This is a genomic window from Rhodoplanes tepidamans (genome assembly GCF_030813915.1).
In the GTDB taxonomy this organism is placed as follows: domain Bacteria; phylum Pseudomonadota; class Alphaproteobacteria; order Rhizobiales; family Xanthobacteraceae; genus Rhodoplanes; species Rhodoplanes tepidamans.
The window spans coordinates 1-113,237 of sequence record NZ_JAUSUJ010000012.1 but is presented as its reverse complement, the minus strand read 5'-3'; the positions used below and the strand labels follow the sequence as shown (position 1 = coordinate 113,237).

At 70.4% G+C, this 113,237-nt stretch carries 102 protein-coding genes and 2 pseudogenes (1 of these 104 running past the window's edge); 55 read left to right on the top strand and 49 right to left on the bottom strand.

The genetic code is table 11. The features are described 5' to 3' along the window. Positions 1-1,305: the 5' portion of an extracellular catalytic domain type 1 short-chain-length polyhydroxyalkanoate depolymerase gene (locus J2S22_RS15580; protein WP_272775581.1), read on the bottom strand. It extends 123 nt beyond the left edge of the window; the window shows 1,305 of its 1,428 coding nt (coding positions 1-1,305); its start codon is at positions 1,303-1,305; its stop codon lies off the left edge, out of view. A 246-nt stretch (positions 1,306-1,551) separates the two neighbouring features. Here J2S22_RS15580 and J2S22_RS15575 point away from each other — a divergent pair, with 246 nt between their 5' ends. Then, positions 1,552-1,764 carry a cold-shock protein gene (locus tag J2S22_RS15575; RefSeq protein ID WP_272775580.1) on the top strand — a complete coding sequence of 71 codons (213 nt, stop codon included), beginning with the start codon at positions 1,552-1,554 and terminating at the stop codon, positions 1,762-1,764. 207 nt (positions 1,765-1,971) lie between these two features. Next, positions 1,972-2,127, top strand: a complete 156-nt coding sequence (locus tag J2S22_RS15570; RefSeq protein WP_272775579.1) for a hypothetical protein — start codon at positions 1,972-1,974, stop codon at positions 2,125-2,127. 110 nt (positions 2,128-2,237) lie between these two features. On the opposite strand, the gene J2S22_RS15565 is transcribed toward J2S22_RS15570, so the two are convergent. Both J2S22_RS15565 and J2S22_RS15560 read right to left on the bottom strand, forming a co-directional pair. Next, the gene (locus J2S22_RS15565) at positions 2,238-2,465 is read right to left on the bottom strand and encodes a hypothetical protein (RefSeq protein ID WP_272775578.1); all 228 of its coding nucleotides are present in this window, start codon (positions 2,463-2,465) and stop codon (positions 2,238-2,240) included. Positions 2,466-3,076: 611 nt separating this feature from the next. After that, positions 3,077-3,403, bottom strand: a complete 327-nt coding sequence (locus tag J2S22_RS15560; RefSeq protein WP_272775577.1) for a hypothetical protein — start codon at positions 3,401-3,403, stop codon at positions 3,077-3,079. A gap of 491 nt (positions 3,404-3,894) precedes the next feature. Here J2S22_RS15560 and J2S22_RS15555 point away from each other — a divergent pair, with 491 nt between their 5' ends. The 3 genes from J2S22_RS15555 (at position 3,895) to J2S22_RS15545 (ending at position 4,664) form a co-directional block, all read left to right on the top strand. Further along, entirely contained in the window at positions 3,895-4,197 is a 303-nt protein-coding gene (locus J2S22_RS15555) for a hypothetical protein (RefSeq protein ID WP_272775576.1), read from the top strand. Further along, entirely contained in the window at positions 4,194-4,463 is a 270-nt protein-coding gene (locus J2S22_RS15550) for a DUF1488 family protein (protein WP_272775575.1), read from the top strand. Before J2S22_RS15555 ends, J2S22_RS15550 begins: the two co-directional genes overlap by 4 nt. A 72-nt stretch (positions 4,464-4,535) precedes the next feature. Further along, complete coding sequence (locus J2S22_RS15545; RefSeq protein ID WP_272775574.1) at positions 4,536-4,664, top strand: hypothetical protein; 129 nt, start codon at positions 4,536-4,538, stop codon at positions 4,662-4,664. A 174-nt stretch (positions 4,665-4,838) separates the two neighbouring features. Here the strand turns inward: J2S22_RS15545 and J2S22_RS15540 are convergent, their stop codons facing one another. Continuing rightward, complete coding sequence (locus J2S22_RS15540; RefSeq protein WP_272775573.1) at positions 4,839-5,048, bottom strand: hypothetical protein; 210 nt, start codon at positions 5,046-5,048, stop codon at positions 4,839-4,841. A gap of 219 nt (positions 5,049-5,267) precedes the next feature. On the opposite strand from J2S22_RS15540, the gene J2S22_RS15535 reads away from it, so the two are divergent. The 3 genes and pseudogenes from J2S22_RS15535 (at position 5,268) to J2S22_RS15525 (ending at position 9,009) form a co-directional block, all read left to right on the top strand. Continuing rightward, entirely contained in the window at positions 5,268-5,591 is a 324-nt protein-coding gene (locus tag J2S22_RS15535; RefSeq protein WP_272775572.1) for a hypothetical protein, read from the top strand. A gap of 23 nt (positions 5,592-5,614) precedes the next feature. Next, positions 5,615-7,198: pseudogene (locus tag J2S22_RS15530) on the top strand (CarD family transcriptional regulator); the annotation flags it as partial. 278 nt (positions 7,199-7,476) lie between these two features. Further along, the gene (locus J2S22_RS15525) at positions 7,477-9,009 is read left to right on the top strand and encodes a DEAD/DEAH box helicase (protein WP_272775571.1); all 1,533 of its coding nucleotides are present in this window, start codon (positions 7,477-7,479) and stop codon (positions 9,007-9,009) included. A 30-nt stretch (positions 9,010-9,039) separates the two neighbouring features. Here J2S22_RS15525 and J2S22_RS15520 read toward each other — a convergent pair whose 3' ends face one another. From J2S22_RS15520 to J2S22_RS15495, 6 genes are all read right to left on the bottom strand, one after another. Further along, entirely contained in the window at positions 9,040-9,627 is a 588-nt protein-coding gene (locus tag J2S22_RS15520) for an NUDIX domain-containing protein (protein WP_272775570.1), read from the bottom strand. Between the two features lie 131 nt (positions 9,628-9,758). After that, positions 9,759-12,923, bottom strand: coding sequence for an efflux RND transporter permease subunit (locus J2S22_RS15515; protein ID WP_272775569.1), 3,165 nt, complete (start codon positions 12,921-12,923; stop codon positions 9,759-9,761). After that, positions 12,920-14,212, bottom strand: coding sequence for an efflux RND transporter periplasmic adaptor subunit (locus J2S22_RS15510; protein WP_370878215.1), 1,293 nt, complete (start codon positions 14,210-14,212; stop codon positions 12,920-12,922). The genes J2S22_RS15515 and J2S22_RS15510 overlap by 4 nt, the downstream gene beginning before the upstream one ends. Before the next feature lie 213 nt (positions 14,213-14,425). Beyond that, on the bottom strand, positions 14,426-15,628 hold the full coding sequence (locus J2S22_RS15505; RefSeq protein WP_272775567.1) for a xanthine dehydrogenase family Fe-S subunit: 1,203 nt from the start codon (positions 15,626-15,628) through the stop codon (positions 14,426-14,428). After that, positions 15,625-16,467 (bottom strand): FAD binding domain-containing protein, encoded by an 843-nt coding sequence (locus J2S22_RS15500; protein WP_272775566.1) that lies wholly within the window; start codon positions 16,465-16,467, stop codon positions 15,625-15,627. Before J2S22_RS15500 ends, J2S22_RS15505 begins: the two co-directional genes overlap by 4 nt. Then, complete coding sequence (locus J2S22_RS15495; RefSeq protein ID WP_272775565.1) at positions 16,464-18,806, bottom strand: xanthine dehydrogenase family protein molybdopterin-binding subunit; 2,343 nt, start codon at positions 18,804-18,806, stop codon at positions 16,464-16,466. The genes J2S22_RS15500 and J2S22_RS15495 overlap by 4 nt, the downstream gene beginning before the upstream one ends. 231 nt (positions 18,807-19,037) lie before the next feature. On the opposite strand from J2S22_RS15495, the gene J2S22_RS15490 reads away from it, so the two are divergent. The 5 genes from J2S22_RS15490 (at position 19,038) to J2S22_RS15470 (ending at position 23,443) form a co-directional block, all read left to right on the top strand. Continuing rightward, positions 19,038-19,856 (top strand): ABC transporter ATP-binding protein, encoded by an 819-nt coding sequence (locus J2S22_RS15490; protein WP_272775564.1) that lies wholly within the window; start codon positions 19,038-19,040, stop codon positions 19,854-19,856. 23 nt (positions 19,857-19,879) lie between these two features. Continuing rightward, positions 19,880-20,665, top strand: a complete 786-nt coding sequence (locus J2S22_RS15485) for an ABC transporter permease (protein WP_272775563.1) — start codon at positions 19,880-19,882, stop codon at positions 20,663-20,665. 19 nt (positions 20,666-20,684) lie between these two features. After that, on the top strand, positions 20,685-21,326 hold the full coding sequence (locus tag J2S22_RS15480; RefSeq protein ID WP_272775562.1) for a DUF1989 domain-containing protein: 642 nt from the start codon (positions 20,685-20,687) through the stop codon (positions 21,324-21,326). A 44-nt stretch (positions 21,327-21,370) separates the two neighbouring features. Next, complete coding sequence (locus J2S22_RS15475) at positions 21,371-22,456, top strand: ABC transporter substrate-binding protein (protein ID WP_272840298.1); 1,086 nt, start codon at positions 21,371-21,373, stop codon at positions 22,454-22,456. A gap of 90 nt (positions 22,457-22,546) precedes the next feature. Beyond that, positions 22,547-23,443 (top strand): ABC transporter substrate-binding protein, encoded by an 897-nt coding sequence (locus J2S22_RS15470; RefSeq protein WP_272775560.1) that lies wholly within the window; start codon positions 22,547-22,549, stop codon positions 23,441-23,443. A gap of 10 nt (positions 23,444-23,453) precedes the next feature. Here J2S22_RS15470 and J2S22_RS15465 read toward each other — a convergent pair whose 3' ends face one another. The 5 genes from J2S22_RS15465 to J2S22_RS15445 all read right to left on the bottom strand — a co-directional run bounded on the left by J2S22_RS15465 (position 23,454) and on the right by J2S22_RS15445 (position 28,190). After that, on the bottom strand, positions 23,454-24,149 hold the full coding sequence (locus tag J2S22_RS15465; RefSeq protein ID WP_272775698.1) for an ABC transporter ATP-binding protein: 696 nt from the start codon (positions 24,147-24,149) through the stop codon (positions 23,454-23,456). 11 nt (positions 24,150-24,160) lie between these two features. Then, a complete protein-coding gene (locus J2S22_RS15460) occupies positions 24,161-24,916 on the bottom strand; it encodes an ABC transporter ATP-binding protein (protein WP_272775559.1) in 756 nt (251 codons plus the stop codon). Further along, a complete protein-coding gene (locus tag J2S22_RS15455; protein ID WP_272775697.1) occupies positions 24,913-25,884 on the bottom strand; it encodes a branched-chain amino acid ABC transporter permease in 972 nt (323 codons plus the stop codon). The genes J2S22_RS15460 and J2S22_RS15455 overlap by 4 nt, the downstream gene beginning before the upstream one ends. 2 nt (positions 25,885-25,886) lie before the next feature. Beyond that, on the bottom strand, positions 25,887-26,810 hold the full coding sequence (locus tag J2S22_RS15450; RefSeq protein WP_272775558.1) for a branched-chain amino acid ABC transporter permease: 924 nt from the start codon (positions 26,808-26,810) through the stop codon (positions 25,887-25,889). 192 nt (positions 26,811-27,002) lie between these two features. Beyond that, positions 27,003-28,190: an ABC transporter substrate-binding protein gene (locus J2S22_RS15445; protein WP_272775557.1), complete on the bottom strand. Its 1,188-nt coding sequence runs from the start codon at positions 28,188-28,190 to the stop codon at positions 27,003-27,005. 386 nt (positions 28,191-28,576) lie between these two features. On the opposite strand from J2S22_RS15445, the gene J2S22_RS15440 reads away from it, so the two are divergent. The 6 genes from J2S22_RS15440 to J2S22_RS15415 are packed head-to-tail and all read left to right on the top strand — an operon-like array spanning position 28,577 to position 34,591. Continuing rightward, positions 28,577-30,886: a bifunctional salicylyl-CoA 5-hydroxylase/oxidoreductase gene (locus J2S22_RS15440; RefSeq protein WP_272775556.1), complete on the top strand. Its 2,310-nt coding sequence runs from the start codon at positions 28,577-28,579 to the stop codon at positions 30,884-30,886. 5 nt (positions 30,887-30,891) lie between these two features. Then, positions 30,892-31,683: an SDR family NAD(P)-dependent oxidoreductase gene (locus J2S22_RS15435; RefSeq protein WP_272775555.1), complete on the top strand. Its 792-nt coding sequence runs from the start codon at positions 30,892-30,894 to the stop codon at positions 31,681-31,683. After that, positions 31,680-32,531 (top strand): enoyl-CoA hydratase family protein, encoded by an 852-nt coding sequence (locus J2S22_RS15430; RefSeq protein WP_370878213.1) that lies wholly within the window; start codon positions 31,680-31,682, stop codon positions 32,529-32,531. Before J2S22_RS15435 ends, J2S22_RS15430 begins: the two co-directional genes overlap by 4 nt. Before the next feature lies 1 nt (position 32,532). Then, positions 32,533-33,726: an acyl-CoA dehydrogenase family protein gene (locus tag J2S22_RS15425; RefSeq protein WP_272775554.1), complete on the top strand. Its 1,194-nt coding sequence runs from the start codon at positions 32,533-32,535 to the stop codon at positions 33,724-33,726. 60 nt (positions 33,727-33,786) lie between these two features. After that, complete coding sequence (locus tag J2S22_RS15420) at positions 33,787-34,218, top strand: acyl-CoA thioesterase (RefSeq protein WP_272775553.1); 432 nt, start codon at positions 33,787-33,789, stop codon at positions 34,216-34,218. After that, positions 34,196-34,591, top strand: coding sequence for a RidA family protein (locus J2S22_RS15415; protein WP_272775552.1), 396 nt, complete (start codon positions 34,196-34,198; stop codon positions 34,589-34,591). Before J2S22_RS15420 ends, J2S22_RS15415 begins: the two co-directional genes overlap by 23 nt. A gap of 111 nt (positions 34,592-34,702) precedes the next feature. Here the strand turns inward: J2S22_RS15415 and J2S22_RS15410 are convergent, their stop codons facing one another. Next, positions 34,703-36,328, bottom strand: coding sequence for an AMP-binding protein (locus J2S22_RS15410; RefSeq protein ID WP_272775551.1), 1,626 nt, complete (start codon positions 36,326-36,328; stop codon positions 34,703-34,705). Between the two features lie 367 nt (positions 36,329-36,695). Between J2S22_RS15410 and J2S22_RS15405 the strand changes: the two genes are divergently transcribed. After that, a complete protein-coding gene (locus J2S22_RS15405) occupies positions 36,696-37,205 on the top strand; it encodes a MarR family winged helix-turn-helix transcriptional regulator (protein WP_272775550.1) in 510 nt (169 codons plus the stop codon). A gap of 6 nt (positions 37,206-37,211) precedes the next feature. Here the strand turns inward: J2S22_RS15405 and cobN are convergent, their stop codons facing one another. From cobN to J2S22_RS15375, 6 genes are all read right to left on the bottom strand, one after another. Then, a complete protein-coding gene (gene cobN / locus J2S22_RS15400; protein WP_272775549.1) occupies positions 37,212-41,180 on the bottom strand; it encodes a cobaltochelatase subunit CobN in 3,969 nt (1,322 codons plus the stop codon). A gap of 20 nt (positions 41,181-41,200) precedes the next feature. Next, positions 41,201-43,660: a TonB-dependent receptor family protein gene (locus J2S22_RS15395; protein ID WP_272775548.1), complete on the bottom strand. Its 2,460-nt coding sequence runs from the start codon at positions 43,658-43,660 to the stop codon at positions 41,201-41,203. An 8-nt stretch (positions 43,661-43,668) separates the two neighbouring features. Continuing rightward, positions 43,669-44,088: a DUF2149 domain-containing protein gene (locus tag J2S22_RS15390; RefSeq protein ID WP_272775547.1), complete on the bottom strand. Its 420-nt coding sequence runs from the start codon at positions 44,086-44,088 to the stop codon at positions 43,669-43,671. Then, on the bottom strand, positions 44,085-44,600 hold the full coding sequence (locus tag J2S22_RS15385) for a MotA/TolQ/ExbB proton channel family protein (protein WP_272775546.1): 516 nt from the start codon (positions 44,598-44,600) through the stop codon (positions 44,085-44,087). Before J2S22_RS15385 ends, J2S22_RS15390 begins: the two co-directional genes overlap by 4 nt. Positions 44,601-44,887: 287 nt before the next feature. Continuing rightward, a complete protein-coding gene (locus J2S22_RS15380; protein WP_272775545.1) occupies positions 44,888-46,099 on the bottom strand; it encodes a GTP-binding protein in 1,212 nt (403 codons plus the stop codon). A gap of 226 nt (positions 46,100-46,325) precedes the next feature. After that, a complete protein-coding gene (locus tag J2S22_RS15375) occupies positions 46,326-46,634 on the bottom strand; it encodes an HU family DNA-binding protein (protein WP_272775544.1) in 309 nt (102 codons plus the stop codon). Positions 46,635-46,830: 196 nt separating this feature from the next. On the opposite strand from J2S22_RS15375, the gene J2S22_RS15370 reads away from it, so the two are divergent. From J2S22_RS15370 to J2S22_RS15360, 3 genes are all read left to right on the top strand, one after another. Next, on the top strand, positions 46,831-47,193 hold the full coding sequence (locus J2S22_RS15370) for a hypothetical protein (RefSeq protein WP_272775543.1): 363 nt from the start codon (positions 46,831-46,833) through the stop codon (positions 47,191-47,193). Positions 47,194-47,296: 103 nt separating this feature from the next. Next, complete coding sequence (locus J2S22_RS15365; protein WP_272775542.1) at positions 47,297-48,292, top strand: SLAC1 anion channel family protein; 996 nt, start codon at positions 47,297-47,299, stop codon at positions 48,290-48,292. Positions 48,293-48,503: 211 nt separating this feature from the next. Further along, positions 48,504-50,024, top strand: a complete 1,521-nt coding sequence (locus J2S22_RS15360; protein WP_272775541.1) for an ADP-ribosylglycohydrolase family protein — start codon at positions 48,504-48,506, stop codon at positions 50,022-50,024. Between the two features lie 22 nt (positions 50,025-50,046). Here the strand turns inward: J2S22_RS15360 and treZ are convergent, their stop codons facing one another. Both treZ and J2S22_RS15350 read right to left on the bottom strand, forming a co-directional pair. Then, entirely contained in the window at positions 50,047-51,954 is a 1,908-nt protein-coding gene (gene treZ / locus J2S22_RS15355) for a malto-oligosyltrehalose trehalohydrolase (protein WP_307155845.1), read from the bottom strand. Positions 51,955-52,008: 54 nt separating this feature from the next. After that, the gene (locus tag J2S22_RS15350) at positions 52,009-52,413 is read right to left on the bottom strand and encodes a DUF6496 domain-containing protein (RefSeq protein WP_272775539.1); all 405 of its coding nucleotides are present in this window, start codon (positions 52,411-52,413) and stop codon (positions 52,009-52,011) included. A 300-nt stretch (positions 52,414-52,713) separates the two neighbouring features. On the opposite strand from J2S22_RS15350, the gene J2S22_RS15345 reads away from it, so the two are divergent. Beyond that, positions 52,714-52,896 (top strand): hypothetical protein, encoded by a 183-nt coding sequence (locus J2S22_RS15345; protein ID WP_272775538.1) that lies wholly within the window; start codon positions 52,714-52,716, stop codon positions 52,894-52,896. Positions 52,897-52,917: 21 nt separating this feature from the next. After that, a complete protein-coding gene (locus J2S22_RS15340; protein ID WP_272775537.1) occupies positions 52,918-53,871 on the top strand; it encodes a DUF6282 family protein in 954 nt (317 codons plus the stop codon). A 211-nt stretch (positions 53,872-54,082) separates the two neighbouring features. Here the strand turns inward: J2S22_RS15340 and J2S22_RS15335 are convergent, their stop codons facing one another. Beyond that, positions 54,083-54,754 (bottom strand): class I SAM-dependent methyltransferase, encoded by a 672-nt coding sequence (locus J2S22_RS15335; RefSeq protein ID WP_272775536.1) that lies wholly within the window; start codon positions 54,752-54,754, stop codon positions 54,083-54,085. A 38-nt stretch (positions 54,755-54,792) separates the two neighbouring features. Next, entirely contained in the window at positions 54,793-56,013 is a 1,221-nt protein-coding gene (mnmA, locus tag J2S22_RS15330) for a tRNA 2-thiouridine(34) synthase MnmA (protein ID WP_272775535.1), read from the bottom strand. A gap of 335 nt (positions 56,014-56,348) precedes the next feature. On the opposite strand from mnmA, the gene J2S22_RS15325 reads away from it, so the two are divergent. The 13 genes from J2S22_RS15325 (at position 56,349) to J2S22_RS15265 (ending at position 68,748) form a co-directional block, all read left to right on the top strand. After that, entirely contained in the window at positions 56,349-57,875 is a 1,527-nt protein-coding gene (locus J2S22_RS15325; RefSeq protein ID WP_272840297.1) for a flagellar hook-length control protein FliK, read from the top strand. Between the two features lie 42 nt (positions 57,876-57,917). Then, positions 57,918-58,607 carry a flagellar hook assembly protein FlgD gene (locus tag J2S22_RS15320; protein WP_272775533.1) on the top strand — a complete coding sequence of 230 codons (690 nt, stop codon included), beginning with the start codon at positions 57,918-57,920 and terminating at the stop codon, positions 58,605-58,607. Positions 58,608-58,860: 253 nt separating this feature from the next. Continuing rightward, positions 58,861-59,136: a CtrA inhibitor SciP gene (gene sciP / locus J2S22_RS15315; protein WP_008383176.1), complete on the top strand. Its 276-nt coding sequence runs from the start codon at positions 58,861-58,863 to the stop codon at positions 59,134-59,136. A gap of 486 nt (positions 59,137-59,622) precedes the next feature. Further along, complete coding sequence (gene fliF / locus J2S22_RS15310; RefSeq protein WP_272775532.1) at positions 59,623-61,263, top strand: flagellar basal-body MS-ring/collar protein FliF; 1,641 nt, start codon at positions 59,623-59,625, stop codon at positions 61,261-61,263. 15 nt (positions 61,264-61,278) lie between these two features. Continuing rightward, on the top strand, positions 61,279-62,346 hold the full coding sequence (fliG, locus tag J2S22_RS15305; RefSeq protein ID WP_272775531.1) for a flagellar motor switch protein FliG: 1,068 nt from the start codon (positions 61,279-61,281) through the stop codon (positions 62,344-62,346). 62 nt (positions 62,347-62,408) lie between these two features. Next, positions 62,409-63,038, top strand: coding sequence for a FliH/SctL family protein (locus J2S22_RS15300; protein ID WP_272775530.1), 630 nt, complete (start codon positions 62,409-62,411; stop codon positions 63,036-63,038). Between the two features lie 13 nt (positions 63,039-63,051). After that, the gene (gene fliN / locus J2S22_RS15295; protein ID WP_272775529.1) at positions 63,052-63,402 is read left to right on the top strand and encodes a flagellar motor switch protein FliN; all 351 of its coding nucleotides are present in this window, start codon (positions 63,052-63,054) and stop codon (positions 63,400-63,402) included. Between the two features lie 80 nt (positions 63,403-63,482). Next, entirely contained in the window at positions 63,483-64,850 is a 1,368-nt protein-coding gene (gene flbD, locus J2S22_RS15290) for a sigma-54-dependent transcriptional regulator FlbD (RefSeq protein WP_272775528.1), read from the top strand. Between the two features lie 133 nt (positions 64,851-64,983). Further along, the gene (gene minC, locus J2S22_RS15285; protein WP_272775527.1) at positions 64,984-65,721 is read left to right on the top strand and encodes a septum site-determining protein MinC; all 738 of its coding nucleotides are present in this window, start codon (positions 64,984-64,986) and stop codon (positions 65,719-65,721) included. A gap of 21 nt (positions 65,722-65,742) precedes the next feature. Next, positions 65,743-66,558: a septum site-determining protein MinD gene (gene minD / locus J2S22_RS15280; RefSeq protein ID WP_272775526.1), complete on the top strand. Its 816-nt coding sequence runs from the start codon at positions 65,743-65,745 to the stop codon at positions 66,556-66,558. Beyond that, complete coding sequence (gene minE, locus J2S22_RS15275; protein WP_272775525.1) at positions 66,555-66,824, top strand: cell division topological specificity factor MinE; 270 nt, start codon at positions 66,555-66,557, stop codon at positions 66,822-66,824. Before minD ends, minE begins: the two co-directional genes overlap by 4 nt. A gap of 156 nt (positions 66,825-66,980) precedes the next feature. After that, positions 66,981-67,475, top strand: a complete 495-nt coding sequence (locus tag J2S22_RS15270; RefSeq protein WP_272775524.1) for a GNAT family N-acetyltransferase — start codon at positions 66,981-66,983, stop codon at positions 67,473-67,475. A 658-nt stretch (positions 67,476-68,133) separates the two neighbouring features. Continuing rightward, entirely contained in the window at positions 68,134-68,748 is a 615-nt protein-coding gene (locus J2S22_RS15265) for a hypothetical protein (protein WP_272775523.1), read from the top strand. 179 nt (positions 68,749-68,927) lie between these two features. On the opposite strand, the gene J2S22_RS15260 is transcribed toward J2S22_RS15265, so the two are convergent. After that, a complete protein-coding gene (locus J2S22_RS15260; RefSeq protein WP_272775522.1) occupies positions 68,928-70,493 on the bottom strand; it encodes a 2-isopropylmalate synthase in 1,566 nt (521 codons plus the stop codon). A gap of 641 nt (positions 70,494-71,134) precedes the next feature. On the opposite strand from J2S22_RS15260, the gene J2S22_RS15255 reads away from it, so the two are divergent. The 3 genes from J2S22_RS15255 (at position 71,135) to J2S22_RS15245 (ending at position 74,346) form a co-directional block, all read left to right on the top strand. Beyond that, on the top strand, positions 71,135-71,599 hold the full coding sequence (locus tag J2S22_RS15255; protein WP_272775521.1) for a hypothetical protein: 465 nt from the start codon (positions 71,135-71,137) through the stop codon (positions 71,597-71,599). Between the two features lie 255 nt (positions 71,600-71,854). Next, positions 71,855-72,412 (top strand): LemA family protein, encoded by a 558-nt coding sequence (locus J2S22_RS15250; protein ID WP_272775520.1) that lies wholly within the window; start codon positions 71,855-71,857, stop codon positions 72,410-72,412. Beyond that, complete coding sequence (locus J2S22_RS15245) at positions 72,409-74,346, top strand: DUF2207 domain-containing protein (protein WP_272775519.1); 1,938 nt, start codon at positions 72,409-72,411, stop codon at positions 74,344-74,346. The genes J2S22_RS15250 and J2S22_RS15245 overlap by 4 nt, the downstream gene beginning before the upstream one ends. A gap of 43 nt (positions 74,347-74,389) precedes the next feature. On the opposite strand, the gene J2S22_RS15240 is transcribed toward J2S22_RS15245, so the two are convergent. From J2S22_RS15240 to gcvA, 12 genes are all read right to left on the bottom strand, one after another. Then, on the bottom strand, positions 74,390-75,211 hold the full coding sequence (locus tag J2S22_RS15240) for a phosphodiesterase (RefSeq protein ID WP_272775518.1): 822 nt from the start codon (positions 75,209-75,211) through the stop codon (positions 74,390-74,392). Further along, a complete protein-coding gene (locus J2S22_RS15235) occupies positions 75,205-76,239 on the bottom strand; it encodes an ABC transporter ATP-binding protein (protein ID WP_272775517.1) in 1,035 nt (344 codons plus the stop codon). Before J2S22_RS15235 ends, J2S22_RS15240 begins: the two co-directional genes overlap by 7 nt. Further along, positions 76,236-77,027 (bottom strand): ABC transporter permease, encoded by a 792-nt coding sequence (locus tag J2S22_RS15230; protein WP_272775516.1) that lies wholly within the window; start codon positions 77,025-77,027, stop codon positions 76,236-76,238. Before J2S22_RS15230 ends, J2S22_RS15235 begins: the two co-directional genes overlap by 4 nt. Positions 77,028-77,030: 3 nt before the next feature. Then, complete coding sequence (locus J2S22_RS15225; protein ID WP_272775515.1) at positions 77,031-77,840, bottom strand: ABC transporter permease; 810 nt, start codon at positions 77,838-77,840, stop codon at positions 77,031-77,033. A 156-nt stretch (positions 77,841-77,996) separates the two neighbouring features. Continuing rightward, positions 77,997-79,010: an ABC transporter substrate-binding protein gene (locus tag J2S22_RS15220; protein WP_272775514.1), complete on the bottom strand. Its 1,014-nt coding sequence runs from the start codon at positions 79,008-79,010 to the stop codon at positions 77,997-77,999. A gap of 19 nt (positions 79,011-79,029) precedes the next feature. Next, a complete protein-coding gene (locus J2S22_RS15215) occupies positions 79,030-80,085 on the bottom strand; it encodes a LacI family DNA-binding transcriptional regulator (protein ID WP_272775513.1) in 1,056 nt (351 codons plus the stop codon). A gap of 117 nt (positions 80,086-80,202) precedes the next feature. Beyond that, on the bottom strand, positions 80,203-80,898 hold the full coding sequence (locus J2S22_RS15210) for an NUDIX hydrolase (protein ID WP_272775512.1): 696 nt from the start codon (positions 80,896-80,898) through the stop codon (positions 80,203-80,205). Continuing rightward, positions 80,895-81,794: a PhzF family phenazine biosynthesis protein gene (locus J2S22_RS15205; protein ID WP_272775695.1), complete on the bottom strand. Its 900-nt coding sequence runs from the start codon at positions 81,792-81,794 to the stop codon at positions 80,895-80,897. The genes J2S22_RS15210 and J2S22_RS15205 overlap by 4 nt, the downstream gene beginning before the upstream one ends. A gap of 5 nt (positions 81,795-81,799) precedes the next feature. Then, a complete protein-coding gene (gene pdxY / locus J2S22_RS15200) occupies positions 81,800-82,648 on the bottom strand; it encodes a pyridoxal kinase PdxY (RefSeq protein WP_272775511.1) in 849 nt (282 codons plus the stop codon). Positions 82,649-82,758: 110 nt separating this feature from the next. Further along, positions 82,759-83,634 (bottom strand): EamA family transporter, encoded by an 876-nt coding sequence (locus J2S22_RS15195; RefSeq protein ID WP_272775510.1) that lies wholly within the window; start codon positions 83,632-83,634, stop codon positions 82,759-82,761. Positions 83,635-84,003: 369 nt separating this feature from the next. Next, complete coding sequence (locus J2S22_RS15190) at positions 84,004-85,041, bottom strand: ABC transporter substrate-binding protein (RefSeq protein WP_272775509.1); 1,038 nt, start codon at positions 85,039-85,041, stop codon at positions 84,004-84,006. 165 nt (positions 85,042-85,206) lie between these two features. After that, positions 85,207-86,100, bottom strand: coding sequence for a transcriptional regulator GcvA (gene gcvA, locus J2S22_RS15185; RefSeq protein WP_272775508.1), 894 nt, complete (start codon positions 86,098-86,100; stop codon positions 85,207-85,209). Between the two features lie 496 nt (positions 86,101-86,596). Between gcvA and J2S22_RS15180 the strand changes: the two genes are divergently transcribed. The 4 genes from J2S22_RS15180 to J2S22_RS15165 all read left to right on the top strand — a co-directional run bounded on the left by J2S22_RS15180 (position 86,597) and on the right by J2S22_RS15165 (position 90,937). After that, on the top strand, positions 86,597-87,463 hold the full coding sequence (locus tag J2S22_RS15180) for a transketolase (protein WP_272775507.1): 867 nt from the start codon (positions 86,597-86,599) through the stop codon (positions 87,461-87,463). Further along, positions 87,460-88,464 (top strand): transketolase family protein, encoded by a 1,005-nt coding sequence (locus tag J2S22_RS15175; RefSeq protein ID WP_272775506.1) that lies wholly within the window; start codon positions 87,460-87,462, stop codon positions 88,462-88,464. Before J2S22_RS15180 ends, J2S22_RS15175 begins: the two co-directional genes overlap by 4 nt. A gap of 149 nt (positions 88,465-88,613) precedes the next feature. Next, on the top strand, positions 88,614-89,516 hold the full coding sequence (locus J2S22_RS15170) for an NAD(P)-dependent oxidoreductase (RefSeq protein ID WP_272775505.1): 903 nt from the start codon (positions 88,614-88,616) through the stop codon (positions 89,514-89,516). A gap of 98 nt (positions 89,517-89,614) precedes the next feature. After that, on the top strand, positions 89,615-90,937 hold the full coding sequence (locus tag J2S22_RS15165; protein WP_272775504.1) for an MFS transporter: 1,323 nt from the start codon (positions 89,615-89,617) through the stop codon (positions 90,935-90,937). Between the two features lie 175 nt (positions 90,938-91,112). Here J2S22_RS15165 and ilvC read toward each other — a convergent pair whose 3' ends face one another. The 5 genes and pseudogenes from ilvC to J2S22_RS15140 form a co-directional block, all read right to left on the bottom strand. Then, positions 91,113-92,132, bottom strand: a complete 1,020-nt coding sequence (gene ilvC, locus J2S22_RS15160) for a ketol-acid reductoisomerase (protein WP_272775503.1) — start codon at positions 92,130-92,132, stop codon at positions 91,113-91,115. A 137-nt stretch (positions 92,133-92,269) separates the two neighbouring features. Further along, a complete protein-coding gene (locus J2S22_RS15155) occupies positions 92,270-92,587 on the bottom strand; it encodes a type II toxin-antitoxin system PemK/MazF family toxin (protein ID WP_272775502.1) in 318 nt (105 codons plus the stop codon). After that, a complete protein-coding gene (locus tag J2S22_RS15150) occupies positions 92,517-92,894 on the bottom strand; it encodes an AbrB/MazE/SpoVT family DNA-binding domain-containing protein (RefSeq protein ID WP_272775501.1) in 378 nt (125 codons plus the stop codon). The genes J2S22_RS15155 and J2S22_RS15150 overlap by 71 nt, the downstream gene beginning before the upstream one ends. A 109-nt stretch (positions 92,895-93,003) precedes the next feature. After that, positions 93,004-93,570: an acetolactate synthase small subunit gene (gene ilvN, locus J2S22_RS15145; protein WP_272775500.1), complete on the bottom strand. Its 567-nt coding sequence runs from the start codon at positions 93,568-93,570 to the stop codon at positions 93,004-93,006. A 73-nt stretch (positions 93,571-93,643) separates the two neighbouring features. After that, positions 93,644-95,407 (bottom strand): annotated as a pseudogene (locus tag J2S22_RS15140) (acetolactate synthase 3 large subunit); the annotation flags it as partial. A gap of 414 nt (positions 95,408-95,821) precedes the next feature. Between J2S22_RS15140 and msrQ the strand changes: the two are divergent. Continuing rightward, positions 95,822-96,727, top strand: coding sequence for a protein-methionine-sulfoxide reductase heme-binding subunit MsrQ (gene msrQ / locus J2S22_RS15135; protein WP_272775499.1), 906 nt, complete (start codon positions 95,822-95,824; stop codon positions 96,725-96,727). On the opposite strand, the gene miaA is transcribed toward msrQ, so the two are convergent. After that, positions 96,627-97,556, bottom strand: a complete 930-nt coding sequence (gene miaA, locus J2S22_RS15130; RefSeq protein ID WP_272775498.1) for a tRNA (adenosine(37)-N6)-dimethylallyltransferase MiaA — start codon at positions 97,554-97,556, stop codon at positions 96,627-96,629. The two genes, msrQ and miaA, sit on opposite strands and share 101 nt — an antisense overlap. 230 nt (positions 97,557-97,786) lie before the next feature. Here miaA and J2S22_RS15125 point away from each other — a divergent pair, with 230 nt between their 5' ends. Both J2S22_RS15125 and J2S22_RS15120 read left to right on the top strand, forming a co-directional pair. Beyond that, positions 97,787-98,938 carry a PQQ-dependent sugar dehydrogenase gene (locus J2S22_RS15125; protein WP_272775497.1) on the top strand — a complete coding sequence of 384 codons (1,152 nt, stop codon included), beginning with the start codon at positions 97,787-97,789 and terminating at the stop codon, positions 98,936-98,938. A gap of 236 nt (positions 98,939-99,174) precedes the next feature. After that, on the top strand, positions 99,175-99,792 hold the full coding sequence (locus tag J2S22_RS15120; RefSeq protein WP_272840296.1) for a hypothetical protein: 618 nt from the start codon (positions 99,175-99,177) through the stop codon (positions 99,790-99,792). 30 nt (positions 99,793-99,822) lie between these two features. Here J2S22_RS15120 and J2S22_RS15115 read toward each other — a convergent pair whose 3' ends face one another. Beyond that, positions 99,823-100,743: an NAD-dependent epimerase/dehydratase family protein gene (locus J2S22_RS15115; RefSeq protein ID WP_272775495.1), complete on the bottom strand. Its 921-nt coding sequence runs from the start codon at positions 100,741-100,743 to the stop codon at positions 99,823-99,825. A gap of 158 nt (positions 100,744-100,901) precedes the next feature. Here J2S22_RS15115 and J2S22_RS15110 point away from each other — a divergent pair, with 158 nt between their 5' ends. The 4 genes from J2S22_RS15110 to serB all read left to right on the top strand — a co-directional run bounded on the left by J2S22_RS15110 (position 100,902) and on the right by serB (position 104,907). After that, positions 100,902-101,408: a DOMON-like domain-containing protein gene (locus J2S22_RS15110; RefSeq protein ID WP_272775494.1), complete on the top strand. Its 507-nt coding sequence runs from the start codon at positions 100,902-100,904 to the stop codon at positions 101,406-101,408. 38 nt (positions 101,409-101,446) lie between these two features. Beyond that, positions 101,447-102,649, top strand: coding sequence for an exo-beta-N-acetylmuramidase NamZ family protein (locus J2S22_RS15105; protein ID WP_272775493.1), 1,203 nt, complete (start codon positions 101,447-101,449; stop codon positions 102,647-102,649). 114 nt (positions 102,650-102,763) lie between these two features. Continuing rightward, positions 102,764-103,984 (top strand): DUF1015 domain-containing protein, encoded by a 1,221-nt coding sequence (locus J2S22_RS15100; RefSeq protein WP_272775492.1) that lies wholly within the window; start codon positions 102,764-102,766, stop codon positions 103,982-103,984. A 20-nt stretch (positions 103,985-104,004) separates the two neighbouring features. Then, positions 104,005-104,907, top strand: coding sequence for a phosphoserine phosphatase SerB (gene serB / locus J2S22_RS15095; RefSeq protein ID WP_272775491.1), 903 nt, complete (start codon positions 104,005-104,007; stop codon positions 104,905-104,907). Between the two features lie 34 nt (positions 104,908-104,941). Here serB and J2S22_RS15090 read toward each other — a convergent pair whose 3' ends face one another. Further along, complete coding sequence (locus J2S22_RS15090; RefSeq protein WP_272775490.1) at positions 104,942-108,742, bottom strand: YhdP family protein; 3,801 nt, start codon at positions 108,740-108,742, stop codon at positions 104,942-104,944. Positions 108,743-108,898: 156 nt separating this feature from the next. Here J2S22_RS15090 and bcp point away from each other — a divergent pair, with 156 nt between their 5' ends. Next, on the top strand, positions 108,899-109,369 hold the full coding sequence (gene bcp / locus J2S22_RS15085; RefSeq protein WP_307155844.1) for a thioredoxin-dependent thiol peroxidase: 471 nt from the start codon (positions 108,899-108,901) through the stop codon (positions 109,367-109,369). 385 nt (positions 109,370-109,754) lie between these two features. Beyond that, positions 109,755-111,188, top strand: a complete 1,434-nt coding sequence (locus tag J2S22_RS15080; protein ID WP_370878214.1) for a peptidoglycan DD-metalloendopeptidase family protein — start codon at positions 109,755-109,757, stop codon at positions 111,186-111,188. A gap of 42 nt (positions 111,189-111,230) precedes the next feature. On the opposite strand, the gene J2S22_RS30915 is transcribed toward J2S22_RS15080, so the two are convergent. Beyond that, complete coding sequence (locus J2S22_RS30915) at positions 111,231-111,374, bottom strand: hypothetical protein (protein WP_370878212.1); 144 nt, start codon at positions 111,372-111,374, stop codon at positions 111,231-111,233. Positions 111,375-111,576: 202 nt separating this feature from the next. Next, positions 111,577-112,479, bottom strand: coding sequence for a LysR family transcriptional regulator (locus tag J2S22_RS15070; RefSeq protein WP_272775489.1), 903 nt, complete (start codon positions 112,477-112,479; stop codon positions 111,577-111,579). A 109-nt stretch (positions 112,480-112,588) separates the two neighbouring features. On the opposite strand from J2S22_RS15070, the gene J2S22_RS15065 reads away from it, so the two are divergent. Then, positions 112,589-112,912: a nuclear transport factor 2 family protein gene (locus tag J2S22_RS15065; RefSeq protein WP_272775488.1), complete on the top strand. Its 324-nt coding sequence runs from the start codon at positions 112,589-112,591 to the stop codon at positions 112,910-112,912. The last annotated feature ends 325 nt before the right edge of the window (positions 112,913-113,237 follow it).

The following is a 113,237-nucleotide window of genomic DNA, read 5'->3' as shown; positions in this document are numbered from 1 at the left end:
GCCTCCGAAGCCGCTGCGTGCGAAGCCGTCGCTGCCGACGCCGTCCTCGAAGGTCTCACGGCGACCGTCTTCGGGGGCCCGCTCGAGAACCTCGCCGTCGAAGACGTGTTCCACCACGGCGCGCGATGTTCTCGCTTCGGCCGGCGCGACCGCCGGCTCGGCCGCCGGTGCGGTATGGCGGAACGCCGCCGCGGCGAGCCCGAAGAACTTGGCGATGTGGTAGGACGACGAGATGCCGACCTCGAGCAGGAACGGGCCGGCGATCCCGCATTCGTCATCCGAGTGGCCGGTCGCCAGCGGCGTGCCGTGCGCCATGTCCGTGATGCCGTAGAACTCGATCACCTCGGTGCCGGCGGCATCGGTCCAGACCTTCCGGTCGTAGCCGTCCACGGTGGCGGCCGTCGACGGCGTCGCCGACAGGCCGTGGACGTTCGTCCACTGCTTGAGGGTCTCACGGGCGTTCGCCGGGATCACGGTCCGGTCGGCGGTGCCGTGCCAGACCGAGACGCGGGGCCAGCGCCCGGTGCCGGGCGCCGCCGCGCGTACGACATCGCCCCACTCCTGGGCACTCCGTGACGGGCAGCGGTTCATCGCGTCGAACGCCTGCTGGACCGTCCCCGCCGCACCGTAAGGCAGGCCGGCGATGATCGCGCCGCCGGCGAACACCTCCGGGTAGCACGCGAGCATGACCGACGTCATGGCGCCGCCCGCGGAGAGACCTGTGACGTAGATGCGGCGGCGATCGATGCCGTGCCGAACCACCATCGCCTCGATCATCTGCCGGATCGACAGAGCCTGGCCGCGATCGCGTCGGGTGTGGGCCGGCGAGAACCAGTCGAAGCAGCGGGCGGGATTGTTCGCGCTGCGCTGCTCCGGGAGCAGCAGGCAAAACCCATAGCGGTCGGCGAGCGTGCGCCAGCCGGCGCCCGCGCAGTAATCGGACGCCGTCTGCGTGCACCCGTGCAGCACGACGACGAGCGCCGGGTCTGCCGCGAGGCGTCGCGGCACGTGCGACAGCATCCTCAGGCGACCGGGATCGGAGCCGAAGTCGTGCTCCTCGACCAGATCGCTCGCCCCGCCGGCCCGGGCGCCGGCGGAGGGGCGCTGGGCCCGCCGCAGCCGCTCGTCCCACTGGTGCCGGCGGCGAGCGAGCGCCGCAATCGTCTCTGCGAGCGTGGGCAAGGGAACATCCTCTCGAGACGGGTGGCGGTGAAGGACGGGGGCGATGAAGAATGTGACGGTCGTCAACGGCTCGCCAGGGATATCGTTGCCGCAGTGCGGCCCCGCAATGGCGGATGTCGCCATTCATCGCGTTTCCGACGACCCGCGGCGCCCGCGACGACAGCGCAGCCGCGCGCCCTTGATCTGTCGGCTCGCGCGTCCCATATGACAGAGGTCGATAGACGGCCGGACGACTTGGCCTTGCGTTGAACGACTTGGCTTTGCGCCGATCGGTTCAGCGTCGCGCCCGCTCCTCTTTCCTGAAAAACGCGACTTCGACGGCCTGCGCGAGCGGGCGAGCAACGACTCTGTTCATGAAAGGCGGTCCCGATGGTCAATGGCACCGTGAAGTGGTTCAACGCCCAAAAGGGCTTCGGCTTCATCGCCCCCGACGGCGGTGGTTCGGATGCCTTCGTGCACATCAGCGCGCTCGAGAGCGCCGGCATCTCCGACCTGCGGGAGGGGCAGAAGGTCAGCTACGACCTCGTCCCCGACGGCAACACCGGGAAGATGACCGCGACCAAGCTGGAACTGCTTGGTTGATTGCATCGGCGGCCGCGGTGATCACCGCGCCGCCGGCACAGCCCGCATCGCTTCGACGTGCCGACCACGGATGTACTGGCGGCCCGAGCCGGGCGATACGGCGGCAATCGGCCTCGAGGAGGCGCTCCGCGCCTCGCCGGCCCCGCACCTCGTCGAGGTGCGGGGCCGTTCTGTCATGGTGAACCGTCGGAAACGCAGGAGGACCGCATGTCCAAGGAGAAGAGACGCGGCAATCGTGAGCTGAAGAAGCCCAAGAAGAAGGTGCCGGGCGCCATCGCCACGAGCGCGCCGACGGGTGCGCCCAAGAGTGGACCGGCGAGCGGAGGGGCGACGACGGAGCTGTTCCGGAAGCGGAAGGACTGAGGGCGTCCGGATCGGTGAGCGATCCGCAGGCGGCGTGATCCAGATGATCACGCCGCCTGCGGATCTCGCCGCGACGGGTCGCGAGCGCCGCCATCCGGCGGATCACGGCGTCACGGCGCCGCCCGACGCACCCGCTTTGCCGGCTCCTGCGGCGACACCGGAGTCGCTCCCGCGTCACGCGCCGCCCGGAGAGCCTTGAGCCGCTCCATGTTGGCGAGAGCGGCCTTGTGAGCCGCGGCATAGTCCGCTGCCGCGCGGCTGGCGAGCACGACCTCCTCGGTTTTTCTCTTGAATCGCGTTTCCGCGTCCTCGCGGGCGCGTACGGACCGTGTGTTCATCAATCGATCTCCAGGGTCGCCGGCGAAAGCCGGTCTGTTGTTGGTCTTCCGAGGCTCGATGCCGCATCGCGGCCGCGACGCCGCGACGCCGCTACGGCTTCGTCCCCTCGCGGAGCGTCTCGATCATTGCCGTCGAGGCTTTGTGGAGGGTCTCGTTCGGATGCTCGCCGCAATACCGATCGATCCACGACGCGAGCTCGTCGGTGCTCTTGCCCTGCGACACATCCATCGCCGGCGTCGCGCCGTACTGACTGTAGGCGGTGAGAAAGCCGAGAACCCAGGCCGTCCTCGGCTCCGCTGACGGCGACGCAGTGCGGCGATCGTCGGTCCAGGCGCGTTGCCTTGTCCGAGCAGGGGCTCGCTGGCGACGCTGTTCCGCGCCGCGATCGGTGCCGTCAGAACCGACAGAAGGACGCCCAGGCAGGCACCCGCACGCGCCGCGTTGCGCGATCCCGGGCCGCGTGCCCGTACACGAAGAAGCGGCTTCGCACCTGCGGCACGAAGACGCGCGTCCGGATATGGGGGATACGGCATTGCGCGCGCCGCGTCGCGACCCGCCGGTCGGCCCGGTGTCACGACGGAGTCGGTCGCGCTGCTCTCAATCACGTGCTTCAAACTCGGGCCGATCTGGCCGTTCCGGCTTCGGGCACCAGGCCCGTCCCGCGGCGGTCCGCCAGTGTACCCCAGGCGTCGTTCCAAAGATGCTCCGGATCGACGATTACCATCGGCACCCCGACAGCGTCGGCGAAGCGACGTCCGACCTCGAGGGCACGCGCGGCGGCGATCGCGCCGGCCACCGGCCCGTGCAGCTCGAACGGCTGACCGAAGATCATCTTGGTCGGGCCCAGCATGCGGCAGCGCGTGATCCCCTCCTGTGACCAGAAGACGATCGTCACACACTCGTCGTCCGGATCGTCGACCCGCAAGAACGTCGTCATGGAGCGTCCTTCCTGCCCCCCTGGGGGAGCGGCCGTATCGCGCAATCACCGGGTTTTCGACGTCAACGATCCGCGGACGAAGATGTTCCGTCGGCGCGGAGCGGTCGAAGACCGCACATCGGAGATCACGCATCGGAAGATCGAGTGCCGGTGCGATCGCTGCTTGCGACACCGCAAGACACGAATTGTCTCGCAAATCGCCCGAGTGCGGTCCATAGTATATCAAAGCTCGACCGCGATCTCTCCCATCGGGAGCTTTCGTCCATCGGGAGCTTTCATCGAAAGGCGAGGCGCACGGCGCGATGCGCGGCGATCGAGCCATCCACATGCGGTCGGCTGCGGCTTTCGTGACGGAACCACCCCTGCGACCGGACGCCCTCGTCGTCTAGCGAGGCCGACAATGCGGGCGGGCGCGACTGCGCGGCAGATCGTCGACGCGTCCCGGGCTGGCGAGTCGTGTATCCGCAGCGAAGCTCGTCTTGGAGAACCGCATGACCGACCTGCCCATCCAGCTCGACAAGCACCGCGGCATGATCGCACAGCAGGCCACGGAGCTGCGGCGCCTTCGCGCCGACGTCGAGGCGAATGCGAAGGCGTTGCGGGAGCGGGAGCACGAGATGGAGACTCACCTGCTGGCCGCGCCCGCGCAGAACTGGGCGGAGGCGGCCGAGAAGGCGCATTACCTGCTGTCGCTGTTCGCCACCACGCCAGCCGCACAGGACCCGCGCCGGCAGCGGCTGATCGCGGATGTCCTGAAGGATTTCGAGATTCTGTCGAACGGATCAGTCGGATGACGGTAACGTTGCGATTCCCGAACCGCTCCCGCTACTATGACACGACCCGGCGAGCCGTCGGGTTCTGGGCCCATGATAGCGCCATGGAAGCGGCATTCTTCGTGGCCGAGGGTCTTCTTCGGCGACTCCAGCCCGGCATGTCCACCGACGAGCCGAGCATGCTGGAGGCGTTCGATGCCCATCGCGACCGCATCCAGGCTGCGGCCGTGAAGGCCTATACGCGCGGGGGCGCCGGAGCCTACGCGCTGAGCGAAGACGATTTCTGAGCCGCAGCCAGCCGATCGGCACATCCATCGTTCCGATCGCCGCGTGTCGGGGCCTTACCGGGGACAGTGATCATGGAACCAGCCGCCACCACCTCGCCCTCGGGCGAGTTCGGCAGGCGCGTCGTCTTCACCCTCGCGGGCGTGGCCGCGGCCCTGTTCGGAGCCTTTCTGTGGCTCTTCAACTTCACGGACTTCTTCTGATCGGTGAGGTCGTTCGCGCCGGGGGCCGAGTCGGCGGCGGGATATCGCGGGCGGGTCATCACGGTCGCGGGACCACGTCTCACGGAGGCGCGCGCATTCCGCGAGGTGGAGCACGAAGAAGCTCTCCACGGCCGGTCACCACGCCCCGCACCTCGCACGCCAGAGGCCGATCCCTCACTTCGGGCGGCCGGCCCGCTTCTTCACCTCGGCCGTCGTGTACTCGGCCGCGACATCGATATCGGAGACGATGCGATACCGATAGGTCTCGTCCCACGCGTTCTCGTGGATGAGCTCCTGCGTGTGCGAGAAGATGTCCAGTCCGGAGACGAGATCCCGTTGGACCTCGTTCCGGTACCCGTCCAATACGATCAGCTGTACCGGCATTGTTCTTCCTTGTTGTTCGTCAGGCGGTCTGCTGCGTAACGCCGGCCCTCGCGTCACGTTCCGCGGCCGTCGCGCCGAACCGACCAGAGCGCGCGTAACGGGAACCGGCCGCTCGCCAGCCGTGTTGGTCCGGGCGGTTGTCCCGCGGTCCGGGGCGCCGCCCGAAGAAGTTTCGCATGGGAGCCGCATGGGAGCCGCATGGGAGCGGAGACCTCTTCGATGAGGTGGCACGGCTACACGCCTTCCAGCCAGATCGCCGCGGGCACGCGGCTTCACATTGTCGAAGTCGAAGCCGGGCCTGCGGATGGATCCCGAGGTGCTCTCATGGCCGGAGCCGAGATCGAGGTCGACCTCGGAGCCGGGGGACGGACCACCGTCGTGGTGACCGAGATCGGTCCGCATCATGCGGACATCTTCCTTCCCGACGGATCGGTCTGGACGATGACGCCCCATTCCGTGGAGGACGGGCACGTCGCCACGGTGTTCGAAGGATCGCATTTCCATAACTGGATCGTCCGCGCGGCACGTCCCGGGATCCGGTGATCGACGGACGGACGGCGCGCTCGATGCCCTGGATCGGCTGGACGACGGCCATCCGGCCGGCAGCCCGCGGGAGCGCCGCGGTTCGATCCGAACCGGTCGGCCGCGACGGGATTGTCAGAGACGATCCCCCGAGACCTTTCCGCTTCATGCACGACCTTTCCCGTCGCGAACCGTTGGCGGTGCCACAAATCCGGCAGCGCGCCTCTGTGGTTTCCGGCTCGCCGCTCGGAGCGGTCGCGGAGCTCACCCTCGCACGCTGGGCGGAAGCCGACGTCGCGATCCTCGTCCTCGCGCCGAGCGAACGGCGCGCCGAAATGCTCGGCGCAATCCTGCACGCCTTCGATCCCGACTGCGGCGCGATGGTGCTGCCGCGCAGCGACGTGCTGCCCTATGACGGGATCGTGCCGTCGCGCGACATCGCAGGACGACGCGCATCGGTGCTGCGGCGCCTCGCACGCGGATTCCGGGGCATCGTGATCGAGACGCCCGACGCCGTGCTGCAGCGCGTTCCGCCGCCGTCGGCGTGGACGGACGCCATCTTCGCACTGGCGGCGGGGCAGCCGCTCGACGTCGCGGCGCTTCGGGAATTCCTCGAGCGGGCCGGCTACGATCTCGATGCCCGCGTCGACGATCCGGGCGAGGCCAACCTGCAGGGCCGGGTGATCGACGTCTTTCCGGCCGGCGCGATCGGCCCGGTGCGAATCGAGCACGAGGACGGCCGCATCCTCGGCCTTTCGTCCTATGATCCGCTCACCCAGCGCAGCACCGGCGATCTCGCCGACATCGTGCTGGAGGTCGCCTCGGAAGGCTGCGTCCAGACGAACGAGCAGACTGGCACCAGCGTCTTCGACTACGTGCCGGAGGCTCTGGTCGTCGCGGACGCCCGGGCCGATGCCCGCGCCTCGGCGTTCCTGCGGTCCGTGCGCGACTCCTACGAGACGCGCCGCGCCCTTCCGGCCGGCCTGACACGCGACATGCGCCCGCCGCTGCCGCCCGACCTCTTCTACCTGGATCGGGCAGCCTGGGAGGCGGCGTCGCGACGTCCCGGCACCATCGTCCTCGCGGAGGTCGCACCCGCGGCCGAGCAGCACGTGCCGCTGTTCGCTGCCGGACGTTCTCCGCTGCGACAGCTCCGCGCCTTCGTCGGCGAAACGACGCGGGCCGGCCGCAAGCTCGTTCTGACGACGGCCGACGCCCACGACCGGCGGACCTGCGAAAGCCGCCTGCGCCGGGCCGGCGCGCCGGCCGCCACCCAGGTCTCCTCCTGGGCCGACGTCCTCGCTGCCCCGCCGGCGGCCGTCCTGTCGCTACGGGCCGATCTGGAGGCCGGCTTCGTGTCGCCCTCGACCGACACCGCCGTCATTGCGGCCGCCGACCTGCTGGGAAGCCGCGCCCGCCAAGACGCCCCGTTCGGCGTCCGGGTCGCAGCGGTCCAGCCGGAGACCGAAGGGCTGCGGCCTGGCGACGCGGTTCTCCATCTCGCCCGCGGCCTCGGCGTGCTGACCGGCATCGAGACCGTCGCGACCACCGACGCGGGTGCGATCGACATGATCCGGCTTCGCTACGCCGACGACACCGACGTGCTGCTGCCGGTCCATGAGCTCGCCGCCGTGCGGCGGCATGGCGGCGATCCAGAGAGCCTCATGCTCGACAGCGCCGACGGCGCGACCTGGAGCCGGCGGTCCGCCCGGCTGCGACGCGAGATCGACGACACGGCCCACAGAATGGTGGCGCTCGCGGCCGGCGGGAGGCACGGACCGCGCCGGCCTTGCGGCCGCCTGCGGCCGAGTACGAGCGCTTCGCCTCCGGCTTCTCGTTCCTGCCGACGGTCGATCAGAACGCCGCCATCGGGGCCGTGCTCGGCGACCTCGCGTCGGGCCGCCCGATGGATCGGCTGGTGTGCGGCGACGTCGGCTTCGGCAAGACCGAGGTGGCGCTGCGGGCGGCCGCCGCGGCCGTGCTGGCCGGCAAGCAGGTGGCCGTGGTGGCCCCGACGACGGTGCTGGCCGCCCAGCACGCCGAGACGTTCCGCCGCCGCTTTGCGACGCTCGGCATCGCGGTGGGGCATCGGTCGCGCATCGCCCGGCCGGCCGAGAAGCGGGAGCTCCTGGCCGAGCTGGCGGACGGGTCGCTTCGGCTGGTGGTCGGCACCCATGCGATCGCCGGAAAGGGCGTGCGCTTCGCCGATCTCGGCCTGGTCGTCATCGACGAGGAGCACCGGTTCGGCGTGCGCGAGAAGAGCAGGCTGCGCGCCCTGGCGGAGAGCGTGCATCTGCTGACCCTGTCGGCGACGCCCATCCCGCGCACCCTGCGGATGGCGACCCTGGGCCTGCAGGAGCTCAGCACGATCGCGACGCCTCCGGCCCGGCGGCTGCCCGTCCGCAGCATCGTCCGCGATTTCGACCATGCGACCGTGGCGGCCGCACTGCGTTACGAGCGCCGGCGTGGCGGCCAGTCCCTCGCGGTGTGTCCGCGGATCGAGGACATCCCGGCCATGGCCGAGCGCCTGCGGCACATCGTGTCGGACCTCGTCGTGCTCACCATCCACGGGCGGATGCCGGCGGCCGAGATCGACGACACGCTGGTGAGCTTCGCCGGCGGCGGGGGCGACATTCTGCTCGCGACCAACATCATCGAGAGCGGCCTCGACCTGCCCCGCGCCAACACGATCCTGATCTGGCGTCCGGACCGGTTCGGCCTCACCCAGCTGCATCAGCTGAGGGGGCGGGTCGGTCGGGGCGCGCGGCGCGCCTTCGCGTATTTCCTCTCCGATCCGGAGCAATCGAAGACGGCCGCGACCGAGAAGCGGCTCGCGGCCATCCGCGACGTCTCCGGGCTCGGTGCCGGATTCGCGCTGAGCGCCCGCGATCTCGATCTTCGCGGCTCCGGCGCGCTGTTCGGGGAGGACCAGGCCGGGCACATCGAGATCGCCGGGCCGGAGCTCTACGCCGAGCTGCTCGACCGCGCGGTGCGCCAGGCGCGGGGCGAGACGCTGGCAGACGAGACCATCCCGGAGCTGCATGTCGAGGCCGGCGGACGAATCCCGCCGGAGGTCGTGGCCGACGCCGATACGCGGCTCGCGCTCTACGCCCGGCTCGCCAAGGCCCGCCACGAGGACGAGTTCGACCAGATCGAGGCCGAGATCGAGGACCGCTTCGGCGAGGCGCCGAGCGAGCTGGACGACCTCCTGGCCCTGGCGCGCGTCCGGTCGCGCTGCCGGGCGCTGGGCGTCACGCGGGTCGATGCGGGTCCGCAGGCGATCGCATTGACGCTGCGCCCCGATGGTCGCCCGGACGCGCCGCACGCGGACCGATGCGGGCTGCGGTGGAGCGGCGAGCGCCTGATCGCCGACGTGCCGACCGATCCGGGAAACCGGATCGAGACCGTGATGACGATTCTCGACGACCTCGCCGGGTGACTCCGACGGCGACGGGGGCGTCGGCCGTCGTCATCCCGAGGCGGAGGGATCGGGGTCGAACAGATGCGGTCGGGACAGCAGGAGCAGGGCGACGAGCGCCAGGGTCTTGAGATCCTCGATCTGCTTCGCCTCGATCATCCGGCGCAACGCGACGAGGGGAATCTCGGTCACCTGGATGTCCTCGTGCTCCCCGGCAGCGCCGCCGCCGCGCCCCACCCGGTCGTCGGCGGAGTAGCTCGCGAGATAGAGGTCCAGACGCTCGGTCGACACGCCGGGCGAGCTCCAGACGCGGCCCGCATGCTCCAGCTCCCGCAACCTCAGCCCCGTCTCCTCCAGCGCCTCCCGCCTCGCCGTATCGGCCGGCTCCTCGTCCTCGATCATGCCGGCCGGGCACTCGAGGAGGTCGGCACGACCTTCCGTGATCAGCACGGGCGGGCGCAGCAGCTTCACCAGGATCGCGGTCCGGCGGACCGGATCGTAAGGCAGCACCGCGGCGGCATTGCCGTGATCCTCCACCTCGCGGCCGACCTCGCAGCCGTCGTCGAGTTGCAGGCGCACACCGAGGATCTCGGTCCATCCTCCGTACAGCGTGCGGGTCCGAAGGACTCTCGCCGGCATCGACGTCGCTCCTCGCCAGGGCGGCGGGAGAGGGACCGCGCGCCCGAGATGGTCCCATCCGGCCAGGGGTCGTCCCGCCGGTGTTTCTGCCCGGGACTGTCGGGCCAGCGCCGCCGCGCCGGGACATCGCGTCAGCGGGCGGCCGGCGGCCTCGTCGGCTCGCCCGCTGCGGACACAGGGTCCGGTTCGGCCTGCGAGGCCGGCCGGGCCTTCGTCCGCAGCACCAGGCGGAAGAACAACGGCACGAACAGGATCGCCAGGAAGGTCGCAGCCAGCATGCCGCCGATGACGCCGGTGCCGACCGAATGACGGCTCGCGGAACCGGCCCCCGAGGCGATCGCCAGCGGCAGCACGCCGAGCACCAGCGCGAGCGAGGTCATCACCACCGGCCGGAAGCGCAGGCGCGCGGCCTCGATGGCGGCGCGCGTGGCCGAGCGCCCGGCCTCCTGCCGGTCCGCCGCGAAGGCCACGATCAGGATCGCGTTCTTGGCGGCGAGACCGATCAGGGTGACGAGCCCGACCTGGAAATACACGTCGTTCTCGATGCCGCGCAGCCAGATCGCCAGGATCGCCCCGAACACCGCGAACGGCACGGCCGCGACCACCGCCAACGGCAGGCTCCACCGCTCGTACTGGGCCGCCAGAACGAGAAATACCATGAGGATGCCGAACAGAAAGCCCTGGGCACCGCTGCCGGCCGTCTGAATCTCCTGATAGGCCGCGCCGGTCCAGCCGATCGTGTAGTCCGCCGACAGCGTCTCGGCGACCACCTGCTGGATCGCCGCGATCGCCTGGCCCGACGAGAAGCCGGCTGCCGGGCTCGCCTGCACCCGGGCCGCCGGGAAGACGTTGAACCGCTCGACCACGTCCGGCCCGACCGTGCGCGAGACCGTAACGAGGGCCGAGAGCGGCACCATGGCGCCTTCCTGAGAGCGGACGAAGACGTGGCGAAGGTCGTCCGGCGTCTCGCGGAACGCGCCTTCGGACGACAGCGTCACCCGGAACGTGCGGCCGAACAGGGTGAAGTCGTTGACGTAGAGGCTGCCGAACGAGCTCTGCATCGTATCGAACAGCGAGGCGATCGGCACGCCGAGCGCCTTCGCCTTCTCGCGGTCGACGATGACGCGGTATTGCGGCGTCCCGGTCGAGAACGTCGTCGAGACGCCGGTGAGCTCGGGACGCCGGCCGGCCGCCGCGACCAGCCGCTGCACCGCCTCGTTCAGGCTCTCCAGGCTGCCGCCGGAGCGGTCCTGCAGGTAGAACTCGATGCCCCCGGTGGTCGAGATGCCCTGGATGGGCGGCGGGTTGAAGCCGATGACGACGCCATCGAGAAACCGCGCATTGAGGGCCGCAAAGGCGCGCGGCAGGGCGCGGGCGTCGAGAGCCGGGTCGGTGCGCTCGGACCAGTCCTTCAGCGAGACGAAGGAGACGCCCGAATTGGTCTTCTGCGCGCCGGCCAGGAAGTCGAAGCCGGCGAGCGTGACCACGTCGGCGACGGCGGGGTGGGCGACGACCCCGGCGCTCACCTTCTCGGTGACGGCGAGGGTGCGGTCGAGCGAGGCCGCCGGCGGAAGCTGGGTGACGAGAAACACGTAACCCTGGTCCTCGGACGGCACCAGCGCGCCCGGCACCCGCTGGAACAGGAGCCAAGTCGCGCCGAGCATGACGGCGATCAGGGCGATCGCCAGAACGGCGTGGCGCAGGAAGAACCGCACGCCGGCGGTGTAGCGCGACGTCAGCGCCGAGAAGCCGCGGTTGAACCAGCGGAACGGCAGCCACGGCTCGCGGTGGCCCGACTTCAGCAGCAGCGCGCACAACGCCGGGGTGAGCGTGAGGGCGACGATGCTGGAGATGATCACCGACACCGCGATGGTGACGGCGAACTGCCGGTAGAGCTCGCCGGCGAGCCCGCCCAGGAACGACACCGGCACGAACACCGCGGCCAGCACGAGCGTCGTCGCGACGATCGGGCCGGTCACCTCCCGCATCGCCTGCACGGCGGCGTCGTAGGCCGAGATCGTCCCCCCGGCCATGTTGCGCTCGACATTCTCCAGAACCACGATGGCGTCGTCGACCACGATGCCGATGGCGAGGATCAGCCCGAACAGCGTGAACAGGTTGATCGAGAAGCCGAGCAGGTACATGCCCGCGAAGGTGCCGACGATCGACACCGGCACGGCGAGCACCGGGATCAGGGTGGCGCGCCAGGTCTGCAGGAAGACGAACACGACCAGCACGACCAGCGCGATCGCCTCGGCGAAGGTCTTGGCGACCTCCTCCACGGAGGCCTGGATGAACCGCGTCGTGTTGAACGGCACGTCGTAGCGCAGCCCCTCCGGAAAGCGCCGCGACAGGCGGTCCATGGTCTCCTGCACGGCGGTCGCGACCTCCAGGGCATTGGCGCCCGGCTGCAGATAGACGCCGATCGGCACGGCCGGCGCGCCGTTCAGGGTGGCGACGGTCGAGTAGTTCTGCGAGCCGAGCTCGACCCGGGCGACGTCCTTGACGCGCAGCGCCGCCCCACTCGGGTCGGAGCGGACGATGATGTTCTCGAACTCCTTCGGATCGGCGAAGCGCCCCTGCGTGGTGACCGAGTAGGTGAAGGCCTGATCGCCGCGCATCGGCTCCTCGCCGAAGCGGCCGGCGGCGAACTGCGAGTTCTGCTCGCGGATCGCCGCGGCGACGTCGCTCGGCGTCAGCTTGTACTGCGCCACCTTGTCGGGACGCAGCCAAATCCGCATCGAGTAGTCCGACGCGCCGAACAGCGAAGCATCGCCGACGCCCGCGGTGCGGCGCAGCTCGTCGATGACGTTCACCAGCGCGTAATTGGAGATGAAGATGGTATCGTAGCGCCCCCCCGGCGACGACATGGTGACGACCTGCAGGATCGAGCTCGACCGCTTCGCCACCGTGACGCCCTGGCGCCGCACCTCCTCGGGCAGCAGCACGGTCGCACGCTGTACGCGATTGTTGACGTTGATGGTCGCCTGGTCCGGATCGGTGCCGATCTCGAACGACACCGAGATGCGCATCGTTCCGGTGCCGGTCGCGGTCGAGCGCATGTAGATCATGCCCTCGACGCCGTTGATCTGCTGCTCCAGCGGGGCCGCGACCGTCTCGGCGATGGTCCGCGCGTCGGCGCCCGGATAGGTCGCGGAGACGATGACCTCGGGCGGCACGATGCTCGGATACTGCTCGATCGGCAGCGCCCGGATCGAGACGAGTCCGGCCAGGACGATCACGATCGACAAGACTGCCGAGAAGACCGGCCGGTCGATGAAGAACTTGGAGATCACGGCCGCGCCTCGCCGTTCGCCGGCGCGGCGCCGGCACCGGCGCTGCCACGGCCGGAGCCGGTGGTCGCCGGCGCGCCGCCCGGGCCCGTGCCGCCGCCGGCCTCGGCGGCCGCCGGCCCACCTCCGGGCGGAACGGAGTCGGCCGACGCAGGACGCACCGGCTGGCCGGGCCTGACCCGGATGATGCCGTCGACGACGATGCGCTCGCCGGCTTCGAGACCCGAGCGCACCACGAAGCCGTCCTCGATCTCCTGGCCGAGCCGCACCGGCCGCGCCTCGGCCACGTCCGAGCGGTTGACCACGTAGAGTGCGGCACCCTGCGGCCCCTGCACGACCGCGCGCTTCGGCACCACCAGGGCCTCCGGCAGGGTGATGCCGCGGATCACCACCCGGACGAACTGGCCGGGCAGCAGCTCGCCGTCGGGATTGGGAAAGACGGCGCGCGCCCGGATCGTGCCGGTCTGCAGATCGACTCGCTGCGCCGCGGTGTCGATGCGACCGGACCGCTCGTAGACCGTGTCGCGGCCGAAACGCAGCTCGACGGTGAGGTCCTTCTCCGAGATCGGCTCGGCGCGGCGCTCGTTGAGCTCGCGGAACTCCTGCCCCTCCTCGTCCGTGAACGAGAAGTCCACATACGCCGGATCGAGCGGCGTGATGGTGGTGAGTAGCGTCTGCTGCGCCTGGATCAGGCTGCCGATCGCCGGCGAGGTGAGGGCCGTGACGCCGTTCACCGGGGACGTGATGGTCGTGTAGTCGAGGTTGAGGCGCGCGGCATCGACCTCGGCGCGGGCGAGATCGACTGCGGCGCGCGCCTGATCGCGGGTCGCAGTCGCCTGCTCGAGCTGCTGCTCGGAGGCGACGGCGCGCTGCCGCAGTTCCGCGATGCGGGTATAGTTCTCCTCCGCCTGCGTCAGCGTCGCCCGCGCCTGGGCGAGCTGGGCCTCGACCCGGGCGAGCGCCACCTTGAAAGTCGCGGGGTCGATCCGGAACAGCACCTGGCCTTCCTTCACCGGCGCGCCTTCGTCGAACTCGCGGCTGAGCAGCAGGCCGCCGACCCGCGGCCTGACCTCGACGTCGCGCAACGCGGCGATTCGGCCCGCATATTCGACCGGTAGCGGCACCTCGCGCGGCGTAACGGTGATCACGCCGACGGTGGGTGGAGGCTGCGAGGGTGTGCCGCCCGGTGCCGCACCATCGCCAGCCGGAGCCTGCGCCTGCTGCGAAGCACCGGGCCCGGGCGGCAGCACGCCGCCGGGACCGCGCCATCCGAACGCCCAGGCCAGAGCCACGACCGCCAGGACCGCCACGACCGAAACGATGACGACACGACGGACCACGGGCACTTTCCGTATTGGCGGGACAGGAGTTCGTGCACGTCAACTCCGAACCGCCGACTTGGTGCCATGCGGCAGGTCGATGCGCCTTCGGCGCCTTCCGCCCTCCCCCATGATCCGCAACCGGTTCCGCGGTAACATGAGAAGGATCAGGCACCCGTGGGCAATTCAGCGGCGGCGAGCGGCGCGAATCCAGGCGACGAGCCTGTTCAGACGCTCCGTCGCGAGGGCGCGCAGCAGCAGACCGACCGAAAGCGCCGTCCCGGCCGCAGGCGCCAACCCCGGACCGCCGGTGCCGTCGCCTGCCATCAGGCGTGCCAGGTTTTCGGCGAACATCCTCGTCAGCCGCGCCGCCAGATCCTCCACCAGCGCGCCGCGGCTCACCTGCGCCAGCGGGCCGGACAGGACCGCGGCGACCGTGACGTCGACGCGTGCGCCCTCGGGCTCGGCCGTGACCGTGTAGGTCGCCTCGGCGGCGACGCGCGTGCGGGTGAGCCGGTCGCTCCCCGCACCCAAGATGGTGCCGCGGCGGGCCGATCCATCGCGGGCGATTTCCGCCTCGCCGTCGAAGGCGGCCGCCATCGGGCCGAGCGTGACGGTCATACGGCCGACGACGCGATCGCCGGCGACACTGACGATCGACGCGCCCGGAATGCACGGCACCACGGCGGCGATGTCGGACAGGACGCGCCATACGGCGTCGGGCGGCTGCGCCACCGTGAAGGCCTGCCGCAGCGCCACGGTCGGGGCGGCGCCGGCGAGGCCGAGCGGGCCCATGCTGGATGCGGGCGTGGCACGGGCCGGCGCGGCACTGAGGGACGGCGCGCCGGCCGCGCTCGGACGCGCCGGCCGCGAGCCGACCGGCCCGAGGCTCTCACGGCAGGACCGCATGACCGGCAGGCGCCCTGCCCGCCGCGCCTCCAGCACCGAGAGGATCGCCCGGACGATGCCGCCATACCCGGTGCAGCGGCATAGATTGCCACTCAGCTCGCGACGGACGCGCGCCTCGTCGGCGTCGGGCAGGCGCAGCACGATGTCGCGCGCCGTCACCAGCATGCCGGGCGTGCAGTAGCCGCACTGCAGCGCGTGCTCGCGCGTGAATGTTTGGCGCAACGCCGTCGTGACGGGGTCGTGCTCGAGCCCTTCGAGGGTCGTCACCTCGGCACCGTCGCACACCGACGGAAACGTTATGCAGGCGCGCGCCGGCTCGCCGTCGATCAGGATCGTGCAGGCACCGCAGACGCCCTGCTCGCAGCGCAGATGCGTCGCCGTGAGATCGAGCTTGTCGCGCAGCACGTCGGCGAGGTGCATGCGCTCGTGCACCGTCTCCTCGATGGCACGGCCGTTGACGGTGAGGCGGATCGTCTTCATGTCCGGCTCCGGACGGCTGCGGCCCGGTCGGCGGCGCGGGCGAGCGCCGTCACGTGCAGGGCGCGCTCGGTCCCGCCGTCGCCGCCGTGCGCGCCGAGCAGCCGGTTCAGTGCGACGCGATCGAGGGCCCCGGCGCCGACCGGACCGCCGCCGAACAGGCCGCGCGCATCCCCGACCACCAGCGGCGGCCCGCGCAGGGCTCCGATCGCGATGCGGCAAATGCCGCGCTCGTGGTCGACGAGCACGGCGGCGTTGGCGAGCGCGAACTCGCCCGCCTTGCGGGTGAGCTTGACCCACCCCCAGGCGGCGCTGTGCGACGGCACCGGAACGCGGATGCGCACCAGGATCTCGCCGGGCGCCAGCGCCGTCTCGAACGCGCCGGTCGCGAAGCCCGCCACCGGCACGCTGCGCTCCGTCCGTCCGTCGGAGATGATCACGTCGGCACCGAGCGCGGCGAGCGCGGTCGGCCAGTCCGCCGCCGGATCGGCGTGGCAGAGGCTGCCGCCGACCGTGCCGCGGTTGCGCACCGCGCGGTAGGCGACATGGCCGGCGACCTCGGCCAGCATCGGGATTGCGTCGCCGGCGCGGCCGTCTTCGACGGCCGCAGTGGTGACGCACGATCCCAGCACGACCTGATCGGCGGCATCCACGGCAACGGTCAGCTCGGCGATGCCGGCGACATCGATCAGCAGGCGCGGCCGCGCCAGCCGCAGGTTCAGCATCGGCCCGAGCGACTGTCCGCCGGCGACGAGCTTGGCCCCGCCGCCCGCCTCTCGCAGCAGACGCGACGCCTCGGCGAGGCTCGCGGCCCGCACCGTCTCGAACGCGACCGGCTTCATGCGGACGTGCTCGCGCGGGCGGCCGCGACGGCGGCCAGAATGCGCTCCGGCCCGAGCGGCACGCCCTGCAGCTCGACGCCGAGCGGACGCAGCGCGTCGTTGACGGCTGAAACGAGCGCGGCGGGCGGCCCGATGGCACCGCCTTCGCCGATGCCCTTCGCCCCGAACGTGGTGTTGGGCGACGGCGTCTCCATGTGCAGCACCCGGATCTCAGGCACGTCGCCGGCGCCCGGCAGCAGATAGTCGACCAGGGTCGAGGCGAGCGGCTGGCCCTGGGCGTCGAACGACACCGCCTCGAACAGTCCGGTGCCGATGCCCTGCACGGTGCCGCCGCGCACCTGGCCGTCGACGATCATCGGATTGACCAGCACGCCGCCGTCCTCCAACACCACGTAGTCGAGGATCTCGACCAGCCCAGTCTCCGGATCGACGGCGACGCAGACGGCGTGCGCCGCGTAGCTGAAGGTGCCGCTATCGCGCTTCGCCCGGTAGCCGGCCGTCACCTCGAGCCCGCCAGTGTCGACATCGGGGGGCAGGTGCTGCGGCTGCAGGTACCAGGCACGCGCCACCTCGGCGAACGACACGCTGGCGGAGGCGGTGCGCACGCAGCCGTCGCCGACCGTCGCGTCGGCCGGATCGGCCTGCATCAGCCACGCGCCGATCGCCTTGATCCGCTCGCCCAGGATTCGGCACGCCTCGGCCACGGCGCCGCCGCCCATCACCATCGAGCGTGAGCCCCAGGTGGCTGTCGAGAACGGCGTGTAGAGCGTGTCGCCCTGCATCACCCGGATGCGCGCGAACGGCACGCCGAGCACCTCGTGGGCGACCTGCGCGAAGGTCGTCTCGTGCCCCTGCCCGTGCGAATGGGTGCCGACCCGGATCTCGAGATCGCCGTCGACGGTGAGGCGCGCGATCGCCTGTTCGTACCCAGGCACCACCGGCCGCCCCCAGCTCGCCAGCACGGTGGTGCCATGGGCGCCCTGCTCGCAGAATACCGCGAGACCGACGCCGATCAGCCGTCCGTCGGACTCGCCGCGGGTCTGCCGCGCGCGGATCGCCTCGACCCCGATCGCCGCGACGGCGCGGCGCACCGCCTCCGGATAGTCGCCGCCGTCGAAGTGCCGCCCCATCACGTTGTCGTAGGGCATCTGCTCGGGCCGAACGAGATTGCGCAGCCGCACTTCGTAAGGCTCCACACCGATCTCGCGGGCGATGCCGTCCATCACGGCCTCGATGGCGAGGCACACGCCGGTGCGGCCGACGCCGCGATACGGCAGGATCGGGCACTTGTTGGTGGCCACCGCCGCGGAGCGGCAGCGGTAGGCGCGGAAATCGTAGGGGCCGGGGATCAGGCTCGCCACCATCGAGGCTTCGAGCGCCGCCGACGTCGGGTAGACCGAGTAGGCGCCGGCGTCGACATGGGCGACGCAGTCGATGCCGAGCAGGCGGCCGTCGCGGTCCGCGAAACCGGTGACGACATAGTGGTGCTCGCGGCAGTTCGCATTGGCGCCGAGGTGCTCGCGGCAGTCCTCCAGCCAGCGCACCGGATGCCCGAGCGTCTGCGCCAGCCAGCCGAGCACCACCTCCTCGCGGCACAGCAGGCCCTTGTAGCCGAAGCCGCCGCCCACATCGGGCGAGATCACCCGAACGGCGCTGTCGGGCAGGCCGAGGCAGTCCGCGACGCCGAGCTGCACGATGTGCGGCATCTGGGTCGCACTGACCAGCGTGAGACAGCGCAGCCGGTCGTCCCGGAAGGCGAGCGCGCCGCGTCCCTCCATCGGGAACATGCACTGCCGGGCGGTGCGGATCTCGCGGGTGATCTTGAGCGGCGCGGCCAGCACCGCCTCGGTCATGCCGCGGTCCTCGACCGTCTCGATGAAGACGTTGTCGCCCCACTCCTCGTGGACGAGCGGCGCGTCCGGCCGCCGCGCCGCCAGCATGTCGGTGACGGCCGGCAGCTCCTCGTAGTCGAGCTCCACCCGCTCGGCGAGATCCTCGGCTTCCGCGCGGGTCGCCGCGACGCACGCGGCGACGACCTCGCCGACGAAGCGCAGCTTGCCGGTCGCCAGGATCGGCTCACTCGACAGCTTGAAGCCCTTGATCGACGTGATCGCCCGCACCGGCTTGACGCCCCGGAGATCGGCCGCCGTGAACACGGTGCCGGCGCAGTCCTCCGGCGCCCTCACGGCGCGCAGACGCGCATGCGCCACCGGGCTGCGCACGAAGGCGACCTCGCGGGTGCCCGGCACGCGCCAGTCCGCGACGTACTGCCCGCGCCCGCGCAGGAAGCGGTCGTCCTCGGTCCGCGCGACCGAGGCTCCGACGCCGGTGGCGGACATGCTCACGTGCTCCTCATCTTCGATCACTCCGTGCCTAGAACATGGGCTTGCCAATCCACCGCCCCGCCCCCCAGCATCCGCCGATCTCCGAAACGTGTGCGCCTCGCCGCTGGACTCGTACCATGTATAGGAAGATGGTTTGTATATGAAGTCCTCGCACGATCGACCGGGCGACCGACGCCTCCACGGGGGAGGTGCGCGGGCGACGCGTTTCGAAATGCGGCACACGACATGACGGGATCCGGAGGCACTGCGCTGAAGAACGATCCCGCGGCCGACGCAAGACCCGGGCCAGCGCCGCCGCCGGCCCTGGACATCCGCGACCTCCGCAAGCAGTACGGCGAGCTGGAGGCGATCCGCAGCGTCTCGCTGGCGGTCGCCGACGGCGAGTTCGTCAGCCTGCTGGGGCCGAGCGGCTGCGGCAAGAGCACGCTGCTGATGATCGCCGCCGGGCTTTCGCGCGCGAGCGGCGGCAGCGTGACGATCGGCGGTACGGCGGTGACGGGGCCGCGGCGCGACACCGGCGTGGTGTTCCAGGCGCCGGTTCTGCTGCCGTGGCGAAGCGTGCTCGACAACGTGCTGCTGCCGATCGAATTCCAGGGGCTGCCGCGGGCGACCTACGAGCCTCGCGCCCGCGATCTCCTGCGCATGGCCCGCATCGACGCCTTCGCCGACGCGCTGCCGCACCAGCTCTCCGGCGGCATGAAGCAGCGTGCCGCGATCTGCCGTGCCCTCGTTCACGAGCCGAAGCTCCTGCTGATGGACGAGCCGTTCAGCGCGCTCGACGCCATCACGCGCGACGAGATGGGCGTCGAGCTCCTGCGCCTGTGGCAGGCGTTCCGCAAGACCGTGGTGTTCGTCACCCACTCGATCCGCGAGGCCGCCTTCCTGTCGGACCGGGTGCTGGTGATGGGGCGGCGGCCCGCCACCATCGTGGAGGAGGTGGCGATCGACCTGCCACGGCCGCGCCAGATCGCCATGACCGAGGACGAGGCGTTCAATCGTCACGTGCGCCGCCTGCGCCGCGCCATCGAAGAGAACCATGGCTGAGACGATCCGAGGCTGCACGACCCATGGCTGAACCGTCCCGCAACGCCTCGACCGTCGCCTGGCCGATCGCCGTCACGGCCGGCCTGCTGGCCGGCTGGGAGGTGATCGTCCGCGCCCTCGGCGTACGCCCCATCATCCTGCCGGCGCCCTCGGAGATCGTCCGGGTGATGATCGCCCGCCACGACGTGCTGCTCGACAACCTGTGGCCGTCGCTCACCCTCACGGTGCTCGGCTTCCTCCTCTCGGTCGCCGGCGGCATCGCGGTGGCGCTGCTGATCACCTACTCGCGCGCCTTCCGGCTCGGCTTCTACCCGATCATCGTGGTCTCGCAGGTGGTTCCGAAGGTGTCGATCGCGCCGCTGTTCATCGTCTGGTTCGGTACCGGGCTGGTGTCGAACCTGATGCTCGCGATCCTGGTCGCGTTCTTTCCGATGACCATCAACGCCGTGATGGGGTTCACGAGCACGGACGGCGACATCCACAAGATGGCGCGCGCCTTCATGGGCTCGCCGGCGCAGATCTTCTGGAAGATCCGGCTGCCCAACGCCCTGCCCCACATCTTCGCCGGCATGAAGATCTCGATCACGCTCGCCATCATCGGCGTCATCGTCTCGGAGTTCGTCGCCTCGCAGGAGGGCATCGGCTACCTGATCAAGCTGTCGAGCGGGCTCCTCGACACGCCACTGATGATGGCCGCCATCACGGTGCTGAGCCTCGCCGGGCTCGCGCTCTACGGCCTGATCGCGCTCGCCGAGCGCCGCGCCGTCTACTGGCAGCCGCCCGCCGACGTCGGCGCCGGCGGCGGATGAGGCATGAGGAGACAGAACAATGGCCCAGGTCGAATTGTCCCGCACGACGGAAGTGCCCGGCCGTATCCTCAGCGACGAGGTGCTGCCGGCCCGCGCGTGGTGGCACAAGCGGCTCGACAGGGGCTCGGTGCTGCGCATCGTCGATCTCGAAGGCTGCCAGGCGGTCGACACGATCGTCTACGACGCCGCCGACACCGCGGTGCGCTACAACGCCGCCAACACCATGAAGCTCGCCGGCAGCGTCTATCTCTCGAAGGGTTGCGTGATCTACGACGATCTCGCCCGGCCGATGATGACGATGATCGAGGACACGGTCGGCCGCCACGACACGCTCGCCGGCAACTGCAGCCGCGAGATCAACATGGTGCGCTACGGCGCGACCGCGCCGACGAGCTGTCGCGACAACTTCATCGCGGCGCTCGCCGAACTCGGCATGAGCGCGCGCGACATCCCGGCCAACATCAACTTCTTCATGCATGTTCCGGTCGATGGTGACGGCCGCGTGGCGATCGCCGACGGCATTTCCAAGCCAGGCGACTACGTGGACCTGCGCTGCGAGCGGGACGTCATCGTCGTCATCTCCAACTGCCCGCAGGAGCACAACCCCTGCTCCGGCGGCCGCCCGACCCCGATCCGCCTCACCGTCTGGCAGCCCGCCTGAGGGCCGCATCCGTCTCGACCCCCGTCCGGCACAAGGAGAGCGACATGAACCCGAAGCGACGTGCGTTCCTGGGAGGGCTCGGCGCCGTCGGCGCCGCCGGCGCGATGGGCCTTCCGTCCGGTCGCGCCTCGGCCGCGACGCCGGTGAAGCTGACGCTGCCGTGGCTGCCGCTCGGCACCTACTCCTACGTGTTCGTCGCCAAGAAGCTCGGCTATTTCGAGAAACGGGGCCTCGACGTCACCATCGACCGCGGCTTCGGCTCGACCGCCGTGTGCGTTCCGGTCGACCAGGGCCAGTACGACTTCGGCCTGCTCGATCTCGCCGTGATGGCGGGCTGCGCCGGCAAGGGGCTCGACCTCACCGCCATCGGTGGCGTGTGGCCGCGCTCGCCGATCGGCATCTTCTCCCACAAGGAGCTCGGCATCACCAAGCCGAAGGACCTGGAAGGTCAGTCGATCGGCTTCGTCACCGGCGGCGGCGAGTTCCAGCTGTGGCCCGCCTTCGTCAAGGCGACCGGCATCGACGCGAGCAAGATCCGCATCGTCAGCATGGATCCGGCCGGCCTGATGCGCGCCACCGCCGACAAGCAGCTCAAGGTCGTGGGCAACTTCTTCGGCAGCATCGCGCCGACCTTCTGGGCCAACAAGATCGACATCGACGCCATGTTCTACGAGGACTACGGCGTCAAGATGTACAGCATCGTGCTGGCCTGCAAGAAGGCGACGCTGAAGAACCGGCCGGAGGTCTGCAAGGGCGTGGTCGAAGGCCTAATGGAGGGCCTGAAGTTCGCCTACCTCAACCCGGAGAAGGCGATCGACCTGCACATCGAGAGCCTCAAGGAGTTCCAGGGCGGCAGCCCGGCCACCCGCGAGGTGCTGATGTACGGCCAGGAGATCGGCACCTCGCTCGGCTTCGTTCCGTCGTTCAAGAGCAAGGGCCTCGGCTGGATGGACGACGACCTCGTCGCCGCGACGCGCGAGTCGGTCGAGACCTACATGGGCATCAAGCCGGTGCCGGCCGCAGCCGATCTCGTCACCAACCGTTTCGCCGGCACGGTGACGCTCACCGAGGCTGAATGGGCTCGGGTGGAATCGCGCGTCCGTGGATTCCTGCCCAGCCTGCGAGGATGAGGACGGGCGGGCCGCGCGCGCCCCGGCGGGTCACAGCGGGGCGCCCGTGCTACGCTCGCGCCGCTCGCGCCACCGTCGAAAGGTCCTCCCGTGAAGCTCGCGTTTCCCGACATGATCTCGAACTCCTACTTCCCCGCCCTCGCGGCGGCGGAGCTGGGGTTCTTCGCCCGCGAAGGACTGCCGCTCGTGCCGGAGCTGATCGCGCCGGCCGGCAAGACCTTCGCGGCGCTCGCCGACGGGGAAGCGGACTTCGTCGCCGCCGAGGCGCACGCGGCGCTCGGGCCCTGCCCGCGCTGGGCCGGCACCAGGCTCGTCTGCGCGCTCGGCCAGGGCATGTACTGGTTCCTGGTGATGCGCGCCGACATCGGCGCGAGGCGCGGCGACCTCTCCTGCGTGCGCGGTCGCCGCATCGCCGCGGCGCCCTTCGTCGAACTCGGCCTGCGGCAGCTCCTGCGCGACTCCGGCATCGATCCGGAGACCGAGGTTTCGATCGCGCCGCTCGAAGGCTCGCTCGGCCCCAAGGTCAATATCGGCGTGACGGCGGCACAGGCGCTCGCCGACCGCAGGATCGACGGCTTCTGGGCGAACGGCATGGGGGCCGAGATGGCGGTGCGGCGCGGTGTCGGTACCGTGGTGCTCGACGTGCGCCGCGGCGACGGGCCGCCGGGGGCGTTCGACTACACGTTCGCGGCGCTGGTGACGTCGGACCGGGTGCTGCGCGACCGGCCCGACGCCGCCGCCGCGACCCGCCGGGCGATCGCCGCTGCACACACAGCGTTGCGCGAGAATGTCGGCCTCGCCGGCGAGATCGGACGGCGGCTGTTCCCGCCCGAGAACGCCGCCCTGATCGAGGAGCTGATCCGCCGCGACCTGCCCTTCTACGACACGGCGATCTCCCGCCGCACCTACGACGGCCTCGACCGGTTCTGCCGCGACACCGGCCTGCTCGACGTGTCCTGCCCCTACGAGGCGGTCGTCGCGCCGTGACGCGGCGCGCTCACAGCTCGAGGTGGCGGGTCGCCCGGCTGCGGTCCGCGGCGAGCTCGGCCGTGGTGCCGGTCCACACGACGCGGCCGCCTTCGATCACCACGTGACGGTCGGCGATCCGCAGAAGCGCCTCGAGGTTCTTGTCGACCACCAGGATGGCGAGGCCGTCGGCCCGCAGCCGCTCGATCGCCGACCAGATTTCGGCCCGGACCACCGGCGCCAGGCCTTCGGTCGCCTCGTCGAGCACCAGGAGATCCGGGTTGGTCATCAGCGCTCGGCCGATCGCCAGCATCTGCTGCTCGCCGCCGGACAGGTGGTTGCCGAGATTGCCGCGACGCTCCTTCAGGCGCGGAAAGACGCCGTAGATGCGCTCCAGCGTCCAGCCACCCGCGGTGCCGCCGCGTGCCGTGGCGACGAGATTCTCCTCGACGGTGAGGCGCGGAAAGATCTGCCGGCCCTCCGGTACGTAGCCGAGCCCTTGCGCCGCGATACGGTGCGGCGGCGCGCCCGTCATGTCGCGGCCGCGGATGCGCACCCGGCCGCCCGTCGGCTTCAACAGGCCGAACAGCGTGCGGATCGTCGTCGTCTTGCCCATGCCGTTGCGGCCCATCAGGGTGACGACCTCGCCCGGCATCACCTCGAAGCCCAGGCCGAACAGCACCCGGGCACCGCCATAGCCGCAGTCCAGCCCGTCGAGCGACACCAGGGGCGCCGGCATCACACCGCCTCCTCCTCGCCTAGATAGGCCTTGCGGACGACAGGATCGGCGCGCACCGCGTCCGGCGCCCCGGTGACGGCGACGCTGCCGTAGATCAGCACCGTGATGCGGTCCGCCAGCCGGAACACCGTGCCCATGTCGTGCTCGACCAGCAGCATCGGGACGCGGCCCTTGAGAGACAGCAGGAGCTCGGTCAGCCGCTCGCCCTCGGCCCGCCCGGTGCCGGCCATCGGCTCGTCGAGCAGCAGGAGCTTCGGGTCCTGGACGAGGCTCATGGCGAGCTCGAGCGCCCGCCGCTCGCCGTGGGAGAGATCGGAGGCGCGGGTCTCGGCACGGTCGGCGAGGCCGACCCGGGCCAGCGCCGCCGCGGCCTCGTCGCCGAGTGCCGGATCGCGCAGCGCCGGCTGCCACGGCCCGAAGGGCCGGTCGCCGGCGGCGACGATCGCCACGGCGACGTTCTCGAGCGCCGTGAAGGTGCCGACCACGTTCGAGAGCTGGAACACGCGGCCGAGGCCGAGCCGGGCCCGGGCGGCGACACCGAGCCCGGTGACGTCGCGGTCGCGGAAGCGGATGCGGCCGGAATCGGGGCGCAGCGCGCCGGCGATCTGCGCGACCAGGGTCGTCTTGCCGGCGCCGTTCGGGCCGATCAGCGCGTGCACCTCGCCCGGCCGCACGTCGAGCGACACGCCCTGGGTGACGCGCAGCGCCCCGAACGACTTCTCGATATTGTCGAGCGCGAGAACCGGGGCGCTCATGCGGCCCCTCCCCGCAGCAGCGCCTTCAGATCGGCGCCGCGCAGCAGCACCACGGCGACGATGACCAGGCCGAGACCGAGCTTCCAGTGCTCGGTGAAGTGTCCGAGCGTCTCGTCGAGCAGCGTGACGGCGACGGCGCCCAGCACGGCCCCGGCGAGCCGGCCAGTCCCGCCGAGCACCACCATGACGATCAGCTCGCCCGAGACGTGCCAGTTCATGGTGGCCGGCGAGACGTACTCGACCTGGTTGGCGAGCAGCACGCCGGCCACCCCGGCGAGGCCGCCGCCGATCGCCAGCGCGATCAGCCGATGGCGGTACGGATCGAGGCCGAGCGCCTGCAGCTTTGCCTCGTTGGCGCGGCCCGCCCGCAGCATCAGGCCGTAGCGGGAGGCGATCAGGCGGTCGAGCCCGAACAGTGCGAGCCCGAGCAGGGCGACGGCGAGCATCGCCAGGCCGGTGTCCGACTTCAGGAGACGCAGCCCGAAGAGTGTCGAGCGCGCGGCGATCGCCATGCCGTCGTCGCCGCCGAAGGCCGACAGGCTGGCGGCGACGTAGTAGATCATCTGCGCGAAGGCCAGCGTGATCATGATGAAGTAGACGCCGCGGGTGCGCAGCGCCACCGCCCCCGTCGCGACCGAGAACAGCGCCGCGGCCGCGAAGCCGAGCGGCAGCACCACGAGCATCTCGGTGACGCCGTACTCGCCGGCGATCAGCACCACGTAGGCGCCGATGCCGAGCGGCGCGGCATGCCCGAAGCTGACCAGACCCGCCTGCCCGATCAGGAACGACAGCGACACCGCGGCGAGCGCCAGAAGCGCCGTGCGCGCCACCAGCGTCGCCCCGTAGACGCTGCCGCCGGCGTGAGCGATCGCCAGCGCCGCCGCGAAGCCGAGGACGCCGACGACGGCCGGATGGAGGGCGAGACGGACGCCGGCGGCCCGGCGTGGCGTCGGCACGGACTGCGCCATGGTCACGCGCTTCTCCCGCCGAACAGGCCCGAGGGCCGGACGCTGAGGACCACGGCCATCAGCAGGTAGATCAGCATCGACGACAGGGCGGGCCCGGCCGCCGCGGCGGCCGACTTGCCGACCAGGACCTTGAGCAGATCGGGGGCGAAGGCGCGGCCGAGCGTGTCGACCAGGCCGACCACGAGGGCCGAGACGAACGCGCCCTTGATCGAGCCGATCCCGCCGATGACGACCACCACGAAGGCGACGATGAGGATGCGGTCGCCCATGGTCGGCTCGACCGAGACGAGCGGCCCCGCCATCGCCCCGGCGAGCCCGGCCAGCATCGCGCCGAAGGCGAAGACGACGAGGAACAGCCGGTCGATGTCGACGCCGAGCGCCGACACGGTCTCGGGGTGGGTCGAGCCCGCCCGCACCAGCATGCCGAGCCGCGTGCGATTGACCAGGTACCAGAGCAGCACGGCGACGGCGAGGCCGACGACCAGGATGACCAGCCGCCACACCGGGTAGTTCAGCCCCGGGAGCAGCGTGACCGAGCCCGCGAACACGGCCGGCGTCGGGAACGCCAGCGGGGCCGAGCCGAACAGGATGCGCACCAGCTCGGTGACGATCAGAATCACGCCGAAGGTTCCGAGCACCTGCTCGAGGTGGTCGCGGCGGGTGAGATGCCGGAACACCAGCACCTCCAGCACGAAGCCGAGCACCAGCGCGCCGACGAGCCCGAGCAGCAGGCCGGCCGCGAAGCTGCCGGTCCAGGCGGTCAGGACGGCGACCAGATAGGCGCCCAGCATGTACTGGACGCCGTGCGCCAAGTTGATGAAGTCCATCACGCCGAACACCAGCGTCAGCCCCGCCGCGACCAGGAACAGGATCACGCCGAGCTGGAGCCCGTTGAGGAGCTGGGAGACGAACAGAGCCGTGGTCATCGGGTCTCTCGTGCGCTGGAGGCGGACTCGACGCGCGGGTGCGTCACCCTCCGCTCATTCCGCGCGAGCGGGACTCCAGGGCCACGTCGCTCGGCACGTCGTGACGCCCCTGGGTCCCCGCTCGCGCGGGGACGAGCGGAGATCGGTCGGTGCGTCGTCGCGCCTCCGGCGCTGCGGCACCGTGTCGTCCCCTCACTTCAGCTTGCAGTCGCCCGCGTAAGCGTCCTTGGCCTTCTCGAAGACCTTCGTCTCGACCGCGGTGGCGAACTTGCCGTCCGGCCGCTTGACCGCCTTGACGACGTAGAAGTCCTGGATCGGGAAGCCGTTGGTGTTGAACGCGAAGGTGCCGCGGACCGACTTGAACGGCGCGGCCGCGAGTGCCTTGCGGAAGGCCTGCTTGTCGGAGACCTTGCCACCGGCTTGGCGCAGCGCGCCATCGATCAGCTTGGCGGCGTCGTAGCCCTGTGCGGCATAGAGCGACGGGACGACGCCGTACTCCTTCTCGTAGGCCGCGACGAAGGCCTTGTTCTCCGGCGTGTCGATGCTCGGGGCCCACTCGGCGCCGGACAGCAACCCCACCGCGGCGTCCTGGGTGGCCGGCAGGGTCGTCTCGTCGACCGTGAAGGCCGACAGGAACGGCACCTTTCCGGCCAGCCCGGCCTGGGCGAACTGCTTGGTCAGGTTGACGCCCATGCCGCCAGGCATGAAGGTGAACAGGGCGTCCGGATTCGCCGCGGCGATCTTGGCGAGCTCGGCCGAGAAGTCGAGCTGGCCGAGCTGGGTGAAGATCTCCTCCACCACCTCGCCCTTGAAGTGGCGCTTGAAGCCGGCCATCGAATCCTTGCCGGCCTGGTAGTTCGGGGTCATCAGGACGACGCGCTTGTAGCCCTTGTCCTGGGCATACTTGCCCATGACCTCGTGGTTCTGGTCGTTCTGGTACGAGGCCGAGAAGAAGAACGGCGAGCAGCCCTTGCCGGCCAGCGGCGACGGGCCGGCATTGCCGGAGATCAGGAAGGTCTCGCTCTCCAGCACCGGCTTCTGGATCGCCATCATGACGTTGGAGAACACCACCCCGGCGACGAGATCGACCTTGTCGCGGTCGAGCAGTGCCCGCACCTTGGTCACCGCGACGTCGGGCTTGAGCTCGTCGTCGACGACGATCACCTCGACCGGCTGGCCGCCGAGCTTGCCGCCCAATTCCTTCACGGCGAGCTGGAAGCCGTCGCGCATGTGTACGCCGAGCGGGGCCGACGGGCCCGACAGCGTCGAGACGAAGCCGATCTTCAACGGATCGGCGACGGCGCTCGCCGGCAGCACGGTCGCGCCCGGCAGGAGGGCGACGGCAGCGGCGAGAAGAATTCTGTTCGGGACGGACGGCATCGCGGGCGGCATCGTGTCGTTCCTTCGATCGTTGCGGGGGCTCGGCCCCTGCCCCGGGGCTCTGTTCGGTGGAAGAGGCGCGGCTTCCCGATGTCCCGACCGGCGGCCTCGCGGGTCGGCGCAGCGCCCGTAACAAGCTCATACCTGAAATGTTTATGTGTCAAGCATAATGGACCGACACGTCTCGCCCAATATTTGCGCAACGCAGCAAATCCTTCGATAGCCACGGTACACCCAGCGTCACCCAGCTGCGGCGGAGCGGCTGGCCGGACGGACGCGCGGCGCCGCTCGGGCCCGTGCGGAGTCGCATCACGGCTTGACACCGTCCGTCGCGCGACAATATTTTAGACATAAAGCATATTGCCGAGACCGATCGAGGACACTCCATGCGCATCGTCTGCATCGGCGGCGGCCCGGCGGGGCTCTATTTCGGTCTCCTGATGAAGAAGCTGCATCCCGCCCACACGGTGACGGTGATCGAGCGCAACCGCCCCTACGACACGTTCGGCTGGGGCGTCGTCTTCTCCGACGCGACCATGGCGGCGATGCGCCGCTGGGACCCCGAGACCGCGGCCGAGATCGAGAACGCCTTCAATCACTGGGACGACATCGAGGTCTGGTTCAAGGGGACGCGCCAGCGTACCACCGGACACGGCTTCGTCGGCATCGGCCGCAAGCAGCTCCTCAACATTCTGCAGCGACGCTGCGAGGCTCTCGGCGTGGAGCTCGTCTTTGAGCAAGAGGTGGACAGCGACCTCGAGTTCCCCGACGCCGACCTGATCGTCGCCTCGGACGGCTTCAACTCGAAGATTCGCGCCGGTCACGCGGAGGCGTTCGAGCCCGATCTCGTCGTGCGACCGAACCGCTACATCTGGCTCGGCACGAAGAAGCTCTACGACGCCTTCACGTTCGACTTCCGCAAGACCGAGCACGGCTGGTTCCAGGCCCACATCTACAAGTTCGACGCCGAGACCTCGACCTTCATCGTCGAGACCACCGAGGAGACCTACAAGGCGCACGGCCTGGACCGGCTCGACCAGGACGGCTCGATCGCATTCTGCGAAGAGCTGTTCGAGGAGGTGCTCGACGGCGCCCGGCTGATGACCAATGCGCGGCATCTGCGCGGCTCGGCCTGGCTGAACTTCAACCGCCTGATCTGCGGCCGCTGGAGCCTGTTCAACGGCCGCAGCCACGTGGTGCTGATGGGCGACGCCGCCCACACGGCGCATTTCGCCATCGGCTCCGGCACCAAGCTCGCCATCGACGACGCGATCGAGCTGGCGCGCCAGTTCGAGGCCCACGGCCACGCCGCCGAGAACATTCCGACCGTGCTGGACCGCTACGAAGAGATCCGCCGCGTCGACGTCGCCCGCATCCAGAACGCGGCCCGCAACGCCATGGAGTGGTTCGAGGTAGTCGGCCGGCGCTACGCCGACAGCCTGGAGCCCGAGCAGTTCATGTACTCGATGCTGACGCGCTCGCAGCGCATCAGCCACGAGAACCTCCGCCTGCGCGACAAGGCGTGGCTCGAAGGCTACGAGCGCTGGTTCGCGACCCGCGCCGGCGTCCCGGCACGCACGAACGAGCGCGTGCTGCCGCCGATGCTCACGCCGTTCACGGCGCGTGGCGTCACCCTGCCGAACCGCATCGTCGTCTCGCCGATGGCGATGTACTCGGCGACCGACGGGCTGATCGGGGACTTCCATCTCGTGCATCTCGGCGCCCGCGCCATGGGCGGCGCCGGGCTCGTCTTCGCAGAGATGACCTGCGTGTCGCCGGACGCCCGCATCACGCCCGGCTGCCTCGGCCTGTGGAACGAGGCCCAGGCCGCGGGGTGGAGGCGGTTCGTCGAGTTCGTCCACGCCAACAGCGACGCCAAGGCCGCCTGCCAGCTCGGCCACGCCGGCCGCAAGGGCGCGACCAAGCTCGCCTGGGAGGGCATCGACCAGCCGCTCGACCAGGGTGGCTGGGCGCTGATCTCCGCCTCCGCCCTGCCCTATCTGCCCGGCGGCCGCGTGCCGAAGGCGATGGACCGCGCCGACATGGACCGCGTGCTGGCCGACTTCGTCGCCGCGACGGAACGCGCGGCCGCCGCGGGCGTCGACTGGCTCGAGCTGCACTGCGCGCACGGCTACCTGCTGTCGAGCTTCCTCTCGCCGCTCACCAACCGCCGCGACGACGCCTACGGCGGCTCGCACGAGAACCGGGCCCGCTTTCCGCTGGAGGTGTTCCGCGCCATCCGGGCGGCGTGGCCGCAGGACCGGCCGATCTCTGTGCGGCTGTCCTGTCACGACTGGGTCGAGGGCGGCAACACGCCGGACGATGCGGCGGTCTTCGCCGGCCTGTTCAAGGAGGCCGGCGCCGATCTGATCGACTGCTCGTCCGGCCAGGTGTCGAAGGACGAGAAGCCGGTCTACGGCCGCCTGTTCCAGACGCCGTTCTCCGACAAGATCCGCAACGAGGTCGGCATCCCCACCATCGCGGTCGGGGCGATCTCGGAGGCCGACCACGCCAACGCGATCATCGCGGCCGGCCGCGCCGACCTCTGCGCCATCGCCCGTCCGCATCTCGCCGATCCGGCCTGGACCCTGCACGAGGCGGCGAAGATCGGCATCCGGTCGGTCCCCTGGCCGAAGCCCTACCGCTCCGCCAAGGCACAGTACGAGGCGAACCTGGAGCGCGCCGCGGCGCAGTGAGTGTCATGAGCATCACCTGCGATCTCGCCGGCCGGCACGCCCTCGTCACCGGCGCCGGCTCGGGCATCGGCGCGGCGATCGCGCGCCGGCTCGGTGCCGCCGGAGCCCGGGTGACGCTCGCCGGCCGCCGCGCGGCGCCGCTGCACGCCGTCGCGGCGGACCTGCCCGCCGGCGCCGCGACCGTGGTGGCGGACTGCGACGTCACCGATCCGAGGGCGATCGCCCGCGGTGTCGCGGCAGCGCGCGAAAATTTCGGGCCGATCGGCATCCTGATCAACAACGCCGGCGCCGTGGAGTCGGCCCCTTTCGGAAAGATGTCCCACGAGTCGTGGCAGCGGACCATCGCGGTCGACCTCGGCTCGGTGTTCCTGGTCACCCAGGCGGTGCTGCCGGACGTGACGGCCGCGGGGGGCGCCGGCCGCATCGTCAACGTCGCCTCCACGGCAGGGCTGACCGGCTACCGCTACGTCGCCGCCTATTGCGCGGCCAAGCACGGCGTCGTCGGCCTGACGCGGGCGCTGGCCCTGGAGCTGGCGCCGACCGGCGTCACGGTGAACGCGGTGTGCCCGGGCTTCACCGACACGCCGCTCGCCCGCGCCGCCATTGCGACCATCATGGAAAAGACCGGCCGCAGCGAGGCCGAGGCGATCACCGGGATGACGGCCGGCAATCCGCAGGCCCGGCTCGTCGCGCCCGAGGAAGTCGCCGACACGGTGCTGTGGCTGGTGTCGCCCGGTGCGTCTTCGATCAACGGGCAGGCGATCGCGATCGCCGGCGGCGAGGTGATGACGGGATGAGCGAGACCCAGGCCGGCATGGCGGGCATGAAGCGCGCCTTCAAGGACCGCCGCCCGACCCATTTCGAGATGGCGACGAGCCCGGACGGGCGCGTCGCGACGATCCGGCTGAACCGCCCGGAGCGCAAGAACCCACTGACCTTCGAGAGCTATGCCGAGCTGCGCGACCTGTTCCGCGAGCTCGTCCACGCCTCCGACGTGCGCGCCGTGGTGCTGACCGGGGCCGGCGGCAACTTCTGCTCCGGCGGCGACGTGTTCGAGATCATCGAGCCGCTCACCCGGATGGCGATGCCGGAGCTGCTCGCCTTCACCCGGATGACCGGCGATCTCGTCCGCGCCATGCGGCGCTGCCCGCAGCCGATCGTCGCCGCCGTGGACGGCATCTGCGCCGGTGCCGGCGCCATCCTGGCGATGGCCTCGGATCTGCGCCTCGCCACACCCGAGGCGAAGACGGCCTTCCTGTTCACCCGGGTGGGGCTCGCCGGCGCCGACATGGGCGCCTGCGGAATCTTGCCGCGCATCATCGGCCAGGGCCGCGCCGCCGAGCTCCTCTACACGGGCCGCGCCATGAGTGCCGCCGAGGGGCATGCCTGGGGCTTCTACAACGCGCTGCATCCGTCCGCCGACCTGGGAGCGAAGGCCGCCGAGCTCGCCCGCTCGCTCGCCGACGGGCCGTGGTTCGCCCACGGCATCACCAAGACGATGCTGAACCAGGAATGGGCGATGGGCCTCGACGAGCTGATCGAGTCCGAGGCGCAGGCCCAGGCGATCTGCATGGCCACCGGCGACTTCCGCCGCGCCTTCGAGGCATTTGCGGCCAAGCGCAAGCCCGTGTTCGAGGGGAACTGACGTGAGCCCCCCCGCCGCAGGACCGACGCGCGATCCTCTCGACTGGCCCTTCTTCGGGCCCGAGCATCGCGCCCATGCGGAGCGGCTCGATACCTTCGTGGCGGAGGGCGGGCTCGCTGGCCTCGACCATGCCGACGTCGACGGCACCTGCCGGAGGCTCGCGGCACGGCTCGGCGAAGCCGGCCTGCTCGACGCCGCCGTCCCGGAGCCGCATCAGGACGGCGACGCGATCTCGTCGCGAAAGCTCTGCCTCGCCCGCGAGACGCTGGCCTGGCACGACGGGCTCGCCGACTTCGCCTTCGCCATGCAGGGTCTCGGCACGGGCGCCGTCGCGCTCGCGGGCTCCGATGCGCTCAAGCGCGCCGTGCTGCCCAAGGTGCGCCGCGGCGAGTGGCTCGCCGCTTTCGCACTGTCGGAGCGCGACGCCGGCTCCGACGTGGCGGCGATGAGCTGCGCGGCACGGCCGGACGGCGACGGCTATGTGCTCGACGGCGAGAAGACCTGGATCTCCAACGGCGGCATCGCCGGCGTCTACACGGTGTTCGCCCGCAGCGGCGAGCGGCCGGGCACCCGCGGCATCTCGGCCTTCGTGGTGTTCCCGGACGATCCCGGCTTTTCCGTCACCGAGCGGATCGAGGTGATCGCGCCGCATCCGCTGGCGACCATCCGGTTCGACAACTGCCGCATCCCGGCGTCGCGAAGGCTCGGCGCGCCCGGCGAGGGCTTCAAGATCGCCATGCGGACCCTCGACATCTTCCGGGCATCCGTCGCCGCGGCGGCACTCGGTTTCGCGCGACGGGCATTGGACGAGGCGCTCAGCCATGCGCCGAACCGGCGCATGCTCGGCGGCACGCTCGCCGACCTGCAGCTCACGCAGGGCGCACTCGGCGACATGGCGACCGGCATCGACGCGGCGGCGCTCCTGACCTACCGGGCGGCCTGGCGGCGCGACGTGCAGGGCCTGCCGACAACGCGCGAGGCCGCCATGGCGAAGATGACGGCGACCGAGACGGCCCAGGCGGTGATCGACCGCGCCGTGCAGATGTTCGGCGGCCGCGGCGTGCGCTCCGGCGAGACGGTCGAGCGGCTCTATCGCGAGATCCGCGCGCTGCGCATCTACGAGGGCGCGACCGAGGTCCAGAAGCTCATCGTCGCCCGCGAGCTCCTGAAGGCGAGCGCGAGGGCTCCGGCATGATCGGCGCGATCCCCGTTCGTCCCCGGTCCGACCGCTCCGGCGTCGCGTGCTGAGGTGGTCATGGCGTTCACGATCTCCCGACGACTCGGCTTCGGCGACTGCGATCCCGCCGGGATCGCCTTCTATCCGGCCTATATGCGCCTGCTGGTCGACGTGACCGAGGCGATGTTCGGCGACTTCGGCGCGCCCTGGCCGGCGATGGTCCGTGACCGCCGTCTCGGCGTGCCGACCGTCAAGCTCGACGTCGATTTCACGGCACCGGCCTTCCACGGCGAGACGCTCGACTTCGCCGTCGGGGTGGCGGCGCTCGGACGCTCTTCGGTCGACCTGCGGCACCGCGTCGCCGTCGGCGATCGGACCGTGTGGACGGCCCGGCAGGTGCTGGTCGCGACCAGCCTCGACACCCATCGGGCGGTCGCGTGGCCCGACGACATCCGCGCCGGCCTCGCCGCGCATCTGGAGAAGACCCATGCACCAGATCCTGCAGCCTGAGGGCTGGGCCAGGCCGGTCGGCTACGCCAACGGGATTCTCGCCCGCGGCCGCCAGATCCATGTCGGCGGCCAGATCGGCTGGACGCCCCATCAGGTGTTCGAGTCGGACGATCTGGTGGACCAGGTCCGGCAGACGCTGCGCAATGTCGTCGCCGTCCTGCGCGCCGGCGGCGCCGAGCCGGCCCATATCGTCTCGATGACCTGGTACTTCGTCGACAAGCAGGACTATCTCGCCCGCCTGAAGGAGATCGGCGCCGTCTATCGCGAGGAGATCGGCCGGCATTATCCGGCCATGGCCGCCGTGCAGGTCGCCGCCCTGATGGAGGACCGCGCCAAGGTCGAGATCCAGGCGACCGCCGTCGTCCCGGAGTGAGCGGCGTCACGGCGGCGTCGTCGCGCCCCGCCGCGGCGGCCGCTGGTCCGCGACGCGCCTCGCGGGCGCGTCACGCCACGAGGGCGGACGCCGTCGAAAGGCCGGCCGGGCTCACCCGGCCTTGGCGAGGCGGAGCTGGAAACGCTGGATCTTGCCCGTCGACGTCTTGGGCAGCGCGTCGACGAAGCGGATGGCGCGCGGATACTTGTAGGGCGCGATGGTCGCCTTCACGTGGTTCTGCAGCGCCAGCACCAGCGCCGCATCGGGCGTGCGGCCCGGCGCCGGCACCACGTAGGCGGTGACGATCTGGCCGCGCTCCTCGTCCGGCAGGCCGACCACGGCGCACTCGGCGACGGCGTCGTGGGCGAGCAGCGCCGCCTCCACCTCGGGGCCGGCGATGTTGTAGCCGGCCGAGACGATCATGTCGTCGCTGCGCGCCGCGAAGTGGAAATAGCCCTCCTCGTCCTGGACGAAGGAATCGCCGGTGAGGTTCCAGCCGACCTTGACGTAGTCGGCCTGGCGCGGATCGTCGAGATAGCGGCAGCCGGTCGGGCCGCGCACCGCGAGCCGTCCGACCGTGCCGCGCGGCACCTCGTTCATCGCATCGTCGACCACCCGGGCCTCGTAGCCCGGCACCGGCCGGCCGGTGCAGCCGGGGCCGCGATCGTCGAGCGTGTTGGAGACGAACACGTGCAGCATCTCGGTCGAGCCGATGCCGTCGAGGATCGGCGTGCCGGTGCGCTTCGTCCACGCCTCGTAGACGGGCGCCGGCAGCGTCTCGCCGGCCGACACGGCGAGCCGCAGCGAGGAGAGGTCGGCGCCGCCGTCGAGCGCCGACAGCATGGCGCGATAGGCGGTCGGCGCCGTGAAGCAGACGGTCGCCTTGTAGGTCTCGATGATCTTCACGAGGTTCGGCGGGGTCGCGGTCTCGAGCAGCGCCGCGGCGGCGCCGAAGCGCAGCGGGAACACGACGAGGCCGCCGAGCCCGAACGTGAAGGCGATCGGCGGCGAGCCGACGAACACGTCGTCGGGCACGACCTGCAGCACGTGCTTCGCGTAGGTGTCGGCGATCGCCAGGATGTCGCGATGGAAGTGCATGGTCGCCTTGGGCACGCCGGTGGTGCCCGACGTGAACCCTAGCAGGGCGACGTCGTCGCGGCCGGTCGGCGGCGCGTCGAAGCGGACCGGCTTGTCGAGCGCGGCGCGGTCGAGCTCGGCGTCGTGGTTGGCGGTGCCGTCGAAGCCGATCACGGCCTTCAGGAACCGGCTCTCCTTGGCACAGGCGACGAGGTCGTCGAGGATGCGGGTGTCGCACAGCGCGTGCGAGATCTCGGCCTTGTCGACGATCTTGGCGAGCTCGCCGGCACGCAGCATCGGCATGGTGTTGACCGCCACGGCGCCGACCTTGGTGGCCGCCAGCCAGCAGGCGATCATGGCGGGATTGTTGGCCGACCGGATCAGCACGCGGTTGCCCGGCACGACGCCGTAGTCCTCGACCAGCGCGCGGGCGAGCCGGTTGGTCCAGTCGGCGAGCTCCTTGTAGGTGCGGCGGCGGCCGTGGCCGATCAGCGCCACGCGGTCGCCGAAGCCGCGCTCGACCATCCGGTCGGTCAGCTCGACGGCGGCGTTGATGCGCTCGGGATAGTCGAGGGCGCCCTGCGGCATCGCGGGCCAGGCGTCCGGCGGCGGCAGCCGATCCCGCGTGAAGGTGTCGACATGGACCGACGGACCCAGCATCTGCTCGCCCTCTCGCGGTGACGATCGGCGCCACGGCTCCCGCTCCGCGCGCCGGGGCGTGCGGCGGTTCGGCCGTTCAGCCGCGTTCAGGCTCTCACAGGCTCCATTATCGTTCAAGCATAAAATATCTGCACGTAAAGCAATGAGAATCTCGCGCATTCGTCATCGTCTTTGGAGGCGAAGAACACGTTGGCGCACCAGAATTTCCCTGCCCTGCCCCGGTGCCGGGACGAGCCCTGGAAGCACCGGACGGACGAAGGCACCACCGGCGATCTGCCGCGTGTTACCGCGGCCCCTGCCGCGGAACCGGGCGCAGCGGATACATTTGACATATGAAAAGTCGCGATGCTGTGATAATCAGCTCGTCATGACAGATTCCCGTGTCGACGATGTCGAGGCGCTCGTGCGCGACGAGCCGGCGGGCTCGAAGATGGAGCTGCGGCTCTGGCTCCGTCTGCTGTCGTGCTCCAATCTGATCAGTGCGGAGATCCGCCGCCGGCTGCGCGCAGATTTCGACGTGACTTTGCCGCGCTTCGACGTGATGGCGCAACTGCACCGCGAGCCGAACGGCCTGCGGCTCGGCGATCTGTCGCGTCGCATGATGGTGACCAACGGCAACATCACCGGGCTGATCGACCGGCTGGTCGAGGAGGGTCTGGTGGTGCGCGAGGCCGACCCCGACGACCGCCGCGCCATCACGGTGCGGCTCACCCGGGCCGGCGCGACCATGTTCCGCATGATGGCGACCGCGCACGAGGCATGGATTCACGAGCTGTTCGGCGGCCTGCGGCCGAAAGCGGTCGAGCGTCTGCTCGACGACCTGCAGGGCCTGAAGCTCTCCGCCGTTGCCGGGCTGCGGAGCGCCGACGCCGACTGACCCGTCTCAGGCGACGCGCCGGCCAGCGAGACCGCCGCCCGTGAAGGCGAGCGCACGCAAGAGCTCCCAGCCGGCCCCGGCGCCGAGCGCGCCCAGCATGGTCAGATAGAGCACCCACGGCTTCGGGCCCTCCGGCGCCTCGGGCTCGGGCTGCCGTTCGAGCCGCATGCCGGTGACCGTGGCCGGAGTCTCCGCCGCGGTCTCGGGTGCCGCATCGCTCGCCGTCTCCGGCGGGGGGGCCGCGAGCAGGCCGAAGCCGGCCGCCTTGGCGGCGACGAAGTCGGCGAATTTCTGGTTCTCGACCAGCAGGTCGCGGCTCTCGGCGATCTCCCGATGGGTCTCGACGAGGCGCTTCACCACCTCCTCGGGCGCGTCCCAGTAGCCCTTGCGGACCGCCTCCAGCATGCGCTCGCTGATCTGGGCGAGTGCCGCCGGGTGGTCCTTCATGAACCAGTCCTTCAGTCCGAGCGCGTGCTTGTCGGCGACGTAGACGTCGTGGAACTCCTGCCACTGGTCGGCCCGCACGCTACCCGGGTCCATCACGGACCAGCCCCAGAAGTTGTTGACGCCCTCCAGCATCCGGTTGGCGCCGGCATAGCCCTCGTTCATCAGCGCTGCGACGTAGCGCGGGTGGAAGTTGCGGCTGCGCAGCTCGGTGCTCATGAACTGCGCCACCGACTGGTTCTTCGCGTCGCGCGGATTGCGCAGATCGCTGATCACGAGATCGGGCGAGCGTCCGTCGAGCTGGCGGACCGCCAGCGCGAGGCCGCCCAGATACTCGAACGGGTGGTCGATCGACACGACCCCGTGGGCGTTGGAGGAGCGCGACAGCACGGCCGCCTTGGTGCCCTTCAGGGCCTCGGCGAACAGGCCCAGCTCGTCGATCCTGACGTTGCGGGTGTCGGGATCGGTGCCGAAGGCATAGCCCATGCGCGACAGATAAGTTTTCGCCAGCGTCGCCTCGTCGTCCCAGGATCCCGAGGCGAGCGTCGCCTCCGGCAGGTTGGTGCCGTAGACGCCCGACTCGTTGCCGAACAGGCGGACGCGGGCGAGGCGCGCGGCGCGCTCCGGCGCGATCCCCTTGCCGACCAACATATCGGCGATGCGGCGGCCGGCGGCGACGAGCGGGTTATCGGGCTCGTCGAGCGCCGAGACCTTGTCGACGGCGCCCTGCAGCAGGGCCGCGAGCTCCGGCAGGTTGTCGCGGTAGAGGCCGGTGATCGACAGCACCGTGTCGATGCGTGGCCGCCCGAGCGCCTCACGCGGCACCACCTCGACCCCGGTCACGTCGCCGCGCTGGTTCCACACCGGGCGGACGCCGAGGAGGCGCATCACCTGCGCCTCCATCACGCCGAAATGGTTCAGCGTCTCGGTCTGCCACAGCGAGAAAGCGATCTTGTCGGGCCAGGTGCCGTGCTTCGTCCGGTAGTCCTCGACCAGGGCGTCGGCGAGCTTGCCGCCGGCCTCCCAGGCCGCCTTGGTCGGGATTTTTCGCGCATCGAAGCCGTAGATGTTGCGGCCGGTCGGCACCGCCTCGGGATTGCGCAGCGGGTCGTTGCCGGTGGAGGGCGGCACGAAGCGCCCCGACAGCGCCTTGACGAAGCTCGCCATCTCCATCGGTTGCGTGATGTTGGCCCAGTGCCGCCGCGCCTCGTCGAGGAACGGCCGCACCGCCTCGGAAAATTCCGCGAGGTCGGCGCCCTCCACCACGGCGCGGCGCAGCGCCATGAACGCCTCCTCGCTCTGCAGCTTCTCGTAGGGCTCGGCCAGAACCTCGGCCGGATCCTTGCCCCAGGCCTTCAGATAGTCGGGGCCCAAGATCTGCAGCACGGTCGAGAGTGTCTTTTCGGCATCGGCGACGCGGCCGAAGGTGTGCAGCCCGAGCGGCTGCGGCATGGCGCCGACCGTGTGCAGATGCCGGTGCACCTTGTCGAGGAAGCCGTCGACGTCGCGCGCTGCATCCTCCGCCGTCACGCCGATGTCGCGGGTGATGCCGAGCACGTCGGCCTGCTCGATCACCTGCCGGCGCTGCGCGTCGCGCACCGCGCCCTCGGCGCCGCCCGCCGCCTGATGCAGCAGCTCGTGGAACGCGGCGAACTCGCCGTAGAGGCCGGACGGCGCGAAGGGCGGCGTGTTGTGCGACACCGTGACGGCGCGGCCGCGCCGGCGCGCGATGATGGCCTCGCCCACATTCGCGGTCGTGTAGGGATAGATCACCGGGACGTTGCCGATGGTGGTCTGGGTGTCGTCGGAGACGGCCGGCGCGCGCTCCTTGCCGGGCGCCCATTCCTGCGTGCCGTGGGTGCCGAGATGCACGACCGCGTCGGCCGCCATCTGCCTCGTCACCCCGAGATAGACGGCCCGGTAGGCGTGGTGCAGAGGTCGCTTCTTGTCATGGGTGATGTCGTCCTCCTGGTCGCGCCGGGCACCGCGGAGCGGCTGCGGCAGGATCACGAGCTTGCCGATCTTCCAGCGCGGCACGACGAAGTCGATGCGGTCACCGTCCCGTAACGTCAGGTAGGTGTCGTCCGGCTTGCCCCACGCGGCTTCGGTGGCGGCGCGCCTCTCGGCCGGCAGGCCCGCCAGGAACGCCTCGTACTCGGCGAGCGGGAGGCGCTCGGCAAGCCCGTCGGCGAGGAGCGCGCGCAGCTCGCGATCGTCCTTGGTGCGGTAGTAGGGCCGGATCAGGCGCTTCATCGTGGCGATCACGGTCGCCTCGTCGACGGCCGGGGCGTCGTAGCCCTCGCGGCGCAGCGCCGCGACGATCTCCACGATGCTGGCCGGCACGTTCAGATAGGAGGCCGAAAAGTTCTCCTCGCCGGCCGGGCTGTTCCACACGAAGATCGCCACCGTCTTCTCGGCGTTCGGCTTGCGATGCAGCGCCGCCTGGCCGAGTGCGCGGGCGACCAGCGCGTCGGCCTGGGCCGGGATGGCGGCGAGCTTCTCGTCGCTGTGCCGGCGCGCCGTGACCAGCGTCGGATCGATGCGGCCGGCGGCCTCGGCGAGCGAGTAGAACACCCCCTGCAGACGCACCGGATAGGCGTCGTCCTTGCGCCAGTCCTCCTCGTAGCCCTCGGTGTAGGGCAGCACCTGGATCACCGGCCGGTCGAGCGCCGTCATCCACTCGCGCTGCTCGTCGACATTGGTGTAGACGCCGGTGAAGGAGACCAGCGCGTCCGGCACGGTGCGGCCGTCCTGCTGGAGGAGCGGCAGCGTCCTGCGGCCGTTGTTCGGATCCCAGAACGGCAGCGCCACCGCGCCGGCCTTCTCGATTCGCCGGATCACGTCGTCGACATGGTCTGTCGTGTTGTTGACCAGCTCCGAGCGGTGCAGGCCGACGCCGATGATGGGCTGCTCCGGCCGCGGTGCCCGCCAGGCGAGGAAGTCGGCGAGCGTCTCGAACACGCGCTGCGGGGCATCGGGGTGATAGATGGCGATCTCCGGCAGCAGCACGGGAGCGGCGGCGGCCGGACCCGGCCGGCCGAACAGGTCGACCCGTACATAGTCGAGGAGCGCGCGGACATTCGCCTCCCCGCCGTTGGTCCAGTAGGCGTGGATGCGCGCGGCCGCCTCGGCCGACAGGCCGCGGGTGAGGTCGGGCCGCCGCCACATCAGGCCGCCCCACACCTTGCCGGGAAACGCCGCGAGCGGCGCCTTCAGGCGCGCCACCATCGGCACGAAGGTGGTCTCCATCACCCAGTCGAGCAGCACGAGGTCGCGTCCGCGCAGAGCCTCGGCGACGGCTGCGTCGTCGAGCTTGTCGACCATCACGTAGTCGAGCGTCAGGCCGCGCTCGCGGGCGAGCGCCTCCATCAGCCGCCCCTTGCCCGGATTGGACGGAAACGGTGCCAGCACCACGATCGACAGCGGCGCCGCGGAAAGCACCGCCCGATCCTGGGCCGCGGCGGGACGGGCGAACTGCAGTCCGGCCGTCACGGCAACGGCCAGCGCGAGCAGGAGACGGCCGAGCCGCATGGCGCTCATCCTCCGCGACCTCAATTGAAGGTCTTGCTGAACCCGACATAGAAGGCACGACCGGCGCCGGCATAGACGAACGGCGTGCCGCCCGGCGTCGTCGGCGCGTCGGCCGAGCGCAGGAGCGGGGCAAAATCGCTCACATAGGCCTCGTCGGTGAGGTTGCGGCCCTCGGCCCACAGCGTCCACGACCTGTCGGGCGCCTTCCAGCCGATGCGGGCGCCGTAGAGGGTCGAGGCCGGCACCACGAAGGCGTCGCCGCCCGAGTTGTCGAACGTGGTCCAGCGCTCGCCGACGAAGCGGATGTTGCCGGCGACGAAGAAGCCGGCCGGATGCCGATAGCCGAGCTCGGCGTAGGCCTGGTGGCGCGGGGTGAGCGGAAGCTGCGCGTCGCCGAAGGTCGGATCGTCGACGAAGCGCGAGTCGATATAGGTGTAGACCATGTCGAGATAGACGTGGTCCTGCGACGCCAGCACGTCGACGATGGGGCGCGTCTTGAACCCGGCTTCGATGCCGGTGCGACGAGTCTTGTCGACGTTGAAGGCGACGAGGCTGTTGGCGTTGCTGCAGGCGAACTGTCCGCGCAGCTGTGCTCGCTGGGCGGGCGTGAAGCTCGCCAGCGGGATGAAGTTGAGGGCGCAGGCCGACAGGATCTCGTCGTTCAGCCGCATGTCGTAGACGGCGACGTCGTAGCGGAAGCGGTCCCAGCCGCCGCGCACGCCGAGCTCGATCGTCCAGGCGCGCTGCATCGCGAGATCGTCGATCATGTTCAGGGTGCCGGGCCGCATGCCGTTGACAGTCTGCTGCAGCGTCAGCAGCGAGCTGATGTCGCCGGCGTTCGGCACCTCTGTGCTGCGCGCGTAGTTGGCGTAGACGAAGTGCTCCGGCACGTACTCCCAGTTCACCCCGAACTTCGGATTGAAGGCGGAGAACTCGCGCTCGTAGTTGCGCAGGCCGTTCGACGAGCCCGGCCCGACGCCGATGCCGAGCGCCGGGCTCGCCTCGGTTCCGGACGCGATCTTCGGGCCTGAATAGCTGTCATGGTAGTTGCGGTCGGTCCAGAACGCCTGCGCGCCGGTGAACAGCTTCACGCGCGGCATCACCTCGACCGCCGCCTCGCCGTAGCCCTCGTGGAACCAGGCGTGGAAGGCGTCGTCGTAGACGAGCGACGCCTTGGTGGAGCCGGACGAGCCCTTGGCCCACTGATAGGTCTTGTAGCTCGCGTCCTCGTAGGTCGGCCGATAGCCGAACACCAGCTCGGTCGGGCGGCCGATCAGCTCGTTGCGGTTCTCCACCCGCAGCGAGACGCCGTAGTCCGTCCAGGTCACATCCTGGATGCCGGCCGCCGTGCTCGGCAGATGGTCGAAGGCGGAGCGCAGGAAGTAGGGGGCGATCTCGACCGAGGTCGTGTCGGACCGGATCACGGTCTTGTTGACGACCCGCTGATATTCGTAGTTCGCCCGCAGGTCGTAGGGAAACGAGGTCTTGCTCGGATCGAAGCCGGACTGGCGGTAGAGGGAGAGCTGGCTCAGCGGAACCGCGGTCGGCAGCTCCTGCAGGTTCTTGCCGACCGCCACATAGGTGCGGTTCTCGATCGCTTCGGTCGGCTGCCAGCCGAAATTTCCACTGAAGCGCGGCGCGTAGTTGCGCGAGTGGAGCTCGTAGCCGCTGTCGAAATGGTCGTTGACCTGGAAGTACCAGTCGTACTTGTCCTTGAAGCCGCCGAGCTCGATCTGGCTCTCGCGGAAATTGTTGCTGCCGACCGCGGTGGAAATGGTCGCGCCCGGTGCAGTGCGGCCTGTCTTGGAGACGAGATTGATGGCGCCGCCGGTGGCGAGGGCGCCGTAGCGCAGGCTGCTCGCGCCGCGATAGACCTCGATGTAGTCGGTCGCCTTCAGATCCAGGAGCGGCAGCGTGACGCCGGTGACGAGGCGGCCGAGCGGCACGCCGTCGGCGAAGGCGCGCACGCCGCGGCCGCCGCGGGGGCCGGCCTGCGACGTGTCGCTGCCGCGGATCGAGATCGAGCCCTGGCTGTTCTCGCCGCCGCGCTGGCCGATCAGCACGCCCGGCACCTCGTCGAGCACCTGACGCAGGTTGGACCGCGTCCCTGGGTCCTGCTGCGTCACCGAGACGACCGACTCGGCGCCGGGGCGCCGCAGCGCGCGGCGCGCCTGCACGGCGAAGGGCGGCGGATTGACCTGGACGGGCCCCTCGGCCGTCGCCGGACCGGGCGCCACCGCCGTGGCCGGTGCTCCGGCGGATGAGCCCCGGCCGCTGCCGGAGCGTGCCGGCGCCGGGCTCCGCCGCGGCACCGTGACGACCACGGTCTCGAGCAGCACCGGCTCGCTCGCGCTCGCGGCTCCGGAGACGGGCGCCGCCGGCAATGGATCGGCCGTCTGGGCGACAGCGACGCACGGCAGCAGCGCCGCGACGGTGGACAGCAGGACAGCCCTCGACAGGGACGCGCTGTGGTGACGCATGAAGGTCCTCAGGGTGACGGCGATGGCGAAACGGGACGGCCGGGCGCAGCAGCGCCACGCGACGTGGGCGTGGGCACGGTCCGAGGCGGCGGGGATGCGGGGGCGCCGGGCGACGCGGTCTCGGGCACGTAGACGAAGGAGCCGTCCTTCAGCCGGTACGCGATGCCGGCCCGCACGCCTTCGCCGCTGCCGATCTGCTGCGTGGACGTGTAGGTCTCGATCTTCTCGCCGTCCTTGACGACGATCTGCATGTCCGGCCGGCCCGGGTTCTTCACCGCGACCGCCGTCTCTGAAGCGAACGGATTGAGCGGGTTGACGGCGATGATCATCATCAGCGCGCCGATCATCACCAGGAACACATCGACGAGATTGACCACCGAGAGGATCGGGTCGAGCTCCTCGTCCTCCTCCAGGATGCGCAGCGTCATGGCCTTGCCTCGATACGCCGCTTCACCGCGACCAGCTCCTCGGCGCACCAGCGCCGCCGCACCGAGGCGATCCAGAAGCACAGGCAGGCGGCGGCGAGCGCCAGCACCACGGCGGCGAAGGCCGAGCGCAAGAGCTCGCTCATCTGCGCGACGTCGTTGCGGGTGAGCGCGACCAGCGCCGGACCCATCGGGATCAGGGTGGCGATGAGCCCGAGCATCGGCGTCACCCGGGTCGCCACCCGGATCAGCTCGAGCTGCCGCATGGCGGCGACGTCGAGCTCGTCGAGCGTCAGCGACGGATCCTCGGCAAAGCGCCGCGCCAGCGGATAGCCGCCTCCGAGCGCGCCGAAGCCCTGCATGGGTGGGGTGCGGAAGCCGCGACGGCCGCGCAGCCGAAGGGCCCATTGCACGATCAGCCGGCCACTCTCGAACAGCGAGAGGACGAAGAGAAGCTGGATGGCGAGCTGGACGGGGGTGAGAAGCAGCTCGGAGAGCTGCATGAAGACGGACATTCGCGACTCCGCCGGGTCCCCGCCCGACCGCGTGCGCGGCCTGTGCTCTACAGCGGGGGCCCGATCATTAATAAATGTTATATCATTTCGTTTGCGACCGTATTGCAACGGTCTAATCCCCTGTCCCGTCGGTTCCGGTCCGGGTGTTGCGCCCCTGCACCAGCCCCGGTGACCGGCGCCGGACGACGGCGGCCGCCTGCAGCGGCCACCGTGATCGCCGAGGGGTTCTCGCCGGGTATCTCGCCGCGGCGGGCCGGGCGAACGCGCGAGGCCGCGCCCGGCGTCGCTCAAGCGGCCCGCTGTGCGCCCCAGGCCGGAAACGGATCGGGCAGGATCTCCCAGACGTCCGGCACGAAGTTCTCGGTCTCGACAAGGCAACGCTCGAGCATGGCGGAGATCCGCGCGCGGTTCATGGTGCCGAGCGTGCCGATGAACACCAGCTCCTGCCGGCGATCGCCGAAGACCGGATCCATCCGACCCCGCATGCGCTCCAGCGCCTCGCCGTCGGACGGCCAGTGCTTGCGCGGCACCGCCGCCCACCACAGGCCGAGGCCGCGGGTCGCCACCATGGCGCCGGCGAGGCTGAACTCGCCCGCCCAGTCGGGGCGCGTCGCCAGCCAGAAGTGCCCCTTGGCCCGGATCACGCCGGGGAGCGGCGTCTGCAGGAACTCGTCGAAACGCTCCGGCACGAACGGCCGGCGCGCCCGCCAGACGAAGCTGGTGATGCCGTACTCGGCGTCCTCGGGCACGTGATCGGCGTGGCCGTAGAGCTCCTTGAACCACAGCGGATGCTGATGCGCGCGCGTGAAGTCGAACAGTCCGGTATCGAAGATCGCCTCGGGGGCGACGCGGCCGTGGTCGGCCTCGATCAGCCGCGCATCGGGATTGAGGGCCCGCACGATGTTGCGCGCCGCCTCGCGTTGCGCCGAGGTGGCGTCCGAGACCTTGTTCATCACCACCACGTCGGCGAACTCGATCTGCTCGACGAGCAGGTTGACGAGCGTGCGCTCGTCGTCCTCACCCGCAGTCTCGCCGCGGTCGGACAGAAAGTCGGTGGAGGAATAGTCCTTGAGCAGGTGAATGGTGTCGACCACCGTGACCATGGTGTCGAGCCGGGCCACGTCTGACAGGCTCTCACCCGCCTCGTCGCGGAACTCGAAGGTCGCCGCGACGGGCAGCGGCTCGGAGACGCCGGTGCTCTCGATCAGCAGATAGTCGAAACGTCCCTCGGCGGAGAGCCGCCGCACCTCGCGCAGCAGATCGTCGCGCAGCGTGCAGCAGATGCAGCCGTTGGTAAGCTCGACCAGCTTCTCCTCGGCCCGGCTGAGGGTCGCCCCCTCGCGGACCAGGTCGGCGTCGATGTTCACCTCGGACATGTCGTTGACGATGACCGCCACCCGGCGGCCCTCGCGATTGTTGAGGACATGGTTGAGCAGCGTGGTCTTGCCGGCCCCGAGGAAGCCGGACAGGACCGTGACGGGGAGACGCGTGTCGGTCATGGGGCATCTGCAATGTTATATCGTTTCTTTTCTTTAGCGCAATTGCCTCTCCGACACAAGCCGTGCCCCTGATCTCCGCCCTTCGGTCGCGGCGCGGAGGGGGACGACCTCCGCGCGGACCCACTGCCGGGGCCTGAATCCCGGGGCCAAAAACGAGAAGGCCCGCCGTCGGTCGACGGCAGGCCTTCGCAATCGCTCGCGCTGCGGCGCGCCGGAGCCGAACGCGTCAGATCGCGTCCTTGAGCTCCTTGGCGGCCCGGAAGGCGATCTTCTTGCTCGCCTTGATCTTGATCGCCTCGCCGGTGGCCGGGTTGCGGCCCATGCGGGCGGCCCGCTTCTTCACCTGGAGGATGCCGAGGCCGCTGATGCGGATGCGATCGCCCTTCTTCAGGTGCTTGGTCACGAGGCCGATCATGTCGCTGAGGATCGCCTCGGACTGCTTCTTCGCGAGCTCGTGGTTTCCGGCGATCGTCGCCGCGAGATGCTTCAGCGTCACGGTCGCCTGGGCAGGCTTGGACGTAGCGGCTTTCGCCATCGGGATTGCTCCTCGTCACTGTGCTTACAAGTCTCGCCCCAATTATCCGATTCGCGGATCGAGGCCACGCGCAAAGTACCGCGCGGCACGCGTGTTTCCACCGCCGCGACGGCGCCGCCGGGGGCTCGCGGCGCCGCCCGGGTCCGTGGCATAAGGCTTCGTCACCCCACCGCGACGGCGTACGAAGGGGATCGGAGTGTCAGAGGAGCGAGCACCGGCGGACGAAATCGCTCGCCTGGAAGACGAGATCGAGCGGCTGAGCGACATCGCCGAGGGCTGCCGCAAGATCGTCATGGCGGCTCGCGCGGCGATCGGGCTCGGCGGGCTCGCCCTCGCCGGCGCGCTGCTGGGGCTGTGGCGCGGCGATGCCCCGGTGCTGGTCGGGGCCATCACGGCGATCCTGGGCGGCATCGTCGTGTCCGGCTCGAACACGGCGACGCGGCGCCAGAGCCTCGCCGCCGCCGCGCGGGCCGAGGCCCGCCGGGCGGCGCTGATCGGCGCAATGCCACTCACGCTGGTGCCGTCGCCGGAGATCGAGCCGCCCGCCGGCGGCTGGTGACATCGTCACAGACGAACGCCCCCGGCTGCATTACAAGACCCGGACCGCCGGACGACTGGAACGAGTTTTGCTGCGATCCGGAGAGGTCCGGAGAGACACCACGATGAGCGACACCACCGCCGAAGCCGCCCCGCAGGTGACGGCTCGCCGCCTCGAGCACTTTCCCGTCAGCTTCTTCGCGACCGTGATGGGCACGGCTGGGCTGGCGATCGCGACGCACCGGCTCGAGCTCCTGCTCGGCGCCCGTCCCGTCGCGAGCCTGGTGCTCGGAGGATTGGCCTCCGGCCTGTTCGTGACGGTCGCCGGTCTCTACGCGATCAAGCTCGCCCGCCACCGCGAGGCCGTCGTCGCCGAATGGCATCATCCGGTCCGCCTGAGCTTCTTTCCGACCATCAGCATCTCGCTGCTGCTGTTGTCGCTGATCGCGCTGCCGCTCGACCCGCGGCTCGCCGACGGCTTCTGGATGGTCGGCGCCGCCCTGCACCTGACCTTCAGCCTCGTGATTCTCTCGACCTGGATCGGGCATCGTCCGTTCGAGCCGCCGCACCTCAATCCGGCCTGGTTCATCCCGGCGGTCGGCAACATCATCGTCCCGCTCGCCGGGGTGCCGCTCGGCCATGTCGAGGTGAGCTGGTTCTTCTTCTCCTTCGGCGTGATGTTCTGGATCGTGCTGCTCACCCTGGTGTTCAACCGGCTGGTCTTCCACAATCCGCTGCCGGATCGCCTGCTTCCGACGCTGATGATCCTGGTGGCGCCGCCGGCGGTCGGCTTCCTCGCCTACGCCAAGCTGAATGGGGGCGCCCTCGACGGCTTCGGCCGGCTGTTCTTCTATGCCGGGCTCGGACTGTTCCTCCTGGTCGCGACCAAGATCGGCCAGATGGCTCGCATCCGATTCGCGCTCTCCTGGTGGGCCTACTCGTTCCCGATCGCGGCCCTGACCACGGCCGCCTCGGTGTACGCCGACGCGCTCGGCCGCCCCCCCGCGGCGACCGGCCTCTTCGTCGCCCTCTACGGCGTGCTCGCCGTGGTGATCGCCATCCTGGTGGTGGCGACGGTCCGGGCGATCGCGGCCGGCGCGATCTGCCAGCCGGAGCACTGACCTCGCCCTTCCCGCCCGCGCCCGCGGCGAGTCCCGCGTCCGGCCCCCCGGGGCCGGGCGCGGGATGCCGTCCCGTCCGGGCGCTCGACGGCCACGGCGCAGGCAAAAATATCCGGGAAATTTGCGCTGGCTCAGGAAATCGCCCCTTGGCTCGTCTTCGATGGTTCGTTCGTACCATCACACAGCCGTGTTCCGGCCCAGGGGAGCGCCCATGCGGACCTCCGTCACCCATCCTTTGCTCATCGGTGCCGTCCAGCCGGGCGCCGGCCTCGGCCGCATCGGGATCACGTTCTGCCCCGGCAAGAAGGACGCCGAGTCGGTCACGGGCGAGTGGTTCCGGGACCTCGCCGTCGACCTCGACGCCATCCGCGACTGGGGCGCCGCCGCCCTGGTGACGCTGATCGAGCCGCGCGAGATGGAGGACCTCGATGTCTCCCGGCTCGGGCCGGAGACCGAGGATCGGCACATGAGCTGGTTCCACCTGCCGATCGCCGACGTCTCGGTGCCCGACGTGCGCTTCGAGCGCGAGTGGCTCCGGGTCGGCGAGGCGCTGCGCGGACTGCTGCGGCGCGGCTTCGACATCGTCGTCCACGGCCGCGGCGGGCTCGGCCGCGCCGGCACCATCGCGGCGCGCCTGATGATCGAGCTCGGCGTCGCGCCGGACGAGGCGATCCGGGCGGTGCGGGGCGCGCGGCCAGGCGCGATCGCGACCGTCGAGCAGGAGCGCTTCGTGCGCGCCCAGCGGCATGCCGCGGAGGCGAAGCCGGGCATCGACGAGCAGGCCGTGCAACGCCGCGCCATCGGCGCCCTGGTCGGCCTCGCGGTCGGCGATGCGATCGGCACCACGCTGGAGTTCGAGGTGCGCGACACCTTTCCCCGCATCACCGACATGGTCGGCGGCGGGCCGTTCCGGCTGGCGCCGGGGCAGTGGACCGACGACACCGCGATGGCCCTCGCCCTCGCCGACAGCCTCCTGGAGCGCGGCCGTCTCGACGAGGCCGACCTGATGCGGCGCTTCGAGGCGTGGTACCGGACCGGCCGCTACTCCTGCACGGGCATCTGCTTCGACATCGGCAACGCCACCCGCGAAGCGATCGAGACCTGGCAGCGCAGCGGCGATCCACTCGCCGGCTCGCCGTCGCCCGAGATCGCCGGCAACGGCTCGCTGATGCGCCTCTCTCCGGTGGCCATCCGCTGGTGGAACGAGCCCGCCACCCTGGAGACGGCCGCCCGCGGCCAGAGCCAGACCACCCACGCCTCGCCGGCGACGCTGGATGCCTGCGCGGCCTTCGCGGCCATGCTGGCCGACGCCATCGCGGGCGCCCCGCCCTCGGTCGTGTTCCGGCCCCGCGGCGACGGCCTGGTCGGTCCGATCGCGGCCGTGATGAACGGCTCGTGGCGGGGCGAGACGCGCCACGTCATCCGCTCCACCGGCTACGTGGCCCATACGCTGGAGGCGGCGATCTGGAGCGTCGCCCGCAGTCACGATTTCCGCAGCGCCGTGCTCACCGCCGCCAATCTCGGCTACGACGCCGACACCACGGCGGCGGTCGCCGGCCAACTCGCCGGCGCGCTCTACGGCGTCGACGGCATCCCGTCGGACTGGCGGGAGAAGCTCGCCTGGGGCGACGAGATCGAGCGCCGGTCGGCCGCCCTGCACGAGCATTCGATCCGCGCACCGTCGGCGACCGTCACGCGCCTCGATCAGGCGTCTGGACGCCGCGGCCAGTAGAGGGTCCGATCGACCCCGCCGGTCAGGCGCGGTCGACCACCGGGACCGCCTCCATCAGCACGGCGGTGCGGCCCGGAAACACCCAGGCCCCGTCGGCGGCGAGCGGCGAGCGCGCGCCGTCGCCGCCATAGGCCGCGTCCTCGCTCGACCACAGCATCCGCCAGTCGCGGCCGGGTGGCGGGGCCAGCAGCGGCTCCGGGACGATTCGCGGCGCCACCTCGCGCCCGACATTGACGATCAGGAGGCGGTCGGCGCTCGCGACGGCGCCTCCGCAGAAGAAGCGTACCAGGAAGGCATCATCGGACAGCACGGCCCCGTCGAGGCGCTCGTAGGTCGACAACCCGGGATCGGCGCGGCGGAGCGTGATCAGGTCGCGATGCAGCGCCAGCGCCTGCGCATTGCGGTCGCGCTCGGCCCAGTCGAGCCGGCTTTTCTCGAAGGTCTCCGGCGCCCCGGGCCGGTCCGTCTCGACCGCGGCGACGCTCGGAAACTGCATCAGGAACGCGCGCCGGCCGGTCTGCACGGCCGCGGCCAGATCGGGCTTGTGGTCGGCGAAGTACAGGAACGGGGTCGACGAGAAGAACTCCTGGCCCTGAAACAGCATCGGCGTGCCGGGCCCGAGCAGCAGCAGCGCCGTCAGAACGCGCAGTCGCGCCACGTCGGCGAGATCGACCATCCGCCGGCCGAAGGCCGAGTTCGCCACCTGGTCGTGGTTCTCGAGAAACGTGATGCGCTGGTGCGACGGCAGGTCGAGGGAGGGCATGCCGCGCGGCTTCTTCTGCCAGGTCGAGCGCTGCCCCTGGTAGAGAAAGCCGTGCTTGACGCAGGCGAGCAGTTCGCGCGCCGAGCCCGTGTAGTCGGAGTAGTAGGCCTCGGCCCGACCGGTCAGCGCGACATGCGCGGTGTGGTGCAGGTCCTCGTGCCAGACGCCGTCGAGCCCGTCGCCGCCCTGCTCGCGCGGGCGCACCAGCCGGGCCTCCTGCCGCTCGTTCTCGGCGACGACGAGGACGCTGCGCCCCCCCGCCGCCGTCCGCGCCGCCGCCGTCAGCTCGGCGACGATACTGATCTCGGAGGCGTCGAAGATCTGCTGGGTCGCGTCGAGCCGCAGCCCGTCGAGGTGAAACTCGCGCACCCAGTAGGCGGCGTTCTCGCGGACGAACTCGCGCACCGGTGCGGCACCCGGGCCGTCGAAGTTGATCGCGTCGCCCCACTCGTTGTCGTAGCGGCCGGTCAGGTAGGTCTTCGAGAAGCAGGGCAGATAGTTCGCGTCCGGCCCGAAGTGGTTGTAGACGACGTCCATGATGACCCCGAGGCCGAGCCCGTGCGCCGTGTCGACGAAGGCGCGCAGGTCGTCCGGCGTACCGTAGAGCCGGGTCGGCGCGAACAGATCGACGCCGTCGTAGCCCCAGCCAAAGCGGCCGGGAAACTCGGCGACCGGCATCAGTTCGATCACCGTGATGCCGACCTCCTTCAGCAGCGGCAGTTTTGCCGACGCCGCCGCATACGTCCCCTCGGCCGTGAAGGTGCCGATGTGGATCTCGGTGATCACGTGGGGATCGCCGCCGCGCACGCCGCGCCAGGCTTCGTCGCGCCATCGATAGGCGGATGGATCGACGACGCAGGAGAGGCCGTGCGGTCCGTCCGGCTGCGAGCGCGAGGCGGGATCCGGCAGCGGCGTCTCGTGACCATCGAGGCGGAAGCCGTAGCGCGATCCGACCCGCGCGTCGGTGACGAACGCCGAGCGATAGCCGCCGTCCTCGGCCGCGAGCTCGTGGGCGATGCCGTCGACCACCAGGACGATCGTGTCGGGCAGCGGCGCCCAGACGCGGAAATGAACGCCGCCGCCCGGTTGCGGCTCGGCGCCGATCGGCATGGCGCGGAGAGCGGCCGCGGCGGTGCCTCGTGCCGGTGAGAAGAGTGATTGTGCCAAGATCCGACCGCCCGTGCCGAGAGGAAGTTCCGCCGTTCGCCGGGAAACGGCGCTTCAGCGCCGGCGTAGCGCCCGGGCGAGCTGGTCGCGAGTCATGCGCGAGCGCCCCGGAATGTCACGCCGCTTCGCCTCGGCGTAGAGCGCCGCGCGGGTATCGCGGCTCTTGCTGCCGGTCGGGTCGTTGCGCCGGCCTTCCGCGGCGGCGCGGCCGGTCTGCCCCTGACGCTCCTTGCGCTTGGTGCGCTTCAGCTTGCGCCGGTTCTCGGCCCGGCTCTGGCGGTTCGACGCACCGGCCTCGGACAGCCCGATGGCGATCGCCTGCTTGGGGCTCTTCACCTTGCGGCCGCCGCGCGTCGTCAGCTCGCCATGCTTGAACTCGTGCATGACGCGCTCCATCGTGTCCTTCTGCGGCTTCGACTGCTTTTTCGCCGACCGCTTCGTCGCCGAGCTCCTGGCCATGGACGATCCTCCGAGTCTGTCCCGGTAACCGACGGGGTGCGACGGAGTTCCGCGGATGGCGTGGTGGCCGTGCAGCGCGACGCCCCATCAAGGCGAGCGGGTTCGGTGCACCGGACGGCCGGGCCCGGTGGCGGCGCAGACCCGGATCAGCCCTGACCGGACCCGCGCGGACGGCCACGCCGGCGGACCGGCTCCTCTTCGGACTGGGGCGCCGCCCTGGCATAGGCCATGCCGTTCAGCGATTCCGACAGCAGGCGGGCCTGACGGTGCGAGGGTGACGCCTACGGGCCGATCGAGAAGGTGCTGTGGCCGGTCGAGCGGCTGACGCTCGCCTATCTGGGCACCACGGTCCACCCGGCCTTCGTCGCATATGCGGCGCCCCGCGTCGACGCCGCCGCCCGCGCCGAGATGCTGTCGGCCTGGCGCGACCGCCTCGGCGCGCTGCTCGCAGGGCCGGCTGGCGGGACCGGAATCAACGACTGAAGACGATCGAGAGGGAAGACCATGACGACCACCGACACCACCCCGTCGATCGAGGCGCGGATCGCGCGCCTCCTCGTCGGTGCCATCGACCCGCACGTGCACTCCGGACCCTCGATCGCGCCGCGCGGCCTCGACCACCTCGCCCTCGTGCGCGAGACGTCCGAGGCCGGCTTCGCCGCCGTGATCACCAAGGACCACGACTATGCGGGCGTCGCCACGGCGGCGCTGATCACGGCCAACTTTCCCGAGCTGAAGACCCGCATCTACTCCGGCATCGCCCTCAACAACGTGGTCGGCGGGCTCAATCCGTGGGCCGTCGAACACACCGCCGCGATGGGTGGCAAGGTGGTGTTCATGCCGACGCTGGCGGCCGAGCATCATCTGCGCTGGGAGAAGAAGTCGTCGTGGGTGCACCCGGCGACGACCCAGAAAGTGCGCCCGGCGGTCGGTGTCCCGGTGCTCGACGCCGACGGCGCGGTGCGCGACGACACCAAGGAGATCCTCGACATCGTCGCCCGGACCGGCCTCGTGCTGGTGAGCGGCCACCTGCACGTGAGCGAGACCTGGAAGGTGTTCGAGGAGGCCAAGCGGCGCGGCGTCGCGACCATGGTGCTGACCCATCCGGAGGACATCGTCGAGGCGACGCTCGACGACGTGCGCGGGCTGGTCGCGCTCGGCGCCTATGTCGAGCACTCGCTGTGCATGTTCCTTGAGGGCTCGAAGTTCAAGACCCGCACGGCCGAGGACCTGAAGGCGCAGATCGACGCGGCCGGCGTCGACCGCACCATCCTGTGCTCCGACCTCGGCCAGACTGGCGTGTACTCGCCGCTGGAGGGCTTCCGGCGCGGCATCCGGCTGTGCATGGACCTCGGCTATGCCGACGCCGACATCCGCAAGATGGTGTCGACCAACGCCGCGCGCGCCTTCCGGCTGGAGGCCGACCTGCCCGACGCCGCGACCCGCAGCGCCGCGTGAGCGAAGACGACGCCGTCGCGGTCGTTTGCTCCGACGCCCGCGGCGGCTGGGACCGTCATCGACGATCGGCATCGCTGCGATGCCGGTCGACCACCCCGGCGAGGGCATCGGCAACTCGGCCGCGCCGGAGCAACCTATTGGACTTTACGGGCGGCGCGACCGCAGCCGAGCCGTTCCTCCGTGCAACGCTCGATCGGCTGCCCGGCCCGCCCTACTCCGCCGCCTGCGCGGTGGGCGCTTCCGCCATCCGGCCGAAGCGGATGAGGGAGAAGTGGCCGAGCGGCGGCATCGGGCGGCGGTCGATGAAACGTATGCCGGGGGCGTGCTCGACCCAGTTGCGCAGCCGCTCCCACGGGAACTCCGGGCGCCAGCCGAGCTTTCGGGCGATCGGCGCGAAGGCCGCCTCGAACAGCTTTCGCGCGCCGCTCTCGGCGCCGATGTGATTGACGAGGATGATCTCGCCGCCCGGCTTCACCACGCGGGCAAACTCGTCGAGCGTGCCTTCCGGGTCCGGCACCGCCGTGATCACGTACTGGGCGACCACCACGTCGAACCAGCCATCCGGAAACGCCAGTTTGGTGGCGTCCATCACCGACAGCACCTCGACATTGTCGAGCCGCTGCGCGGCGACGCGCTCCTGAGCCTTGCGCAGCATCGGTTCGGAAATATCGACGCCGAACAGCCGGTTGGTGCGGCGGTAGTCGGGCAGCGAGATGCCGGTGCCGACGCCGACCTCGAGGATGCGGCCGCCGCCGGTCGCCTCAACGGCCGCGATCGCCGCCTTGCGGCCGCGCTCGAACACCTGCCCGAACACCAGGTCGTAGACCGGCGCCCAGCGCGCATAGGCTTTCGCGACCTTGTCGCGGTCGAGATCGTCTGCCATAGGGTCCGCCCCCGAAAACGCCTTTGATCGGAAAAAACTCAGCGCCGCGCGCCGGCCACTGCCGCCCCGCGCTGCACCGCCTGCGTGCCGGCCGCCGGCGTCGCGACCGGGTCCGCCGCCGACGCCGCGTTCCGGATGAAGCCGCCGCCGAGGACGCGGGCCTGGCCGGCGAGCGCGTCGTAGAGCACGCAGGCCTGTCCGGGGGCGACCCCCTCCTCGCCGTCGACCAGTTCCACCTCGATCTCCTCGCCGACGCGGTAGACCCAGGCCGGCTGCGGCCGCCGGGTCGATCGCACCTTGACGAACACCTCGAGCCGCCCGCCCGCCGCGCCGAGCGCGTCCTCAAGCGAGCCGTCGCCGATCCAGTTCACGTCGCGCAGCCGCATCCGCATGGTCTTCAGGGCGTCACGCGGGCCGACGATGACGCGGCGCGTCGCCGCGTCGAGCCGGACCACGTAGAGCGGCTCGCCGGCCGCGATGCCGAGGCCGCGCCGCTGGCCGACCGTGAAGCGGATGATGCCCTGATGATGGCCGAGCACCCGGCCCGCGAGATCGACGATGTCGCCGGGCTCGGCGGCGCCCGGCATCAGCCGCTCGATCACCTCGGTGTAGCGGCCGGTCGGCACGAAGCAGATGTCCTGGCTGTCGTGCTTGTCGGCGACCCTCAGGCCGAGCTGGCGGGCGAGCTCGCGGGTCTCCGCCTTGGTCCGCTCGCCGAGCGGAAAGCGCAGGATGCCGAGCTGCTCGCGCGTCGTCGCGAACAGGAAGTAGCTCTGGTCGCGCTCCTCCTCGCGGGCCCGGTAGAGGGCACGGCCGCCGTCCGGGGTCGAGCGCGAAGCGACGTAGTGGCCGGTCGCCAGCACACGGGCGCCGAGCTCGCGGGCCGTCACCAGGAGATCGCGGAACTTGATCGACTGATTGCAGTCGACGCAGGGCACCGGAGTCTCCCCGTGCACGTAGCTCTCGGCGAACCGGTCGATCACCGCCTCCTTGAAGCGGCTCTCGTAGTCGAGCACGTAGTGCGGGATGCCGATCTGCTCGGCGACCCGGCGGGCGTCGTGGATGTCCTGGCCGGCGCAGCAGGCGCCGAGCCGGTGGGTCGCGGCGCCGTGGTCGTAGAGCTGCAGCGTCACGCCGACGACGTCGTAGCCCTCCTGCTTCAGAATCGCGGCCGTGACGGAGGAGTCGACCCCGCCCGACATGGCGACGACCACGCGGGTGTCGGCCGGCCGCGTATCGAGATCGAGACTGTTCCGCATCGTCGCCGCGGGCGTACCGCGCTCCTGACCATCGGCCGCCGGGGCGGCTCACCTCGACCGCCGGGCGACCGGCGCGCACCAGCCTGCCGTCGCGGCTCTTGCTTCCTCTTTACTATAGGGAGGCCACGGGCGGCCCGCCAGCCGAACCATTCCAAGGTGGCGCACCGCGGCGGGTGCGGCAGAACTTGCCGGCGGGCAGCAAGGGATGCCGGGTCGGGGCCGTCGTCCGGCGGCACTAGTCAGCCCAAGACATTGATTCGAATTAGTTATTTTTCAAGTTCCGGTGGCCCGCGGCTTGCAGACCTGGGGCCGAACGGAACCAGAGGGTCGATCGCGTGCCCACCATCAGCATCGAACCGAGCGCATTTGCCGCCGCCCAGGCGACCCGCACGGCCGCGCGGGCGACATCGTCCGGCGCGTCGGATTTCGCCAGCCTGATCGACGACGCCCAGGACGCGGCGGCGAACGCCGTCAGCCAGGACGCCCAAACCCGGCAGCGCGCTGCCGATCCGACCGGAACGCCGCGCAGCGACACCGGCCAGAGCGCCGCCGCCGATCGGGCCAACCGGCAGAATGCCCCGCGCGATCGCAGCGACCGCGGCGACACGGCCGGAACCAGCGACGACCCGGCCGAGGACGCCGCGACGGCGGAGGGCACCGAGCCGGGCAGCCGCCCGGCTGCCGGCCCGCGCCGACCGCCCAGCTCCGGGACCGGGATCGGCACCGGCGATCAGGGCTCCGCCGAAGGCGAGACCGCCGACGACGACGCGACCATCGTGGATCCGGCCGCGGCCGCTGCGGCTGCCCTGCAGGCGGCAGCGCCGCAGCCGGTCGCAACCGTGGTTCCCACCGGGACGCTCGACGGCACGGCCGCCGAAGCAGCTGCCACCGACGCCGTGGAGGCTGTCGTGGCGGCGGCGGCCGGCGGCAAGCCAGCCGGCGCCGCCGCCACTCTGCCGGTCGACGTGCCGGTCGAGGCGGCGACCGAGGCCGGCGGCAAGCCGGCGGTCCCGGTGGCCGACGGCGAGGCCGCTGCGGCGGGAACGGACGAGAGCACGGACGCGACCGCCACGACCGCGGCGTCGCAGCCCGGCGCAGCACACGCCAAGAGTGCAGCCTCGACCGACGGCGCCGCGGCCGAGGACCCGGCGGCGGCAGTCGAGATGCCGGAAACCACCGACACGGCGAAGCCCGAGACGAAGCACGCCGCGGCCGAGAAGGCCGGTGGCGCCGAGGCGCAGTCCGAGACCCGCCCGAAGAGCCACGAGACCCGCACCGAGACGCCGGGTGCCCAGCCGGCCGCCACGACCCAGCAGGCCGGCGCCGCGACCGCCGCCCACGTCCAGAGCATGCTGCGCGCCGAGGGGCTGACCATCACGGGCACGGCCCAGGCCGGGGCGACCCAGGTCACGACCGGCCGGGGCGAAGCCTCGGCCCCGGTGCCGCTCGCCGGAGTGCCGGTCGAGATCACGGCGCAGGCCAAGTCCGGCAAGCACACCTTCGACATCCGGCTCGACCCGCCCGACCTCGGCCGCATCCATGTCCAGCTCGACGTCGACGCCAACGGGACGGTGGTGCCCCGCATCACGGCCGACCGCGCCGAGACGCTCGACCTCCTGCGCCGCGACGCCGGTCAGCTCGAGCGCGCCCTCCAGGACGCCGGCCTGAAAGCCGACCAGGGGGCGATGCAGTTCTCGCTGCGCGATCAGGGCGGCGGTCAACACCAGTCCGACGACAGCCCGGGCGGTCGAACGGCCGGACGAGGCGACTACGAAACCGGTCCCGAGCCCGGTGTCGTCGAGCTGAGGGCCACCTATGGCCGGCTGCTCGGGCGCAACACGGGCGTCGATATCCGCGTCTAGACGGGCGCAGGCGGACGGAACCGAACCAGAAGGCAGGCAGTCATGGCGACCGCGGGCGTGACCGGAACCCAGTTCAACGCGACGGCGGCCGTCAACACGGCCGCCACCATGACCTCGACCGACAGCACGACGCTGGCCAACAATTTCCAGTCGTTCCTGCTGATGCTGACCACCCAGCTGCAGAACCAGAACCCGCTCGACCCGCTGGACACCAACCAGTTCACCCAGCAGCTCGTCCAGTTCTCGCAGGTCGAGCAGCTCCTGAAGTCGAACCAGCAGCTCGAGGCGCTGGTGTCGCTGCAGAAGACCGCCCAGAACACCCAGGCGCTGGGCTTCGTCGGCGCCACCGTGGTGGTCGACGGCTCCTCAGCGACGCTTCCCAACGCCGGCACGGCGACCTGGGGCTTCAACGTCGCCAAGCCGTCGTCCGGCACCATCACGATCACCAACCCGGCCGGCCAGACTGTCTACTCGAGCAACTACACATTGCAGGCGGGAGTTCAGCAGTTCACCTGGGACGGCAAGGGCAAGGACGGCACCCAGTGGCCGCCCGGCCAGTACAAGATGACCGTGACGGCCAAGGACGCGCTGGGCAACCCGGTTGCGGTGTCGACCGAGGTCCAGGGCGTCGTCGACTCCGTCGACGTCTCCAGCACCCCGCCGTTGCTGATGATCGGCAGCGAGGAGTTCACGGTCGACAAGGTCAAGCGGATCGTCCGCCCCACGTCCTGACCGCGACCGCCATTTCCCTCCTCCACCCTTCGCAGGGCCGCCGCCAAGGCGGGGCCGCCCCCCTGCGCGGTTGTGCCATATCATATTGACGCAGAACGATTTGCCGCTTCCGCCGCAGTGCACCGAGAGCCGCTTTGGCGGGGTTCTGTCGTAATCGATCTTTTCCCTTTTTTTACGGACGCTTAGCCAATTTTTAAGCGGGCGCCCCTATGCTGACAGGGTGTTTTTCAGTTCCTGTAGCGTGAGTTCGTCCATGACCGAACCCCACCGCCCGAGGGTGAAGTACGTCATCGGGCCGGACGGTAGTCCCTTGACTATCGCCGACCTCCCCGCACCGGGCACGAAGCGTTGGGTGATCCGCCGCAAGGCCGAGGTCGTCGCCGCGGTTCGCGGCGGCCTCCTCTCCCTCGAAGAGGCCTGCAGCCGCTACACCCTGACGGTCGAAGAGTTCCTGGCCTGGCAGTATTCCATCGATCGCCACGGCCTCGCCGGCCTGCGCACGACGCGCCTGCAGCAGTACCGCCAATAAAAAACGGGCGATCGTCTCGCCCTCCGTCCGCACTCCGCGGTGGCCGCGGCCGGTGCGGAGCCGGAGCCGGGGCGACGCGTCGACTCCGGTCGGACGGAGCCCCCAGCCCCCCTGTCCCGCCCGACCGCCGCCCGGATGTGTCACCATCGCGGGCCGGCAAAAGGCCGCCGTCTCCGGCGGCCGTTTTCTTTTTAGCCAAGCCTCGCCGCCCGAGGCCGCGCTGCGAACCGGCACCGCCGGACGCGGGGCGGCCCGCCACGATGCCCGCTGCGGCCGCAGACTCCCGACCACCTCCATCGCCGATTGCACACAGCGGGGACACGAGCCGAGTCCGCGCGGCAACACCCGCGTGATTTCGGCTGTCCGGGCGATGGTTAACCACCGCGTTAACCAATTCGAAACCATGAACCCGGCAAAACTTGCCGGGTCGGGGGTTTCGTCCGCCGGCATAACAGGTTGGAAGTCTCCTTCTCGCAGGGTCGGCCCGTGCAAGGTCTGGTCACATTCGTCAAAACTCTCGGACCCGCGCGCATCGCCGCGATGGGGGCCGTCACGGCCGCCCTGATCGGGTTCTTCGCCTTCGTGATCCTGCGGGTGACGGCACCCCAGATGGTGCCGCTGTTCACCGACCTCACGCTCGAGGACTCGGCGGCGATCATCAAGGATCTCGAGCGCCAGAGTATCGTCTACGAGCTCAAGAACGAGGGCGCCATCATCCTGGTCCCGAAGGAGAAGGTCGGACGGCTGCGGATGAAGCTCGCCGAGGGCGGCCTGCCCAAGGGCGGCGGCATCGGCTACGAGATCTTCGACAAGTCCGACTCGCTCGGCACCACGAGCTTCGTCCAGAACATCAATCATCTGCGCGCCCTGGAAGGCGAGCTCGCCCGCACCATCCGATCGATCGACCGGGTCCAGGGCGCCCGCGTGCACCTCGTCATCCCGGAGCGGCCGCTGTTCTCGCGCGACAAGCTCGAGCCGTCCGCCTCGATCGCCCTCAAGGTGCGGGGCCAGCTCGAGTCCCAGCAGGTCCGCGCCATCCGCCACCTGGTCGCCTCGGCCGTCAACGGCCTCAAGCCGGAACGGGTGTCGGTCGTCGACGAGACCGGCCGCCTGCTCGCCGACGGCGCCGCCAACGATCCCTACGGCACCGGGGCGTCGGGCGACGAGCGCAAGCTCGCCTACGAACGCCACCTGCGCGACCAGGTCGAGTCGATCATCTCATCGGTGGTCGGCCCCGGTCGCGCCCGCGTGCAGCTCACCGCCGAGTTCGACTTCAACCGGGTGACCCAGACCCAGGACCGCTTCGATCCGGAAGGCCGGGTGCTGCGCTCCAGCCAGACCCGGGAGGAGCAGTCCTCGACCACCGAGCAGCAGGGTCAGGTCAGCGTCTCCACCGAGCTGCCCAACGCCCAGCAGGGGCAGCAGGCGGCCAGCCCCCGCGACCAGAGCAAGAAGACCGAGGAAATCAACAACTACGAGATCACCCGGATCACCGAGACCAAGGTGATCGAGGGCGGCCGGGTGAACCGGGTGTCGGTCGCCGTGCTGGTCGACGGCATCTACGGCCGCAACGACAAGGGCGAGCTGGTCTACCAGGAGCGCAGCAAGGACGAGCTCGACCGCATCGCCATGCTGGTGCGCTCCGCCATCGGCTTCGACCAGCGGCGCGGCGACCAGGTGGAGGTCGTCAACCTCCGCTTCGCCGAGACGCAGAGCATCAACCTGCCCGAGCCGACCGGCCTGATGGGCATGCTGCAGTTCACCAAGGAAGACGTCATGCGGGCGATCGAGCTCGGCGTGATGCTCCTGCTCGGTCTCGTCGTCCTCATCTTCGTGATCCGCCCGCTGGTCCGCCGCATCATCACCCCGGAGAGCATCGCGGCGCTGACCGGCGCGCCGATGCCGACCCCGGCGCTCGCCGGCGTGCCGGCCGGCATCCCGGACGGCATCCCGCAGAGCGAGGAGGAGGCGAAGGCCGTCTCCAGCCAGACCTCCAAGATGATCGAGTTCGCGCAGGTGCAGGGCAGCGTGCACGCCCAGTCGATCCAGAAGGTCGGCGAGCTCGCCGAACGCAATCCGCAGGAGACCGTCCAGATCCTGCGCCAGTGGCTGCACGAGACGAACTGACCGCGGATGCCCGGGATGAAGCCCAAGAACGACCTCGAGAACGTGGTGGCGACCCTGGCGGCCCGGCAGCCGAAGGGGGGCTCCAGCCACAAGCTCAGCGGCCCGGAACGGGCGGCCGTGCTGCTGCTCGCGCTCGGCGACCAGTACGGCGCCAAGATCTGGCAGCTCCTCGACGACGACGAGCTGCGCACGCTGTCGATCACCATGTCGAGCCTCGGCACGGTTCCGGCCGAGGCGGTCGAGGAGCTGATGCTGGAGTTCGTCTCGCGGCTGTCGGCCTCCGGCGCCCTGATGGGCACCTACGACGCCACCGAACGGCTCCTCCAGCAGTACCTGCCGCCGGAACGCGTCAGCGGCATCATGGACGAGATCCGCGGCCCCGCCGGCCGCAACATGTGGGAGAAGCTCTCCAACGTCCAGGAGGAGATGCTCGCCAAGTATCTCGAGAACGAGTACCCGCAGACCGTCGCGGTCGTGCTGTCCAAGCTCAAGCCCGAGCAGGCCGCCAAGGTGCTCGCCATCCTGCCCGAGGACGTCGGCATGGACGTCGTCAACCGCATGCTGCGGATGGAGTCGGTGCAGAAGGAGGTCATCGAGCGGGTCGAGCAGACGCTGCGAACCGAGTTCATGTCGAGCCTGTCGCAGACCCGCCGCCGCGACGCCCACGAGCTGATCGCCGAGGTGTTCAACAATTTCGACCGGCAGACCGAGACCCGGTTCATGACGGCGCTCGAGGAGACGAACCGCGAGAGCGCCGAGCGCATCAAGAGCCTGATGTTCACGTTCGACGACCTCATCAAGCTCGACAACGCCTCGGCCCAGACGCTGATGCGCCACATCGACAAGGACAAGCTGGCGATCGCCCTCAAGGGCGCCTCGGAGCCGGTGCGCAACTTCTTCATGCAGAACATGTCGTCGCGCGCCGCCAAGATGCTGCAGGACGACATGGGCGCGCTCGGCCCGGTGCGGCTGCGCGAGGTCGACGAGGCCCAGGCGCTGCTCGTCAACCTCGCCAAGGATCTGGCCGGCAAGGGCGAGATCATGATCACCAAGAACCGTGCCGACGAAGAGCTGGTGTACTGAGGTACTGCGATGGACCTTGACCTGCATTCGCTCCCGCCGTGCACCGTCCGGAGGGCGGTCCCGTGAGCGCGCCCGCCAAATTCCTCTTCGACCTCGACTTCGCGGCTCCGGTCAAGACGAAGGCGGATCCCGTGATCTCGCCGGCCGACCACGAGGCGGCGATCGCGGCGGCCGAGAAACGGGGCTACCAGAAGGGTGTCACCGCCGCCGAGGTGCAGGCCCGCACCCAGGCCGAGCGGCAGACCGCGGCCGCGTTCGACCGCATCGCCGCCGCCATGGGCATCGTCGCGACCCAGCTCCCCGCGATCAGCACCCGGATCGAGACCGACGCCGTCGAGGTCGCCGCCGCGATCGCCCGCAAGCTGGCGCCGGCGCTGATCGCCGAGGAGCCGTTCGAGGAGATCGGCGCGCTGATGTCGGCCTGCCTCGGCGAGCTGGTCAGCGCACCCCACGTGGTCGTGCGCGTCCATGAGGATCTCTACGACCTCGCCCACGAGCGCCTGACCGAGATGGCGCGGATGCGCGGCTTCGAGGGGCGGCTGGTGGTGCTGGGCGACGCCGAGATCGCGCCGGGCGACTGCCGGATCGAATGGGCCGACGGCGGGCTGGTGCGCGATCGCGCCGAGATCGAGGCGGCGATCGACGATGCGGTGACGCGCTACATCGACGCACGCCGCGACAGGAACGGATGAACGGGAGGGGTGTATGGCTGACGACGGATCGAAGGTTCCCTTCCCCAATCTCGACACCGACCACAGCGTCGTCGAGCAGGGCGTGGACACGCTGGAGCCGGAGGCCTCGACGCACGCGGCCTCGGATCTCGAGGCGGTGTTCGACGTGCCCGTGCAGGTCTCGGCCGTGCTCGGACGCGCCCGCATGGAGGTCGGCGAGCTCCTCAAGCTCGGGCCCGGCGCCGTGCTGGAGCTCGACCGCCGGGTCGGCGAGGCGATCGACATCTACGTCAACAACCGCCTGGTCGCACGCGGCGAGGTGGTGCTCGTCGAGGAGAAGCTCGGCGTGACCATGACCGAGATCATCAAGGCGGACCGCTCCTGATGCCGCGGCTCCGCCCCCATCCGAGTATCGCGACGCGTCCGGCCCGCGGGGCCGCGCGGTCCGCAGCGACGGAGTAAGCCATGCGCCTCCTGATCGTCGGCACCCTCAAAGGCCAGCTCACCGTGGCGACCAAGATCGCCATGGACAAGGGCGCGAGCGTCACCCACGCCGAGAACGCCGACCAGGCCATGGCGGTGCTGCGCTCGGGCCGCGGCGCCGACCTCATGATGGTCGACGTGGCGCTCGACATCCGCGACCTGGTGCTGCGGCTGGAGACCGAGCACATCCACGTGCCGATCGTCGCCTGCGGCACCACCAACGACGCGCGCGCCGCCGTCGCCGCCATCCATGCGGGGGCCAAGGAGTACATCCCGCTGCCGCCGGATCCGGAGATGATCGCGGCCGTGCTGGCCGCCGTCGCCGACGATTCGCGCGAGCTCGTCTACCGCGACCAGGCGACCGCCAATGTCGTCAGGCTCGCCCAGCAGATCGCTCCCTCCGACGCCTCGGTGCTGATCACCGGCGAGTCCGGCACCGGCAAGGAGGTGCTGGCCCGCTACGTCCACGGCCGCTCCAACCGCGCGCGCGGGCCGTTCATCTCGGTCAACTGCGCCGCCATCCCGGACCAGTTGCTCGAATCCGAGCTGTTCGGTCACGAGAAGGGCGCCTTTACGGGTGCCGTCGCCCGGCGCGTCGGCAAGTTCGAGGAGGCCACCGGCGGCACCCTGCTGCTCGACGAGATCTCCGAGATGGACGTGCGGCTGCAGGCCAAGCTCCTGCGCGCCCTGCAGGAGCGGGTGATCGACCGAGTCGGCGGCTCGCGGCCCGTGCCGGTCGACATCCGCATCCTCGCCACGTCGAACCGCAACCTCGCCGAGGCGGTGCGCGAGGGCAAGTTCCGCGAGGACCTGCTGTTCCGCCTCAACGTGGTCAACCTGAAGATCCCGCCGCTGCGCGAGCGGCCGGGCGACATTCTCGAGCTCGCCCAGCACTTCGTTCGCAAATACGCGCAGGCGAACGGCGTCCCGGTGCGGCCGCTGTCGGCCGACGCGAAGCATCAGCTCACCGTCAACCGCTGGCCCGGCAATGTGCGCGAGCTCGAGAACACGATGCATCGCGCCGTGCTGCTCGCGACCGGCGACGAGATCGGCCCGGACGCGATCCTCACGCCGGACGGCGAGCGCCTCGACCAGGCGCGGCCCGCGGCGGTCGAGCACGCCGCGCTGGCGGCCGAGGCGGTCACCCGGGCGCTGGTCGGCCGCACCGTCGCCGACGTCGAGCGGGACCTGATCCTGGAGACGCTGAAGCACTGTCTCGGCAACCGCACCCACGCCGCCAACATCCTCGGCATCTCGATCCGCACGCTGCGCAACAAGCTCAACGAGTACGCCGGCGAGGGCGTGCCGGTGCCGGCGCCGCACGGCGGCGACGTGCGCATGGCCGGATGAGGAGGCTCGCCGTGCGGTCCCCCGCCCCCGCAGACTCATTGTCGCCACGGTTTCGGATTCGCCTGTCTGTCGCGGCGATTCGTCGGTCGTCCGTCGCCCCCGAACCGTTCGTGCGATCCGGGAGCCGGATGCCATGAGGACCGCCGTGCAGCCGAAATCGCGTCCGCGCCCGGTGCGGTTCCGGGGCCGATCCTACATGGCGTTCGCGCTCGCCCCCGAGCTGCCGATCGCCGACTGGCTCGCCGACATCGACGGCGCCATCGCGCGCTCGCCGGGCTTCTTCTCCGGCCGACCGGCCGTGCTCGACCTCGCCGGGCTGACCCTCCCGACGGCCGAGATCCTGTCGCTGATCAAGGCACTGGAGGAGCGCGGCATCCGCATCATGGGGCTGGAGGGGGGCGACGCCGACTACGGTCCGGAGCTGCCGCCAGTGCTGACCTCCGGCCGCCCGACCGCGTCGGCCGACGCCGGCCCGGCGGAGCCGGAGCCGCCGCGCAGCGCCGAGGTGACCCGCCTCGTGCCGGCGGCAGCGCCGCCGTCCGCCGCCTCGCTCACCATCGACGTCCCGGTCCGATCGGGGCAGACGATCTATCATCCGCACGGCGACGTCATCGTGCTCGGCGCCGTCTCGTCAGGCGCCGAGGTGGTCGCCGGCGGGTCGATCCACATCTACGGCACGCTGCGCGGCCGTGCCATGGCGGGCGCCGGCGGCGACCGCCGCGCCCGCATCTTCTGCCGACGGATCGAGGCCGAGCTGCTCGCGATCAGCGGCTACTACCGAACCGTGGACGATCTCGAAGCTTCGCTCCGCAGCCGGCCGATCCAGGCCTGGCTCGAGGGCGAGACCATGCTGATTGCTGCACTCGACTGAGGCAGGGAGAGGGGACCGACAATGGCCAACGTGGTCGTGGTGACATCGGGAAAGGGCGGCGTGGGCAAGACCACCACCACCGCCGCTCTTGGGGCGGCGCTGGCCCAGGCCGGGCAGACCGTGGCGGTGGTCGATTTCGACGTCGGCCTGCGCAATCTCGATCTCGTGCTCGGGGCCGAACGGCGCGTCGTCTTCGATCTCATCAACGTCGTGCAGGGTGCCGCCAAGCTGCAGCAGGCGCTGATCCGCGACAAGCGGATCGAGACCCTGTGGCTGCTGCCCGCCTCGCAGACCCGCGACAAGGACGCCCTCACCGACGAGGGGGTCGCCCGCGTGATCGACGAGCTGCGCCAGCGCTTCGACTGGGTGCTGTGCGACAGCCCGGCCGGCATCGAGCGCGGCGCCCAGCTGGCCATGCGGCACGCCGACCAGGCCGTCATCGTCACCAATCCGGAGGTGTCGTCGGTGCGCGACTCCGACCGCATCATCGGGCTCCTCGACGCCAAGACGGTGCGGGCGGAGCGCGGCGAACGCATCGCCAAGCACGTGCTGGTGACGCGCTTCGATCCGGCCCGCGCCTCCAGGGGCGAGATGCTCGGCATCGCCGACATCGTCGAGATCCTGTCGCTGCCGCTGCTCGGCATCATTCCCGAGAGCCAGGAGGTGCTCCGCGCCTCGAACCTCGGCACCCCGGTGGTGCTGAGCAACCCCGCGAGCGCTCCGGCCCTCGCCTATACCGAGGCGGCCCGCCGCCTCGAAGGAGAAGACCTCGACATCGTCATTCCGGCCGAGAAGCGTGGACTGTTCACGAAGCTGTTCGGACGGAGAGCCGCATGATCTGGAACTGGTTCAAGCGACGCCACTCCGCGCCGGTGGCGCGCGAGCGGCTGCAGATCCTGCTCGCACACGAGCGCTCCACCCTCGGCCGCTCGAACCTCGTCGCGGTACTGCAGGACGAGATCCTCTCCGTCATCTCGCGGCACGTGTTCATCGATCCCGACAGCGTGCAGGTGAAGATGGACCGCGGTGCGACGATCTCGACCCTGGAGATCGAGATCGAGATCCCCAACATGGTCGCCCCGCCGCTGGCGGTGACGTACTGAGGCGCGTCGCGCGACCACGAACTCGTCATGGCCGGGCTCGCCCCGGCCATCCACGTTTCTGCTCGCAGCCCGTGCCGAGACGCCATGGATGCCCGCGACGAGCGCGGGCATGACGCCGCGAACCGACGCGATCGTCTCGATCGAAACGAGCGCTCCATGCACATCCGCCCCGCCGCCGCCGCCGATGCCGATGCGCTCTGGGCCATCCTCGAGCCGGTGATCCGCGCCGGCGAGACCTACCCGCTTCCGCGCGACATGGACCGCGAGGACGCCCTCGCCTACTGGCTGTCGCCGGCCCACGAGGTGTTCGTCGCCGTCTACGAGGACGGCGGCCGCGCAGCGGTGGTCGGCACGTACTACCTGCGCGCCAACAACGCCGGCGGCGGCGCCCATGTGGCGAACTGCGGCTACATGGTCGCCCAGGACGCGGCCGGCCGTGGCGTCGCCCAGGAAATGTGCGCCCACTCGCTCGCCCGCGCGAAGGCGCGCGGCTTTCGCGCCATGCAGTTCAACTTCGTGATCGCCTCGAACGAGCGCGCCGTGCGGCTCTGGCAGCACATGGGCTTTGCGATCGTCGGCCGCCTGCCGGGCGTGTTCGAGCATCCGACGAAAGGATTCGTCGACGCGCTGGTGATGTTCAGGGACGTGTAGGGCGGGCGACGCGCCCCGGCGCGCGGGACACAAGGCATTGCAGAACGCGTGCGCATCACCGCCGTGTCGACGTTGTGCCAAAGCCATTTTGCGCCAAGCCGCCATCACGCTTCATCATCGGTTGCCGAATTTGTCGCCAGCCTGCCTTTGACGGACCAGTAAGATTTTCGGGGCAGAAAGGCACTAGTACAAACGGCACGAACTTTCGACTCGTCATTCGCGGGCTCGTCCCGCAAAACCATCGTGTAAAAAACTGTGATTTCATGACGATGGACCGCCTGATCAAGTCCGGCGGTGACGACCGACGGGTCGCTGCCCGGCGCTTTTGGCAATTGTCGCTTAGCCTGGTTGCGCGCATGGCCGCCTGGGAGGTTTCCATGATCTTCAATCCGTTCGGGAAGAGAAGCACAGGCCCCGGAGAACCGCCGGCACCGCAATCGGACTCCTCTGAGGTCCGAGGCAGCTTCGGAAAAAAAACACAGCAGCGGCAGACGGCCAAGCCACGCAGCCAAAGGAACAGCGATCCGATGGCACTCCCGCTGACGGGGGACGCCTGATCAATCTCGAAAGCCGATATCCTTGGAGCGGCCAGCCGGACTATGCCGCCTGCAACATCGCGCTGGGCAGCCTCATTCACAATGTCACCGCCAAATTGGCGGTGGACGATCGCATCCATGCGGAAACATGTGTCGCGGCAATCGGGGCGATCGCCGGATTCGCGGCGCAACGCGCCATGATCGCCCGGCTCACCGAAACAGGCGATCGCGCTGGCCTGAGCCAGATCCATCGGGTCGTGACGAAGGATGGCGGGACATACTTCTTCAGCGAATCCCTCAACCAGATGCTCATCGCGATGTCCGACGCCGAGGCGGGTGAGAAACTATGGCCGCTGGCAGCCGGTGCGGCTGTCGCGGCGGGTCTGGATCCGCGTCACCTGCCAAATCTCGACGCAATGTTCTCGCACGTCGCGGAAACCATCGGCGGGGACCTCGAAGGCATGCCGTCGGTGCCCCGAGAGCACTTTCCTTTCTTTCCCGTCAGAGAATTGTTGAAGGCCGTGTGGCCAATGGCCCTGATCTGCTTCAGCGGCCGCGGTCCGGCTGGATCGCCCCATCTCGGCGAGGCGAGCATCAGGTTCTGGCCTGCCATCGCAGCGCATGCCGCCAATGCCTTAATTCGGCAAGTGCAGCCTGTTCTCGCTCCCGGTGTTGCACTCACCATCGTCATGGAGGCGGCGATCTACGCGTCGAAACTGGACCCGACGACGATATGAACGCCACCCGCCGCCTCGACGCAGCATCGGGGCGCACGAAGCAAGAGCTGACAGATCCCGGCCGGCGACCTCTCCCCGCTCGCGGGGAGAGGTGAGAACCGCCGCCTCGTTTCAGGCCCCGGGTCCCGGCTCGCGCTGTACCGCTTCGCGGCGCAGCGCGTCCGGGACACACAGCCCGACTACGGTGTCGCGGCCATCGCCTCGGGCTTGGTGCGCTGGCGCTTGATCATCAGCTTGTTGAGCGCGCCGAGATAGGCCTTGGCCGAGGCGACCAGGGTGTCGGGGTCGGCGCCCTTGGCCGTGACGGTCTTGTCGGCCTCGGAGAGGCGGACCGACACCTCGGCCTGCGCGTCGGTTCCTTCGGTGACGGCGTGCACCTGATAGAGCTCCAGCATCGCCTCGTGCGGCACCAGCGCCTTGATGCAGTTGAACACCGCGTCGACCGGGCCGTTGCCCTCGCACTCCTCGATGACGGTGCGGCCGTCGATGACGAGCTTCATGGTGGCGCGCTGCGGCCCGTGGGTGCCGGCGATCACCGACAGCGACTGCAGCTTGATGCGGTCCTGCGCGGTGGCGATCTCCTCGTCGACCAGCGCCTCGATGTCCTCGTCGTAGACGTGCTTCTTGCGGTCGGCCAGCGCCTTGAACCGCACGAAGGCGTCCTCGAGCTGGTTGCCGGCGAGCTTGTAGCCCAGATCCTCCAGCTTTCGCACGAAGGCGTGGCGGCCGGAATGCTTGCCCATCACCAGCGAGGTCTGCTTCACGCCTACACTCTCCGGCGTCATGATCTCGTAGGTCTGGGCGTTCTTGAGCATGCCGTCCTGATGGATGCCACTCTCGTGCGCGAAGGCGTTCCGGCCGACGATCGCCTTGTTGTACTGCACCGGAAACGACGTCACGGCCGAGACCAGCTTGGAGGCGCGGGTCAGCATGGTGGCGTCGATGCCGGTCCACCAGGGCAGCACCTCGTTGCGCACCTTCATGGCCATCACGACCTCTTCCAGCGCGGTGTTGCCGGCGCGCTCGCCGATTCCGTTGATGGTGCACTCGATCTGGCGCGCGCCGCCGCGTACGCCGGCGAGCGAGTTGGCGACCGCCATGCCGAGATCGTCGTGGCAATGCACCGAGAACACCGCCTGATCGGAGTTGGGCACGCGCTCGCGCACCGTCTTGAACAGCGTGTAGTACTCCTCCGGGGTCGTGTAGCCGACCGTGTCCGGAATGTTGATGGTGGTGGCACCGGCCTTGATGGCCGCCTCGACGCAGCGGCACAGGAAGTCGATCTCGGTGCGGGTGCCGTCCTCGGACGACCACTCGACGTCGTCCGTGTAGTCGCGGGCGCGCGTCACCTGCGCGATCACCATCTCGTAGACCTCGTGCGGCTCCTTCTGGAGCTTGTGCTTCATGTGCACGGGCGAGGTGGAGAGGAAGGTGTGGATGCGCTTGCGTGCCGCCGGCTTGATCGCCTCGGCGCAGCGGTCGATGTCCTTGAAGGCGGCGCGGGCCAGCCCGCAGACGACGGCATTCCTGGTGCGCTTGGCGATTTCGTTGACGGCGAAGAAGTCGCCCTCGGAGGCGATCGGGAAGCCCGCCTCGATGACGTCGACGCCCATCTGGTCGAGCACCTCGGCGACATCGAGCTTCTCCTCGTGCGTCATGGTGGCGCCGGGCGACTGCTCGCCGTCGCGCAGGGTGGTGTCGAAGATGACGACGCGGTCCGTCTCGGACTGGGTCGGGGCGGTCATGGGAACAATCCTTCTCGAAGAGCGTGCGCCTCGTCGGGGCGCGTCCGGGTTCCGTCTCGGGTCCCCTGAGCGCCCAGGCGCGTCGCGCCCTGCCGGCCCTCAGGGGCAGCTAAGGAGAAGGAGGCCGGAAATCAGGGCAGCCGCGGACGGGGCCGAAACGACCCTGTCCCGAAGCGCGCGATGCTGGCGGCGCGGCGACATCACCCTCGATCCTCTGTTGCCCGTCACGGTGGCCGACAATCGTTAACGCGGCGTTGACCGGAGACGCAACGGCGCCCTTGTAACGCGCGCCGCCGGCGAGGGCAAGCCGGGAGGACCGCGGCCGGGCCGGGTCGTCCCGGGCCCGCTTCGGGTCCGCCCGGAGCGCCGCGACTCGGCCGCCCGCCCTGCCGCCTGGACGACGTCCTTTCGGCCCGGACGGTCCCGGAAGGTTGATCGGCCCCGAGCGGAGCCGGGACGTCTCGGTTTACGAGACGGTTATGCCTCTCCGAAAGGCCTCGCCGCGGTCGGGAGCCCTTCACCATGCGACAGTGGCGAAATTTACAGGACTCGGCCGACGCTGTACCATCATGCCGTCTGCGTATTTCGTCGGGAGAGGACAAACCTGAAAGGCACCCGGCTCCGGGTGAAGGGTTACTCAAATGAATTATTGGATCTCCGCATTCGCCGTCGCCCTCGTCGTGGTCATCGGCGCCGCCGCCGGCCCGCTCGGGGCCGTGATTTCCGTGATCGCGTTCGCCGTGACCCTGTTCCTGCTCTGGGCCTACAAGCTGGGCTACATGGGGGCATGGACGCGGTTCGGTCTCGACCGCTTCACGGCGCCCTTCCTGGAGGGCGAGAACTACGACCGGCTCTCTCTGATCGTCGGCGACGTCGAGAAGCTCGCCAAGGCCTGCACGGTCGCGGTGGTGCTGATCGCCCTGTCGCTGCTGATCCCGGGCTACCAGGTCGGCATCCTCGTGATCGCGGTCGGCGCCTGGTATCTCTACCAGATCCGGCGCGCCAACGCCCCGGCCAAGCCGACGGCGGCGACCCTCGAGCTGCCGGCCGCCAAGGGCGGGGCGTTCAAGCCCACCGAGGCCCGCAGCGAAGTCCGGGTCAACTGAACGGCCGACCGGGAGGCGGCCGAATCGCGCGCCGTCTCCCGTTCGCATCGTCTGGACCGTCTGGCCCGCATCCCTCCCGCCGTCCGTACGCGGCAGGAGGCGTGATCATGTTGGCCCAAAGAACGCTCCCGCCCCCGCGCCCGACCGGCGATCCGGATCTTTGAACGTCGTCGGCACAAGCTACACTACCCATTCGAATCGTCGCCCTCTCCCACCGGACCGCCGCCGCGCTCCGGTGCGTTCGCGCGAGACGCCATGGCACCCGAATGGATCGGCCTCGTCGTGCTCGCCGGCCTGGCCGGCGTCGCGGCGTACCTGTTCAACAAGCTCGTCCGCCTCGACAATCTCGCCCGCGAGGCGTGGAGCGGCATCGACGTCCAGCTCCGCCGCCGCACCGACCTGGTGCCGAACCTGGTCGCTGCCGTGAAGGCCTATGCGGCGCACGAGCGCGCCCTGTTCGAGGATCTGGCGGCCCGCCGCGCCGGCAGCGTCGCCGCCGACACGGTTTCGGGCCAGGCCGCCGCGGAGCGCGCGCTGCAAGGCTCGCTCGGCCGGCTGCTCGCGCTCGCGGAGGCCTATCCGGACCTGAAGGCCGACCAGAATTTTCGCAAGCTCCAGGACCAGCTCGCCGAGATCGAGGACCTACTCCAGATGGCGCGGCGCTACTACAACGGCACGGTCCGCGACCTGAACGTGGCCGTCCACTCGGTTCCGGACCTGATTGTCGCCCGGCTCGCCGGCTTCTCGCCGCGGCCGTTCTTCGAGATCGACGACGGCGACGCCGTCGCGCCCCAGGTGGAGTTCTCCCGGTGAGCGCCGCGGGAGCGTTTCGCCATGCCGCCCTCCGCCGCACCGCCCTGGTCGCGACGGCCCTGGTCGCGGCCGTCCTGGTCACGATCCTCGCGATCGGGCCGGTGCCGGCGCAGGCGCAGGAACGCATCCTGTCCTTCCTCAGCGACGTGACGGTCGAGCGGAACGGCGACCTCGTGGTCACCGAGACGATCCGGGTCCAGGCCGAGGGCCGCGAGATCCGCCGTGGCATTCTTCGCGACTTTCCCACCGTCTACACCCGGCCGGACGGCACCCGGGTCGAGGTCGGCTTCGAAGTCCTTTCGGTCGCGCGCGACGGCAGCCGCGAGCCGTTCGCCCGCGAAGGCCTGTCGAACGGCGTGCGGCTGCGCATCGGCAGCGCCGAGACCTTCCTCCGCCCGGGGCCGCACACCTACGAGATCCGGTACCGCACCACGCGGCAGATCGGCTTCTTCGCCGACGTCGACGAGCTCTACTGGAACGCCACCGGCACCGGCTGGGCGTTCGGGATCGACGTCGCCGAGGCGCGCATCACCCTGCCCGAGGCGGTGCCGTTCCGCCGCAGCGCGATCTACACTGGCCCGCAGGGCGCGCGCGGGCGCGACGCCGTCGTGACCGAGCAGCGCCCGGGCGTCATCGCGTTCCGCACCACTCGCCCGCTGCCGCCGCGGAACGGCCTCACCGTCGCGGCGGCCTGGGACAAGGGCGTCGTCGCGCCGCCGACCGACGCCCAGAAGCTCGGCTGGTGGCTCGCCGACAATCTCGCCCTGTTCGTCGCCCTCGGCGGCGGCGCCGGCCTGCTCGGCTACTACCTGGTCGCTTGGCTGAAGGTCGGCCGCGACCCGGCGCGCGGCACCGTCATCCCGCTGTTCGGCCCGCCGGAGGGATTCACGGCGGCGGCGACCCGCTACGTCTGGCGCATGGGCTTCGACGACCGCACCTTCGCGGCGGCGATCGTCGACCTCGGCGTGCGCGGCCATCTCACGGTCGCCGACATCGGCGACGAGACGCGGCTCGCGCGGCGCCCCGGCGGCAAGCCCCTGCCCACGCCCGAGCGCGCCGTCGCGACGAAGCTCTTCACGGGCGGCGCCATCACGCTGGAGCAGAGCAATCACAAGCGCATCGGTGCCGCCAGGACGGCCCTGCAGCAGGGCCTCGACTCCGCCTATCGGGGCAGGCTGTTCCGCACCAATGCCGGCTGGGCGGCGCTGGGGGCCGTCCTCTGGGCGGCACTCGTCGTCGCCATCGTGGTGACGGCCTTCCTGACCCGCGGCGAGGCGTTCGGCGGCCCGCTGCTGATCGGCACCATCTTCGGCTCGGTCGGCGCCTTCGCCGGCTCGCTGCTGATCGTCGGCCTGATCCGTGGCCAGGTGAAGCTCGTCGCCTTCGTGGTCGGGGCCGTCTTCCTCAGCGTGTTCGGCGGCGCCGGCCTGATGGCCCTGGTCGCCTCGGCGAACGTCCCGCTCGACGCCGTGCCGGGCCTCGTGCCGATCGTCCTGGCCCCCGTGGTGGCGCTCGCCTTCACGCTCCTCAAGGCGCCGACCCGCGAGGGCCGAAAGGTGATGGACCAGATCGCCGGGCTTCGCCAATACCTCGGCACGGCCGAGGAGGAGCGCCTGGAGTTTCTCACCCCGCCCGAGAAGACCCCGGAGCTGTTCGAACGGTTCCTGCCCTACGCCATCGCGCTGGACGTCGAGAACACCTGGGCGAAGCGCTTCGCGGGCGTGCTGGCGGCCGCCGGGGTCGGCGCCGCCGCGGCCGCCTGGTACACCAGCGATCGCGGCTGGGACGACACGACGAGCTGGACCAGCAAGCTCGCCTCGGGTCTCACCGACACGGTCGCCGCGTCGTCCTCGGCTCCCGGCTCGAGCGGTGGCTCGAGCGGCGGCGGCTCCTCCGGCGGCGGTGGCGGAGGCGGCGGCGGCTCGGGGTGGTGACGGTCGAGCCCCGGTTTGCTCCACCGCATTGCCCGAACGACGCTCAGGCGTCGCCGTTCGGCTTCGTGGCGAAGAACGGGAACGGCCCCGGCGCGCGATGGACATAGGCCTGGTGCGTCACCAGGCCGGTCCCCTCGATCCACTTGTGCAGCAGAAAGGCGGGCGGCTCGAGCACGAAGTCGGAGGCCGCGTCGGGCGTCAGCGTCAGGGTGACCTGATGGGCCACCGAGGGCGCGATCTGGCAGATCGTCCCCGCCCACCGCACCGCGACCGGCCGGTGATGATGGCCGGTGATCACCCGCTCGACCTGCGGATTCGCATCGACGATGGCAGCGAAGCGCTCGGCGCCGTCGAGCAGGCGGATGCGGTCCATGTGGCCGATGCCGCAGACGAAGGGCGGATGGTGCACGGCGACGATGGTCGGCACCTCGGGCGCCGCGCCGAGCGCGTCGGCCAGGAAGGCGAGCGACTCCGGCTCGAGCCGCCCGGCGCCGTGCCCCTCCCACAGGCTGTCGAGGCCGATCAGCCGCACCGGCCGGGTCTCCACCACGAAGTCGAGCCGTCCCTCGGCCGGCAGGTAGCCCTTCCCGGCGAAGGCGGCCCGCATCGCCTCGCGGCGGTCGTGATTGCCGGGGATGCAGAAGACCGGCATCGGCAGCCGATCGAGCAGGCCGGTGAGGAGCCCGAACTCCTCCGGCAGCCCCTCGTCGGTCAGGTCTCCGGTGACGATCACGAGGTCGGGCGCCGGCTGCAGCCGCTGCAGCGCGTTGATCGCCTGCTCGGCATAGGCGTTGGTCTCGGAGACGCCGTAGGCGAGCACCCCGGCCGGGCGAAGATGAAGGTCGGAGATCTGGGCGATCAGCATCCGTCGATTCTTCCACTGGGTTCGGAAAATACATGCAGGCGGGCCGCATCGAGCGCGAGCGACACGGCGTCGCCGACCCGCACCGGCCGGTCCGACGCAATATCGGCCTCGACGACGTGTCCGTCGACATCGAGCGTGAGCCGGCGATGGGCGCCGAAGAAGATCGCGGCCACCACCCGCGCGGCGAGCGGCCCGGCGCCGGGCGGACCGACCGTCACGGCCTCGGGCCGGAAGAACACCTCGTCGGCCGTACTGCCGGCGACGAGACGCCCGGGCAGCCGGTTCATGGTGCCGACGAAGCTCGCGACGAAAGGATCCACCGGACGGGCGTAGATGTCCTCCGGCGTGCCGAGCTGAATGATGCGGCCGTCGCGCATCACGGCGATGCGGTCGCCGATCGCCATCGCCTCGGCCTGGTCGTGGGTGACATGGATGGCCGTGATGGCGAAGCGCCGCAGCAGCCCGGCGAGCTCGATGCGCAGCCGTTCGCGCAAGGCCGCGTCGAGCGCCGACAGCGGCTCGTCGAGCAGCAGGACCTTCGGGCGGATCGCGATGGCGCGGGCGAGGGCGACACGCTGGCGCTGGCCGCCGGAGATCCGATCGACCGGCCGGTCGGCGAGATCGGCGAGCCCGACCATGGCGAGAAGCCGCCCGACCTCGGCCTCGCGCGCCGCACGCGGCTCGCCCCGCACCTTCAGGCCGTAGCCGACATTCTCGGCGACCGTCATGTTGGGAAACAGCGCGTAGGACTGGAACACCATGCCGACGCGGCGTCGCTCGATCGGCGTGCCGGTCACGTCGACACCGTCGAACAGCACGGCGCCGCCCGGATCGGGCGCCGCGAGCCCGGCGACGAGACGCAGCAGCGTCGTCTTCCCGCAGCCCGAGGGGCCGAGCAGCACCAGGATCTCGCCGGCCGGCAGGTCGAGATCGGTCGGCTGCAGCGCGACGACCCCGCCCGGAAACGTCTTGCCGGCGCGGCGCACCGACAGGCTCGCACCGTGCGCGACGCCTTGCGTCGCCGTCACGGACGCGCCTCCCGCCGTGCGCCGATCCGCGACAGCATCTGCATGGCGACCAGCAGCGGCACGATCATCAGGAAGAACACCAGCGTGTAGGCCGAGGCGATCTCCAGTCGCATCGAGGCGTAGGAGTCGGCGAGTCCCACCGGCAGCGTCTTGGTCAAGGGCGTGTGCAGCATCCATGTGAGATTGAACTCTCCGATCGAGAGGGTCACGACGGTGAGCGCGCCGGCGAGGATGCCGGGCCGGGCGTTGGGCAGCACCACGTCGACGAAGCGCCGCCACGGGGAGGCGCCGAGCGAGGCGGCGCCCTCGTCGAGGAGGCGCCAGTCGATCGACTGGAGCACCGCCATGACCGAGCGCAGCATGAAGGGCAGCGTGTAGAGCACGTGGCCGATCACGATGAAGGCCGAGGAGCCGCGAAGGTCGCGGACGCCGCCATAGGTGATGATCAGCGCGAGCGCCAACGCGAGGCCCGGCACGGCGAGCGGCAGCGTGACGATCTCCTCGGCGACGCGGGCGAGCCGCCCGCCCCGCCGCACCAGCGCATAGGCGGCCGGCACGCCGATCAGCAGCGTAACGGCGACGGTCGCGAGCGCGATCGCGATCGACCGCACGATCGTGTCGGCGTAGAGCCGCCAGACCTCGACGATCCAATCGAGCGTGAGGCACTCGGAGACGCCGCGTGCATACGAGACGGAGACGCCGGCCACCATCGAGACGACGGCCGGCATGACGAGAAACGCGGCGACCAGCACGGTCAGCAGGCCGGCGGCGAGCGTGGTGATCCGCATGGCTCAGCCCGCCGCCGCGACGCTGCCGGTCGCGTTGCGGGCCAGCGCGAGCGCAGCCCAAGTGACGAGGCCGAGCGCGATCGACAGCGCCGCAGCGACGGCGACGTTCCCGCCGAGCGTGAACTCGGTGTAGATCACCATGGGCAGCACGTCGATGCGGGTGGCGAGCGTGAACGCCGTCCCGAAGGCGCCCATGGCAGTCGCGAAGCATAGCGCGCCGGCTGCCGTCAGCGCCGGGGCGAGCGCCGGCAGGACGATGTCGCGCTGGATGCGCAGCGGCCCCGCCCCGAGCGAGCGCGCCGCCTCGACCAGTGCCGGATCGAGCGTCTCCACCGCCGCCATCACGGTGAGGATGACGCGCGGGATCGAGAAATAGAGATAGCCGACCAGCAGCCCCGTGAGCGAGTAGGCGAAGACGATGCGCTCGCCGATCATCGCCTCGCTCGCCTGGGCGACGAGGCCGAGCCGGCCGCCCAGCAGGATCACCATGAAGCCGACGACGACGCCCGGAAACGCGAGCGGAAAGGTGAGCATCGCGACCAGCAGATCACGTCCGACGAATCGCCGCGTCGCCAGGAACTGCGCCGCGACCGTGGCGATCATCAGCGTCAGCCCGGTCGTCGCCGCCGCGACCATCAGGGTCGAGACCATGGTGGCACGATAGCGCGGCTCGGTGAGCACGGCCAGATAGGCGCTCCAGCCGAGCCGGCCGGAGCCGGCGACCGGCACCAGCACGGCCATGGGCACCAGCAGGAAGGCGAGCAGGAACACGCCAGCGGGAAGGAGGAGCAGGATCTCGAAGCGACGGGGCATCTGTTGTTCGCTTGTCCGGCAGCGCCGGCCACATGGACAGCGTCGTCATGCCCTCGCTCGTCGCGGGCATCCACGTCTTCGAGCGTCAGACACGAAGAGCGTGGATGGCCGGGACGAGCCCGGCCATGACGGAGAACGGCGGAAGGCGCTCGGGCCTCACCGCACCTCGGCGAGGTAGCGATCGGAGAACGCCTTCTGCACCTGCTCGGCGGCGCCCCAGTCGATGTCCTTCACGCGGTCGTAGTCGGCCTTGGGCAGGAACTTGGCCGCCACCTCGGCCGGCATCTCGACCGGGCGCGCCGGGCGCAGAAAGGCGTTGGTCCAGATCAGCTGGCCCTTGTCGGAGAGCAGATAGTCGAGCACGCGCTTCGCCTGCTCGGGGTGCGGCGCGCCCTTCACCAGCGTCATCACGTAGGGGAACGACACCGAGCCCTCGCACGGGATGACGAAGGCGAACCTGCCCTTCTCGGTGTACTTCGCTCGGTAGGCGTTGAAGTCGTAGTCGAACAGGATCGGGATCTCGCCCGAGACGACCCGCGCATAGGACGTCTGCTGCGGCACGATCGGATCGTTCTTGGCCAGGTCCTTGAAGAAGGCGAGGCCCGGCCCGAAGTCCTGCAGGGTGCCGCCGAGCGCGAGATTGACGGCGACCGCGCCGACGTAGCCGACCGCCGCCGAGGTCGGGTTGAGATAGCCGACGAGCCCCTTGTAGTCGGGCTTCTTGAGATCCGCCCAGCAGGCCGGCACCGGCTTTCCGCGCAGCGCGTCGACATTGACGAACAGCCCGAGCGTGCCCTGGTGTACGGTCCACCAGTGGCCGGCCGGATCCTTCAGGCCGGCCGGGATCTCGTCGAACAGCGCCGGCTTGTAGGCCTCGGTGACGCCCTCCGCCTTCGCCTTGATGCCGAACGTGATGCCGTAATAGGCCATGTCGGCGACCGGGTTGGCGCGCTCGGCCAGCACCTGCGACAGCGACTGGCCGGAGTTCTTGTTGTCGTGCGGCATGGTTATGCCGAGGTCGCGCTGCACGGCCTTCAGCATCGAGGCCCAGTCCGCCCACTGCGGCGGGCAGTTGTAGCAGATCGCGGTGCCGCTCTGCGCGAGCGCGGCCGGCGCGGCGAGCAGCGCGGCAGCGGCGGCGAGGCCGAGAAGGGTCCGGCGGGTCGTCATGGGGATCTCCGTTCGAGGCTCAGCGGGAGGTGTTCGGCGCGTCGGCGAGGGTGCCGCCGGGCCGGAAGAGATGCGGAAGCGTCAGGGTCCGACCGGGCTCGCGGCCGCGGCCGGCGACGAGATCGAGCAGCATGGCGGCCGCCGTGGTGCCCATGGCGCGGGCCGGCCACGCGATGGTGGCGAGCGACGGCGCGATCAGTCCGCCGATGGCGATGCCGTCGAATCCGGCCACCGAGACGTCGTCCGGCACGGCGAGCCCGTGGCGACGCAGCGCCGCGACGACGCCGATCGCCAGAAGGTCGTTGGAGGCGACGATCGCGGTCGGCCGCAGCCGGTCGAGGATGTCGGCGAGGTCGATCCGGTCCGGCCCGTCGATGAAGTCGGCCTCGACCGGCGGCTCGACCGGCAGGCCGGCGGCCACGAGCGCGTCGCGGACGCCCTCGTAGCGGGCTCGCGCGCGGTCGGAGGCGGCGAAGCGTCCGGCCACGAAGGCGATGCGACGATGGCCGCGCCCGATCAGCGCGGCGGCCAGGTCGCGGCCCGCGCCGCGATTGTCGACCGTCACGAGCGCGACGCCCGGATCGCTCGCCTCGTTGAACAGCAGCACGGTCGGGATGCCGGCCGCGGCGGCACGGGCCCGCGCCTCGCTCGACGCCGGATCGCAGACGGTCAGCACCAGGCCGGCGGGGCGCTCGGCGATCAGCGGCTCGATCGCCTCGACCTCGCGGCCGGCCTCGTAGTTCGACTGTGCGATCAGCACGGCGTGGCCGCCGCGGCGGGCCGTCTCCTGCAGGCCGGCAAGGCAGTCGGCGAACACCGGATTGGTGACGCTCGGCACCAGCACGCCGATGGTGCGGGATCGCTTCAGCACCAAGCTGCGCCCGACCTCGCTCGGCCGGAACTCGAGCTCCGCCACCGCCGCGGCGATGCGCAGCCGCAGCGCGCCGCTCACCGGGCCGGAGTCGTTGACCACCCGGCTGACACTGGCGATCGAGCAGCGGGCGCGGCGGGCGACGTCCTTGATGGTCGTCGCCTTGCGGGGCGTGTCACTGGTCGGGATCGGGGTCGGATCCATGGCCGCCGGGCGCTGGTGTAAACGTTTTCACCAGCACGGTAGCGGCGGCCCGTGACAGCCACGCGACAGCGGATCGGGAGCATCGGGAGAGCGTGCGGCGGAGCCGTCGGCGCCGCGTCAGCGCCAGGCGTGCAGCAGAAACGCCTGGACGAAGTCCAGCACCCCGTCGTCGAGATCGGCGGGGCCGTACGCCGCATAGACGCGGGCGAGCTCGGGATGGTCCTCGGCCGCCATGTGGGCGCGCGCCCTCTCGCAGATGGCGTCGGCCGGGACGCGGGACTGGAGGATGCGGATCAGGGCGAGGCGCGGCCAGGCCGGCACCATGAACCAGGCGCCCTGCTCGTAGTCCTCCGGGCCGATGCCGGTCTCCTCCCGCATCTCGCGCACGACGCTGCCGGCGAAGTCGACGACGCCTTCATGTGCGTCGCTCGGATCGGGCGTGCCGCACGGGAAGTAGACCTTGCCCTGGTTCGCCGTGCCGACCGCCATCTCGCCGAGCAGGAAGCCGCCGTCGCGGCCGCGCAGCGCCCCCATGGCGAACGCGTTGGTGACGGTCGTATCCGGGAAGCCCCAGTCTCGCCAGGCCATGAAGCTCGCGAAGTCGGTCTCGAACAGCTGTGCCCGCACCGTTCCGTCGACCAGCGCATGGTCGCGCATCAGCAGCACGCGGCCGTTCCAGACATGCGGCAGCCGGCGCTGGAGCGCGGCGAAATGTACGTCGATCTCGGCACGATGCTCGACCGCGAACGGCCACGCAAAGGGCACCAGCGCGAGATCGAGACGATCGACCGGGAGAACCGAGAGCGGGGTCACGCGAGCAGCCGGCCTTCGCTGACGACGACCGCCTCGCCGCCGATCGCGGCGGAGACGAGCGCGCCGCTCCGCATGGCGAGCGAGAGCGTGATCAGGCTTGGCCGCCCCATCTCGAAGCCCTGCTCGATCACGAGCTCGTGGTCACCGTCGGCCAGTCCGCCATGCCGCGCCACGGCCCCGGCAAAGGCCGCGACGGCCGCACCGGTGGCCGGATCCTCGACGATGCCGAGGCTGGGCGCGAACATGCGGGCGTGGAAGGCGTGGCCCGGCTCCACGGCCTCGCGGCTGAACACGAAGGCGGCCGGATGCCCCTCGGCGCCGAAGGCGGTGTCCCAGCGGCTCATGTCGGGTTTTGCACGCGAGACTGCGACGAGGCCTTTGACCGGCACCAGCGTGAAGGCGACGCCGGCCGTCCAGTTTTCGGGGACGAAGCGTCCGAAGCCCACATCGCTTTCGGCGAGGCCGAGTGCGGCCGCCACCGCAGCGGCATCGACCGCACCCGGAGCCGGCTCCGGCAGCCGAGGCAGATCGAAGCGGGCACGCCCGCTGTCCGCGCCGCGCGGCGCGATGCGACAATGCACCGGGCCGACCGTCTCCTCGATGACGATTTCGCGGTCGTTCGCGACGCCGTCGAGCCGGGCGAGCAGCACGGCAGCGCCGACGGTCGGGTGTCCGGCGAACGGCAGTTCGCGCGTCGGCGTGAAGATGCGCAGCTGCGCCCGATGCGCGCCGTCGGCGGGCGGCAGCACGAACACGGTTTCGGACAGCACGAATTCCCTGGCGATCGCCTGCATGGCGGCGGCGTCGAGGCCTTCGGCATCGAGCACCACGGCGAGCGGATTGCCCGTGAAGCGTTGCGACGTGAAGACGTCGAGCGTGACGAACCGGCGCGCCATGGCGATCACACAGCCTCGGGGGTGAACACCCGCGACGGCGTCACGAACTCGTCCTGGGCGGCGACGGTCAGGATCTCGCGCGAGCCCGCCTCGACGGTCCGCGTCAGCAGGCCGAAGATGGACGACGCGGCGCGCGACAACGCCTCGGCCGTCGAGCCGGTGGCGAGGCGGTGAAAGAAGAACAGCGCCGCGATGGCGTCGCCCGCACCGTTGATCGCGATGTCGAGCTTCGGGGTGCGCAGGCGGAAGCGGCCGTCCGGGCCGGCGGCGAGCATGTCGATCGCGTCGGCCGGCGTCTCGTCGGTGTGCAGCGAGGTGACCAGGATCACGCTCGGGCCCAGCAGGTGGACGATCTCGACCGCCTTCAGCGCATCGGCGAGCGTCGCCGTCGTGCGCTCGGCGAGGTATTCGAGCTCGAACTGGTTGGGCGTGATGATGTCGGCGGCAGGAACCGCGCGGGCGCGCATGAACTCGGGGATCCCGGGCCGCACGAACACGCCGCGGCCGACGTCGCCGATCACCGGGTCGCAGCAGTAGCGTGCCTTGGGATTGGCCGCGCGCACCTTGCCGACGGCATCGAGGATCGCCTCGCCGATGTCGGCGCCGCCCATGTAGCCCGACAGCACGCCGTCGCAGTGCGGCAGCGCGCCACGCTCGGCGATGCCCTCCAGCAGCTCGCCGATCATGCCGCCGTCGAAGACGCGGCCCTTCCAGGCGCCGTAGCCGGTGTGGTTCGAGAACTGCACGGTGTGGATCGGCCATACCTCGCAGCCGAGCCGCTGCAGCGGGAACACCGCCGAGGCATTGCCGACATGCCCGAAGGCGACGTGGGATTGAATCGAGAGAATGTTCATGGCGGACAGGACGTGACGACACCAGGGCTGGACGTGTCCGGAACCCCTACAGCGCCCCGCCGCCCGGCGCAAACCCGTTTCGCGGGCGGTTCACGCGCCCCGCCGGCCGGTCACGCGCGGCGCCGCGTCGGTACCATCAGGATGGCGAGGCCGGCCAGCACCAATGCCATGCCGGCGAGCCGCAGCGGGCCGAAGCGTTCGCCGAAGACCAGGCTCGAGGCGAAGGCGCCGATGAACGGCACCAGGAGCGCGAACGGCGCGATGGTGGCGACACCGTAACGTCGCAGCAGCGCGCCCCATGCCGCGAAGGCGATGGTGGTGCCGGCGAAGGCGAGATAGAGCACCGACACCCAGGCGATCCACGGTGCGGCGACCAGGCTCGTCCCGATCGCCGCCGGACCTTCGAGCACCAGCGCCAGCGCCAGGCACGGCAGCGGCGGCACCAGGCTCAGCCACGACATCAGGGCCACCATGTCGCTCTGGCCGGCCTTGCGCAGCAGCAGGTTGCCGACCGCGAAGCTCAGCGGCGAGCCGAGCATCAGGAGGAGCGCCCAGACGTCGAACTCCTGCCCGATCGTGCCGGCGATGCAGGCGAGGCCGGCGGCCGCGACCAGGAGCGAGGTCGCCTGCCGGGCGGTCGGGTACTGGTGGAAGATCGCCGCGGCGAGCGCCACCGTGAACATCGACTGGGTCTGCAGGATCACGGCCGCCAGGCCGGGCGGGACGCCGTGGGTGATGCCGAGGAACAGGAACAGGAACTGGCCGACGAACAGCGTCAGGCCGATCGCCACGGTCGCGCCGAGGGCGATGCGCGGTCGCGGCACTACCAGGAGCGGCAGCGCCGAGGCGGAGAAGCGCAGGGCCGTGAGGACCAGCGGCGAGAAGCTGTCGAGCCCGAGCTTGGTGAAGACGAAGGCGACGCCCCAGATGGCGGCGACGAGCAGGGCGAGCAGGACGTGCGGCAGGGTCAGGCGGGGCGCGTACATTCCGGGGAGTGCCGTCCGGGCGAGCGGCCCGGACCGATGGCCCGGACGCGTGGGGGTGATCCGGCCGCGGGTCGCGGACCCGCCACCCGGACGCCGCGCCTTCTCCTCGCGCGGCATGCCGACGTCTCTCCCGTGGCGGCGGCGAGGTCAAGCCCAGCGAGCCGCGCAGCCGAGACCGGACTCGCGGGCCCGGACGGCGGGTGCAGCAGGCTCCTGTCACCTCTCCCCAGCGGGGAGAGGTCGGATCTCGCGCCGTCGCGCGAGATCCGGGTGAGGGGGTGCCGAGGCCAACCATCGGCGTATACGCCCCTCACCCCGGTCGCGAGCTTCGCTCGCGCCCGACCCTCTCCCCTCGGGAGAGGGTAAGGCTCACATCGTGCCGGCGGCCTTCTTGACGAAGCGGTCGTCGAAGGTGCGCTTGAGGTCGATCTTGGCGGTCTTCATGTCCTCGTCGAACTGCACCAGCATGTCGAGGGCGTTCTGCATGCCCTTCTCCGGGATGATGCCGGTGGTCGAGTACATCGGCTTCGACGCGGTGAAGGCCGCCATGTAGAGGCCGCGGTCGCCGAGGTGGTACTCTTCCGGCACCGTCTTGGCGACGTCCTCGGGGGTCGCGGTCTTCAGCCACTGCAGCGTCTTGTAGAAGGCGTTGACGATGCGCTGCGTGGTCTCGGGATTCTTCTCGATGAAGTCGGCCTTGAGATAGACCACGGCGGCCGGATTGTTGCCGCCCAGGAGCTTCTCGTTGTCGGCCTCGGTGCGGCTGTCCGCCATCACGACCACGTCGCCGTCCTGCACCAGCTTGGTGATGACCGGATCGAGATTGGAGATGGCGTCGAGCTCGCCCTTCTTCATCGCGGCGACCGCCGACATGCCGGCGCCGACCCCGATGATGGACACGTCGGACGGCTTGAGGCCCTCCTTGGCGATCAGCGCATTGAGGAAGAAGTTGGTCGACGAGCCCGGCGCCGTGACGCCGATCTTCATGCCCTTGAGATCCTTGAACGACTTAACCTTGTCGGCCCGGTCCTTGCGGACCGCGAGCACGATGCCGGGGAAGCGGCCGAGCTCGGCGACGGCGCGGATCTCCTGGCCCTTCGCCTGCATCCGGATGGTGTGCTCGTAGGCGCCGGTGACCACGTCGGCGGAGCCCCCGATCAGCGACTGCAGCGACTTCGCGCCGCCGCCGAAGTCCGTGATCGTCACGTCGAGCCCCTGCTCCTTGAAGTAGCCGAGCTTCTCGGCGAGCGTGAGGGGCAGGTAGTACAGGAGGTTCTTGCCGCCGACCCCGAGCACCAGCTTTGACTTCTCGGGCGCCGGCGCGGTCTGGGCGGCAGCGGGTGCGAACGAGGTCGCGACAGCGGCGAGGGCCGTCGCGGCGGCCACCGCGAATGTGACGAGCTTCATGAAACATCCTCCCGAGGATGAAAATTGTTATGCACAGTCACTATCGGGCAGTTGCGGCGAGGGCAACCCATTTCGGGAGCCCGACGGTTCCGGGGACGGCGGGCCGGCGACGACGTAAAGCGGACCCCTGCCGCCGCGGCGCGCGGGCCGGGAGGCCGCTCGTCGTCAGCGCTCCGAGGCAGCCAGCTCGTCGAGCAGCCAGTCGCGGAAGCGGCGCATCTTGGGCAGCTTCAGCTTGGACTTGAGATAAAGCAGGCGGTGGCAGACGAGCCGCGGCCCGTCGTCGCCGAACGGCAGCACAAGCCGCCCGCTCTCCAGCTCGCGGTGGATCAGGAGCCGGCTCTCCAGCGCGATCCCGACGCCGTCGGCGGCGGCGCTGATCGCCATGAAGGAGCGGTCGAAGCGCGGCCCCCGCGACAGGTCGACGTTCGCCACCCCGTGCAGCCGCAGCCAGTCGCTCCACGTCACCAGATTGACCTCCGAGTGGATCAGCGTGTGCCGGTGCAGGTCACTCGGCGTGCGCAGCGCCTTGCGGCCCTTCGCCAGGGCCGGCGCGCACAGCACGACGATCGTTTCCTCGGGAAACGGCCGCACCTCGACGCCCCAGGCCGGAAACACGTTGCCGTACCGAATGTCGAAATCGGCCTCGCCGGCAGCGAGATCGACCGCGCCGACCGACGCGTTCAGCCGGACGTCGATGTCGGGCTCCGACGCGCTGAAGCGCGACAGCCGTGGCATCAGCCATTGCGAGCCGAAGCTCGGCACCGTGTGGATGGTGAGGATGTCGCTCTTGCCGCCGCGCTCGATGCTGCGCTTTGCGGCGGCGATCAGGCCGAGCCCTTCGCTCACCTGCACGGCGAAGCGGCGGCCCGTGTCGGTGAGCACGATGGCCCGATGCGCCCGGTGGAACAGCACCACCCCGACCTCGCGTTCGAGGTCGCGAATCTGATGGCTGACCGCCGACGGCGTCAGCAGCAGTTCCTCGGCCGCCGCCGCGAACGAGCCGAGGCGGGCCGCCGCCTCGAACACCTGGATCGAACGGAGCGACGGCGATTTCACGCGAGGCTCTCTCGATCGCACGGACGCCCGCGGCGACGTACGCGGCGCGGACGGCCGCGGACGGCGGGTCCCGCATCCGGTGCGGACGTCGGCCGGACGACCGTTTCCGGGATTCCGCGCGCGCAGCTCCTTGCTGCACCGCAGCGAGAGAACGCTCCGTTCCGGCCCGCCCGCGAGGCCGATAATCCGGTTCGGCCAAGGTCTTCCGATCGTTCGGGCTTGGTTCGCATGCCGGATTCTTTCACATGAGCTGATCTCACCTATTGAGCTCTCTTATTCATTTGAGCGCAACGCTGCAAGCAAGCAAGCTTCCTCTCGCGCACGACCCCGACCCCCAATCGTCCGCTCTGGACCGCTTGGAATGGCACATGCCCGGACTGCGCTTTCCCATTGCCGGGACACCCCAATCCCCGACGCCCGCCGTCGCCCCGCGACCACGATCGCGGCGACCTGCGAGCGCGGCTTCTCCACATCGTCAACACGAGGAGTCCAGCCCATGGACCGACGCCCGCTTCCGATAGGACGAGGCGACAATCTGCTTCGCGATCTGAGCGTTCACGCCGACAACATCCGCCGCTACGCGCTGCGCATGGGCGAGGTGCAGGGGCAAGGCTACATCGGCCAGGCGCTCGGCATCGCCGACGTCCTGGCGGTCGCCTATTGCCACGCTCTGAAGCTGCGGCCGAGCGAGCCGGAATGGGAAGGGCGCGATCGCTTCCTCCTGTCACACGGCCACTACGGCATCGCCTTCTACGCCGCGTTGATCGAGGCCGGAATCATCCCCGAGAAGGAACTCGAGACCTACGGCTGCGACGGAAGCAGGCTGCCGATGTCCGGGATGGCGAGCTACACGCCCGGCATGGAGATCTCGGGCGGTTCGCTCGGCCAGGGTCTCGTCATCGCGGTCGGGATGGCGCTCGGGCTCCGGCAGAAGAACAATCCGGCCTTCGTCTACAACTCGATGTCGGACGGCGAGCTCGACGAGGGCTCGACCTGGGAGGCCGCGATGTCGGCCGCGCATCACGGCCTGTCGAACCTGATTGCGCTCGTCGACGTGAACCGTCAGCAGGCCGACGGCACCTCGGTGAACATCCTCGGCTTCGAGCCGCTGCACGAGAAGTTCGCGGCGTTCGGCTGGTTCGTCCAGCGCGTCGACGGCAACGATCTCTCCGCCGTGCTGGCCGCCTTCGACGCCGCGCGCGAGCACGCCGAGCCGCGGCCGCGCGTGATCATCTTCGACACCAAGATGGGCAAGGGCGTGCCGTTCCTGGAGGAGCGCGAGAAGAACCATTTCATCCGCGTCGACGCCGACGAATGGCAGAAGGCGATCGCGGTGCTGGACGCCAAGGGAGCGGTGCAATGAACGTCAACGTATCGACCGGCAAGCCTCGCCTCACCACCTCGGCCATGATCGCCTCGATCGCGGAGGCCGGGCAGCGCACCAAGGCGGCGCCGTTCGGCCACGCGCTGTGCAAGGTGGCCGAGGAACGCGCCGACATCGTCGGCATGACGGCCGACCTGTCGAAATACACCGATCTCCACATCTTCGCGCAGGCCCATCCGGAGCGCTTCTTCCAGATGGGCATGGCCGAGCAGCTCTTGATGGGCGCCGCCGGCGGCATGGCCAAGGAGGGCTTCGTGCCCTTCGCCACCACCTACGCCGTGTTCGCGTCGCGTCGCGCCTACGACTTCATCCATCAGGTGATCGCGGAGGAGCATCTCGACGTCAAGATCGCCTGCGCGCTCCCCGGCCTGACGACCGGCTACGGCCCGAGCCATCAGGCGACCGAGGACATCGCCATCATGCGGGGCATCCCCGGCATGACGATCGTCGATCCTTGCGACGCCCACGAAATCGAGCAGATCGTCCCGGCGATCGCCGCTCACAAGGGCCCGGTCTACATGCGGCTCCTGCGCGGCCAAGTGCCGCTGGTGCTCGACGAGTACGACTACGTATTCGAGCTCGGCAAGGCCAAGCTGATCCGCGACGGCCGCGACGTGCTGATCGTCTCGTCCGGCCTGATGACCATGCGGGCACTCGAGGTGGCGAAGGCGATGGCGGGCGGCGACGCCGACGTGGCCGTGCTGCACGTACCGACCATCAAGCCGCTCGACGAAAGGACCATCGTGCGGGAGGCCTCACGCGGCGGCCGGCTGGTGGTCGTGGCCGAGAACCACACCGTGGTCGGCGGCCTCGGCGAGGCGGTCGCCGGCGCGCTGCTGCGGGCCGGCCAGGCGCCGAAGTTCCGGCAGGTCGCACTCCCGGATGCGTTCCTGGCGGCCGGCGCCCTGCCGACCCTGCACGACCGCTACGGCATCTCGACCACCGCGATGGTCGCCTCGCTGAAGGCTTGGCTGGCCTGACGATCCGGTCGGCTGGCCGTGGGCCAGCCGACCCGCCCCTCGCCGTACCCCGTGTCTGCCGGGGCGCGGCCCTCTGCAAATGAACGATCGCAACGACGAGGACACTCGGCGGCGCCCTGGCGCACGCCGAGACGGGAAGGAGTACAGGAATGAAAGTCGTGTTCATCGGCACCGGCGCCATCGGTCTACCGATGGCAAAGCGGATCGCCGGCGGCGGCCACGCGGTCATCGGCGTCGACCCTTCTCCCGAGGCGCGCGCCAAGGCGAAGGCGGCGGGCATCGAGACCGTGAAGAGCTTCGCCGACACGGCCGGTGCCGACGTCGTCGTCGTGATGGTCGCGACCCCGGCGCAACTCGCCACCGTGGTCGACACCGCGCTGGCGGAAACCGGGGGGCGCAAATGGGTGGCGGCGTCGCCGTTCGCCTCCCCCGCCACGCGGGCGACCTGGATCGTCATGTCGACGGTCGGCCCGGCGTCCGTCCAGCGGGAGGGCGCCCGGCTGCAGGAGGCCGGGGCCGTGGTGATCGACGCGCCCGTCACCGGCGGCACCGCACGGGCCGCCACCGGCGAGCTGAAGATCTTCACGGCCGGCAAGGTCGCCGAGATCGCCGCGGTGCGGCCGGTGCTCGACACCATGGGCGAGGTGCGAGTGGTCGGTGACACGCTCGGCCAGGGCCAGAGCGTGAAGGTGGTCAATCAACACCTCTGCTCGGTCCATCTCGCCGCCGCCGGCGAGGCGCTGGCGCTCGCCGACAGCCTCGGCCTCGACAAAACGGCCGTGCTCGATCTCGTCAAGGGCGGTGCCGGCGGCTCGTGGATGCTGTCCGACCGCGGCCCGCGCATGCTGCTCGGCACCGATGCACCCGTCACCAGCACCATCTCGATCTTCGTCAAGGACAGCACCCTGGTCGCCGACGCGGCCGCCGCGTGCGGCGCCGCGGTGCCCCTGCTCGACGTCGCGAAATCGCGCTTCGCGGCCGCCTCGGCCGCCGGCCTCGCGGTGCGCGACGATAGCCGCGTGATCGAGACCTATCGCAAGCCCACGCCCTGAGGCCTCGGACGATCTCTCCAGCAGCCCGTCGGCGGCTTCGCCGACATCGGCGGCCCGCCGGCCACGCGGCTCCGCCGAACGCTCGGAAAGGACGAAACATGCAAGTCACTTCGTCGAACACGTCGCTCCCCCATCGCGACAATCCGATCAAGGTATCGGTCGCCTCGATGATCGGGTCGGCGGTGGAGAGCTACGACTTCTTCATTTACGGGACCGCGGCCGCAGCCTACTTCGGCAAGGTCTTCTTCGCCGCCGAGAGCGAGATCATCGGCGTGCTCGCCGCCTTCGCGACGCTCGCCGTGGGCTTCGTGATGCGGCCGCTCGGAGGTTATCTGGCCGGGCACTACGGCGACCGCATCGGCCGCAAGGCGGTGCTGTTCTGGTCGCTGCTGATCATGGGGCTCGCGACCATCGCGATCGGCGCACTGCCGACCTACGCGCAGGCCGGCGTCGTCGCGCCGATCCTGCTGATCCTGCTGCGCATGATCCAGGGCATCGGGTTCGGCGCCGAATGGGGCGGCGCGGTGCTGATGGCGTTCGAGCACGCACCCGAGGAGAAGCGCGGCTTCTACGGCGCCGTGCCGCAACTCGGTATCCCGTTGGGTCTCTTGCTGGCGAACGGGTCGTTCCTGCTCTCGGTCGCCGTGTTCGAGGGCGACTGGGTGTGGCGGGCGCCGTTCCTCGCCTCGTTTGTCATGGTGGCGATCGGCATGTTCATCCGGATGAGTATCGCGGAATCGCCGGACTTCGAGAACGTCAAGCGGCAGAATAAGCTCGTCAAGATGCCGGCCGTCGAGGTGATCCGCCGCGACTGGCGCCTTATCCTGCGCATCATGGGATTGCGGCTCGCCGAGACGGGCGGCTACTACGTGACGACGAGCTTCATGCTCTCCTACGTCACGCTCGCCCACGTCACCTCGACCCGCAATGTGCTGATCGGCACGCTGGTCGGCTCCGCCTTCGGGCTCGTCAGCCACCTGATCTACGGCGCCCTGAGCGACCGGATCGGCCGCAAGCCGGTGTTCATGCTGGGCGCGCTGTTCACCATCGCGTTCGGCATCCCGATGTTCATGATGATCAACACGGGCGCCGTAATCATGGTGATCACCGCGGTGTCGCTGTCGCTTCTGTTCTCGCACGACCCGATCTTCGCGGTCGAGTCGAGCTGGTTCTCGGAGCAGTTCCCGACGACGGTGCGCTCGTCCGGCATCTCGCTCGGCTACAACGGCACCTCGCTGATCGCCGGCTTCCTGCCGTTCATCGCGACCGCTATCTACGGCACGTTCGGCTGGATCGGCCCGGCCGTGATCTTCTCGTCGCTCGGCGTCGTCTCGGCGCTGTGCGGGCTCGCCACCCGGGAGACGGCCCCGGGCCGGCAGCAGCACAACGACGCGGTCCGAATGACCTATTCGGAGGCGTAGACCCGCCCGGTCGGACCTTGTCTTCGCCGACGAGGCATGCCGACAGACGCGGAAAGCCGGGGCCTCCCGGCTTTCTCGTTTTCGGGCGCGCCGCTGGCGCCCGGACGGCACCGGCCCACGAAAAGGGCCGCCTCGCGGCGGCCCTTTCCGAATTCTCCGATCCAGGCGAGCCCGGTCAGTTCCGGCTCTTGTCCACCATGGCGCGCTGCTTGATCCAGGGCATCATCTCGCGCAGCTTGGTGCCGACCTCCTCGATCGGGTGCTTGGCCATCTTTGCCCGCATCGCCTTGAACGAGGCCTGGTTGACCTTGTTCTCCAGCATCCAGTCCTTGACGAAGGCGCCGGACTGGATGTCCTTGAGCACCTTCTTCATCTCGGCCTTGGTCTCCGGCGTGACGAGGCGCGGGCCCGACTTGTACTCGCCGTACTCGGCCGTGTTGGAGATCGAGTAGTTCATGGTGGCGATGCCGCCCTCGTAGATGAGGTCGACGATCAGCTTCATCTCGTGCACGCACTCGAAATAGGCCATCTCGGGCGCGTAGCCGGCCTCGACCAGGGTCTCGAAGGCGGCCTTCATCAGCTCGACCACGCCGCCGCACAACACCGCCTGCTCGCCGAACAGGTCGGTCTCGCACTCCTCCTGGAAGGTCGTCTCGATGATGCCGGCGCGGCCGCCGCCGATCGCCGAGCCGTAGGAGAGGCCGATGTCGTGGGCGTTGCCCGAGGCGTCCTGGTGGATCGCCAGCAGGCACGGCACGCCGGCGCCGCGCTCGTACTCGGCCCGCACCGTGTGGCCGGGGCCCTTCGGCGCGATCATCAGGACGTCGATGTCCTTCTTGGGGTCGATCAGGTTGAAGTGGACGTTGAGGCCGTGCGCGAACATCAGCGCGGCGCCCTCGCGGATGTTGGCGGCGATCTCGGCGGCGTAGATGTCGGCCTGCAGCTCGTCCGGGGTCAGCATCATCATCACGTCGGCCCACTTGGCGGCCTCGGCGACCGACATGACCGGCAGGCCGGCAGCCTCGGCCTTCTTGGCGCTCGCCGAGCCGGGACGCAGCGCCACGGCGACGTTCTTGACGCCGGAGTCGCGCAGGTTGAGCGCGTGGGCGTGGCCCTGGCTGCCGAAGCCGACGATCGCGACCTTCTTGGTCTTGATCAGATTGAGGTCGGCGTCGCGATCGTAATAGACACGCATTGTGGTTCCCCTGCTCGGCGGATCGGGCCGCCCTTTTGTGTGGGTCCGGCAGGACCCGAGACCCGGGCTGCCGTGGTGGGTTTCTAGGAGGTACGCGGGGCCACGACAAGTCCGGCCGCGACGGATCAGCCTGTCCTTTACATCGGGCCGCCGACGTTTATGCCGACGAGTGCAGCCAGGCGCATGCGGACAGCCGACAGCGTCTCCGGAGGCACCCGTCCGATCGGCCGGAATCCCCGTACGCCCCTGTCCAGCATCCGGATTTGATCGACCAGGATCGCCCCCGACGCGGCAAGTCCGGGCGGGAGCAGGACCTTGCTCGGCCAGGGCTTCGTGTTCGACGTGATCGGGCACACGATCGCGGTGTCGTTGAGCCGATGAAAATCACGATCGGTGAGGACCACCGCGGGCCTGACGCCGCTTCGCTCGCGGCCGCGGGTCGGACGCAGATCCACCCATACCAGGTCCCCAGCCTGGAGTTGGGAGGAGTCCTCGGCTGTAATCGTCATCGATGATCTCGGCCCCCACGTCGGGTCCCCAATCCACGACATCCGGACGGTTCTCGGGACCCAGACGATCCATTTCGGCGATCATTTCCGCATAGAGCTGCTTCGAACTCTTCCAGGCGGGTCGCAGCCGCAGGGTGTTCCCCTCGACTTCGACCTCCAGCTCGGTCCCCGGCAGGAGCCCGGCGGCCTCGGCTGCCGCCTTCGGCAGCCGCACCCCGAGGCTGTTGCCCCATTTCGCGACCTTGACCTTCATGGCACCCTCTTCGGATACACAATGTATATCCGAGATGACCGGGCGTCCACCGCTCGCTGCGGCACCTTCACCTCTCCCCGCTGCGCGGGGAGAGGGAGGGCAGGCGACCTCACATCCCCTCGGGTCCGCGGGCGATCGCGACGATGCCGGTGCGCGACACCTCGACCAGGCCGAGCGGCAGCATCAGGCTGACGAACTGGTCGATCTTGTCGGCCGCGCCGGTGATCTCGAAGACGAAGCTCTCGACCGTGGCGTCGATCACCCGGGCCCGGAAGGCGTCGGCGAGGCGCAGCGCCTCGACCCGGTGATCCCCCTTGCCGCGCACCTTCACCATCGCGAGCTCGCGCTCGATCGCGCGGCCCGACACGGTCATGTCGACGACGCGGTGCACCGGCACCATGCGGTCGAGCTGGTTCTTGATCTGCTCGATCACCATCGGCGTGCCGCGCGTCACCACGGTGATGCGCGACAGGTGCCTCTGGTGCTCGGTCTCCGAGACGGTCAGGCTCTCGATGTTGTAGCCGCGGCCGGAGAACAGGCCGATGACGCGGGCCAGCACGCCCGGCTCGTTGTCGACGATGACGGCGAGCGTGTGGGTCTCGATCGCCTGCGCCACGTGGGCGGACGGATAGTGCGACGTGCTCCCGGAACTCGAGTGCGGCGTGATCGCGTTCATGATTGGAAAATCCCTGCCCCGAATGTCGATCGCCCCTCCCCGGCGGCGGAGAGGGGCCTGTGTCCCGCGGTCGTCAGACCAGCATCTTGCCTTCCTCGGTGATCGCCTCGTCGAGGTTCTCGGCGGCGTCGCCTAGCAGCATCTCGTTGTGGGCACGGCCCGAGGGGATCATCGGGAAGCAGTTCTCGGACGGATCGACGACGCAGTCGAACAGCACCGGCTTGTCCACCGCGATCATCTCCTTGATCGCCGCGTCGAGATCGCCGGGCTTCTCGCAGCGGATGCCGACGCCGTGATACGCCTCGGCGAGCTTGACGAAGTCCGGCAGCGCCTCCGAGTAGCTCTGCGAGTAGCGGCCGCCGTGCAGGAGCTCCTGCCATTGGCGCACCATGCCCATGTAGTGGTTGTTCAGGATGAAGATCTTGATCGGCAGCCGGTACTGCGCCGCGGTCGACATCTCCTGCATGGTCATCAGCACCGAGGCCTCGCCGGCGATGTCGACGACGAGCGCGTCCGGATGGGCGAGCTGCACGCCGACCGCGGCCGGCAGGCCGTAGCCCATGGTGCCGAGGCCGCCCGAGGTCATCCAGCGATTCGGCTCCTCGAAGCCGTAGAACTGGGCGGCCCACATCTGGTGCTGGCCGACCTCGGTCGTGATGTAGGTGTCGCGGTCCTTGGTCAGCTCGTAGAGCCGCTGGATCGCGTATTGCGGCTTGATCACCTCGTTGGACGGCTTGTAGGCGAGGCTCTTGCGGGCCCGCCACTGGTCGATCTTCTTCCACCACGCCTTGTGCGCGGCGGCGTGCCCGTCGCCGGGCTGCGCCGTCCACAGCCGCAGCATCTCCTCCAGCACCTCGGTGCAGTCGCCGATGATCGGCACGTCGACCTTGACGTTCTTGTTGATCGACGACGGGTCGATGTCGACATGGATCTTGCGCGAGCCCGGCGAGAAGGCGTCGAGCCGGCCGGTGATGCGGTCGTCGAAGCGCGCCCCGATGCAGATCATCAGGTCGCACTCGTGCATCGTCAGGTTGGCCTCGTAGGTGCCGTGCATGCCGAGCATGCCGAGCCACTGCGGATCGGAGGCCGGATAGGCGCCGAGCCCCATCAGGGTCGAGGTGATCGGGAAGCCGGTGGTGCGGACGAGCTGACGCAGCAGCTCGGTCGCCTTGCGGCCCGAATTGATCACGCCGCCGCCCGTGTAGAACACCGGCCGCCGGGCGTTGCGCATCAGCGCCACCGCCTCCTCCACGCGGCGCGGATCGGCCTTCGGCTTCGGCGCGTAGCCGCGATGCGCGAAGGCCTTCGGCCGCGAGTAGGTGCCGGTGGCGAACTGCACGTCCTTCGGCACGTCGATGACCACCGGGCCGGGCCGGCCCGTGGATGCGATGTGGAACGCCTCGTGCAGCACCCGGGGCAGCTCCTCGATGCTCTTCACCAGGGTGTTGTACTTGGTGCAGGGCCGGGTGATGCCGACCGTGTCGCACTCCTGGAAGGCGTCGTTGCCGATCAGGTGGGTCGGCACCTGTCCGGTGATGCAGACGATCGGGATCGAGTCCATCAGCGCGTCGGCGAGGCCGGTGACGGCATTGGTGGCGCCGGGGCCCGAAGTGACCAGCACGCAGCCGACCTTGCCGGTCGAGCGGGCATAGCCCTCGGCGGCGTGCACGGCGCCCTGCTCGTGGCGCACGAGCACGTGCCGGACCTGCTCCTGGTGGAACAACGCGTCGTAGATCGGCAGCACCGCGCCGCCCGGATAGCCGAAGATGTGCTCGACCCCCTGGTCGATCAGCGCCTGGATGATCATCTCGGCGCCCGTCATCTCCTTGGTCATGGCTTTCTCCGCCTGCTGTCTCGTCTCGGCCTAGGGCCGGTCTTTCGGGAGGACTTGTGGTCAGGAATGAAAAAAGGGCCGCCAGGGCCCCTTGTGCAGCACGCCACCCCGGGCAGGATCGTTCAGGACGATCCCCGGATGGCGCGCCGGCCTACGATGAGAAGCGAAATAATATTGCGCATGGTGCATGTCTTCGCATCAAAAGTTGCCGGCCTTATAGAGGAGCCCCGATTCGGGGTCAAGGACGTAACAGCGCAAATCCGCCGTTCGAATGACGGACTCGCGAGCACCGCGGAGCGACACGCCCGCACCGGCCAGCTCCGCGGATCGTGACCGGCCGTGAAGGCCGTCAGCGGCCGTCGGGTCTCGTCTCCGCGACCGTGCATCGTTAGCTTCCGGCCGCCACCGAGGTTCCGCATGCCCTTTCTACGTGAACGCAACGGCCGCTGGTCGTTTCCGAAGATCGTCGCCTTCGTGGCCGTCGTCCTGCCCGCTCTGTGGCTCGCCTGGCTCTCCGCGACCGGCGGCCTGGGCCCGCGGCCGCTCAACGAGGCGATCCACCAGACCGGCTCCTGGGCGGTGCGGTTCCTCCTGCTGTCGCTGGCCGTGACGCCGGCCCGGCGGGTTCTCGGCGTCCCGCGGCTGATCCTGACGCGGCGGACCATCGGGGTCGCCGCCTTCGCCTGGGCGGCCCTGCACCTGACGCTCTACGGCTTCGACCAGAAGCTCGACCTCGCGAAGATCGCGAGCGAGATCGTGCTGCGCGTCTACCTGACCATCGGCTTCGTCGCCCTGGTCGGGCTCGCCGCGCTCGCCGTCACCTCGACCGACGGCATGGTGCGGCGGCTGGGCGGGCCGCGCTGGCAGGCCCTGCACCGCCTCGCCTATCCGATCGCGATGCTGGCGATCCTGCACTTCCTCATGCAGACCAAGCTCGACGTCACGGAGTCGATCATGATGGCCGGCTTTCTGGCCTGGCTGCTGCTCTATCGGCTGGCCTACCGGTTCCTCGGCGATCTCCGGCCGCTGAAGCTCGCCGCGCTCGCGCTCGTCGCCGCGGCCGCGACCGCGCTCGGCGAGGCGGCCTGGTACGGGGTCACCACCGGCGTCGACCCGACCCTGGTGCTGGCCGCCAATCTCGATGTCTCCTTCGGCCTGCGCCCGGCCGCCTGGGTTCTCACGACGGGCCTGGCGATCGCTGTCCTGGCGGCACTCCGCGCGGTCATCCCGCTCGGCCGGACGACGCGCGGCGCAGCACCTCGTGGAGGGCCTGTTCCGGCGCGAGCCACGGCCAGTCCGGGAGCTGGTGGCGGAACCAGGTGAACTGCCGCTTGGCGTAGTGGCGGGTGTCGGCCTGGCCTTTGTCCACCCCCGCCTGGCGCGACATCGTCCCTGCGAGATGGGCCAGCAGGCCGGGTACGCCATGGGCCCGCATGGCGGGCAGCAGCGGGTCGAGTCCCCTCGCCCCGAGCGCCTGCACCTCCTCCAGTGCCCCGTCCTCCAGCATGCGCAGGAAGCGCGCATCGATGCGGGCATAGAGCGCGGCGCGATCGGGGGCCAGGAACGCCGTGACCACGCGGGCCGGATCGAGCAGCGGCGGATCGGTCTCGGCGTGCCAGGCGGTCAGGGGCCGGCCGGTCGCCAGCAGCACCTCGAGGGCGCGTGCGACACGCAGCCTGTCGCGCGGCTCCAGGCGCGCCGCCTCGCCGGCGTCCCGGCGGGCGAGCTCGGCGTGCAGCCCCTCCGGCCCGAGCCGGTCGAGCTGTTCGCGGACCGCGTCGCGGATCTCACCGGGCACCGGCGGCACCCGCGACAGGCCTTGCGTCAGGGCCTTGAAATAGAGCCCGGTGCCGCCACAGACGATCGGCAGCCGCCCCTGCCCCCGGGCCGCGGCGAGCGCGGTGCGCGCATCGGCGAGCCAGTGCCCGACCGAGTAGTTCACGGCGGCATCGACATGCCCGTAGAGCCGATGCGGCATCCGCGCCTCCTCGTCGGGCGTCGGCCGCGCCGTGATGATGCGGAGATCGCGATAGACCTGCATCGAGTCGGCGTTGATCACGACGCCGTCGAGGGCCTCCGCCAGGGCGAGCGCCAGGGCGGATTTTCCGCTCGCGGTCGGCCCGGCGATCAGGATGGCGTCGATGGCGGACATGGCTGTGCGGTCAGGACGGCTCGGAACCGGCGGGATCGGCGGCCGGTCCCCTTACCACACGGCGCACGGGGCTGCTGCCGGGCGTCATCCTGCCGCCGCACGCCCGGGCGAGCCTTTGGCCGCACCGCGGCATGTCGGCGCGGCCGGAACGGGGCGTGCCGTCCCCGGGTTGAGGTCGGGCCGCCGCGACTCGGGCCGCGGCGACCATGCGAGACGCCTGGAGACCATTCATGAGCCCCCGCCTTCTCCCGACGACCGGTGCGCTGGCCGTGCTCCTTGCCGCCACGACGGCGACGATTTCGCCCGCCTGCGCGCAATCCTCGGCCGGACCGGAGCGCCGGGTCGACAGCCGCTCGGGCCCGCTGATCGTGCGCACCGTGGCGGGCGGGCTGGTGCATCCCTGGGGGCTCGCCGTGCTGCCCGACGGCCGCATGCTGGTGACCGAGCGGCCCGGCCGGCTGCGCATGGTCGCCCGCGACGGCATGCTGTCGCCGCCCCTGAAGGGCGTTCCCGAGGTGTTCGCGCAGGGCCAGGGCGGCCTGCACGACGTCGCGCTCGATCCCGGATTCGCGCAGAACCGCGTCGTCTACATCACCTATGCGGAGCCGGGTGACGGCGGCGCCGGCGCCGCCGTGGCGCGGGCGCGGCTCGCCGACGGGGCCCTCGAGGACCTGACCGTGATCTTCCGCCAGCTGCCGAAGGTCTCCGGCGGCAACCATTTCGGGTCGCGCATCGCCTTCCGGCGCGACGGGACCCTGTTCGTGACGCTCGGCGAGCGCTTCAAGTTCGATCCCGCCCAGGACCTCGGCACCCATCTCGGCAAGGTGGTGCGCATCCGCCCCGACGGGTCGGCGCCGGACGACAACCCCTTCGTGAACCGAAAGGGTGCTCGGCCCGAGATCTGGTCCTACGGCCACCGCAACCCGCTCGGCGGCGTCATTCATCCCGAGACGGGTGCCCTGTGGACGACCGAGATGGGGCCGCGCGGCGGCGACGAGCTCAACATACCGCAGGCGGGCAAGAACTACGGCTGGCCGCTGGTGAGCTGGGGCAGCCATTACGACGGCAAGCCGATCCCGGAGCCGACGACCCGGCCGGACCTCGCCGACGCGATCCGCCACTGGACGCCGGTGATCTCGCCCTCCGGAATGACCTTCTACACGGGCGACCGCATTCCCGGCTGGCGCGGCAGCCTGCTGATCAGCGGCCTGTCCTCGCGCGGACTGGTGCGGCTGACGCTCGACGGCGACAAGGTCACGGGCGAGGAGCGCATCCTGCTCGGCACCCGAATCCGCAACGTCCGCCAGGGCGTCGACGGCGACGTGCTGGCGACCACCGACGAGCCGGACGGGCGCATCCTGCGGCTGACGCCAGCGGAGTGAGCCGGCGGCAGCGCTGTCGTGCCGCATCATCACGCGATGGGAATGCATGAGATTTTCATGCGTCGGCCGGCGTCGAACGCGCGCAAGTCCACAATAAACAGGAGGTACTCCGGAACAGGTCCGCGCGTCGCGGATTGAATCTCTCGACTGCAAAAACAGTCATGAGAATCGGGAATAATGAGAGATAAAGAAATGGGAATGCCGGAAGTCTGACGTCACCGTCGATGGAGACCACGATGGACCAGCATGCGCCTCTCGAGCATTCCGTCGAGACCGTCCCACCCCCGATCGTGCTGGCGCCCGAGGAGGCGCCGTCCAGCGTTCCCGGACAGACCGAGCCGATGTCGGACGCATCCGCCATCGGACAATGGGTCCCCACCCCGACGCGCCGTGCGGCCTCCGGCCGGCAGGTCGACCTGCCGGACACGCCCGGCGGCATCGACGCGGCCCTCGGGCTCACGGCCCGCGCCGGCGCCGACCTCTTCGGCCAGAACGCCGCGATGGCGCAACGCCTGCTCGCGGCCGGCGCCGAGATGACGACGCACATGAACGCCTGCGCGCGCGCTCATTTCGACCTCGTCGCGCGGTCGAATGCCGAGCTGATGGCCGTCGCGATGCGGGCCTCGAACGACTGGTCGGCCTGGACGCGCCGCTACGTGGAGTACATCGCCGGCGACCGCATGACCGCCTTCCTGCGTCATCGCACGCCCCAGCACCTCGCCCTGTTCCAGGCGGAAGCATTCAATACGGGCGTCGAGACGATGCTGGGCTGGGCGCGGGTCGCCGCGGAGCGAGCCGCGGCGGAAACCCGCGCCGCCGCGACGCGCGCCGGGACCGATCGAACCGCCGCCTGACGGCTTCGACCGGGCGATCGCCCGACAGCGTCAGCCGGCGTCCCGCGCCAGCCGCTCCAGCCCCGCGGCGGTGGCGACCGTCGGTGTCCAGCCGAGGCCGGCCAGCGCCGCGGCGTCGACGACCAGCGGCTCGGCGAGCCGCCGGAACGTCTCGGTCCTGCCGGCCGCGGCGAAGCCGGCGCGCAGCAGCGGCACCGGGATCGGCACGAGCCCGGGCGGCCGGCCGAGGCCGCGGCGCATCGCCGCGATCATGGCCGCGACTCCGAGCACGTCGCGGTCGGCGACCACGAAGGCGCGCCGCAGCGGCGCCGGATGCGCCAGCACGGTCGCGACCGCGCCGGCGAGGTTCTCCAGGGCGAGGAGCGAGCGGCCGGCCACCAGGGATCCGAACGGCAGCGGCCAGGACGAGCGGGAGAGCCGCAGGAGTTCGGCGACATTGCCGCGGCAGCCGGGTCCGTAGACCAGGGCCGGACGCAATGCCACCCAGTCGAGATCGAGCGCCGCGAGTCCCCGCTCGGCCGCGAGCTTGGAGCGGCCGTACTCGGACTCCGGCGCCTCCGGGCTCGCCTCGGTGAGGACGCCGGCGACGGTCGGGCCCGCCTGGGCCCGGATCGACGACAGGAAGACGAAGCGCTTCACGCCGGCGCGCTGCGCCGCCCGGGCCAGCGCCACCGTCGCCTCGGTGTTCATGGCGCGGTAGTCGTCAGCGGGCGTCCCGGTGAGGCCCGGGGTCAGCGCCGCCGAATGGACGATGGCGTCGACGCCCTCCAGCGCCGCCGCCATGTTCTGCGGCCGCGCGATGTCGCCGATCACGGCGCCGGTCGCCTCCGCCGGCAGCGCGGCCGGCCGCCGCAGCAGCGCCCGCACCCGAAAGCCCTGCGCCGGCAGCGCCTGCAGAAGGTGCCGGCCGATGAACCCGGTCGCGCCCGTCAGGGCGATCAGCGGCGCCATGCCCCCTCCCGTGCGTCCAGGAGACCGACGGTAGGGCGGCGTGGTGCACTTTCTGTGGCGGACCGAAACGCCTCTCCTCGTCGGCAAGTGCCGCCGCCGTGTAGAACCTTCCCATGCGCCTGCCTCTGCATCCCCACCGCGACACCCCCTGCCCCGCCGTGACCGGCCTCGCGGTCGAACTGGTGCGCCCGGCCGCCGACCGCATCGCGCTGACCTTCGAGGTCACGGGCGACATCGCCGCGATCCGCTGGCCGGCGCCGGCCGCCGCGGTCCGCACCGACGGCCTGTGGCGGCACACCTGCTTCGAGGCGTTTCTTCGCCCCGAACCGGGAGAGGGCTATGTCGAATTCAACCTCTCGCCTTCGACCGCCTGGGCCGCCTACCGGTTCGATCGCTATCGCAGTGGAATGCGCGCCGTGGAGCCGATTGCCACGCCGGAGATCGCGCTGGCGGCCGCCGGCGACCGCGCCGTCCTGACCGCAACGCTCGCATTCAAGGGCCTGACCGATCTCCCTCTGCACGCGCCCTGGCGCCTCGCCCTGTCGGCCGTGATCGAGGACCGGCAGGGCGGCCTGTCCTACTGGGCGCTGGTGCATCCCGCCGGAAAGCCGGACTTCCACCACGCGGACGGCTTTGCGGCCACCCTGCCGCCCTGTACAGCATGACGCCGCGCCGAACCGGGACGGGACATGCGGGGACTTTCATGAGATTCGGACTCGACCGCCTCCTCGCCGAGCCCACGCTGCGCGCCCCGCTCGCCGGCCGGCGCGTCGGGCTGCTCGCCCATCCGGCCTCGGTCACCGCGGATCTGACGCATGCGCTGGACGCGCTCGCCACCCTCGGCGACGTAACGCTGACGGCCGCCTTCGGGCCTCAGCACGGACTGCGCGGCGACAAGCAGGACAACATGGTCGAATCGCCGGACTTTTCCGACCCGGTGCACGGCATCCCGGTGTTCAGCCTGTACGGCGAAGTCCGCCGGCCGACCGACGCCATGATGGACAGGTTCGACGTGCTGCTGGTCGACCTGCAGGACCTCGGCTGCCGCATCTACACCTTCGTCACGACGCTGCGTTACGTGCTGGAGGCCGCAGCCCGCCACGGCAAGGCCGTGTGGGTGCTCGACCGCCCGAACCCGGTCGGCCGGCCGATCGAAGGCCTGACCCTGCGCCCCGGACAGGAGAGCTTCGTGGGCGCCGGAGCGATGCCGATGCGTCACGGCCTGACGCTCGGCGAGCTCGGCCGCTGGTTCGTCGCGACCCTGAAGCTCGACGTCGACTATCGGGTGATCGCCATGGACGGCTGGCAGCCCGACGCGGCTCCGGGCTTCGGCTGGCCGCTCGGCGAGCGGGCGTGGGTCAATCCCAGCCCCAACGCGCCCAACCTCGCCATGGCACGCGCCTATGCCGGCACCGTCATGCTGGAGGGCACGACCCTCTCCGAAGGGCGCGGCACCACCCGGCCGCTGGAGCTGTTCGGCGCGCCCGACATCGATGCGCGGGCCGTGATGGCCGAGATGCGGGTGCTCGCGCCGCACTGGCTCGGGGGCTGCACGCTGCGCGAGATCTGGTTCGAGCCGACCTTCCACAAGCATGCCGGAACGCTCTGCCACGGCGTGCAGATCCACGCCGAGGCCCCGGTCTACGACCACGCCGCGTTCCGGCCATGGCGCCTGCAGGCGCTGGCCTTCAAGGCCGTCCGCCGGCTCCGGCCCGACTACCCGCTGTGGCGGGACTTTCCTTACGAATACGAGCTGGAGCGGCTCGCCATCGACGTCATCAACGGTGGGCCGGCGCTGCGCGACTGGGTGGACGATCCGGCGGCGAGGCCCCCCGACCTCGACATGCTGACGCACCCCGACGAGGCGGCCTGGGCCGAGGAACGCCGGCCCTACCTCCTTTATTGACCCTGGGCTCGGGCGGACGGGACGGCGGGGCGCAGCATCGCGAAGAATCCCTTCCGCCGGCCGCGCGAGGTGCTAAACCGGCTCCGAAAAATCGACCCCCGTCGGAGTGTTCCCGTGCCCCTGGTTCAACCCTTCCGTGCCCTCCGTCCCGCGCCGGGACGCGCCGCCGAGGTCCTGGCACCGCCCTACGACGTGCTGTCGAGCGACGAGGCGCGCGCCCGCGCGGCCGGCAAGCCGTGGAGCTTCCTGCACATCTCCAAGCCCGAGATCGACCTGGATCCGGGCATCGACCCCTACGCTCCGGCCGTCTACGCCAAGGCGCGCGAGAACCTCGACCGCATGGTCGCCGACGGCGTGCTGATCCGCGACGACGTGCCGAGCTACTACGCCTACCGGCTGACCTGGCGCGACCGTGTGCAGACCGGCCTCGCCGTCGCGGCCTCGGTCGCCGACTACGACACCAACCGCATCCGCAAGCACGAGCTGACCACGCCCGCCAAGGAGGACGACCGCGTCCGCCAGATCGAGGCCGTGAACGCCCAGACCGGGCCCGTGATGCTCGCCTACCGGGACGCGCCCGGCCTCGACGCGCTGCTCGCCCAGGTCACCGGGACGGAGCGGGCCGTGGACGTGACGGCCGACGACGGCGTCCGCCACGAGATGTGGGTGGTGGACGGCCCCGAGACGGTGTCGCAGCTCACCCGCATGATCGACGCCCTGCCCAACCTCTACATCGCCGACGGCCACCACCGCTCGGCGGCCGCCTCGCGGGTCGCCGCGGCGCGCGGTGGTCCGGGCTCTCACAGCCAGTTCCTGGCCGTGATGTTCCCCGACCGCCAGATGACGATCCTCGATTACAATCGGTTGATGAAGGACCTGAACGGCCATACGCCGGCCTCGCTGCTCGCCGCGCTCGGCGAGCGCTTCGAGGTGACGCTGGCGGACGGCCCGGTGCGTCCGGCGGCGGCGAACGCGTTCGGCCTGTTCGTCGACGGCGCCTGGTACGCGCTCGCGCTGCATCCGGAGCTCGTGCCGACGGACGATCCGGTCGGCCGCCTGCCGATCACGCTGCTGACGAAGAACGCCATCGAGCCGCTGTTCGGCATCACCGACCAGCGCCGCGACAAGCGCATCGATTTCGTCGGCGGCGGCCGCGGCGTCGAGGAACTGGCGCGCCGGGTGCTCGCCGGCGACGCCGCCGCAGCGTTCTCGCTCTACCCGACCCAGATGGTCGACCTGATGGCGGTCGCCGACGCCGGCGAGATCATGCCCCCCAAGTCGACCTGGTTCGAGCCCAAGCTGGCCGACGGCATGGTCAGCCACGTGCTGGACTGAGGGACGGGGCTGCTGCGTTCATGACCCACGTCGCCACCCTGATCGTCGATCCGCAGACGCCCGCTCTCGATGCCGCGACGGCAGCGCTGGCGCGCACCGCCCTGCCGTCGCCCGGCCTGCCCGACTGGCTGGCGCCCGGCGTGGCGGTCGATCTGCCGTTCACCCCGCGCGGGGCGCTCGACGAGCGGGCGCTGGCCGAGCGGCTGCGCGGCCTGCTGGCGCCGCGGCCCGTGGACGTCGTCGTGCAGCCCGTCACTGACCGCCGCAAGAAGCTGCTCCTCGCCGACATGGACTCGACCATGATCGGCCAGGAATGCATCGACGAGATCGCCGACATGATCGGCCGCAAGGCCCACATCGCCGCCATCACGGAGCGGGCGATGCGAGGCGAGATCGCCTTCGAGCCGGCGCTGGTCGAGCGCGTCGCGCTGCTGGCGGGCCTGCCCGTGAGCCTGATCGACGAGGTCATCGAGACGCGGATCACCATCAATCCCGGCGCCCGCGCCCTGGTGCGCACGATGGCGGCGAACGGCGCCCGCACCTGCCTCGTCTCCGGCGGCTTCACCCTGTTCACGGCGCGGGTCGCGGCGACGATCGGCTTCGCCGAGCATGTCGGCAATGCGCTCGAGATCGGGCCCGACAAGCGCCTGACCGGCCGCGTGCTGCCGCCGCTGATCGGCCGCGAGGCCAAGCGCACCACCCTGCACGACCGCCGCGAGGCGCTGGGCCTCGCCCAGCACGACACCATGGTGGTCGGCGACGGCGCCAACGACCTCGCCATGATCGACGAGGCGGGCCTCGGCGTCGCCTACCGGGCCAAGCCGGCCGTCGCCGCGGCGGCCGACGCCCGCATCGACCACGCCGACCTCACCGCGCTCCTCTATGCGCAGGGCTATCGGACGAGCGAGTTCGTGGACGCGTGAGACCGGTTCCGGCGCGCCCCGGAACGACCGAAACTCACTGGATCGCCGAACGCATGTCCTGGCCGCTGCCGCGGTCGGTGCCGGAGAGCGTGCTGGGGAACTCGAAGAACTTGCGCAGCACGCCGGGGGCGACGGCGGAGATCGGGTTCACCCGCAGCACCGGGGCGCCGGGCGTGCCGACCACCTCGTAGGTGACGCCGAGCAGGCCCTCCTTGTCGCCGCCGCCGAGGAACAGGCCGACGATCGGGATCTGGCCGAAGGCGTTGTTGAGCCCGTAGAGCGGCACGAAGGTGCCGCGCATGCGCACCTCGTTGGAGGCGTAGTCGATGGCGCCTTCGAGCGTCGCGCCGACCATCGGGCCGCGCACCACGCCGTCGCGGATCATCAGCTTGCCGGCGGATTTCGAGAACTCCACCCGCATGCGCGAGAACTCGACGCCCGGATTCTGCGCACCCGGCGCGCCCGAGGCGGCGACCCGGTCGAGCGAGGCCTCGCCGCGGACCCAGAAGTCGCGCACGTTGAGCAGGCCTTCCTTTGGCTTGCGGTCGGCGCTCGGGGGGTCCATGGCGACCCACATCTGGCCGCCATACATGCGGGCATAGGTGTCGGTGAAGCGGAACAGGGCGCCGGCATCCTTGCTCTCGACATAGATCACCTGGCCGCCGCCGACGCGGCCGCGCAGGTCGCCGATCAGGGCGGCGTCGCCGCCGATCTTGGCGGCGAGGCTGAACGCGTCGAGCTTGCCGGCGCGACGCACGAATTTGAGATCGACGGCGCGCAGTGCCTCGCCGTTGAACCCGGCGAGCGCTCCGATCTTGGCGTCGAGGTCGACGTCGGGCTGGGCCGCCTGCTTCTTGTGATCGGTGCCCGAGCCGCCCATCACCGACTTCACCAGATTGCGTCCGTCGTAGACATCGCCCCGGATCGTCACCTTCATGATGCCGTCGGGGCCGCGCTCCGCCTTGAGGCTCGCCTTGTCGCCGTCGGACAGGCCGAACACCGGGAAGGAGGCGGCCAGGAACTCGCCGTTGCCGTCGAGTTCGATGCCCCCCTTCACGGCGGCGCCGGAGCCGTCGATGCTCACGTCATCGAACCGCGCCGCCTTGCCACGTCCCACATAGGTGAACACCGTCCTGGCCGGCTTGCCGGCGGGCTTCACCCAGCTCGGCAGCAGGTTGTCGATGCGGGCGTGGGTCAGGTCGGACTCGACCAGCAGGCGGTTGTCCTGGTCGGGCTGGCTCGCCAGCCGCCCCGACATCTTGATCGGGATCGGGCCCGAGACGGCGGCGCCGAGGTCGAAGCCGAGCTTGGCGCGCGCGGCGTCGTCCATCGTGGCGGTCAGCCGCAGCTCGGCGTCCTCGTCGCCCTTCGCCTTCCGGTACTCGATGGCGGCCGGGACGCCGCCGACCCTGACGTCGCCTTTCACCTGCCAGCCCTGCTGGGTGGCGGCGACCTTGAGCGTCTGTGCCTCGAGCTTCTGCGACAGCGCGAACTTGTCGACGGCGAAGTTGGTCACGTCGGCGGCGATCGAATAGGCGAACGCGCCGGGCGGCGGATCGGATTCGATGCGGGTCGCGACTGTCACCTGGGCGCTGACCGTGCCGCGGCAGTTGTTCGGATCGAGCGGCGCCCCGGTGCTCTCGCGGATGCGGTCGAGCGACAGGAACTCGGCCGCCGCCGGCGCCGGGCCGTCGACCCGGGCCCGCACCTTGGCGGGCGGCTTCGGCCCGTGCGAATCCGGCACCTCGAACAGGCCGTTGGTCACGGTCATGCGACGCCCCGACGGCAGCTCGGCGACGCCGCGCCCGAGCGCCACGGCGATCTGGCGGCCGCGCACCCGCATCACGAGATCGGAGTCGCGGATCGGCGGCAGCGCCTCCATCAGCTTCACCTGGGTGCCGTTGGAGACGATCTCGATCGAGAGACCGTCATCGGGCACCGGCGGGCCTCCGGCCCGCAGCGTCGAGAGCGGCGCGTTGGTGGCGATCTCGATGCGGTCGAGCATGCCGCCCGCCATGTTGTCCATCACCCATTCGCGCACCGGCGGGTTCACGAAGGGCGGCCAGATGCGCTTGAACGAGGTCGCGGACATGTGCCGCGCGGCCATGCCGACGACGAGGCGCGGATCGCCGCCGGCGAGATCGACGAAGCCCGACATGGCGATGTTGACGTCGCCGCCGCCCGCCTCGCCGTGCTGGATGTCGAGCCGGCGCGTCGCGGGATCGAAGCGGCCGCGCAGGAGCACGCGGTTGATCAGCAGCGGGTTTTCGCCCTGGGCCGACGAACCGAGCACGACGCTGCCGCCGCGCAGGCCGAGTTGCCAGGGCTGGCCCGCCTCGGTCGGCGGCTCCGCCTGGCCGATCAGAGTCATCCGGGTGGTACCGGAGACGAGCTGGAACGGCGTGACGATCAGGCCGCGGGCGGCATCCCATTCGAGGCTCGCCTCGAAGCGGTCGACGGTGACGCGATTGAGGGCGTCGCCGACCTCGCCGACCATGCCGGGGCCCATCAGCAGGCGGCCGCTGGCGAAGCTCGGGGTGCCGTCGGGGGCGATCTCGGCCCGCAGGCTCGCCGAGATCGGCAGGTCGGACTCGACGCCCTCGTCGAGCCGCATCGCCATCAGGATGTCGCGCGCCGACACCTTGCGGGCCTCGACCCGCACCGCGCGCGAGCCCTGCGGGGTGGTCTTCACGGCGCCGACCACGACCCAGGGCCGCTCCGGGTCCTGCGAGCCGAGCGTCACCGACAGCTCGCCCGGCTGCGGCCGGGTCATGCTGAGATGGATGTTCTCGAAGCGTGACTGGCGGCCACTGCGCTGATCGTCGACGACGAGATTGCCGCTCTTCAGGCCGACCTCGGTGAGGTCGCCGCCGTCGAGGCCGAGCCTGCCGAGACTGTCGACCCAGGCGAGCAGGGCCGAGAAGTTCTCGGCGGCGCTGCGGGCCGGTTCGGAAGCGCCGTTCGCGTCCGGAACCGGCTCGGTCTTCAGCGGCACCGGGGTCGAGCCGGCCGCGGCGAGCACCGGCGAGGTCGCGATCGGCCGCTTGTCGGCGCCGGCGAACACCGTGACCTTGCCGTCGGTCTCGACGCGGAGCGCGATCTCGGCGCCGACCAGGTTGATGCTCTCGGCGCGCGGGCGGCCGGACAGCAGGGTCCCGGCCGTGAAGCCGGCCTCCGCCTTGGGCGCCGTGGCGACGACGGCGCCGTCGCTGTCCTTCACGACGACGTCGCGCACCCGCACCGCCATGCGGCGGTTCTCGTCGAGCTCGATCACCGTGCCGCCGACCTCGACGGCGTAGCGGTTGCCGAGATTCTCGGCGATCGCCGCGGTCAGCCACGGGGTCGCGATGTCGAGCGGGATCGGCCCCATCGACAGGCGCCACCACAGCCCGCCGCCGACGAACGCCACCAGCAGGACCGGAACCCCGGTTGCGAGCAGGCAGACCCGGGTGGCGCGCAGGCCGAGGGCGTGGACGAGTGCCTGCCGCGCATGCCAGCCGGCGCCGCGCAGGTCGAGAGCGGCGAGGCGCCGGAGCGCTGCGTTCGCCGAGGTCGAGGCGCCCGCGCCGAAGGCGGCGCAGCCGGCGACGAGTCGACCACCGATGTGCCGCCGGCCCGACCGGCAGATCGGCGCGGCGCCCGGGTCGGTCCGCGGCGTCGCTGCAGACGTCTCGTTGGATGCAGAATCAGCGGAGGCGGAGGACGGATCGGTGGGCGTATCGGACTGGTCGCGACAAGCTCGGGCGCGCGCCGCCTCCGCACATTTGTGCAGATGCAGGCTCGCCTCCAGGCTGCGCAAGGCAGCGAGTTTCGGACTCAGCGTCTTGTCCGCCATGCGTTCTGGACGGCCCCGTTCCCTACCCGCACAATGCCCCTTGCACGCTCCGGCCCGGCGGGCGCGACGCCCGACACATCGGTCGTTCGGTCAGGGACTTATTCCCGATAACCCCGGCCTTTAAAGAGCGCTGCGAAAGCGTCGAAAGGAAGGCACATGTCGTTGAAACTGCGCGAAGGAGATCCCGCCCCCGACTTCCGGCTGCCGCGCGACGGCGGCGGCGAGGTGTCGCTCTCCGATTTCGCCGGCCGCAAGCTGGTGTTGTACTTCTACCCCAAGGCCGACACCCCCGGCTGCACCCGCGAGGCACAGGCCTTCTCGGCCGCCAAGGCGGCCTTCGCCAAGGCGAAGACCGACATTCTCGGCGTGTCGGCCGATCCGCCGAAGAAGCAGGACGGCTTCGTGAAGAAGCACGGGCTGACCATCCCGCTCGCCTCCGACGAAACCCATGCGATGCTCGAGGCGTACGGGGTGTGGGGCGAGAAGTCCATGTACGGCAAAACCTTCATGGGAATCACCCGGACCACCTTCCTGATCGGCCCGGACGGCCGGATCGCAAAAATCTGGCCCTCCGTGAAGGTGGATGGCCATGCCGATGACGTGCTGGCCGCCGCCAAGGCGATCTAGCCCGGGCGAGGTCCCACGGCGCGTCCCGGCCGGAGTTGCCACGGCGGGGAAAAATGCCGCGATATGGCCGTGATTCGTTTGGGAAATCTTTACCATGCAGTGATGACATTCACGTCTCGTCAGGACCGGACCACCGGCCCCGCAGGGAGCGTGAATGTCGCATCGGCCCCACCAGGATCTCGGTCATCATGACCGGCCGATGCACGACCGTGCCGAGCGGTCCTGGGAGCCACCCCGGCGCGCCCCCCAGGCGACCGCTCCGGCGACGACACCGCGGCACACCGAGCAGGCTCATCGCCACGCCGACTACGTGCCGCGGGCCGCCGAGCACGCGCCCCGGCACGCCGAGCCGTCGGCCCGGCACGCCGAGGCCTATGCAGAGCTCATCGCCGCTCATCGCGCGCACCGTCACGGCCAGACGGCCGGATACGACCCTGGACACGGCCATCCGGTCGCGGCCGACGACCGTCGCCGTCTCGCCGAGGAACCGGCCCGGCCGCAGCCGATCCGCCCGGCACCGGCCCCGCGGCCGGCGGCCCCTGCTACATCCGGCCGCCCCGCACCGGCCGCCGCCGCGCCGAAACGGCGCCCTTTCACGTTCGGCTACGGAGCCCGCCAGGTCCGGATCGGCCCGGTCGCCTTCTGGACCGTGGTCGGTACCCTGGTGATCATGGCCGGCTGGTCGGTCGTGACGGCCACCTATTTCGCCTTCCACGACGACGTCATCACCCGGATGATCGCCCGGCAGGCCGAGATCGAAGCCGCCTACGAGGACCGCATCGCCGAGATGCGCTCGCAGGTCGACCGGGTGACGACCCGCCAGCTCCTCGACCAGGAGCAGTTCGAGCAGAAGCTCGAGCAGGTGATCCGCCGCCAGAGTGCGCTCGAGAGCCGCGCCTCGGCGCTCGGCAGCATCGGCGGAGCGGGCGCCGCCGCCCCCGACGTCACCGGCGCGATCCGGGCGCCGGGCCGCAACGCCCCGCCCGAGCCGGCGACGCCCAAGGCCTCGCCGATCAGCGACACCGTGATCTTCAAGACGCCGCCGGATCGCCAGGCGCGGCTCGAGTCGCGCCAGCCACCGAGCGCGATGGCGGCGGCGAGCCGTAACATCCTGCCCGGCATCGAAGGCAAGATCGCGCGCCTGCACGGCGCGCTCGACCGTCTCGAGGGCCGGCAGACCGCCTCGCTCGCGTCGCTGGAAGAGACCTACGAAAGCAAGGCGAAGCGCATCCGCGCCGTGCTGGCCGATCTCGGGCTGGAGCGCACGGCGCCGCCCGAGAAGAACGTCGGCGGCCCCTTCGTGCCCTACCGGCTCGCCTCCGTGCAGCCGGTATTCGAGCGCCAGGTCCAGCGTGTGCGCCTCGCCCGCGAGCAGGCCGAGCGCCTGAGCAGGACGCTGGTGACGATCCCGATCCGCAAGCCGGTCGCCGGCAATGTCGACTTCAGCTCGACGTTCGGGGTGCGGCTCGATCCGTTCCTCGGCCGGCCCGCCATGCACACCGGCCTCGACTTCCGCGGCAGCGTCGGCGAGCCGATCCGGGCGACCGCCAACGGCACGGTCACCACGGCCGGCTGGAGCGGCGGCTACGGCAAGCTGGTCGAGATCGACCACGGTCACGGCCTTTCGACCCGCTACGGCCACATGTCGGAAATCCTGGTGCGCCAGGGCCAGAGCGTGAAGATCGGCCAGGTGATCGGCCGCATCGGCTCCACCGGCCGCTCGACCGGCCCGCACCTGCACTACGAGACCCGCGTCTCCGGCGACGCCGTCGATCCCCAGAAGTTCCTCCGCGCCGGCCTGCGCATGGGCGCGCTCTGACAGACCCGGCTCGGCCGGCGCCCACCTCAGCCGGCGCATGCCTCACATCGTCCCGCCCCGCCCGGCCGCCACCATGGCGCCCTCCATCAGCGCGATGCGGCGGTCCACGCGGCGGGCGATGTCGAGGTCGTGGGTGACGGCGATCACGGTCTTGCCGCGCGCGCAGTCGCAGAGAATCTCGAACACCTGCTCGCTCGTCGGCGAGCACCAGCGGTGGGTCGTTGGCGAGCGCGCGGGGACGGCGACACGCTGGCGCTGACCGCCGGCGAGCTGGTCGGGCCGGCATGGTCGGCGAGCCCGAGGGCGCCGGCAGATCGAGCCCGTAGGGTGGGTCGAGCGCAAGCGAAAACCCGTCGATCGGAAGCGGCAGTCTCGGAGCGGGCCCCCACTATGGTCTCCTCTTGCCGAGCTCGCGGGCCAAGCTCACAAACGCCTTGAGGGCGGCCGACGCGTTGCGCCGGCCCGGATAGTAGAGGCACAGATCGCCGAGCGGCGGCGTCCAATCGTCGAGCACGCGTGTGAGGCGACCGGCCGCGATGTCGTCGCGCACGTTCTGCTCCAGGAACAAGCCGACGCCGATACCGTCCAGAACCGCCTCGCGTGCGAGACTGGCTTCGTCCAAGGTGATCGCGCCGGTCACGTCGATCTGGGCCGTTTCGCCGCGCTTCTCGAAATGCCACCTGAACAGCGCCCCGTTCGGCAGACGGATGCGAATGCATCGGTGCCGGAGGAGATCCGTCGGCGTGCGAGGCTTTCCATGCTGCTTGAAGTAGCGCGGGGTGGCGACGACGGCGTAGCGTTGCGGCCGGCCCAGCGGGACCGCGATCATGTCGGCGGGCACGAGGTCCGCGCGGCGCAGGCCCAGATCGAAGCCTTCGGCGACGATGTCGACCAACCGGCCTTCGGCCACCAGATCGACATGCACCTCGGGATGGCGGCGCAGGAATTCGAGAAACAGCGGCGACATGACGTCTCGCGCGCCCGCAGCGAATGCATTGATGCGCAATGTCCCGGACGGCGTCGCTTGCTGTGACCGAACGGCGTCCATGGCGCCGTGAATGTCCTGCAGGGCCGGGCTCACCTGTTCGACGAAGGTGCGGCCCGCATCGGTCAGAGACACACTGCGCGTCGTTCTGTTGAACAGGCGCACGCCGAGCTTCGCCTCGAGCTTCGCCACGGCATTGCTCAGCGCCGTCGTGGACATGCCGAGCGCCAGAGCCGCGCCCCGAAACGAACCCTCACGGGCGATGGCGATGACGGCGTCTAAATCGCCGAGAGCGGGCCGATACACCCCATTTATCCCGTAATTCGTGATGGCGCATCCTAGTTTATCCCTCTTTCGGGGATCTCTGTCCACGCTTAGATCGGCGGGCGAAGACGCACTCAACCCGGAGACGGTCGTGAAGCTACCAGCCCCCCTCCAAACCTACTTCGACGCGGACAAGGCCGCCGGCACCGCGGCTCCCACGAGCGCATTCGCGCCCCACGCCGTCGTCAGGGACGAAGGCAGGACGCATGTGGGTCCCGATGCCATCGCGGCCTGGTGGCGCGCCGCAAAGGCGCAGTACGGCCACACGGCAGAGCCCTGCGAGATCCGGCAGGAGCGCGGCCTCACCATCGTCCGCGCCAGCGTGACCGGGCGGTTTCCGGGCAGCCCCGCTCTCCTCACCTTCGCTTTCCGGCTCGAGGACGGGAAGATCGCGGCGCTGGAGATCGGCGCGTGAGCGTCTCCAACGGCCGTTGGAGCAGTTTTCGGCTGCGACGAATCGCCCCCACGTCCGTTGGTTACGGCGAAGGCGGGGAACCGAGGGCGGCGTGACGTGTGGCCCAGGATTCCCGCTTGCGCGGGAATGAGCGGACGTGGGCCGAGATCAGCGGAAACGGCTCTCGCCGTCGTCACGACCCCGGACGTCGACCCCACGAGCCGACTTCGACCCACAAGGAGCAGACCATAATCACCCCCATCCGCAACACGATCGTCGCGGCGGCCGCGGCCGCCGCTGTCGGCGGCTCCGCGCAGGCCGAGCCCCGCACCCGCATCCCGGACGA

What these genes read in the sequence shown, in the direction of transcription:
- J2S22_RS15575 (WP_272775580.1), top strand. Translation starts at nt 1,552, where the DNA reads ATGGTCAATGGCACCGTGAAGTGGTTCAACGCCCAAAAGGGCTTCGGC.
- J2S22_RS15570 (WP_272775579.1), top strand. Translation starts at nt 1,972, where the DNA reads ATGTCCAAGGAGAAGAGACGCGGCAATCGTGAGCTGAAGAAGCCCAAG.
- J2S22_RS15565 (WP_272775578.1), bottom strand. Translation starts at nt 2,465, where the DNA reads ATGAACACACGGTCCGTACGCGCCCGCGAGGACGCGGAAACGCGATTC.
- J2S22_RS15560 (WP_272775577.1), bottom strand. Translation starts at nt 3,403, where the DNA reads ATGACGACGTTCTTGCGGGTCGACGATCCGGACGACGAGTGTGTGACG.
- J2S22_RS15555 (WP_272775576.1), top strand. Translation starts at nt 3,895, where the DNA reads ATGACCGACCTGCCCATCCAGCTCGACAAGCACCGCGGCATGATCGCA.
- J2S22_RS15550 (WP_272775575.1), top strand. Translation starts at nt 4,194, where the DNA reads ATGACGGTAACGTTGCGATTCCCGAACCGCTCCCGCTACTATGACACG.
- J2S22_RS15545 (WP_272775574.1), top strand. Translation starts at nt 4,536, where the DNA reads ATGGAACCAGCCGCCACCACCTCGCCCTCGGGCGAGTTCGGCAGGCGC.
- J2S22_RS15540 (WP_272775573.1), bottom strand. Translation starts at nt 5,048, where the DNA reads ATGCCGGTACAGCTGATCGTATTGGACGGGTACCGGAACGAGGTCCAA.
- J2S22_RS15535 (WP_272775572.1), top strand. Translation starts at nt 5,268, where the DNA reads ATGAGGTGGCACGGCTACACGCCTTCCAGCCAGATCGCCGCGGGCACG.
- J2S22_RS15525 (WP_272775571.1), top strand. Translation starts at nt 7,477, where the DNA reads ATGGATCGGCTGGTGTGCGGCGACGTCGGCTTCGGCAAGACCGAGGTG.
- J2S22_RS15520 (WP_272775570.1), bottom strand. Translation starts at nt 9,627, where the DNA reads ATGCCGGCGAGAGTCCTTCGGACCCGCACGCTGTACGGAGGATGGACC.
- J2S22_RS15505 (WP_272775567.1), bottom strand. Translation starts at nt 15,628, where the DNA reads ATGAAGACGATCCGCCTCACCGTCAACGGCCGTGCCATCGAGGAGACG.
- J2S22_RS15500 (WP_272775566.1), bottom strand. Translation starts at nt 16,467, where the DNA reads ATGAAGCCGGTCGCGTTCGAGACGGTGCGGGCCGCGAGCCTCGCCGAG.
- J2S22_RS15495 (WP_272775565.1), bottom strand. Translation starts at nt 18,806, where the DNA reads ATGTCCGCCACCGGCGTCGGAGCCTCGGTCGCGCGGACCGAGGACGAC.
- J2S22_RS15490 (WP_272775564.1), top strand. Translation starts at nt 19,038, where the DNA reads ATGACGGGATCCGGAGGCACTGCGCTGAAGAACGATCCCGCGGCCGAC.
- J2S22_RS15485 (WP_272775563.1), top strand. Translation starts at nt 19,880, where the DNA reads ATGGCTGAACCGTCCCGCAACGCCTCGACCGTCGCCTGGCCGATCGCC.
- J2S22_RS15480 (WP_272775562.1), top strand. Translation starts at nt 20,685, where the DNA reads ATGGCCCAGGTCGAATTGTCCCGCACGACGGAAGTGCCCGGCCGTATC.
- J2S22_RS15475 (WP_272840298.1), top strand. Translation starts at nt 21,371, where the DNA reads ATGAACCCGAAGCGACGTGCGTTCCTGGGAGGGCTCGGCGCCGTCGGC.
- J2S22_RS15460 (WP_272775559.1), bottom strand. Translation starts at nt 24,916, where the DNA reads ATGAGCGCCCCGGTTCTCGCGCTCGACAATATCGAGAAGTCGTTCGGG.
- J2S22_RS15455 (WP_272775697.1), bottom strand. Translation starts at nt 25,884, where the DNA reads ATGGCGCAGTCCGTGCCGACGCCACGCCGGGCCGCCGGCGTCCGTCTC.
- J2S22_RS15450 (WP_272775558.1), bottom strand. Translation starts at nt 26,810, where the DNA reads ATGACCACGGCTCTGTTCGTCTCCCAGCTCCTCAACGGGCTCCAGCTC.
- J2S22_RS15445 (WP_272775557.1), bottom strand. Translation starts at nt 28,190, where the DNA reads ATGCCGTCCGTCCCGAACAGAATTCTTCTCGCCGCTGCCGTCGCCCTC.
- J2S22_RS15440 (WP_272775556.1), top strand. Translation starts at nt 28,577, where the DNA reads ATGCGCATCGTCTGCATCGGCGGCGGCCCGGCGGGGCTCTATTTCGGT.
- J2S22_RS15435 (WP_272775555.1), top strand. Translation starts at nt 30,892, where the DNA reads ATGAGCATCACCTGCGATCTCGCCGGCCGGCACGCCCTCGTCACCGGC.
- J2S22_RS15430 (WP_370878213.1), top strand. Translation starts at nt 31,680, where the DNA reads ATGAGCGAGACCCAGGCCGGCATGGCGGGCATGAAGCGCGCCTTCAAG.
- J2S22_RS15420 (WP_272775553.1), top strand. Translation starts at nt 33,787, where the DNA reads ATGGCGTTCACGATCTCCCGACGACTCGGCTTCGGCGACTGCGATCCC.
- J2S22_RS15415 (WP_272775552.1), top strand. Translation starts at nt 34,196, where the DNA reads ATGCACCAGATCCTGCAGCCTGAGGGCTGGGCCAGGCCGGTCGGCTAC.
- J2S22_RS15410 (WP_272775551.1), bottom strand. Translation starts at nt 36,328, where the DNA reads ATGCTGGGTCCGTCGGTCCATGTCGACACCTTCACGCGGGATCGGCTG.
- J2S22_RS15405 (WP_272775550.1), top strand. Translation starts at nt 36,696, where the DNA reads ATGACAGATTCCCGTGTCGACGATGTCGAGGCGCTCGTGCGCGACGAG.
- cobN (WP_272775549.1), bottom strand. Translation starts at nt 41,180, where the DNA reads ATGCGGCTCGGCCGTCTCCTGCTCGCGCTGGCCGTTGCCGTGACGGCC.
- J2S22_RS15395 (WP_272775548.1), bottom strand. Translation starts at nt 43,660, where the DNA reads ATGCGTCACCACAGCGCGTCCCTGTCGAGGGCTGTCCTGCTGTCCACC.
- J2S22_RS15390 (WP_272775547.1), bottom strand. Translation starts at nt 44,088, where the DNA reads ATGACGCTGCGCATCCTGGAGGAGGACGAGGAGCTCGACCCGATCCTC.
- J2S22_RS15385 (WP_272775546.1), bottom strand. Translation starts at nt 44,600, where the DNA reads ATGTCCGTCTTCATGCAGCTCTCCGAGCTGCTTCTCACCCCCGTCCAG.
- J2S22_RS15380 (WP_272775545.1), bottom strand. Translation starts at nt 46,099, where the DNA reads ATGACCGACACGCGTCTCCCCGTCACGGTCCTGTCCGGCTTCCTCGGG.
- J2S22_RS15375 (WP_272775544.1), bottom strand. Translation starts at nt 46,634, where the DNA reads ATGGCGAAAGCCGCTACGTCCAAGCCTGCCCAGGCGACCGTGACGCTG.
- J2S22_RS15365 (WP_272775542.1), top strand. Translation starts at nt 47,297, where the DNA reads ATGAGCGACACCACCGCCGAAGCCGCCCCGCAGGTGACGGCTCGCCGC.
- J2S22_RS15360 (WP_272775541.1), top strand. Translation starts at nt 48,504, where the DNA reads ATGCGGACCTCCGTCACCCATCCTTTGCTCATCGGTGCCGTCCAGCCG.
- J2S22_RS15350 (WP_272775539.1), bottom strand. Translation starts at nt 52,413, where the DNA reads ATGGCCAGGAGCTCGGCGACGAAGCGGTCGGCGAAAAAGCAGTCGAAG.
- J2S22_RS15340 (WP_272775537.1), top strand. Translation starts at nt 52,918, where the DNA reads ATGACGACCACCGACACCACCCCGTCGATCGAGGCGCGGATCGCGCGC.
- J2S22_RS15335 (WP_272775536.1), bottom strand. Translation starts at nt 54,754, where the DNA reads ATGGCAGACGATCTCGACCGCGACAAGGTCGCGAAAGCCTATGCGCGC.
- mnmA (WP_272775535.1), bottom strand. Translation starts at nt 56,013, where the DNA reads ATGCGGAACAGTCTCGATCTCGATACGCGGCCGGCCGACACCCGCGTG.
- J2S22_RS15320 (WP_272775533.1), top strand. Translation starts at nt 57,918, where the DNA reads ATGGCGACCGCGGGCGTGACCGGAACCCAGTTCAACGCGACGGCGGCC.
- sciP (WP_008383176.1), top strand. Translation starts at nt 58,861, where the DNA reads ATGACCGAACCCCACCGCCCGAGGGTGAAGTACGTCATCGGGCCGGAC.
- fliG (WP_272775531.1), top strand. Translation starts at nt 61,279, where the DNA reads ATGAAGCCCAAGAACGACCTCGAGAACGTGGTGGCGACCCTGGCGGCC.
- fliN (WP_272775529.1), top strand. Translation starts at nt 63,052, where the DNA reads ATGGCTGACGACGGATCGAAGGTTCCCTTCCCCAATCTCGACACCGAC.
- flbD (WP_272775528.1), top strand. Translation starts at nt 63,483, where the DNA reads ATGCGCCTCCTGATCGTCGGCACCCTCAAAGGCCAGCTCACCGTGGCG.
- minC (WP_272775527.1), top strand. Translation starts at nt 64,984, where the DNA reads ATGAGGACCGCCGTGCAGCCGAAATCGCGTCCGCGCCCGGTGCGGTTC.
- minD (WP_272775526.1), top strand. Translation starts at nt 65,743, where the DNA reads ATGGCCAACGTGGTCGTGGTGACATCGGGAAAGGGCGGCGTGGGCAAG.
- minE (WP_272775525.1), top strand. Translation starts at nt 66,555, where the DNA reads ATGATCTGGAACTGGTTCAAGCGACGCCACTCCGCGCCGGTGGCGCGC.
- J2S22_RS15270 (WP_272775524.1), top strand. Translation starts at nt 66,981, where the DNA reads ATGCACATCCGCCCCGCCGCCGCCGCCGATGCCGATGCGCTCTGGGCC.
- J2S22_RS15260 (WP_272775522.1), bottom strand. Translation starts at nt 70,493, where the DNA reads ATGACCGCCCCGACCCAGTCCGAGACGGACCGCGTCGTCATCTTCGAC.
- J2S22_RS15255 (WP_272775521.1), top strand. Translation starts at nt 71,135, where the DNA reads ATGAATTATTGGATCTCCGCATTCGCCGTCGCCCTCGTCGTGGTCATC.
- J2S22_RS15250 (WP_272775520.1), top strand. Translation starts at nt 71,855, where the DNA reads ATGGCACCCGAATGGATCGGCCTCGTCGTGCTCGCCGGCCTGGCCGGC.
- J2S22_RS15240 (WP_272775518.1), bottom strand. Translation starts at nt 75,211, where the DNA reads ATGCTGATCGCCCAGATCTCCGACCTTCATCTTCGCCCGGCCGGGGTG.
- J2S22_RS15230 (WP_272775516.1), bottom strand. Translation starts at nt 77,027, where the DNA reads ATGCGGATCACCACGCTCGCCGCCGGCCTGCTGACCGTGCTGGTCGCC.
- J2S22_RS15225 (WP_272775515.1), bottom strand. Translation starts at nt 77,840, where the DNA reads ATGCCCCGTCGCTTCGAGATCCTGCTCCTCCTTCCCGCTGGCGTGTTC.
- J2S22_RS15220 (WP_272775514.1), bottom strand. Translation starts at nt 79,010, where the DNA reads ATGACGACCCGCCGGACCCTTCTCGGCCTCGCCGCCGCTGCCGCGCTG.
- J2S22_RS15215 (WP_272775513.1), bottom strand. Translation starts at nt 80,085, where the DNA reads ATGGATCCGACCCCGATCCCGACCAGTGACACGCCCCGCAAGGCGACG.
- J2S22_RS15205 (WP_272775695.1), bottom strand. Translation starts at nt 81,794, where the DNA reads ATGGCGCGCCGGTTCGTCACGCTCGACGTCTTCACGTCGCAACGCTTC.
- pdxY (WP_272775511.1), bottom strand. Translation starts at nt 82,648, where the DNA reads ATGAACATTCTCTCGATTCAATCCCACGTCGCCTTCGGGCATGTCGGC.
- J2S22_RS15195 (WP_272775510.1), bottom strand. Translation starts at nt 83,634, where the DNA reads ATGTACGCGCCCCGCCTGACCCTGCCGCACGTCCTGCTCGCCCTGCTC.
- J2S22_RS15190 (WP_272775509.1), bottom strand. Translation starts at nt 85,041, where the DNA reads ATGAAGCTCGTCACATTCGCGGTGGCCGCCGCGACGGCCCTCGCCGCT.
- J2S22_RS15180 (WP_272775507.1), top strand. Translation starts at nt 86,597, where the DNA reads ATGGACCGACGCCCGCTTCCGATAGGACGAGGCGACAATCTGCTTCGC.
- J2S22_RS15175 (WP_272775506.1), top strand. Translation starts at nt 87,460, where the DNA reads ATGAACGTCAACGTATCGACCGGCAAGCCTCGCCTCACCACCTCGGCC.
- J2S22_RS15170 (WP_272775505.1), top strand. Translation starts at nt 88,614, where the DNA reads ATGAAAGTCGTGTTCATCGGCACCGGCGCCATCGGTCTACCGATGGCA.
- J2S22_RS15165 (WP_272775504.1), top strand. Translation starts at nt 89,615, where the DNA reads ATGCAAGTCACTTCGTCGAACACGTCGCTCCCCCATCGCGACAATCCG.
- ilvC (WP_272775503.1), bottom strand. Translation starts at nt 92,132, where the DNA reads ATGCGTGTCTATTACGATCGCGACGCCGACCTCAATCTGATCAAGACC.
- J2S22_RS15150 (WP_272775501.1), bottom strand. Translation starts at nt 92,894, where the DNA reads ATGAAGGTCAAGGTCGCGAAATGGGGCAACAGCCTCGGGGTGCGGCTG.
- ilvN (WP_272775500.1), bottom strand. Translation starts at nt 93,570, where the DNA reads ATGAACGCGATCACGCCGCACTCGAGTTCCGGGAGCACGTCGCACTAT.
- msrQ (WP_272775499.1), top strand. Translation starts at nt 95,822, where the DNA reads ATGCCCTTTCTACGTGAACGCAACGGCCGCTGGTCGTTTCCGAAGATC.
- miaA (WP_272775498.1), bottom strand. Translation starts at nt 97,556, where the DNA reads ATGTCCGCCATCGACGCCATCCTGATCGCCGGGCCGACCGCGAGCGGA.
- J2S22_RS15125 (WP_272775497.1), top strand. Translation starts at nt 97,787, where the DNA reads ATGAGCCCCCGCCTTCTCCCGACGACCGGTGCGCTGGCCGTGCTCCTT.
- J2S22_RS15120 (WP_272840296.1), top strand. Translation starts at nt 99,175, where the DNA reads ATGGACCAGCATGCGCCTCTCGAGCATTCCGTCGAGACCGTCCCACCC.
- J2S22_RS15115 (WP_272775495.1), bottom strand. Translation starts at nt 100,743, where the DNA reads ATGGCGCCGCTGATCGCCCTGACGGGCGCGACCGGGTTCATCGGCCGG.
- J2S22_RS15105 (WP_272775493.1), top strand. Translation starts at nt 101,447, where the DNA reads ATGAGATTCGGACTCGACCGCCTCCTCGCCGAGCCCACGCTGCGCGCC.
- serB (WP_272775491.1), top strand. Translation starts at nt 104,005, where the DNA reads ATGACCCACGTCGCCACCCTGATCGTCGATCCGCAGACGCCCGCTCTC.
- J2S22_RS15090 (WP_272775490.1), bottom strand. Translation starts at nt 108,742, where the DNA reads ATGGCGGACAAGACGCTGAGTCCGAAACTCGCTGCCTTGCGCAGCCTG.
- bcp (WP_307155844.1), top strand. Translation starts at nt 108,899, where the DNA reads ATGTCGTTGAAACTGCGCGAAGGAGATCCCGCCCCCGACTTCCGGCTG.